The sequence below is a fragment of the Picosynechococcus sp. PCC 73109 genome (genome assembly GCF_001521855.1).
GTDB lineage: Bacteria > Cyanobacteriota > Cyanobacteriia > Cyanobacteriales > MRBY01 > MRBY01.
Genome location: NZ_CP013998.1, coordinates 456298 through 571640, shown reverse-complemented (window position 1 = coordinate 571640; position 115343 = coordinate 456298). Strand labels below are relative to the sequence as shown.

Here is a 115343-nt window from a genome sequence, read left to right as displayed (position 1 = left end):
CCATTGATGGCTATGGTTTGGGGACGAAATTGGTGACAGGCGACCCAGTTAATGGCGTGTATAAATTAGTGCAAATTGGCGATCGCCCCACGATGAAAAAGTCCAGCGGAAAAGCCACCTATCCGGGTTGTAAGCAGATTTTCCGCAATCTAGAGGCTGGCCAGGATCGCCTCGGTTTAGTGAATGAAGCTCCCCAATCAGGAGAAATGCCTCTGCTCGAAAAAGCGATGGCCCAAGGAAAACGCCTTGTGGCCCCAGAGGATTTAGCAACCATTCGCCAACGAACGACGGCTAACGTGCGCCAACTGCCCGATGAAGTAAAACGTTTAGAAAATCCTGAGACCTATCCCGTCACAATTTCTGAATCCCTGCAAACCCTCACCGAGGCGATCGCCCAATCCCTCTAGGCTGGCCGTTGCAACTTCACCATAAAGAAACCATCCATGTCGTGACGCTGGGGTAAGACCTGAATCCAACCCTGTTCCTGGGCATAGGGAAAAGCGGGTGAATCGGGGCTAGGGGGAATAATCTGCCAGTCTGGGTGTTCCACGAGAAATTGGTTGGCGATCGCCTCATTTTCTGCCGGATTGAGGGTGCAGGTAGCATAGACTAAATAGCCTCCCGGTTTGACCCAAGTCGCCCCCGTGGTAAGCAGTTCTCTCTGGAGTTGGGTCAGTTCAGCAATTTTCTGGGGGTTTTGTTGCCAGCGGATATCGGGGCGTTTGTGGAGTGTCCCCAATCCCGAACAGGGCACATCCAGCAGCACCCGGTCAGCCATATTCCGAAACTGCGAATAGGTGCGACTGTCACCGATGAGGGTGCGGATCATCGAGAGCTTGAGACGGCGGGCATTTTGCTCAATTTTATTAATGCGAGCTTGATATTTATCACTGGCCCAGATGGTGCCGCGATCCTGCATTTTTTCGGCGATGTGGGTCGTTTTGCCGCCGGGCGCTGCACAGGCATCGATAATTACTTCCCCTGGTTGGGGATCGAGCAAGTGAGTCACCAACTGGGCGCTGGCATCCTGGATTGTCCACCAGCCTTCTTTGTAACCCGGTAAATCTTGGATCAAACCCCGTTTTTCGACTAGGCGTAGGGCATTGGGTAAATTGGCGATCGCCTCGGCTTTGACCCCTGCCTGGGTGAGTTTATCTTGGACAGCAGCGACATTCGCCCGGAGGGGATTTACCCGGAGATCCAGTTGGGCAGGCCGATTAAACCATTGACAAAGCTGTTCCGTTTCCTCCGCTCCAAATTGTTCAAGCCATTGGCCAATCAGCCATTCCGGAAAACTATATTGCAAAGCTAGCCGCTCTGCCGCTGCCTCTGGTAACTGGAGCGGATCACTACCTTTGTCCCGTTGCCGCAGATAACCGCGCAGACAGCCATTTACCACCCCTGCCAATTGGCCCAGCTTGTTGGTTTTCGCAATTTCAACGCTGGTATTGACCGCCGCCGAGGGGGGAATTTGATCTAAGTAACGCAGTTGGTACAAACCCAGTTGAAGGAGTACCCGTAGGTCAGGCGGTTGTTGATCGATGGGCCTTTTCCCTAGTTGATCAATGATTGCATCGAGGGTTTTTTGGCGACGGACAGTACCATAGACCAATTCGGCAACTAAAGCGCGATCACTCCCGGTGAGGTTACTTTTGTGGAGGACTCGATCAAGGGCCACATCGGTATAGGCATTGTGGTACATGATTTGCCGGAGGGCGAGGAAGGCGAGTTGGCGGGCTGAAGACATTAAATCCGATAAAAACGTAGTAGGTTGATTATCCCCCATTGCTGACCTATGCTAGTCGCCATAAATTTTATAGGCAGTGGTGTAATGGTCAGGTTAATTTCGGATTTTGATGGGGTGGTCGTAGATCTGTCGGAACGCTACTATCGTGTTTATCGCTGGCGGTTAACCCAAGTCGCAGAACCAGAGCAAACGTTATCCCCCTTAACAAAGGAGGAATTTTGGGCCTTGAAGCGACAAAAGACTTCCCAGACCGATATTGGTTTGCGGTCGGGTCTCCGGGAAGATCAGTTGCCAGAGTTTAAGCGGCTCCGGGATGACCATGTGCATCGACTGGAAAATATGGTGCACGATCGCCTGATTGAGGGATCATTAGAAGCGTTGACGGCGGCCCAAAGCTTGGGCTGGGAAGTGATGACTGTTACCATGCGTCGTTACAGTGAACTGGACAAAATTTTGCAGCTTCATCCGGTTTTGCAGGATATTTTTCCGGGCGATCGCCGTTTTTGTTTACCCGACTCAACGGATCGCAACCAAGATTTTTATCAAAAGCCGTTGCTCATGGGAGAAAGCCTTGCCCGACTGCGTCCCAAAGAGACCACTTGGATGGTGGGAGATACGGAAGCCGATATTCGCTCGGCCCAGAGCCATAATATTCCCGTGATTGCAGTTCTTTCGGGGATTCGCGATCGCCAATTATTGGCCGCCCACAACCCAGATTTCATTGTGGAAAATTTATGGGAAGCAGTGCAACTGATCCGAGAACAGGTCGCTAGTTAGCATAGAAAAAAAGCTATGTTATAATTTTGGCGCTTTATTGGGGCTGTGGCTCAGCAGGATAGAGCAAGCGCCTCCTGAATCTTTCGGGCAGCATGGATCGGAAACGCCATGGCTGAATGTGGTCAAATTCAAGGAAGCCTAAGTGATGAAAATTTCCATCATAGGGTAACCCTGAGCCAAGCCTTTCGGTGCCTCGCCGGAGGAAGGTGCAGAGACTAGCAGGTTGGTTTTGGGGAAAATTTTTTTTGAGGATCTTGTACGCTAACGTTTGTAGCGAAAGGTCATCGCCAACCCAGCATAACGGCCACCACCTACGGAAACTGTAGGATTTGGTAACCAAATCCTGAGTTCTAGGGTGAAGAGATAGTCCAGAGAGTTGGGGAAACCCACACCAATCTGAAGCGCTAGGTCGCCGGTTCGAATCCGGCCAGTCCCGTTTTTCCCGTAGGGATTTGGAGACCAAATCCCATTATTATGAAATCCCCTGGCAACCAAATCCCTACCATTTCGATGGGATATTGGGGTGTAATTGGTCGGTGTGCCAATTGTAGGGATTATTTTCTATGTATTCTCTGAGGATATTGAGAAATTTTTCATGGCGAATAATGTGCTCGTAATAGTTTTTTTGCCAAATTTTTGTCCCAACTAGACCGCGTTTTTGGTTGATTTTTTTCGTTGTTTGATATTTAAAATAGGCGATGATTTTGCCGAGGTTTGTTTTTTGTTCGTAAAAAGGGCGATCGCCTTTGTTATGAATGGCGTTAAAAGCATCTTTTGGCGGTGGCACAGGGAAATCTGTCGTTTCAGGTTCGGTACAAATTAAGATGCCATGAAAATGATTGGGCATAATCACGGCGGCATCAATTTCTAGATTTTCAAAATGTCTAGGCAAATAATTCCAAACTTGTTCAACAATTTTTCCATACTCGTTTAACTGCAATATTTGATTTGTGATCGTTCCCAATAAACATTCACGACCCTGCACACAAATTGTCACAAAATACGCGCCTGCCCGGTTGTAATCATAGGATTTCAAACGAATGGAGTGCCGATGATGAATTTGCGGATTATATTGATTTGCCATCGCAATAACCGTAGGGATTTGGTTTCCAAATCCAAAATAATAGAAACCAAGGGCATGGGAACCAAGCCCCTACGGATGGTTAACGGGTGGGGAAACGGGCATTGTCTAGCATTTCACGGGCTGTTTCGCTGGGTTGATAGCTATAACCCCACATAGCATTGTCCGAATCATCAACAACCTGGGGGGTAATAATAAAGAGCAATTCACGACGGCTGTTTTCTCGCGTGGTACTTCTAAATAAGGCTCCAAGAATAGGAATATCACCCAAAATAGGTACCTTAGAAGTCGTTGTTAAATCCCGTTCATCAATCGCCCCGGCCAAGATCAATGTTTGGTTGTCACGAAGGCGTACTGAACCGGAACTAAGAATACTTTGACGCTTCAAAGTTAAGATATTTTCACTGTCACCAGCTTCAAATCTTACCTGATTTCCAGGGATTGATACCTCAGGCGTTACGTTCAAAGTAATGAAACCGTTGTCATCAATATTTTCTACGGTAATCGGCACGACTAAACCGACTTCAGCTAGAACAGGTTCGGGTAGAGCAGTAGATGCATTGTTGCCGTTCGTATTATCTCCCGTCGCCGCCACAATTCTCACATTATTAACGATCTGATCCGTAACACGCAATTCACCCGTTTCAGTTTCTTGAATGATTAAAGTAGGGTCAGCAATAATTTTAGAGGTTGTATTACGCAGTAAGCCAGCAACCAAATTACCGATAAAGTTAGTTCCTCGACCAATAGAATTGTCTTTCTGCACCCCGAGTCCTTGGATAGAGAGGCTAACATTTCCCAAATCATCAACTGTACGAATTACTGCGGCAATCTGATTTTCGTTGAAGGGGGGATCACCTTCACCCGGCGTAGGTATAGTCTCACCTGCAATTTGAAGAGCTTGCCTAATTGGCCCAACAAAAACTGTATTTGCAGGATCTAAGCTATCGAAAGCATCAAAAGCCTCTCCAAAAGAAACCTCTTGATTGCCTTGCTCAACAACAATTCCAGCAGGGTTAAACTCAGAAAAAATGCTACTACCTCTGGAAAGATCACTGGGAGATAAAATTATCCCGTCTCCAGCGCTAATTCCAATACGATCTTCAAGCAAGAGTTTAATATCAGAAGAGATAGAGCGATTTCCCGTGAGTGTTACATCAATAATTTTGACGTTTACTGCTACTTGCCGCTGACGAGCATCTAACTGTTTCAAAAAGTTGCTTGCAATCTCAATCGTCTTCGGATCACCCGCTAGCGTAATCGCATTCAAGCGTCCATCTGTAAGAATATCCAAGTTACTGAATTTAGCGAATAGGCCTTCAGTTCTCTCTTCACCGACACATTCCCTCGTCGTTTCCCGCGTCACTGAAGAGCTTTGTGATCGAGTGCCGATCCCACCACCTTCAAGGCTCAATGCTTCCCCCGTTGATTCTACTTCTCGCTCTTCGGTAACGGTTTCAGTGATACTAGAGTCCCCTGTCAGCAAAAAACAACGAGCTTCCTCTGCTGCCGCCTGATTCAATCGGAAGCTGCGGGTAATCCTGGGGGCGATCGCAAAGGGCAGATTTCTCCCGACAAAAATTGTGTTGCCATTTCTCACAGCATTGAGGTCACCAAGCATTAAGACGTAGTTAAAGACATCTTGCACAGGTGCATTTTGCATATCTAAAGAGACGGTAACAGGCGGCGCTTCACCTTCCCCGGCAGGTGCTTTTACATCATTGCCCACAACGATATTGAGGCCGGAAGCGCGGGCCAACAGAGACATCACATCCTCAATGGGGGCTTCCTTTAGTACGAGACGGGGGACAACCGCGTTCGTTTGTAGATTCACATAGCTAGGCAGGGTCGTATCAATTGTCGAAACCGCAATATCCCCCACGGGTGGCGCACTGGCCCTTGGTAAAAACGGTGGAATTGGGGCTGTCGGTTGGAGAAAATTATTTTGATTGTTACTGCTGGGGGTACTCTGGGCCAACAAGGTCGGTTCAATGACTGTGGAGGGCTCTGTGACCTGGGCCGTTTCTGTCGTGTCTGCTGTCGAGGTGGTCACATTGAGCAAAATGCTATTGTCATCCTGGCTGAGGATTTCCCCTTTTGGTGCTGCCACTTCCCCTAGGGCGACGATTTTGACATTGCCTGGAGCCGACTCCATCACCTCGATGCGCTCAATCCCAGGTAAAGGATTATCTTGGCTGAAAATATCCTGTCCATTGCCGAGATCTAACCGCGCGTTCGCAATTTCTGCGATGAGTACCCGGTCTTTTTGGGTCGTCGAAATCTGGGGCTTCTCACCAGACAGATTTGCACTCTCTGGCGCAAGACTGAGAGCGAGTTCTAGGTTGCCATCCCCTGGCCGTACCGCCAGTTCTCGTACTTGTATATTTGCTGCCTGGGCTGGGGTAACTAAAACTGTTGTAGAAGCAACGACACCAGCGACGACTCCGGAATAGGACTTGATATTCACGACAGAAAATCTCCACACACACTAATTAAATGTAATCGAAAAACCGAAATGAATCCCGCTTGAAATTAACAATAATTTTAAAAAACAACCCTAAAAATCCAAAATAATTAGCAATTTAAAATAAGTTTTGCTAATAATGTCTTCAGAAATTTGTTTTGAAACCAAAATTAATGGTTCCTATGCCGCTAGTTTACCTCCCTATCTCCTCAGCAAATTGTTTTGACCTCGAAACCTAGCCACCATTCTCTGCAGGTTGTTCCTCTTGACCTTCTTCTCCCTCGGCTGGGGCGGCCTCAGCAGCTAATTCTGCTTGTCGGGCAGCTAGCTCTTCCGGGGTCGGGGCAATGAGGGCATCCACCACAAAGGAAACCCCTAGCTGGGCTTGGGATTGTGTTACCAAACGGCCATTTTCGTAGCGGAATGTCGCTGGTTCAGCCACCGTCGTCGAAAAATTACGCAATACCAACAACGGCTGCAACACATCGATGCTCGTGAGCATGGACTCTGCTTCTGTGTAGGTCATATTATCGAAGCTGACGTTAAAGGTTTGGTATTTCAGCTTATTTTGGGCAGCTTCACCGTAGGTAACGGCATCGGTAATAAATTCGGGTTTAGGTGGTGTCGGCTCGTAGCTTGTTAGTTGTACATTGCTGGCTGTGAGGATCCGGTTGAAATCAAGCAAAAAAGTCTGCATTTGCTTGTCTTGACCATAGGCATTGAGAATTTCGGTGGCAATCCGTTGCTCGTTGGCTAATTCCACCTCGCGCTGGGCAATTTGCTCTTGGATATTCCCGGCGCCTTTTTCTTGTAATTCTGCTTGTTTTGTCTGGAGTTCCTGTTCGAGGGTGCTGATTTCCCCTTGGATGGGCCGAACGAGAAACCACCATAGTCCGGCACTGGCCCCAATGCCGGCGATCGCCAACATCGTCCCTAAAACTTTTGAAGTGAACTGAATCCCAAAAGCTTCAAAAAAGCCCTGTTCCTGACCAACCATGGTCATTTCCGTCATCGTTTGCCGGAACTCTTCTGCGTATGTCATCGGTTGTTGCTCCTCCTCACAGTGTTGATGAATATCGAGATCGTTAAATCCTAAAAGCTACTCCGCAAGCGTTCGGCCATCCCCCGTGCCCCCTGGCTGTCTAGGGTGCGAATCACCTCTGCATCGGTGAGGTCATTGAGGGAGATTGATACCGTATAGTCCACCACCTGGGGCATGCTAAAAGAAGCAACGGGCCGCGGAAAATCCACCTGGGCAGTGGTAATCGGGTTATCGACTAAATTTGCACTGACAATATAGATTTCTTCCCCTTGCAGCAAAGGCGATTCCGGCAGGTTGAGAACAAAATCATTCACTTCATTAAAAGTGCGTGCGTTACCCCGTACCAACACTTGATTATCCGACTGCTCGAAGGAGGTGATCTTGAGACCGGGTGGGGTTAAATCACCCACTTCCCGCAAAATGGCCGACCAGGGCTTAATCCTCGTTTGCAGCACATCTACAAAGGCTTGGCTTTGGGATTTATAGGTATCAATTTCTTGTTGAATTTGCTGTAATCTTGCCTGCTGGGCATTGGCTCCCTGGAGCTGTTGATCGACAACGGCAATCTCTTCTTGGATGTTCGCTTTTTCACGACTTTGCTGGAACCATAACAGACCCACCACCGCCAAGGCCGCCGCAGTGACCGCCCCACCGATAATTAGTGGCTTTGGCTCTTGGCCCGGAATCACCCCAGGTTTGCTCACCAGACGATCGGCGATCGCCATCGAAGAATCTTTCGTTAAACCACGGTCTTTCAGGAAATTAATATCTAAACCATACATAGCCTTATACCTCCCGGAGTCCTAAACCCAATGCAGTGCCCAAGGATGGCCGTTGCACCTTGGAAATTTCTTCATCAACGTCAATAGACAGCGCCTCAAACGGATCAATTTGAATCGTCGGAATGCTGAGACGCTGCGTAAAAAATTCATCCAGTTGACTAATCCCACCACCAGGGCCAGCCAGCATCAATTGGGCCACTTCCAGCTCACCACTCTGGTTGAGATAAAAATCAATGGAACGGCGCAATTCGTCTGTCAGTTCCCCCAGAACGCGCAGGAGGGCCGCCATCCCAGGGTTAATGCCCGTGGCGCCGGTGCGCGATCCTTCCATTGGTGTGTTGGGAATGGTCATCCCCTGGAGAAGTTCGATGTCGCGGGGGGCAGGTAAATTCATGGCGCGGGATAGGGCATTTTGTAGTTGCGAAGCGCCGATGGGTACTGTCCGGGAAAACTGCGGCACCCCATCGACCACAATGGCAATTTCGGTACAGTCAAATTCAATATCAACCAAGACCACCGCTTCCTGGGAGCTAAACTGCCGTAGTTGCTCACGAATCGTCCGGAGGAGGGCAAAACTATTGATTTCGAGGATATTGATCTCTAGTCCCGCCTGGACAATGGTCTCCACATAGGCGTCGGTCACTTCTCGCCGGGTGGCCACCAACAGAACTTGCACCTTTTCAATGCCATCTTCATCTTGGAAAAACCCAAGTTTTTGGTAATCGAGATCCACTTCTTCGCGGGGGTAGGGCAGGTAGAGGCTTGCTTCGTGGTTGAGGACCATATCCCGCAGTTCGGCATCATCGAGTTCGGCGGGGATCGGGATCAGGCGGATAATTGCCTCCCGCATGGGCACGGCGGCCGTAACCTGTTTGGCGCTGATGTTGTTGGCGCTGAGGGTATTTTGGATCAGCTCGGCGAGGGCGGGAACATCAACAATTTTTCCTTCTTCAAAAATGCCTTCGGGGACGGGTTCGGTGATGTAGGTCGCCAGCTTATAGACCTGTCCCTGTTTTTTGAGTTGGACAATGTTTAAGCGTTCCGTTGAGATCTCGATGCCAATCCCTTTACGCTTTGGTTTGAAGATATTTTTGAAGAAATCTAGCATAGGAAAATGTTCCGAAAGGATGACCTATGGAGCCATCGGTGCTAACCACCCATACCCCGGTTGCTATTAAATTTAGCTCAGTTTGCCGAAAGTAAATAACAATCGCAAAAAAGGGAGCAATTTTGCCCCTGAAGCTGTCTGGATAATGGCATGATCTGAAGGTCAATTCAATGTGAGTGATCACTGCGGCTGAAATTGGGAGGAAAGTTTTTATGTTTAATGGTCTCAAAGGGCTACGGCGTGGACTGTTTGTGGGGGTGAGTTTGGTGGCGATCGCCGCCTGTCAGCAGATACCTGGGGGCAATGGCAACACCCCAGAAACGGTCGAATTTTGGACAATGCAATTGCAACCAAAGTTTACAGATTATTTCAATGAATTAATTACGGCCTTTGAAACCGAAAATGCGGCAGAAACGGTGCGCTGGGTAGATGTCCCTTGGTCAGCGATGGAAAGTAAAATCCTGACGGCGGTTTCGGCGCGCACGGCTCCGGATGTGGTGAACCTCAATCCTAATTTTGCTTCCCAGTTGGCCAGTCGTGATGCTTGGTTGGTGCTGGATGATCGTCTGACGCCAGAATTGCGCGATCGCTATTTGCCGAAAATTTGGCAGGCGAATCAAATCAACGGCCAAACCTTTGGTATTCCCTGGTATCTCACGACCCGGATTAGTTTTTATAACGAAGATTTATTTGCTGAGGCGGGCATTGACGCTCCCCCTAGCACCTACACAGAGTTGGCGATCGCCGCCCAAACGATCAAAGAAACAACTGGGAAATATGCCTTTTTCGTCACCTTCGTTCCCGGTGACTCCAATGAAGTCCTGGAGTCCTTGGTACAAATGGGAGTCACCCTAGTCAATGCTGATGGTTCTGCGGGCTTTAATACCCCCGAAGGCATTGCTGCGTTCCAATACTGGGTCGATCTTTACCAGGCGGAATTATTACCCCCAGAAGTGTTGACCCAAGGCCATAGCCACGGTATTGAACTCTACCAAGCTGGGGAAACGGCGATCGCCAACACTTCCCCCGAATTTATCAATACCATCCAGCAGAACGCGCCCCAAATTGCTACGGTATCCGTCCCAGCCCCCCAAATCACCGGGGAAACAGGTAAGAAGAACGTCGCCGTAATGAACCTTGTGATCCCCAAAGATAGCGACGATCCAGAGGCTGCCCTCGATTTTGCCCTCTTTGTCACAAATACTGAAAATCAACTTGCCTTTGCTGAAGCCGCCAATGTTTTGCCCTCTACCCAGGCCGCAGTGGAACAATACATTGCGAAACTCGCCACCAGCGCCGCCACTGATAGCCTCAGTTTGGCCCGGAAAATTAGTGCAGAACAATTGGCTGATGCTGAAATTTTGATCCCCGCCCAGGAGAATCTCACGGAACTGCAAAAGCTTATCTACGAGAATCTCCAAGCAGCGATGCTCGGCCAAAAGACAGTCCCCCAGGCGGTGGCTGATGCGGCAGCAGCTTGGAATGCCCTTTAACTCTCCCAAGAGGGAATCCACCCTCCGCCCGTTGAGCACCTCCCTCCAGGGAGGATGTTTCTTGGTTTTTTGCAAAACGTTTATACTGACATTTCTCAAGCCCTATTATCCACAAACAATATGGAAGTCCAATTTCGCGAATTTTCCCCCTTCGACCTCTGGATTTGGTTGGAGTTTGACCATGTGCCTTCGGAAACAGAAAAACAATATGTCGAAGAGCTATTTGACTCTTGGTTTTACATCGGGAAATTAGGGGGCTTTAATGCGGAGAATCTCCAGATCCAAGAAACCGGGGTAGATATTAGCTACCTCACCTACGACGAAGACCAAGCGGATAATGCGCTGATGGCCCCAATGCACAATAAAGGGGACTTTGAATATGAGGGCATTTGGGGACGTTGCTGGTTTGATTTGGGGACGAGTGATCTCATTGCTTTAGATGTCTTGGTTAATGCCCTGAAGCAGTTAAGCAAGGATTTTGTGGATCTGCGCCGGATTGTGGTGGGAGGCGAAAATGAAGATTGGCCCATCGAACGGGATGAAGCTGACAGTTGGTATGCATAAGCAGCGACCCCTGGTAACAGCGATCGCCGCTATGAGTGCTGACGGTAAAATTGCCGATTACAGTGGCGCTCCAGCGCGGTTTCCTTCGGCCCAGGATAAGGCTCACTTGGAATGGTTAATTGCCCAGATGGATGCGGTAATGTTTGGGGCCAATACCCTCCGCGCCTATGGCACAAGTCTCCCGATTGGCGATCGCCACCTATTGCAACAACGCCAAGACCGCCACCAACCGCCCCAACCGATCCACTTTGTTTGTTCTGGCTCCGGCAATCTGTCCCAAGATTTACCTTTTTTTCGGCAGCCCCTCCGCCGAGGTCTTTTAACCGCTCCCGAACAACTCCCCCGGTGGGCGGAATTTCCAGGTTTTGAGCAAATTATTGCCCTAGATCCAGCCGGAGCATGGCAACCAACTCTCACAGAACTGAGGCAACGGGGGATTGAAAAGTTGGGCCTGTTGGGAGGGGGAAACCTCATCGCCAGCTTCGCGGAGCAAGGCTGCTTAGATGAACTGTGGCTGACGGTTTGTCCTGTTTTACTCGGCGGAACAGCGGCCCCCACCCCCATGGCAGGCAATGGTTTTTTACAGACGGCGGGCTTGACCCTCGAACTTCTGGAATATGAGGCGATCGCCTCGGAATTATTTCTCCATTACCGCGTGAAACAATAACAGCAGCACTCTGTACTCTGGCACCTTATCCATGGCGATTTTAACGGTTGAACAACTCACCCTGACCCTTGGGCCTCGGAATATTCTCCGGGATATTTCCTTTGCCCTAGAGCCAGGCGATCGCCTAGTGCTGGTGGGGCCATCGGGCTCCGGAAAAACGACCCTCCTCCACTGTCTCAATCAACTTCAGAGTCCCACCGCAGGCCGCCTCACCTTCCAAGGTCAGCCCTACAGCGCCTATAATCCCGTTGTCCTACGGCAACACATTGCCCTCGTGCCCCAGGAGGCCCGCCTTTTGGCCATGACCGTCAAGGATGCCCTATGGTACCCACTCCAGTTACGGAAACAATCGGCCCCAACTATCCGCAACCATTGGCAACAGTGGCAAGATCAACTGGATATTCCCCCAGAATGGCTTGATCGCCACGAAGCACTCCTGTCCGGAGGGCAAAAACAATGGGTGGCGATCGCCAGGGCACTCCTCTGCAAACCCCAAGTTCTCCTCCTAGACGAACCCACCGCCGCCCTAGATTTAGGTCGTATTCAAACCTTAGTTGCGCTGTTGTTAAAATATCAGGCCCAATCCAATATCCCTCTGGTTATTTCTACCCACAACCTCGACTTCGCCCAGCAACTCGCAACAAAATTGATTTACCTCGACCAAGGCCAAATCCAGCACCAGCACTACAATCACCCTATTCCTTGGTCAGTCATCCAGCAAACCCTCCAAAGTCGTCAATCCACCAATAGCGAACCGTGGTGACGACCCTCTAACCTTGATTAACCAGCTCACGAATGGAAGTTCGGGTTTTGAGTTTTGGGTGGCTTGGGCGAGTCGGCGTCGGTGAAGGTTCTAAGGTTGCATTGCCATTGCCGAGACCAGACCCAATCCCATCGAGATTGAAGCGATAGCCTACATTACGTACCGTTTGAATCAAATTGGGCTGACGGGGATCCTGTTCAATTTTTTTCCGCAGGGACAACACATGGGTGTCGATGGTGCGGGGGTTATCAATGGCATCGGGCCATGCCCGCCGCAATAATTCTGAGCGACTGAGGGGTTCCCCATTAGCCTGGGCAAGCACATACAACAAACTAAATTCTTGGGGCGTTAAATCAATATACAAACCCCGGAATTGTACTCGCCGCTGCACGAGATCAATGCGCAATTCACCATAATCAAGTTGGAGGGGAGCACTCACCGCCCGAATCCGCCGCGTCAAGGCTTCTACCCGTGCTAAAAGTTCTTGCATCCCGAAGGGCTTCGTTAAATAATCATCAGCCCCGGCCTTTAACCCTGCCACAACATCTTTTTCTGTATTTTTGGCCGACAGGATGAGAATGATAGCCTGGGTATTTTGGCGCAACCAACGGCAGAGTTCGAGGCCATCACCGTCCGGTAATTCCGAGTCTAGTAGCACCAAGGCGGGCATGTGCTGTTCAAAGACACGCCGCGACTGGTTGAGATTTGCGGCTTGGTAAATGGCATAGTTAGCTTGTTGAAGATGCCAGCCAAGCAATGATCTCAAGTGGGGATTTCCTTCGATGATGGCAACAGAGATTAAAGTCACGATGGTTTGACTTCCTTGCGATTGTTGCTCCTACGTTAACAAAGTTAATGTCAACAGATTGTAACCGTGGTTACGTCTTAACTGTTTCTTTGGACTCGATCAATTGCAGAAAATCACAATCTTAAAAATCCACCTAAATGGATCATGTATCTTAATGATTATTTAAGCTGAATTTGATAGAAAAAGGCGAAAGAACGAAGTCAACCATCGTTATTTTAGTTACAAAATATGGATGATAAAAGGATAGCGATATTCTGTTGCTGGGTTGCCTAGAATTTTTAAAATCGCCAGAATTGGCATCACAAAGCTCAAGAGCAATAGGGGAATGGCCAGGATGATCGCAATGGGAATTAGGATTACAGTAGCCGCGCAAAAACCGGCGATCGCCCAACCAACCCAGAGGTTTAGGTGGAGATTGAGGGATTCCCGTGCATTGGCTTTAACGACAGGATCTTCACTCACAACTAACAGGGCGGCCGGAATCCCAATGGAAACAAATGTATAGTTAATGAAAATGGCACCATGGCAGAGACTCGAAAGCAGTTTTCTTTTATCGGGATCAAAGGTCATAGCTTGAATTCTCCTAACTTTAGTAAAGTGGTATTTTTTAAATAAAGGTTAAATTGTTGTTATGAATGTTACGTTTTGAAAGCACGAAGACATCCATTAGTTGTCTAAACGATCTCTGTACAGGACAAAAAGCTTGAAAAGGATAGAGGGAGAGGGTTTGATGGAAATAAGCACAAATCAATCAAGCCCTCATGAATCAGATTAGCGAAATTCGCCGCCAATTGCGACCTCATCTCGGATGGCATGGAGCCAGACTGTCATTTATCGCCCTCTTCCTGGTGGCACTGTTCCGGGCTAAAACCGTCAATCTCGCCGAACTCGCCACCGTCTGGGGAGGCAATGCAGCAGAAGAGTCTAATTACAAACGCATGCAGCGATTCTTTCAGTCCTTTGACGTCAACATGGACAAAATCGCCAGGATGGTAATGAATATCGCGGCTATCCCGCAACCTTGGGTCTTAAGCATCGACCGCACCAACTGGTCATTGGGGACAACTGACTTCAACATCCTAATGCTGTGCGTCGTCCATGAGGGTATCGGCTATCCATTGATGTGGACGATGCTCAAAAAGAAGAGGGGCAACAGCAATAGTACAGAGCGGATGGATTTGCTCGAACGCTTTGAAACCTTATTTCCCAATATCGAGATTGCCTATCTCACGGGAGACCGAGAGTTTATCGGCAAGCCCTGGTTATCGTATCTGATGCTCGATAAGCCTATTCCCTTTCGTCTGCGCCTACGTCAGACCGACAAAATAAGTAAAGGCAAAGGTCAACCCGCCATCGCGGGGTCACATCTGTTTCGCTCCTTAGCCATTGGCGAAACAAGAATACTGCCAGGAAAACGGTGGGTCTGGGGTCGTCAGGTCTATGTCATGGGCACTCGTCTCGACTCGAAACGAAGAGCTAGTAAAAATGAGGATGAGTTTCTGATTATCATCACCACCCATGACCCTCAAAATGCTTTAGCAGATTACCGTCGTCGCTGGGGAATTGAAACCCTGTTTGGAGCTCTTAAGACCCGTGGCTTTTGCTTGGAATCGACCCATTTTACCGATAAGGTGCGTTTGTCGAAGCTGCTGGCTCTGTTGGCCATTGGCTTTGTTTGGGCGATGAAAGCGGGTTTATGGCGACATATCCAAAAGCCGATTCGTATCATCAAGGCCCATGGCCGTCGAGCTCGGAGTTTGTTTCGCTATGGCTTTGACTTATTGCGTCGCTTTTTTACCGCTTCTCCCCAATCTCTACTTGGGTCAGAGTTTCACCCCATACAACTTTTGTCCTGTACTTAGCTAAACGATAAACAATTTTGCCATCGGTGGCACGATTCGTCACTTGCAAAAATTCCGCCCGCACTAGATTTTCTAGGTGGGATTCGAGGATGTTTCTTGGGACTTCTTCAATTTCAAGGAAGCAGTCTAGAAGGGTAACTTCGCCTTTGGTCTGACAAAATTTAAGGATGCGACGATCGAGGGCTTCTTTGGCAATATTTTGATCGACAGGTGTGTCTGGGGCCAAACTGGGAGTCACATTTTGCTGATTGGCGGCGATCGCCTGATCCCCAATATTCACAATCACCTGGGGGGGGATCGCGTTAGGAGTTAAGCGTTTGGACTCGTATCCCATGAGGGCTTTGGTGTTGTACTTTTTGTCAAAATCATCCTGGGACATACTAACCAACACGATTGCTTCGACAAAGCCGACAATGGTGGGAATGTAAGTCCAGAAAAAAATAGCGTAAATAATCCCCCAGCCGATTTCCCCCAGATAGAATTTATGCCCCCCCACACCACCGAGGAAAAAGGCTAACACTGCGGCTGTACTTTTCTGTCTCATGCAGGGTTCTTGGTCATACTAAGCGGACATTGGCAATCAACCAGGCGATCGCCTTTCCCCACTATTGTAGAAACCCTAGTCGAAAACGGCCTAGAACTGACGCAAAAAGCGCAGATCACTGTTATACAAACGGCGAATATCGTCCAGCTTGTGCAGAACCATCGCAAAGCGTTCTACCCCTAGCCCAGCGGCGAAGCCCGTATAAACTTCTGGGTCGTAGCCGACAGCTTTGAGGACATTGGGGTCCACCATGCCACAGCCCATCACCTCCAGCCATTTACCTTGCCATTTCACATCCACTTCGGCGGAAGGTTCAGTGAAGGGGAAGTAGCTGGCCCGGAAGGTCACCTCTAGGTCTTCGCCGAACATCTGCCGCAAAAATTCCTTGAGGGTGCCTTTTAGGTCGGTGAATTTCAAATTTTTATCAATTGCCAGGAGTTCAATCTGATGGAACACGGCGGAGTGGGTCGCATCGACGGTATCGCGACGGTAAACCCGGCCCGGGGCAACGATCCTTAAAGGGGGTTCGTTTTGCTCCATGTGGCGAATCTGCACTGAGGAAGTATGGGTGCGCAATAGGCGATCGCCCGGCAGATAAAATGTATCCTGCATATCCCGCGCCGGGTGGTCAGCAGGGGTATTGAGTGCCTCAAAGTTGTAATAGTCTGTCTCAATTTGGGGGCCTTCAGCGACGGTGTAGCCCAGGCCCACAAAAATATCTAAAACCCGGTCAATGGTGCTCTGGAGCGGGTGCATTTTCCCCAGGGGACGCCCCACACCGGTCATGGTGACATCGAGAGTTTCGGCCTTGAGTTGGGCTTCGATCTTCGCTTTCTGGAGAGTTTCAAGCTTGGTATCAAGAGCCCCCTGGAGGGCTTCTTTAACTTGGTTGGCGATCGCCCCAATTTTTGGCCGTTCTTCAGCGGAGAGTTTGCCCATACCCCGGAGGATTTGGGACAGTTGACCCTTCTTGCCGAGGTAGTTGACCCGCAATTTTTCGAGGGTGTCGAGATCTGTCGCCGTGGCGATCGCGTCGGTGGCTTCCTGTTGGAGCGTTTGCAAATCAGATTCGATTTGGGTCAAAGTAGAAGTGGTCATGCCAAAAAGAGTGCGACTAAACTTGTTTCGATGGTGAAGACCCTAACAGTTTAAACCGTCCTTGATCATAAAAAAACGTCAATTTTTCACCAGGAACCCATGACACCTGCTACGCCACTGAATTTATTAATCAGTAATGATGATGGCATCTCCGCCCTGGGGATCCGTACCCTCGCCAATACCCTCGCCGAAGCAGGTCACCAGGTCACCGTCGTTTGTCCTGACCGGGAACGTTCTGCCACGGGGCACGGTTTAACGCTCCACCGCCCGATCCGCACTGAAATTGTCGAAGGAATTTTTGATCCCCGTGTCACTGCTTGGAGCTGCTCTGGTACACCATCGGATTGTGTCAAATTTGCCCTCAGTGCTGTCCTCAAGGAACGCCCTGATTTTGTCCTCTCTGGCATTAACCACGGCTCTAATTTGGGAACAGATGTCCTTTATTCGGGGACGGTTTCGGCGGCGATGGAAGGGTTATTAGAAGGTATTCACAGCATTGCCCTAAGCCTGGCGGACTATACCAGCCACAATTTTCAACCTGCCGCTGATTTCGCAGTCAAGCTCCTCTGTCAACTGATGGAAAAACGTCCCCACTGGGCGATCGCCAACCAGGATACGCCAGTTTTGTTGAATATTAATGTGCCCAACCTAGAAAAAGAAAAGCTTGCGGGGGTGAAAATTACACGTCAGGGGTTACGCCGTTACATTGAACAATTTCAGAAGCGTCAAGATCCGCGCGGCAAAACCTATTATTGGCTCTCTGGGGAAGTGATCGAAGAATTACCCCAACCGGATGAGCCGAATATTCCCCTAGATTTTCCGACGGATGTCCAGGCGATCGCCGCTGGCTATATCACCATCACGCCTTTGCAGTACATCATGAATGATCTCCATCGCATCCAGACCCTCGCCCAGGAGGATTGGCAGATCTAAATTCTGTGAATTTCGTTAAGGTGTGACCCCATCGCTGACGGGCCGAATTTCTTCGTTGGTAAACGGATCTGTGGAGCCGTTCCAATTAAAACTATTGATCGTGATATTCACCGAACCAATTTCAAGGACGGGATTGTAGCGCAATAGCACACCGTGGGTCCGTCGACTATATTCAAGGAAATAATCGGTGCTAATCGCTTCTTCGCTGTCGAGGTTGATCGCCGTCTGGAAACCCACCCGAAAGGGGCCATAAAGTTGTTGGGTCAGGCCGAATTCGAGGGTACGTTGGTCAACGGCCCGGTCAAAGAGAAACGGCGATAGTTCATCACTGAGGACGCTATTGGTGTAGCTCAGATTAAAACCCGTATAGTCGAAACTGTTCCCGGCAAAGCGGCCAAATTGTCCTTCGATGCCGATTTTTCCCCGGAGGGAATTTTGGCGATCGCCATTGCTGTAAACCCCCGCTACCCCCTGTAACCCCGTCACCAGAGAAACATAGGGAACAATGGGCCTCGGACTGTACCGTAAGCCTTCAAAGCGAGTTGGCGGCAGTGGTTCACCGCTCCAGAGAGGAAAACGATGGTCGAGGTTAAAGGAGCCTTGGTAACGGGTGAGGTTCACTTGGTCTTCGCTGACCCCAGGTTCCAATAAGTCTGGGCGGTCGGTATCGGCTTCGATATTCTGCACGCTGGCCTGAAAATCCACCTCAAAGCCGGAATCTCCCAAAATATAGCGCGGCGATCGCAGCACAATGCCAAAACTCCGCTGTACTCGCTGGAAGCCGAGGGAACCATTAAAAAGGCGATCGCGGTAGTTAAATTCCTGACTAAGGCGAAAGGGATTATCTAAATTACCAAGCTGTTGTTCTAGGCGAAAATTCAACTCGAGTTTATCTTCAAAATTATCCAGCTTGAGATTCTCTAAGGAACCCCGTGCCGCAAATGACACCCGTGGATTAAACCGATAGTCAAACTCACTGGTCACCGCAAACACCCCAGGGGCCAAGATTTCCCCTGCATCATCATCGTTGGTTTCTGCGAGGATCGTATCCGGGAACCAAGCCTTCTGGAGGAGGTATTGGGGGGTCACTGTCCAGCGACCCTGGGCACTGCGATAAAGGGAAAATCGCCGCTGCAGAAATAAACCGCCTTTTTCCTCATCATCAAATCCAAAGGATACCTGGCTAAAAATCCCCTCGGATTCGCCAAAGCGAAAGGTACGCGGAAATACAGGTAAAGAAACGTTGTTATCAATGACGAGGCGGGTCTTGGTGGTGACGAGCTCGTCGTTAAATTCGTCTACTTTTTGGTAAGTGGCCGTGTCTGCCACCAACTGCAGTTCCGGTGGCGAAAAAGGATCATTGGTAATGCTGATATTTTTAGCTTCCCAGCGATCGCCGACAAATTCCACCGATTCAGCTTGGAAACGCACCCGATTAATGACGTTCGTCTGGGTATCAATGTCACGGGTGCCAATGTCACGCCCACTGCCCAGGACAAAACTAATCCCTTCTTCGCCCATGACCTCTGTGGCTGGTTGATTGAGCAAAAGCCGTTCGTTTAAAAGCACGGCTGGATTGCTACTGACCCCAAAACGTGTGGGTCGCACTCCCAAGTCTTGGTTTAAGGTCGTTTGGGAAATTTCCCCTTCTGCCTGTTGGATCTGGCCGCGATTTTGTACAAAGAAATAGGTAAATTGTTCACCCCGTAAAATCTGTTGTCCCCGACGTAGGGCGACATCTCCCCTGGCGATCGCCAATTTGCTGTTGAGATTAATCTGGAGTTGGTCGGCGCTGAGAACGGCTTCCTGAAAGCGGACAATCACATTCCCCATGGCTGTCACCACCTGGGTTTGCTCGTTATATTCCTGGCGATCGCTGATTACTTCAAGCACCGCTGGCGGAGTAGGAACTGCCTCGACATCTGTCGCCCCCTCGGTTGGATTTGCTTCTAAGGAAAATTGTTGCTGCTGACCCGTACGGTCTTGGATTTGAATTTCGCCATAGTTCATTTCCCCTTCCAGCTCAATTTCCTGGGCCTCTACTCCCCCCGGTAATTGCGCCATCGGTGAGCCTTGGCCCGTCTGCATCAACGGCTCTGCCACCACAGGCATCACAGCACAATTCAATGTACAAAGGACGGCGATCGCAGACATAACAGTACTCACCTGCAAAGGAAATTACACAAAATCTATCCTAATCCCTAAATTCAGCACCACACGTAATTTTATTTTTTTTGGAAGTTATTTTGTAATGTGCCAGGATTTGACGAAACCCACAAATTAAATCTATATTAGATGATTGTGTCTTTATATCCTGCTCGGATCAGGTGACACAGTAAAAATGCGATCGCCAGCCTTAACTTTGTGAAGCAAACAGACTTAAGCGCGATTGCTACCTGTACGGCAACCCTATAGAAAAATTACTATTTTTATGAGCTACGCAATTATTGAAACCGGCGGCAAGCAGGTTCGTGTTGAGCCCGGTCGTTTCTACGATATCGAAAGACTCGATGTGGACATCGATGGCAACCACACCATTGATAAAGTGCTTTTGATCAGCGATGACAATGGCGTCACTGTCGGTCAACCCTACATCGACGGCGCAACCGTTGAAGGGACTGTTGTTGATCAGCGCCGGGCTAAGAAAGTGCTGGTTTACAAAATGCTGCCCAAGAAGAAAACCCGTAAAAAGCGCGGTCATCGTCAATATTTCACCCGCTTCATGATCGATAGCATCAAAGTTGGTGGCAATGTTGTTGCGGCCAAAGCAGACGCCTAAATCCCCCCAACAGTCAGCAATAGTTCACTGTTACAATAAATCCCTAGATTTCTAGCAACTGGAGAATCCCAATGGCACATAAGAAAGGTACTGGTAGTACGAGAAACGGCCGCGACTCCCGCGCCCAAAGACTCGGTGTAAAACGCTATGGTGGCCAAACCGTGACCACTGGCAGCATCCTCGTCCGTCAACGGGGCACCAAAGTTCACCCCGGCAATAATGTTGGTCGTGGTGGCGATGACACCTTGTTTGCCCTTGTCGATGGCATCGTTAAGTTCGAGCACTACAAGCGTGGCCGCCGTAAGGTCAGTGTTTACCCCGCAGATGCTTCTGCCTAAGTTTTTTTAGCAAAGGTTTCTGAGGAATTGGGGAACAAAACCCCACCGTTTATACTAGGAAAGCTCAATAATTGGGCTTTCTTTTTTATTGGCATTCATTGCCCCAATTAGTCGTTATTTTTTAGAGATTGGAGATCGTCAAAATGAGTTTACGTGGTGCTATCCCACTGGATCAGGTGCGTTTCAATGAGCAGGGATTGGTGCCGGCGATCGCCCAAGATTATCTTGATGGCACTGTGCTGATGTTGGCCTGGATGAACCAAACATCCCTAGAAAAAACCATGGACACGGGAGAAGCTTGGTATTGGAGTCGTTCCCGCCAAGAGCTATGGCACAAAGGGGCCACCTCCGGACACATTCAAAAGGTACAATCCCTCCGCTATGATTGCGATAGTGATGCGATTTTAATGTCCATTGAGCAGATTGGTGATATTGCTTGCCACACGGGGGAACGGAGCTGTTTCCACCAACTGGATCACAGTAAATCTGCACCCCCAGCGGATACCCTCTCAGAAGTTTTTAACGTCATCCGCGATCGCCGGGACAATCCCCAAGTGGGTTCCTATACCAATAGCCTCTTTGAAGCAGGGGATAATAAAATCCTCAAAAAAATTGGTGAAGAAGCCGCCGAAGTGGTGATGGCCTGCAAAGACGATGACAAAGACGACATCGCCGGGGAAGTGGCCGATCTGTTTTATCACTCCCTCGTGGCGATCGCCCACCATGGCGTAGAACTGCGGGACGTCTACAAAAAGCTCCAAGATAGACGCCGGAAATAAAATACCGCTACACTGACCAGTAGGAGAGTTAGCGCGGCAGTTGCAGGGTTGACCTTGAGATCAGCTCTGAGGAAAGTCCGGGCTCCCCAAAGACCAAACTTGCTGGGTAACGCCCAGTGCGCGTGAGCGTGAGGATAGTGCCACAGAAACATACCGCCGAAGATTAGCATTAGGTTCGCCTAAGCTATCTGGTAAGGGTGCAAAGGTGCGGTAAGAGCGCACCAGCAGTATCGTGAGATGCTGGCTCGGTAAACCCCGGTTGGGAGCAAGGACGGCGGGATGATGGTTGGTCTTTTTCCGATCCCATAATTTGGAGTGCCGCTGGAGGTGGCTGGTAACAGTCATCCTAGATAGATAACTGCCCTTTTGCGCTGCAAGAGAACAGAACCCGGCTTATGTCTAACTCTCCTGAGCTTTTTTTAAAATCAACTCCACTACGATGCCGCCATAGAAGAAGATACATTCGCGGCGATCGCCACCGGTAGTTTCCGAAACAGATAGCCTGTGCCCCGTTCTGTGATGATAAATTCTGGCTGGCGTGGATCCTGCTCAATCTTCGAGCGCAGGCGTGATACATGGACATCCACCACCCGCAAATCACTGTGGCGGCGGGGCACATAACCCCAGATTGCCGTCAAAATATCCGTGCGGCTTAGGGGTTGTCCCGCTTGGTTCACGAGCAATTCCAGCAAATTAAATTCAATGTGGGTTAACCGCAGGGGCTTATTATTTTGGGTCACCTTGCGGCGATTCGTATCAATCACTAGGTTGGCCGTCCGTAAAATTCCCGCTTCTTCCGTGGGGGGCAGCGTTTTTTGGGTGCGCCGCAAAATACACTGGATCCGCACCTCCAATTCCTTGGGCGAAAATGGTTTGATCAAATAATCATCGGCCCCAAAGCGCAATCCCGTAATCCGGTCGGCCACATCCCCAAGGGCCGTCAACATGATGATCGGTGTACTAGATTCGCGGCGAATTTCTTGGCAGACGTAATACCCATCGCGCTTGGGCATCATCACATCCAAAATGACTAAATCGGGATCTTCACGCCAAAAAATGTCGAGGGCTTCATCACCATCAGCAGCAGTGATAATGTCGTAGCCAATCATGGATAAACGAGTTTGTAAGATACGACGTACGGCGATTTCGTCATCGACTACGAGGATGGTTGCCTTGTTGTCTACCACGATGGACGGGACTCCTTGTTGCAACGGTGGGATTTCTTAGAAATGATTCTTTACATTTCGTTACAAGAAGTATAGCAAGATCCTTTTTGTCGTGCCAAGCCAAGATAGGGCAAAATACAAAGGCTCATTGTCATTGGTGACGGAAAAAAGGGGGCCATTTGAATCAGCAACGGACAGGATCAGCCTTTAGCGGGTGGGGCTTTATTAACTTGCAAAAACCGGCTGGCTGGACTTCCCATGATTGTGTTGGGAAACTGCGGCGGCTCCTGGGCCTCAAAAAAATTGGCCATGGTGGCACCCTCGATCCGATGGCCACGGGGGTTTTGCCTGTTGCGGTGGGTAAGGCAACGCGTCTTTTGCAATATTTGCCGAAACAAAAAAGTTATCAAGGGATTGTCCGCTTTGGGGTCAAGACAACCACGGATGACCTAGAAGGGGAAGTAATTACCCAAAAAGCTTGTAGCGCCTTAACTTTGGCGGAGATTCAACGGGTTTTACCGGACTTTTTCGGTACTATCACCCAAATTCCCCCAGCCTTTAGCGCGATCCAGCGGGATGGTAAACGCTTATATGAGTTGGCTCGCCAAGGGATCGCCGTAGATGTACCTAGTCGTCAGGTGGAAATTTACGACTTGCAAATTAAGGCGTGGCAGCCGGGGGATTTTCCAGAACTGACCCTGGAAATTTGCTGTGGAGAAGGGACTTACATCCGGGCGATCGCCCGGGATCTCGGTGAACGGTTGGGGGTCGGGGCCACCTTAGCGGGTTTAACGCGGACTCGCAGTGGCGGTTTTGACCTAGAGGAGAGTATTAGCCTAGAAGACATTGCCGCCCAGCGGGAAACGGGAGTATTTGCTTGCCTCGCGCCGAGTCAAGCTTTGGCCCATTTGCCAGCCGTCGTTCTGAATGAAGCCCAAGTAACCCAGTGGAGTTATGGGCAAAAAATTAGTTGGGATGTGGCCTTGGCTGATCCCCTGGGGGAACCTCTGGCTGTCCATGACCAGGCCCATAACTGTCTCGGTGTGGGTGAGTTTCGTCCCAGTAAAGATAATCCGCATGAACGGGTTTTGGCGGGGCGAGTAGTCTTAATCGGTCGCTAGGCGATCGCCTGTGATTTCTTTTCCCAAAAACGATTTCCAGAAACGAAAAAAACCTCCGGATTATCCAGAAGTCTTTCGAGGGTGATGATTAGATTTTCTTAGTATCGGAACGGCGGGATTTGAACCCACGACCCCCACTACCCCAAAGTGGTGCGCTACCAAGCTGCGCTACGTCCCGTTTTGTCAACAGTGTTACATTATAGAGGGCGTTTTAGGAAATGGCAAGGGCTTTTTTGAAAAAAAAGGCGATCGCCCAAAGTTGCTATGATCACAGTGACCCTCACCATCGTCGCCAATTGGTCTTGTGCGTGCTATGCAAAAAAACTGGCAAGTGGGATCGCTGTTTGGGATTCCGTTATATCTAGATCGCTCTTGGTTTGTAATTTTAGTTCTCATCACGGCGGTGGATGCCAATGACGTCCTCGGACAGGGGTTTGTGCAATCTCCCCTAGTGGCTGTGGGGCTGGGTTTTGCCATGGCTTTACTGTTGTTTGGCTCCGTATTACTCCACGAATTGGGCCATAGCCTCGTGGCTAAATCCCAGGGAATCAGCGTCAAATCAATCACCCTCTTTCTCTTTGGGGGGGTAGCCTCCATCGACCGCGAGTCCCAAACCCCCTTAGCGGCCTTTGCGGTGGCGATCGCCGGGCCATTGGTGAGTTTTACGTTATTTGGTTTGTTTTGGGTACTGTGGCAATATGCGCCCCTCGGCGGCGCGGGTACTTTTTTGGTGCGGGATCTGGCCCGGTTAAATTTGGTCTTGGCGCTGTTTAACCTAATTCCGGGGCTGCCTTTGGATGGAGGGCAAATGTTTAAGGCCATCGTCTGGCAATGGACGGGCGATCGCCTCAAGGGAATTCGTTATGCCGCTGCCAGTGGAAAATTATTAGGCACAGTGGCGATCGCCTTTGGGCTGTTGGCGGTGTTGTTGGTCGGTGAATTGGGGGGATTATGGTTGGCGCTGATTGGCTGGTTTGTGTTGCGCAATGCCGATGCCTACGAACGCTTGAGCGATCTCCAAAATCTTCTTTTGACCCTGACCGCCGAAACAGCCATGGGCCGAGAATTTCGGGTGGTCAATGCCCATTTGTCTCTACGGGAATTTGCTGAACAGTACCTTGTGCTGTCGCCCCATCCCACTCGCCCCACCTATGCTAGTTCCGAAGGTCGCTACCGGGGCCTAATTCGACCCAAAAGCCTCCACCGCCTCGAGCGTAGCCAGTGGGATCAGTTGGAACTCATGGCGATCGCCATCCCCCTAGACAAAATTCCTTCCGTCACTGAACAGGACAACCTCGCCACGGTGATCTGTGCCCTCGAAACCCTCGAAGAACCCTTTATCACCGTCCTCTCTCCGGCGGGGGCTGTGGCGGGGATCATCGACCGCGCGCAAATCGTCCAGGCGATCGCCAAGGAATACAACATCAACTTGCCCGCCCAGGAACTCCAACGGATTCGCAGTGAGCGGGTCTATCCCAATGGTTTTCCCCTAGTGGAAATCGCCCAACAACTGCAACCCTCTGAAAGTTGAAAGATCAACGCAATGACCATGAACCCAACGGTATGCACGGATTTTGTCTAGCATAGAGGATGTTGTTTTAAAAATTCTTCTAAGATGCTGAGCCGTTTTTTGATTCTTTGCCTTGCTCTCTGCCTCTGGGCTGTATCGCCACTGCCAAGTTTTGCTGCTTCCCCCTTTGCCGGCGAACGACCAACGGATTTAGGCGTCGAAGCCGGACACCTCGCGCCCTGTCCTAGTACGCCTAATTGTGTGGTAAGCCAGGACGGTGATGGGGAACATCAAATTGCGCCGATTACCTACGCCGGCGATCGCCAACAAGCCTACCAAGCCGTTGTTCAGGTTCTCGGAGTTGTCCCCCGCACAGAAATCATCACCCAAACAGAAAATTATCTCCGGGCCGAATCTCGCAGTCGTTTATTCGGCTTTGTGGATGATGTGGAATTTTACTTCCCCGAAACAGAACCAGTGATTCAAATGCGCTCAGCCTCCCGCCTTGGGGAATCAGACCTGGGCGTTAACCGTCGCCGCCTCGAACAAATTCGCCTCGCCCTCCAGGATTTAGGCATTGCCCAAAATTCTTAATGTGAGCACGAAAAAAGTGGGCCGCCATCGTGACCCACTTGCTTGCTTAGACGATTTTTTCAGTTGCCATCGAACAGGCGATCGCCGTTAAAAATCTACAGCTTGACTGAAACAGGTTTAGCACACCAGATTTCTTTGACATATTCATCAATGGTGCGGTCAGAAGAAAATCTGCCTACCCGCGCCGCATTTAGGATCGACATCCGTGTCCACCGTTCCGTCTCTGTATAGGCATTAGCCACATCCTGTTGACGTTCAACGTAGGATTCATAATCCGCCAACAACACATATTGATCGTTGTACAACAGAGAATCCACAATCGGTTTAAACATCTCCGTGTCCCCATGGGAGAAATCACCACGGGCAATCCGGTCAATGACGCCTTTGAGTTCCACATTATTGTTGTAATAATGCAGCGGGTCATAGCCGCTGGCCTTGAGATGGGAAACTTCTTCCGCCGTGAGACCAAAGAGGAAGAAATTATCGGCTCCCACTTCCTCACGAATTTCGATATTTGCTCCGTCCAACGTCCCAATGGTCAGAGCGCCATTCATCGCAAACTTCATATTGCCAGTCCCAGAGGCTTCTTTTCCAGCGGTAGAAATTTGTTCCGAGAGGTCTGCTGCTGGATAGATTTTCTGGCCGAGGGAGACATTAAAGTTCTCCATAAAGACCACCTTGAGGCGATTGTGGGTATCGGGATCATTATTGACCACTTCTGCCACAGCATTCACCAATTTAATGATCAATTTCGCCATGAAATAGCCTGGTGCAGCCTTACCACCAAAGATCATCGTCCGGGGCACCATATTGATCGCCGGATTATGCTTAATGCGATTGTAGAGAGTGATGATAAACAACACATCCAGCAATTGGCGTTTGTATTCGTGGATGCGCTTCACTTGGATATCGAAAATCGAATCCGGATTAATTTCGATACCGTTGTGATGCTCAATGTAGCTGGCCAGCTTGACTTTATTTTGATGCTTGATTTCGCGCCACTGACGACGGAACTCTGGATCATCTACAAATTCTTCGATGCGTTGCACCTGTTCTAGGTTTTTGATCCAGCCGGTGCCAATTTTGCTAGAAATCAGATTTGCAAGTTTGGGATTGCACTGGCGAATCCAACGACGGGGGGTGACGCCATTGGTCTTGTTGTAGAATTTCTCCGGCCAGATGCGGGCAAATCCCTTCAGGGTGTCGGATTTCAACAATTCCGTGTGGAGGGCGGCGACCCCGTTAATCGCATGGCTACCGACGCAGGCCAGGTTCGCCATCCGGATCGATTTTTGGGGATATTCCTCGATGATGGACAGCTCTTGAATGAGAGCATCGAGATCATCGTGGTCGGCGTACCAGGTTTTGAGATTTTCAATAAACCGGAAGTTAATTTCGTAAATGATCTCTAGGTGACGGGGTAGTAGCTGCTCGAACATCTCCACGGGCCAACGCTCAAGGGCTTCGGGCATTAGGGTGTGGTTGGTGTAAGCGAGGGTTTTTTGGGTGATGTACCAAGCCCGATCCCAGGGGAGACTATGTTCATCAATGAAGAGGCGCATCAACTCGGCAACGGCGATCGCCGGATGGGTATCGTTGAGTTGAACGGTGTAGAAATCGAAGAAATTATCCAGATTGGGCTGTTTCTTCAGGTGCGCCCGGATCATATCTTGCAAGGAAGCGGACACAAAGAAAAATTGTTGTTCTAGGCGCAGTTGACGTCCCTGGGGGGTGTTGTCGTTGGGATAGAGCACCTTAGAAATATTTTCCGAAGAAATCTGGTTGGCGACCGCTCCGTCATAATCCCCGGCATTAAAGGCCTCGAAGTTAAAGCCTTCATCTTCCGCTGCCATCGCACTCCAAAGACGGAGAACATTAACAGTATTGTTGCTATAGCCCGGAACTGGGGTATCGTAGGGCACTGCTTTAACGCGGCGGGCTGGTACCCAGACAGCACAGGGGTAACCCTTATCGCAGTGGTAAATCTCAGTGTGGCCCCCAAAGGGAATTTCCAGGGCCTCAGCTTGGCGACAAATTTCCCAAGGATTACCGTTACGGAGCCATTTATCGGGCACTTCCACTTGCCAACCGTTGCGGATGTATTGGTGGAAAATACCAAATTCATAGCGAATCCCGTAACCAATGGCTGGAATTTCGAGACAGGCAAGGGAATCTAAAAAGCAAGCGGCGAGACGACCCAGGCCGCCATTCCCTAAACCAGGATCAACTTCTTCTTCGAGAATATCTTCGAGTTTGATGTTGCTTTCGGCGAGCATTTCGGCGACGGTTTCGTAGATCCCAAGGCTAATGAGGTTGTTGCCGAGGTACCGTCCCATCAAAAATTCTGCGGAAAGGTAGCAAACCGTTTTTGCACCCGTGTTGAGGTAAGTTTGCTCGGTTTGTTTCCACCGTTCTAAAAGGCGATCGCGGACAACATTTGCAAGCGCAACGTAATAATCGCGTTGTTGGGCCGCATCTTTATCACTTCCGGCGGAATAGAAAAGGTGATCGAAAAACGCACGGCGGAGACTTTCTTTGTCCATCCCCGTGCGATCGCCATTCCCCCCAAGGGAAGGGAGGCCATGGGAATTAGTCGCAGAGGTAGAAGGTTGTGTTTGCACAGTAAGTTATCACTCCTAACAAAATAAACGAGGGTCGCGGGTTTGTAGCATTGCAGTGGTAGGGACGTTCCCGTAGTCTGACAACGCGCATGATTCAGTCAATGATTTTAGTTAATGGTCAATGGTGAAAATTTCTGTACTGCTACGGCCCACCGTTGTACTGCTATTTTGCAGTCTGTCCTCATAATCATGCAAAAGAATCGTTAATAGAACATGACATTATCAGGACTTATGAATTTCTTTAGCGAAAGATGTCGAAATGTTCTGGAGAACGGATGTTGTAAAGCGTCCTTTGCTTTTAGTCAACGGCCCACCAACCGAAGCCAGGGCCAATGATTCGCACGGTAAGCCACAGTACAACCATGAGACCAATGCCAATCCAGGCACCTTTGGTGGTCAGATTATAAGCTTGTTCTGCTTGGGTTTTGGTGAGGGGTAACCAGGGGTAAATGCGCTGTTCTTTACCATAGTTTTCCCCCATGGATTTCTTGCGGCGCTTTGCTTCTCCCATTGTTTTTTTGTCCTAACTGTTTGAATGGCTTGCATTGTGGGTACTGCGATCGCCATCATATCAAAGTGGCCCTCGGCGATCGCCCTTATGGCAACCAATTTAAAGCAACTTAATCAATTAAGGCCTTTAGCAGCACTTCCGGGAGAGACATGGCCGTCATTTCATCGATGGTGATGGTATCGACAATATCAAACTTCGCCCCGGCCTGACCTAGTTGATCATCGAGGGCTTTGAGATAGGCCTTAGCCTTACGGTCTTGGCCCACTTGAATCAGCGAGATCCCGATTTCTTCATCCCGCTCAATTTTATTGGCGGCATCGATAATCACCCGCATCACGGCTTTACTATCGTCCGGCTCCCCATCGGTAATCACCAAAAATGTTTCACCGTTGGGTTTGGCTTCCCCTCGTTCTTTCCGTTGGAAATAGTTATCGAGGGCATCTTGCAAAACTGCCGCCAAGTCCGTCCGTCCCATGGGCTCATTTTCAGCGTAAACTTGGGTCACTTTATCGGCAGTGACATTGTCGTAACGCCGGAATCGCCCTGAAAACAAGTAGACCGTAATGCCATCGGGGTCAATTTTTTCGCAGGTTTGGGCAAGGGCAAGGGTAGAGTCTTGGGCTGCATCCCAGCGGGTTTTGTCAGAGGTGGGCAGATCGCAGGTGTACATGCTGCCACTTTTATCGATGATGAGGGTATAGTCGCGATTTTCGACTAAAGAAATTTCTGCAAGATCTACCATGGGCCTTCTCCGTCACAGGTGGGGTTTTGGGGTTCCCCCTGCTTTAGCCTAGCGAATTTCTCCAGAAAAAACGGGCTCAGTAACAATAGTTTTTGGACATTTCACAACAAATAAAGTTTGGGTGACATCCTCCCGACACTGAGTTAAAGATTACAAGGTTAAACGGCAATTTAAGATGCGCCTAACTGGGTGGCGATCGCCTTAATTTTTTCCATTGGCGCATCGGTTTTCAGCGCTTGGGGATTAATGTGGGTGCGACTGGCTTGGAAACCTTGTGCCTGGAGACTGTTCAGTAGCGAATCTAGTTTTGGCAGATCGATTTTGGCCCGGGCACCAATCTCTTTTAACGGGAAAAAATAGGGGGGTAAATCATTTTCTAAGGCCATCGTTTCTAGAACCTTGACCACATCCTGCCAGTGCCAGCGTTGGGCGATCGCTAACATTTGCCGTAAATAATCCGGGTGGTGCAGCTTGCCTAACCACATCGGGCCACTGAGGGTTAAGGGCAAATCGTCATGGGCACAGGTCGCCTGGGAGAGTTTACGCCATGTCGGTAGGCCATAGGTACCGCAGTGGTGACAATAGCCGAGGAAGCCGTAGTTTGTCTCCGTGAGGGTAGGTTTACGGGTCAAACGGGCCATAATCCGGCAAGTATCTCCCCAAAACAACGAAAAAATTGGCTCAATGCCGAAATTTCGCTGGGCTGCCTGTTGGGCGAGGCTCCCTAGCAAGAGCCGTAGGCCCTGTTCCTGAACGGCAGGATGCGATCGCCCATAGGCCCCATATTGCCGTAAGGCCCGTTGCGGTTCTCGGCCACTGTAGGTTCGACCATCGGTGCTAGTCAGGTACATCAATCCGCCCAGGGTCGTGACGGTGAGGGCATCCTGGACGAAGGCTGACCCAGAGCCAAAGGCATCAAAATCAACCAGATCATAGCGATCGCCCATTAAAGACCGTTCCAAACAAAGCTGCCGCAGGGAAAGCACACTAATGCACCGTTGGGCCGCGGGAATTCGCCGCAAATTCGTGGTCAATGTCTCCAGGAGATCTGGGTTTCCTTCATTGGCCCAGACCCAATCGGCTTGGGCTTCTTGGTAGTACCGGAGCGATCGCACCCCCGTCGCTGATAGGCCATCTAGAACCCGCAATTGCCCTTGATTTTGCCGATAGACTGCCGCCGCTAATACCCCTAAATCTCGCACAATGCGGCTGTGGGCCCGGTAGAATCCCCCATCTACCTGAAATTGTATCGACCGCTCTTCAACCAGTTGCACCACAACGCCACCTACTCAGGGATGGTGATGTCAACAGGTTTAATCGTCTCAAACAGACTGCTTAGGGGAGGATCCATGGCGGCGGCATTGCCCACCACCAACACCGTTAGTTGTTCCGGTTTGAGGTAGGTTTGGGCCACCCGTTGCACATCTTCAATGGTGGTTGCTTCCACTTCCCGTTGGTACTGGAAAATAAAATCTTCCGGGTAGCCATAGTACTCGTAGCGCATGAGGCGAGACAGGGTTTGACCTGGATCTTCAAAATTAAAGACAAAGGAATTCAGAATCGAATCCTTGGCATAGGCGAGTTCGGCGGGGGTAATCAGTTCCGTTTGTAGTCGCTTGATTTCCCCTTTCATGGCCGTGATAAAGGGCACCGTCGCCTCGGTACGGGTCGATCCCCCGGCGATAAATTGACCGTCGTAGTCATAACGGGGACTCCACACGCCATATACAGAATAGGCGAGGCCCTGGCGGGAGCGAATTTCGTTAAAAAGCCGCCCCCCAAAGCCATTAATCACACCATTCATCACAGAGAGTTCTGGATAATCAGGGTTACTCAATTGTCCCCCCTGGTGGCCGATCAAAATGCTGCTTTGGGTCAGTTGGGATTGATCAACGAGGAAAGCGCCACTTTGGGCGGGTTGGGTGACAGCGGGTGGAGCAAGGTCAGGACTGGGACTGGGGTTACGCCAGGGGCCGAATTTAGCGGCAATTTTTGCTTTGGTGGCTTCTACGTCGATGTCACCGACAATGCCGAGGATCATTTGGTCAGGGCGGATATAGCTGCGGTAGAAGTTAAATAAATCGACCCGGTCAATGTTATCGAGGGTGGCATATTCGACGGTGCGGGCGTAGGGACTATCGGCACCGTAAATCAGTTTGTCAAATTCCCGGGCGGCGATCGCATCGGGTTCATCGTTACGGCGGGCAATACCTCCGGCGGTTTGTCGTTTCGCGAGATCGAGTTTGTCCTGGGGGAAAGCAGGTTGCTGGAGCACTTCGGCAAACAGATCAAAGACGAGTGCAAAATCTTCCTTGAGGGCACTAAAAGAAGCACTGCCAGAAGCTTCCCCGATGCTGGTCTCAATGCTGGCGGCCCGTTGTTCAAGGATGTTATTTAAGGTGTCAGCGGGATGTTTGAGGGTGCCCCCACTGCGCATCACAGTGCCCGTAATACTGCCGAGGCCCACTTTGTCGGCGGGTTCCAGGCGGGAGCCAGTGCGAATGACCATAGATCCCCCCACCAAGGGCAGCGTGTGATCTTCCATGAGATAGACCACCATCCCGTTTTCTAGTTCGTAGCGTTCGTAATCGGGGAGGGTGATTTCGGGTAGGGGAGGAAATTCTAACTCACTGTAATCTTTGGGGGTAAGGGCGATCGCCGGACTCGGGAGCAGTTGCACCGTCACTAAACCGACAAAAAATAAAGTCCAACCGCGTCGGTATAATTTCGAGACCAGGAGACGCATCTTCTTGAGTTGGGGATTTTTCATCGATTTTGTGAGATTGAAGGGCTTCTATGGATTTTAGCAGGGCTGTCCTGGGGATGGGCAGCTAACTCAGCTCGGCAACTTTTTGGTTTTCAATGAGGGTGACATTGCGCAGTAGATCCTCGACGGTGACCCGCAAGGTGCGATCGCCATCGACGAGGAATTGCAACTTAATGCGGTCGGTGCCGGGATAGCCCACGGGATCCAGTTTGGCAATGGTGCGGGCGCCCTCCCGGTCATTGAGGGGTTTAACGTTGGTTTGGTTGGCTCCCAGTTGTTGGGTGACCAGGCGATCGCCATCAAAATAAACCTCCGTGCCGCTGCTTTGTTCTCCCAGTTCGCCAACGATTAGTTCAATGCTGGGCTGTTGATCCATCGATGCCCCTAGGGTGATTTCCAGCGGTTCCGTCATCGGGTAGGGCTGGCCTTGGTTAATAATCGGTTGCCAATCGTGGCGGTTATGGCGGCGATTCCAGTAGCGGATGCCGTAGCTGTGGTAGAGAAAATCTTTGAGTTCAAATCCCTGGGCCAACTGCAACGCCCCCCAGGCGATCGCCCCAAAGGGATTATCTCGTTTAATTTTTTCCGGGGGGAAATAACCCTCTAACCAGCTTTGCACTAGGGGAATTTGGCTCGTGCCTCCAACTAGGAGCACCGCTTCGATGTCCTCTTTGCCGACGCCGTTACGGCGGGCCTGTTGCAAGACCTGGGCCAGCAAATCATCGAGTTGGGCAAGGAAGCCTTGATTTTCTAAAATCTCCTCAAAGGCCGACCGAGCCAGGCTTAACTCATAGCTTTCAAAGGTTTGGTCGTTGTAATAAATCTCCGTTGCCTTCGTCTTTTGGGACAAGGCAATTTTCAACCGTTCAACTAAGCGTAAACTCAGGGCATCCTGGGGCAAATTTTGTTGGGTCTGGAAATGTTCAAAAAGCCAATTATCTAAATCGGAACCACCGAGATTTTTACCTGCTTTCGCCAGCACTTTTGCGGTTTTGATCTTTTGGGTTTTGCTATCGGCGAAGGATTTACGCCCCCACTTCAAAATAAAGCCCGTCGGTTTACTTTGGCCCTGGGCCAGGTTGAGATCCACAAGGGAAAAGTCTACGGTTCCTCCCCCAAAATCCACCACGAGAACTCTTTTTAAATCTTCAGCCAAGGCTCCATAGCCCAAGGCGGCGGCGGTGGGTTCGTCCAAAAGCTGAATTTTTTCGAGTTCTGGCAACTGCTCACAAAGCCGACTCAGCCAACTCCGGTAGGCTTCAAAACTATCGACTGGCACGGTTAAAACGAGGCTATCAAGGGTTTCTCCCTGGGCCTTGAGTTGGGCAAAAATACCGTTGAGGAAATATTCCCCCATTTTTTCAAAGGTGATTTTTTCGCCATCTAGTTCCGGTAAAAAACCTTGGATTGCGGTGCCAATGCCCCGTTTAAAGTTACAGAAATAGCGGGGATCGGGGGCGCGATCTAAACCGCGATCGCCAATGGCTTGACCGATAACGACTTTTTGGTCGGCGGCATTTTCAATGTACAAAAGGCTGGGGATCAGCGGTGGATTCGGGGAAATGCGTTGGGAAAGACCCTGGAGTGGGAGAATTTCTGGGGCTCTTTTGGCGGCATTCCACCGGGTCACTAGGGTATTGCTCGTCCCAAAATCCACTGCGATCGCCATAATGATTTCGTGATTTTCTTGAAAGCTAAACTGGACAATTTTTGTATTGTATCGAGTTCGACGGTTTCCGGTCGCCCTGACCCAATCATTCCCGAAAGCACCAGACACCCAGTAGACTAAAACAGCAGCGGTGGCATTGGGGAAGAAAAACTTTGGCCAAACAACGATTAGACCTCCTGTTGGTGGAGCGTAAACTGTGCGAGTCTCGGCAACAGGCCCAACGGGTAATCCGGGCCGGAGAAGTCAAAGTAAAACAGCAGATTGTGGATAAACCAGGCACTTTAGTTCCTGCGGATGTGGACATTGAAGTCCAGGCGAAACCGCCCTTTGTGTCCCGGGGAGGCGAAAAACTAGCCAAGGCGATCGCCCACTTTCAAATCACAGTTAAAGATCGCATTTGTTTAGATGGAGGAATTTCCACCGGTGGCTTTACCGACTGCCTCTTACAAGCCGGTGCCCAACAGGTTTATGGCATTGATGTGGGCTATGGCCAAGTCGCCTGGAAGATCCGCCAAGATCCACGGCTGATCCTCCGGGAGCGCACCAATTTTCGCCATCTGATCCCAGGCGATCTCTACCCAGAAGGCACAAAAAAGCCGACCCTAGGGGTGATGGACTTATCTTTTATTTCCTTGACGAAGGTTTTGCCTACCCTCTGGAGTCTTCTGGATGAGCCGAAGGAAGTGATCCTGTTGGTCAAGCCTCAGTTTGAAGTGGGACGCGCCCAGGTAGGAAAAAATGGCGTTGTTCGCGATCCCCAGGCCCAGGCCCAAGCGATCTTTTCGGTACTAGAAGCCGCCCAAAAACTCGGTTGGCACTCCCAAGGGCTGACCTATTCGCCGATCACTGGCCCCGCCGGAAATGTGGAATATCTGCTGTGGTTAAGTACAGATACTCCCCAAATTGACCTCGATTTAGAGGCCCTAAAACAGCTCACCAAAACGGCGATCGCCACCCTCAGCAAGCCAGCGAATCCGGACGGATCGACGGCGGCAAATATTACCGAACAAATTTAAGATTACGCATTAGAATTGCGCGAAGGTTTCCCGGGACGGATCTGGGTTAGAGGACTTTTTCAAGCGTTGTTCCTTGCTTGCCGCTTCCCCTTCACTGAGTTGTTTCCCTTGGATGCGCACAAGAATTTTTGGCCCAGAGGTTGCCAAACGGAAAATCAGACCATCCTTAGCCACACATTGCTCGACCCGTTGATCCTCTATATAAGTACCGTTGGTGCCGAGATTAACAATTGACCACTCTTCCCCCTCCAATCGCAGTTCAACATGGTGGCGAGAAACGACTGCACTGTAGAGAACCACATCATTATCGGTTGAACGGCCAATACTGATCGTGGTTTCGGTCTCAAAAGACCAATTTTGCATCGGAGTAGCTTGGATGGGATGAAGTAAGGTCAGAATAATCACGGATTAACAAGGGTTTGCGGATGGGGCACGGCACTAGAAAAAACGAAACTTTTAGAGATGCGGCTCGTGAAATAAAGACTTTTGACCCTATTTTACCCTTAAGGGTAGTCGAACTTACCGATTAGATTATCTTTCCTCGCCCAAGATGATCTCAGAAAATTTGATGTCCGTAACACTGATGAGATCAAGAAAATCAAAGAAGAAACACCACACTTGATCCTTGACATTAAAAAACCCCCTACGGTTGTGTGGAGCACTGCTGCTATCCGTCGCTGTAGAGGGCTTGATTGTGGTGATGACGTTTGATGAGGGAACGACTAGCTGTGACTGACAGGGTTTTCTGCAATATTCAGCACTTGGGAAGTTAGCCTAAAATTTGTGCGCGTACAGTACCTCCGCGTCGCAGATGTAAGTGATCCCTGAATAGTCATCGAAAAACTGGGCGGCAACCTCATCCGAAATCTTTAGAGCCATCTCTCGACTAGCGGTCAGTACCTCAATTTTTACATTCGAGGAAGTGTCAGAGACGTTGGGCTGTCCCGATGAGCGCACGTTGCGGCTCCCTTTACCGCCGGCGGGCACCACCGTGTAACCTGTTGCTCCAACACCATCGATAATTTTGGCGATTTTTTTGAGTAATAATTTTTCCGTAACGATGACGAGCTTAATGGCTTGCTGAGTCATGGGGGGTTCCTCTTGACGCGTGATGTATGGCGAGTCGAAAAAAATTGTCGCTTTTCTATTAAAAATATGGGTTGCGACAATCAAAGACAAGACTCTATGGTTTTGTCTTAAACCATATCTTTAAGTCTATGCCAAAGGATACCCTCTATTGGAAAGGATTGATTTAGATTAATCGAAGCATTTTATAAAAAACGCTTATCCCTTTAGCGCCGCGATCGCCTTTTAATCACTGGTTTTAACGCTGTTTGCAATGGAACCCGTCAAATCCTAATTCATCGTCTAACGACAAGCCAGCCCTTGAGAATCACCCTCGTCACAGCAGATATTTTTCTAACGGATGTTGGCCTCGTAAGTTGATCTAATCCACGGATACAGATCTAGGAAAGTTACGCATAGCATGGCCATTTAGATTCGATTCATAAGCTTGGGTTATCAAAAGATTCAGCAAGTTTAAGGCGATTTTTGACAAAAAAGGCCACTTGTTGACCCGGCATTGTATAGACTAAAAAACATGGCATTCACTCAATCCATAGGCTTATTTCTATGGATTGGGCTTACTCAACTATTTAAAAAATTCAACTTAAAGTCGCCATGGATATTGCATTGGTGGTTGTTGGCTACGTTCTCTGTTTTAAACGGGCACGTGATTGTTCGGAAATACATACAAACAGCATGGAGTAAAAAGCAATGAAAAAATTTGACGCGAGACCATCGCAACCCACCTTAAATGCAGATGAGGGGTGGGTAGTGCAAGTGTATGGTAGTGACCGCCGCTTACTTTGCGTTTTAGAGCCTTCCCACGGTTGGATGTTTTTGATCGGTTGTGGGGTTGGTTTACTGCTTTCTGTTATCTGGGTGAACATCGCCCCTTACAGTCCCCCTTTAGAAAGTTCTGCACCTGAACAGTCTCCTGCTTTGCAAGTGGACTGAATTCTCCCCTTGGAGGTACTCAATACAGCGAGAAGTAAATCAAGGGATTGTTTGGTTGCACGAACAATAGGCGATCGCCATTTACTTAAACACCATTCACCTTAACTAGGAGCAATGAAGACAATAGAAAAGAAAAACTTATGAATCAAATTTGACATTGCGTATCAAATTGATGCTAAAAATTGAGATTTTCAGGATAGACTTAAGCACATAGAAATTTGGGTATTGATAGAGCCAAATCTATAAAAGCCCAATAACAGATTTTCGCATCGTACCCGCGCTGTAGGTGTAAAGCCCTGCAGCCTTACCTATTCAAAGCTCACAATTACCGCTCTTCATGGGAGGAAGCGGAAGGAGGTATTCGTGGATTTTTTGTCCGATTTTTTGACGAAATTTGGGTCGCAGTTGCAGTCCCCAACGCTCGGCTTTTTAATTGGCGGTATTGTCATTGCTGCCTTCGGTAGCCGACTTACAATCCCCGATGCAGTGTATAAGTTCATCGTTTTTATGCTGCTCATCAAAGTCGGTTTGAGCGGCGGTATTGCGATTCGTAATGCCAATATCACGGAGATGCTCTTGCCTGCGTTATTTGCTGTACTCATGGGCATTCTGATCGTTTTTATTGGGCGTTTTACCTTAGCGAAACTGCCAGGTATTAGGACCGTAGATGCAGTGGCAACTGCCGGCTTGTTTGGGGCAGTGAGTGGTTCGACCCTTGCTGCTGGAATCACGGTTATGGAAGGGCAAGGTGTTTTCTACGAACCTTGGGCAGCGGCACTTTATCCTTTTATGGATATTCCCGCCCTGGTGACAGCGATTGTTGTAGCCAGTCTTTATAAGAGCAAGCAGCGCGAGGTTGAAGCCGATGATTTCAGCAAACAACCCGTTGCCGCTGGTGAATATTCTGGTGAACCCGTTTATCCCACCACGAGGCAGGAATATCTGGGTCAAAAGCGTGGTAAGGCTACTAATCGGGTTGAAATTTGGCCCATTGTTAAGGAAAGTCTCCAGGGTTCTGCCCTATCAGCATTGTTGCTCGGTCTTGCTCTCGGTTTGTTGACTCGGCCAGAAAGTGTCTTTGAAAGTTTCTATGAGCCCCTCTTCCGTGGCTTCCTTTCGATTTTGATGCTGGTGATGGGGATGGAAGCTTGGTCTAGGCTTGGGGAGCTGCGCAAAGTTGCTCAATGGTACGCTGTCTATGCGTTTTTTGCGCCGCTACTCCATGGGTTTATTGCCTTTGGTCTCGGCATGATCGCCCACTATGCTACGGGGTTCAGTCCTGGTGGTGTTGCCCTCTTAGCGATTATTGCGGCGTCTAGTTCGGACATCTCCGGGCCACCTACTTTACGGGCTGGGATTCCGTCTGCTAATCCTTCTGCTTACATCGGTTCGTCTACGGCCATCGGTACTCCTGTGGCGATCGCCATCGGCATACCACTTTTTATCGGCCTTGCCCAAGCAACCATGGGTGGCTGATCTAAAATCAGTCATCGTCAAATAATCCAGAATTTCGATCAAGGTCTGCATTGTCTCCGGTCAATCGTCGGGCGATCGCAAAAAATAAACACTAGCAAGTCGAGGTTTAGCCTCGGCTTTTTTTGTTGCAGGGGTCAAAGTTTTGGCTTCAGAGGAGATTCCACTAGGGTTTAAGCGAGCGAGAAGGGTGTCTTTTGGGAAGCTTGATTTTTGTGAAGTCTTTGGTAGCTGTATGACTTGTTACAGCTTCAGTCGCTCAATGCTTGATACATCTAGCTAGCTGGGACGATTGAAGCACAGAAGGCAGTGGTCTGTTTGGCGATCGCCTGAACTGTAGCTTGATCTTTGGCCCCACTTCACAGCAGGTTCGAGGGTAATGGCATGGTAAATAGTCTAGAAGGTTACAACCCCGGAGATTTTTATGATGAGCTTTTTGCGGATCAGGGGATACCACGACCAGCCGCAGCGGCATTGATTCAGCATATTGGCAAGTTCCCCCTCAACGTCCTGGAACAACAACAAAAATCTGCGCAAAATATGTTGTTCAAGTTGGGCGTGACCTTCAATGTTTACAGCGATAACCAGGGGACGGAGCGGATTTTTCCCTTTGATGTGATTCCCCGGATTATTGCCCAGACGGAGTGGGATTGGCTCGAAAAGGGCTTACAACAGCGCATTGAAGCGTTAAATCATTTCCTTGACGATATTTACAATGAACAGCGCATTATCAAGGATCAAGTGATTCCGCGCCATGTGGTGGAATCGGCGTCGGGCTACCTAAAACCCTGCATCGGCCTCAAACCCCCCAAGGGCAAATGGTGTCACATTACGGGTACTGATTTGGTGCGCGATCGCCAGGGTCAATGGTACGTCCTCGAAGATAACCTCCGCTGTCCGTCCGGGGTCTCCTACGTTCTCGAAAATCGTCGGGTAATGAAAAGTCTTTTTCCGAGCTTTTTTAATACCCTAAAGATTCAACCCGTCGATGACTATCCGGGGCAACTGCTAAATCTGTTGATGAATTTGGCCCCCGATCACATTGCCGATCCCTGCGTTGTGGTGCTGACACCGGGCATTTACAACTCTGCCTATTTTGAACATTCTTACCTCGCCCAGCAAATGGGGTGTGAGTTGGTCGAAGGCCGCGATCTGGTCGTGGTGGATGGTTATTTACAGATGCGCACCACCAAGGGATTGCAACGGATTGATGTGATTTATCGGCGCATTGATGATGACTTTTTAGATCCGTTTGTTTTTCGCTCGGATTCGGTGCTTGGGGTGCCGGGCCTGATGGAAGTCTACCGCCAAGGACGGGTGGCGATCGCCAACGCGCCAGGAACAGGGATCGCCGATGACAAAATGGTTTACGGCTACGTTCCCCAGATGATCCGCTACTACCTTGGCGAAGACCAAATTTTGCCCAATGTCGAGACTTATTTTTGTGAAGATCCCCAGCAGCAATCCCATGTGTTGAACCATTTAGACGAGCTTGTGGTGAAAGCCACCGATGCCTCCGGGGGCTATGGGATGTTGGTCGGCCCCCACGCCAGCCCCACCGAACGGGAACAATTTAAGGGCTATATCAAAGCTAACCCCAGAAAATATATCGCCCAACCCACATTGTGTTTATCGCGAGTCCCGACCCTAATTGATGGCACCTTTGTCGGCTGCCATGTGGATCTGCGGCCCTTTATTCTCAACGGTGGCGATCGCACCTATGTTAACCCCGGTGGCCTGACCCGTGTCGCCCTCAAACAAGGCTCCCTAGTCGTCAACTCATCCCAAGGGGGCGGCAGCAAAGATACCTGGGTGATTAATACCAAGGCCGCCTAAAAAAATTACGCCAAACTGCAAACTCCCTACTACACCCTATCCCTAAGCAAATTCGAGGAGTAAAGATCCACCATGTTGAGTCGTGTTGCTGATTCTATTTATTGGCTCAATCGTTACGTCGAACGGGCCGAAAATGTCGCTCGCTTTGTGGAGGTCAATTTAACCCTCCTGCTAGATACGACAACCACCACCAACTATTGGCAAGCCCTGATCACCACCACAGGAGATTCTGCTCTATTCCGCGAGTCCTATGGCGAAGCCACCAGCGAAAATGTCCTGCAATTTTTAACCTTTGATCAGAACTACCCCAGTTCAATTGTGTCCTGTCTCAAACGGGCGCGGGAAAATGCCCACGCTGTCCGGGCCAATATTTCTTCTGAAATGTGGGAACAGCTCAACGAGCTTTATCACACAGTACAACGGGCCGCGAGTCAGCCCATGACCCTAGAGGAGCGTTATCAATTTTATCCTGCCATTCGCATGGGGAGTCATCTGTTTGCGGGCATTATGGAAGCGACAATGTCCCACAATGAAGGCTGGCACTTTGGCCAGTTAGGGCGTCTCCTGGAGCGGGCAGATAAAACAGCGCGAATCCTTGATGTGAAATACTTTATCCTCTTGCCTTCTTTGCAGGATGTAGGGAGTCCTTTAGATAATTTGCAGTGGATTGCCCTGCTCAAATCTGCCAGTGCCTACGAGATGTACCGCAAACGCCAACATCGGATTACCCCAGAGAATGTAGCCGCCTTTTTGATCTTGGATGCACAGTTTCCCCGGTCGATTTGTTTTTCGTTGCTCGAAGCCCAAAAATCTCTCCATTGCATTGCCGGGACTCCCGTTGGAAGCTGGAGTTGCTCTAGTGAGCGTTCCCTTGGTCGCCTCTGTTCTGCGTTGGACTACATGACGATGGATGAAATTTTTGACCAGGGCCTCCATGAATTTCTTGACGATCTCCAGAGTAAATTGAATCGCGTTGGTCAGGATATTTATGAAGATTTCATCGCTGTCCCCCTGGCGGTTTAGTTTGAATTGACTGTTTACTTTTTTAGGCCTGTGTTGTGCGCTATCAGATTACTCATTCGACCCTCTACACCTATAGTCATCCCGTAGAACTGGGCAGTCATTGTGTCAAATTATGTCCACGCACCGATGGCCAGCAACGGCTCCGGCAGTTTCACTTAGAGGTTGACCCGCTACCCCGGCAGCACACCCGCCTCCTGGATCCAGATGGCAACGTGGCGGATCGCTTCTGGTTTGATCCGCAACCTGTACAGTCCCTAAAGTTCGTCACAACGGCAGAGGTGGAAGTCGTCTGTCAGAATCCCTTTGATTACCTTGCGGCTCCCTGGGCGATCGCCTGTCCCTGGGACTACCCCAGTTCCCTCGCCCTCAGACTTCATCCCTACCGACAACTCACCACTCCCCATCCCCGCGTCGTGGAGTTAGCCCAGGATCTCTTGCACCAAGTAGAAGGGAATGCCGGCCTCTTTGTGAGCCAACTGACCCAGCGCATCTATGAAGATTGTCGCTATATCCATCGCCTTGAAGGGGCACCCCAACTCCCTGGGATCACCCTCAGCCAACGGACAGGTACCTGCCGTGATTTTGCCTTGTTATGGGTTGAGGCCTGTCGAGTCGCTGGTCTAGCGGCACGGTTTGTCAGTGGCTACCAACGGGGCGATGAAACCACAACCCAACATGAACTCCATGCCTGGGGAGAAGTGTATATGCCGGGAGGTGGCTGGCGCGGCTTTGATCCCACCTTGGGTTTAGCGGTCACAGACGGTCATATCGCCGTTGCCGCAACGGGAGATCCCCGACGGGCGGCCCCTGTATCAGGGGATATCCAGAGTCCCTTGGGTAGACCCCAGACGAGCTTGGTCTGCGATATTCGTCTGGTTGATGATGCGCTTTTTTCCCAAACACAATCACAATCGCAATAATGCTCTAGGGTCTATCATCAGTTAAGCCAGAGGATGGCATTAGCGAATCATTTCTATATGCTAAACCCCGTTAACTTGACAGCTTTACGGAAAGCTTTCACCATGAAATCGGTTCAGTTAACTTGAGCAGAATACTTTTTATTTTCCCTCAGTACTGATGGCATTGTTGCCAATCCTAAAATTTTTGTTGAATTATTCTCCTGATTAGATTGAGTTTCACTACAAACTGAAGTCACACATTTTATGAACCAAATTACAGAAACCATTATTAACAGTCTACAAGCTATTTTAAGTATCGGTATTCAACGAATCCCTGGCTTGCTAACTGGAATCATTATTCTATTTTTAACAAGGTATTGCTCGGAAATTTTCCAGAAAATAACCAAAGAAGTTACCGCCAAAACCATCAAAAATCATTCACTACAAATTCTGGCTGACAAAGGCGTTTATGTGGGAACGTGGGTTTTAGGTGTTTTATTTGCCTGTGTAGTCGCTTTTCCTGGCCTGAGTTTAGGGGATATCGTTGCCACTTTAGGGGTGGGTTCAATCGCCATTGGTTTTGCATTTCAGGATATCGTCAAAAACTTTTTTGCGGGGATTATCCTACTGGTTGAGGAGCCTTTTCGCATCGGTGATGAAATTGCAGTCAGTGACTACCAAGGTATTATTGAAGATATCAGCATCCGCACAACGAGCATTCGCACCTATCAGGGTGAGAAAGTCTTGCTACCAAATGCCAGCGTGTTTACTGATGCGGTAATGGTGAAAACAGCTTATCCTAATCGGCGCACTGATCTCGGTGTGGGGGTAGATTATAATACGCCCCTGCCAATGGCCAAGGATTTATTACAGCAAACGATTTGTGATTTGGATGGCGTTTTAGCACAGCCTGCCCCCGAAATTGATCTCGTCAGTTTTGGCGATAGTTCCATTGACTTTATTGTCCGCTATTGGACAACGCCTAAACAAAAAGAAGTTCGTCGCGTCCAAACCCTGGCAATTATTAAGATCAAAGAAGTATTCGACGCAGCTGATATTAATATCCCCTATCCCATTCGCACTTTATATTATTACAATCAGGATAAATACAATGATTATCTGCCCAGCCAATTACCTGCAGGAGATGATACTTAGAAAGCTGATTTGAAAACTGAATATTTAATTTGTTGACTCACACAAAAAAATTACTTTAGATACCGATGATTACCTCTGACAAACTGGATAAACCCGATTGGCTTAGTACTATCTTTCAGGTCAAGGGGGCTGTCTTGTCTATGATTTTGCCGCGCATCCTTTTTTTCTGTATTTTGACTGCGGCATTGACATTTATCTACCTCCAGGGTTTGCCTATCTATCTTGAGAAACTGGGAGATTTGACCACAAATGTTATTTACAATCTGATTCTGGGTTTGCTCATCGTTTTTCGCACCAACACATCCTACGAGCGTTTTTGGGAAGGGCGAAAAGCATGGGGAGGAATCGTTGTGAATATCCGTAATCTTGCCCAGGAAATTTTGATCGGGATTACGACCTCAACAGAAAAAGAAATACAGGGCAAAAAACAAGCTTTAAATCTACTGCTTGCTTTTGCGATCGCCACCAAGTTGCACCTACGGGGAGACCAAGTAAACGACAGACTAGAAGCATTGGTCGAGCCGGAGCAGGTCGCGCAACTGAAAGACTCGAAAAATCGCCCCCTTGATATTCAATTTTGGTTACGCACCTATCTACATCAGCAACTCAAGCTGAAAAATTTTGGGGATGCGCAGCTAAATATGACCACCGGTATGCTGAATAATCTCACGGATAGTGTGAGTGGTTGCGAAAGAATTTTAACCACCCCAATTCCGATTACCTATCGTGTCTATTTAAAGCGCTTGATTTTAATTTATTGTTTTGGTTTACCGTTCCGCTTGGTGCCTGAGATGACCTGGTGGGCAATTCCGATTGTGGCCGTGGTTAGCTTCCTGTTACTAGGCGTTGAAGAAGTCGCCCGGGAGCTAGAAAATCCCTTTGGTTTTGATGTTAATGATCTGCCCCTAGACGATCTGTGTGACGTGATCGAAGGCAATCTTGAACGTGTCTCTAGTTTGCATGGCCAGACGAAAGAATTAGCGTCTGTATCGTGATTAGGGATGACAAACAATACTCCCGATTGCGTCACTCAAGAAAATCTGTGCCATTGCTTGCGGGATCTTGATCCTGCTGATTAAAGTCCCGGTTCCATTCCACCCCTGGCATTGCTTCAGAGGCTTGTTTGAGGGCATTTTCCCAATAGCGACGAATTTTGAGTAAGTAGGGGTCGCGGGCTTCTAACCGCAAACGGTGCTGGATTTTGAGGCTATTGACCGCATAGGAAATCATATCGATGGGAGGCCCCACAGACAGGTTAGAACGCATTGTGGAGTCGATGGAGAGGAGGGCTGATTTGGCGATCGCATCTAAAGAAGACTCATAGGAAAGGGTGCGATCTAAGATCGGTTTGCCATACTTCGTTTCGCCAATCTGTAGATAAGGGGTCTCTGGGGTCGCGCGAATACAATTTCCCTGGCTGTAGATAAGAAAAAGCTCCGGCGGTGCCCCAGCAATTTGCCCAGCGAGGAGAAAATTACACTGGAAATCAATGTGATCCTTTTCGAGCCAAGGTCGATCTTCCTGTTGCAGTTGGCGAGTCTTTTTGCCAATGTAGCGGGCGGCATCATAAAGACTAGGAATCGTATGGAGATTGTGGGGCGTACCACTGCGAATCTCCTGTTCTAGTTGATAGGTGATGGCTTGGGTAATGGATAAATTGCCCGAAGTACAGAGAATAAGTACCCGTTCCCCTGGGCAGGAAAAATCAAATAACTTTTGATAGGATGAAACGTAATCAACCCCCGCATTGGTGCGTGAATCGGCGGCGAGAATAAAACCCTGGCGAACTAAGATTCCTAAACAATATGTCAATCTTGATGACCTCGTTTGACCTGATGGGATTCACAGAAAAAATTTTGGGTTGGCCGAGCGTAACCTGTCAGGATATGGACGACAAAAGCCAGTTGCTGTCACGTTAATCATCGCATATCTTCCAAGCTGCGCGAGCATTATTTTTGCAAATTATTGTTGGAGTTTCCCCATGAATTACGTTTGTTATCTCGGTTCTGGGCAACGGCTTGATTTGGCGAACCAAGGCTCCCATACCGTTATTACCCTCAGCCAAAGTGGCCCCGGACAACAACAACAAAGCACAAACCGTTACCTAACGGGCACCTGGACGGCACAACCAACGGTGATGCAAGCGGGCGGGATCACGGTGATCACGGTTTTTAGCGCGACAAAAACAACGCAAATTACTGTACAAGGCCAGGCGATCGCCCTTTGTGAACAACCCCTCAATTTACAGGGTGCCCAATCGCTGCCTTTAGAGCAAACGGCGGCGAAATCTCCGGAGCCAATGTCTCCTTTAGAACCCCTGCCCCCACTCAAAATGGGCAACATGGAAATGAAAATGAAGCCGATGGAAATGCGCCTGGGCAATATGGAGATGCGGATCGATGATCTGAATCAACCGGCCCAGCAGCAACCGACGCCAGCAGCAAATAATAAGCCAAAACGGTTTTGCGGCCAATGTGGTCAAGCCATTACCGCAGGCGATCGCTTTTGTACCCAGTGCGGTCAGCCTTTGTCGCCCTAGCGATAGCGCTTAATCTAAGGGTTCCATCGTTGAAATTACTGAAAACCTTTTTTCCGGGCCTTGCCTTGGGGCACCTGTTGCAACCAAAGATCAATTTGCTCTGTATCCAGTTGCAGTTGTTGCAAAAGAGCTTGGACATTTGCACGGGTATATTTTTCTGGGGGGCCTGGGGCGATCGCCTCTCCCTGAGCAGCCAAATGTAAAACGGCGGTAAATAAAGAAGCGGCCTGAAGAATTGGCGTTGTCTCTAGCCAAACGGGGAGAATCCGCACCTCAATCGTGTTTTTGTGGGGTAGGGCATTGATGCAGTTCACCAAATTAAAATCACAATATTTTGTCAGCTTGAGGCGATGAAGTTGCTGCTGGACGGCGGGCCAGGGGAGTTGTCGAAATTCCGGCTGGTTCACGGTGGTGAAAAGGGTTTCGGGCCAGGGGCCGAGGCGACGACAATGGGGATTCGTACCCATGAGAGTTTTGAGAATATCCCCATAGCGCCACAACAGATTCACTAAATTGGCGATCGCCGGGGCTGACTGGAGGGGCGTCGCCTCAAAATGAAGGTGAGTTGCGCCTTCAACGGGAGCCGTAAATTTTAGGTGCCGCGCTAAGGATAATAGGGTTTCTAATTGATGCTCGTGGTCTGTCTCCATGGGCGCTGTAATCAATTCACAGGGACGTTCTCGTTCTCCGGGTAGTGGGGCGGCGATCGCCACGGATGCGCCGCTTTGATCATTCACCCGCCGCATCCCCCCTGGCCCCGGTTCTGGTACCGTGCCAAACAAATCGCCGATGGGAGCCATCACGGTTTCTAAAGGGGCTTTGGCCTCGGTCTGACGAGCAATCAAACGCAGCAGACGCTCGTCATCACTGACAATACGATACCAACCTGCTTGGGGTTTGGCCTGGCGCTTCAAGTCTTGTTGCAACGTTAGATCATCGACACATTGGGCGATCATCCGTTGCTGGGGATCTCGGATCTCAAAGCCGAGGGTTAAATTGTGGAAGACTGGTTTGCCCGGTACTTTGCTGGGTTCCGATTGGGGATGAAAAAAGCGATGGACTTGCCCCCCCTGGGCAGTGGCGATCGCCGCTGCTAGATCCTGACGACTGCTTCCTGATGGTGCCAATAACTCAATTTCAAAGCCAATTTTCCAATCTAGAGTAATCACAGTTTTTGCGCCTCGGCCCTTGTCTGTTGTCGTCGATGTTTATCCAAAAAAATGCGGGAGATGATGGCTCACCTCCCAAGACGATTGCCGCTTAGAAACCCATCGCATAGAGGGGCTGGGGCGCACCCGGATCAGAAGAGTAGCGATATTGAATTTGATTGAAATGATAGTCCAAATGAATTTCCATATTGCGTGAAGCGTCGAAGAGGGTCACCACCAACGGATCCCGCTCAATTTCATTGAAGTAAAAAATTTCTTCTCCGGCAGCAGTAAGCTCGACCCATAGACCATCGGCCCGTTGGACAAAATAACCCAAAGTGTGGCCATCACGATTCAAATTCTCAAAGGCAATGGTTTCGACAATCGCGGTGGGATCATAGTGGGATTGCTCGGCGTAGGCCATCTCAACGATGTCATGGGCAACACCCGGTAAGCCCCATTCCAATTTGTCAGCGATGGTTGTTTTTGCTTCAGTCACAGACACATCCCAATATTCGGCAACGACAACCATATCTTCATAGCTAAAGCCTTCGTCGGTATAGTTGCAAAGACCTTGGCCACCGTAATAGTCCCGGGCCGCCGTTAATTTGGTTTCAACGGTTTGATAATCACCATCCTGGAGGAGTTTGCCAGCACTGACCTTGGCATTACCGGGGCCTTCTCCCCAGAATTCCCCCAGCATTTTTGCATCGCACCAGGTGTAGTCTGCAAAGAATAAATCAGTCGCATCCTGGGCGGGGCTTACGGTTAAAGGGGAAGCGGTGGTAGGAAGGGCATTGGCGGAGAATCCGGACACAAATACTGCACCAGTGGCAATCATTTGTAAGAGGGTGCGGGGGGCGGTAAAAAGTGTGGTTGTCATGGCTCTTGATTTTAAGTGGGAATTCTTGTGTGTTGCCCGGTCTTAGTTGTGCCGCCTATTTACTGATGCACTTTGTGGGGCGATCGCCGCTGCAACTAGGCTTGATCAACGCGTCGTTCAGCAAGTTTGAGACGAATTTCTTCGTGGTACTGCTGGGTGATGGGATAAAAGTAGGCGAGTCCTAAGCCAATGATAAGCGCAAGGGTCGGTAAGGGGGCAATCACTTTAATTCAGGTTAAGACGACTTTTCTCCAAAGAAAGTACGTTACAGATTTGTATTTTTGAGATGAAGGCTTAGTGGAAAGGGAAGACGATCTTCTCTCTGTAAATTTTTTGGAGTGGATAGGACCCTACTCCTCTTATCTTCAGTTTCGGTCAAAAGTTCCAGACATTTAGCTTTCTGCCGAGAAATCGCTGATCTGAAAATTTCAAACAAATGAGCTAAGATCTCGCAACCAGTTATTAAACAGTTTCTCAAGTTTAATAGCCTAATCGTGTGAGGAAAAAATGAAAACATCTCTATCTCTCTGGAAGTCTTTATCCATTGCTTCGGCTGCTGTTGGCGTCTCCGTTGCCACTGCTGGCACCGCCCAAGCCCAAGCAAATAACAGCGAACTCCTTAACCAGATCAACACCTACAGTCAAGGTGACATTGCTCAGGTAAACAGCGTTTTCCAACTCAGCGATGTTTCTCCCTCTGACTGGGCTTTTGATGCGCTTCGTAACCTAGTCGAAAACTACAACTGTATCGTTGGTTACCCCGATGGCACCTATCGTGGCAGTCGTCCTCTCAGCCGTTACGAATTTGCGGCTGGTCTGAACGCTTGTTTACAACAAATCGAGCGGATGATTCAAAGTGGTGGTTCTGAAGTAACCCCCGAAGATCTCGCTGCACTCCGTCGCTTGATCAACGAATTTGAAGCGGAACTCGCTACCCTCGGTGCTCGTGTTGACGATCTCGAAGGCCGTGTTGAGTTCCTCGAAGATCACCAGTTTTCTACCACGACCAAGCTCAGTGGTGAAGTTGTTTTCGCCATCCAAGATAGCTTTGGTGATACGGTGTCTGATGGCGGTGTCGATGAAGATGACACAGCAACAACCTTCAGTGATCGCGTTCGGTTAACCCTCGAAACCAGCTTCACTGGTAAAGACACTCTGATTACCCGTTTAACAGCCGGTAATTCGGCAAGCTTGACGCCTGAAATCGGTGGTGGTGTGGGTTTTCAAACCTTCAATCTTGACACCGATGGTAATGATGTCGTTATCGACTGGTTGGCATACTACTTCCCGCTCAGAAGAGCAAACGTTTATCTAGCAGCCTTTGGTGGTCTCCACAGTGATTACACAAGTACCACTTTTGGCGCCAATGGTTTAGAAGATTTTACCGGTGCTTCTGGTTCTCTAACTCAACTTGCAGCGTCTAGCCCCATCTATACCATTGGTGGCGGCTCTGGTCTTGGTTTCAACATGCCTCTTGGCCCTGTTGATATTTCCTTGGGTTACTTAGCTGATGAAGCCAGCTCTTCTGCCGAAGGTGATGGTCTTTTTAACGGTGAATACGGTGCTTTGGCACAGATTGCTTTTAACCTCGGTGAGCGTGCTGAGCTCGGCGTAACATACGTCAACAGTTACCATGACAGCGGCGCGATCTTCGACTTTGGTGGTGGTGCTGCCGTAAATGGAACATTTGCAGCTAACGGACTGAGTGTCGGTGATCTCGAAGCAAATACTTATGGTGTCCAAGGAAAGTTCTCCCTCACTGACAAAATTGATATTGCCGCCTATGGCATGTATTCCGATATCAATGTTATTAGTGGTGGTGACCTTGACGTATACAGCTATGGCTTAGGTGTCTCTTTCTCTGATCTTGGTAAAGAAGGGAATGTGCTTGGTTTGTTTGCGGGTGTCCCCCCTTACCTTGATGGGTCTGGACAAGTAGCCTTTGATGGTGATGAGACTCCGATTCAAGTGGAAGGTTTTTACAAGTATCAACTTAATGATGGGATTTCCATTACTCCTGGTTTAATTTGGTTAAGTAATCCAGGCGAAGGTGCCTATGGTGAAGAAGATGCACTCATTGGTACTCTCCGCACCACCTTCACGTTCTAAGCAGGTTTATCTCACCTAAAATCGTTTGTTTTTTCACACATTTTCTTTGTGAGCCTCGCCTCCGGGCGAGGTTTTTAATTATCTGCTATCTGAGTTTCAGAGTTAATGACTTTTGTCGGAGGCTTCGTCTAATGGAAAAGAGTGCGAGATTTGAAAATCTATTCACACTAGCATTTAGACTAGGCTTGATCGACTCGTCGTTCAGCAAGCTTGAGACGAATTTCCTCGTGGTATTGCTGAGTAATGGGATAAAAATAGGCCAGCACCAGCCCAATAATGAGGGTAATGGTTGGTAAGGGGGCGATCGCAAAGCGGATTGCTAGGAGGGCAGAATCAGGTTGCACGGGGGGCGCTTGACCCGGAATAGATTCAACGAAACCGGCCCAGGCGAGGGCTTGACCCACCAGAAATAAGCTAATAGCCAGACCTATTTTCTGGAGGAGCACCATAAAGCCATAAAAAACGCCTTCCCGCCGTTGTCCGGTGGTGAGTTCGTCTAGTTCAATCACATCGGGCACCATCGACCAGGGGATCAGATAGCTCACGGACACCCCACAGCCAGCCAAGATTGCACAGGCAAACATTAAACCGATTTGTCCCGGTTGTAGGAAAAATAACCCCACCTGGGCAATGATCCACAGGAAAACGCCCCCAAAATACACCGTTTTTTTCCCTAAGTGTTGACTGAGGGCGCTGGCCACAAATAAAAGCACCAGGGCTGTTCCCTGTACCGCCAGAGCCACATTGGGAAACATCGCATCTGGTAGGCCCATCCAGTTGATCACGAAATAGGGCAAGATCGAAGCGGTTAATTGAATCGCCAGCCAAGAGGCCAGATAGATCCCAATCACGAAGAGAAAGGGTTTGTTACTAAAGGCAATTTTCAGTTGCTCCCGGAAGGGAATCGGGGCCGCAAGATCCGTTTGTTCAGCCAAAGGTACTGTTAAATGGGGTTCCGGCACAGAGCGCACGAATGTCCAACCCGCCACCGCCAGCAATAGCCCCGCAGAAATAAACAAAAATGGCCATAAAATTGGCCCCTGGAGCAACCCCAACCCAGCCAGGCCACTCACCCCAGCCATTCCCCATAACCCTTGACCCAATCGCTGTCGTTGCCGAGGGTTTAGGATTGGCGATCGCCCCTTTTCTTGGAGCCGCAACGTACACCACAACAGCGCCAAGCCCGCAAACACTGAACAAACGAGCCCCAGAAGGCTGTACTGCTTTAGGGGATCATCGGGATAAGCTTGAAAGATCAACCGCGCCACAATCAGCGAAAAAATACTAGAGCCAATGGAAAAACTAAACCGAAAACTATTGAGGCTGGTGCGTTCGTGGTAATCCTGGGTTAACTCTGGAGTGAGGGCAGCATAGGGCAAATTGACCGCTGTGTAGGCCAGATTAAATAAAATCCCCATCACAATGTAGTAGCCAAACAAAAACCAATCATTCACTTGATCAATTTCGCTCAATTGGGGAACCAACCACTGCCCAAAAAAGACAAAGACAAAGGGAATAATTCCCCCCAGCATCCAGGGCAAGCGTCGGCCCCAGGGATGACGGGTGCGATCGCTCAAAACCCCCACAATGGGATCATTGATGGCATCGGAAATTTTGCCGATCATCAAGATGCTCCCCGCCAGGCCCGGTGGTAAACCCGCCACTTGGGTAAAAAAGTACAACAGAAAGAAAACCAAGACATTTGCCGTGAGAGCTGGCCCAATATCGCCTGCCCCAAAGGCAATTTTTGTCGATAGGTTGAGTTTTTCTGATGGGGGATGGAGCGGCTGGGTCATGGCAGGGACGCCCGCTTGGGGGCGCAAAGAAACTGCTTGCAATTGTAGTGGCTGCTACGGTAATCGGCGATCGCCAACTCAGAAACGGGGAATGTAAAATAAAATTCACGCCTTTTCGTAACCAAATCCCTATGCAATCTTCCTTGATCAATGGCCGTTACCAAATCGTGAAGACCCTCGGACAGGGTGGATTTGGGGATACCTTTTTGGTGAAAGACCTACAACTGCCCTCCCAACGGCAATGTGTGCTGAAATCCCTCAAGGTACAGGCCACCAGCCCCCAAACGGTCCAGGAGATGCAGCGACGCTTTCAACGGGAAGCTGCCATCCTCGAAGGCCTGGGGGAAAAACATAACCAGATCCCCAAGCTCTACGCCTACTTTGAGGAGCAGGGACGATTTTATTTGGTGCAAGAATGGATCGATGGGCTGACACTTCAGGACATCGTTAAACAGCAGGGCAGCCTAAGCCCGCTCCAGGTACAACAAATTTTGCTGGACTTGTTGCCCGTCCTCCAACTGGTTCATGACCAATACATCATTCACCGGGATATTAAGCCAGAAAATATTATTCTGCGCAGTAGCGATCGCAAACCCGTTTTAATTGACTTTGGGGCCGTCAAAGAAGCCCTGACCACCGCCATTCACCTGGACTTGAGCCAGCCCGTCTCCGTGGCGATCGGCACCCCCGGCTATATGGCCCCCGAACAGGGCACCGGGCGTCCCGTCTATTCCAGTGATTTGTATGGCCTTGGGTTTACGGCGATTTTTCTCCTCACTGGCCAATCTCCCCAACAGTTTCCCAATGATCCCCAAACGGGGGAATTGATTTGGCAGCAAGATTTTCCCTATCTGCAAACGCCATTGGGTCAAGTCATTGCGAAGGCGGTGAAATTCCATCCCCGCGATCGCTTTCCCACGGCCCAGGCGATGTTAAATGCTCTCCGGAATGCAGTGGGCACTGCGGCGGCTCCAGCTCCTGTAGTTAATGGCAATCAAACCACCGCCACCCGGGTTGTGGGATCGCCCCCCGTGGCAAGACGTACCACATTACCGACAAGCACCACCGCCGCCCAACCCCAGGAAACAGAAAATGGTGGCTGTTGGCGTTTGGCGATTCTCACGGTTTTGTTTAGCGGTATTGGCATTAGTGCGGGAATTTGGTTGACCTTTGCCCTTGTCGGGCGATCGCCTGAACCTCAAACTTTCCCCGAAGATCCAGCCTTGAACACAGAGAGCAATTCGCCTGTTCTTGAAACTCCCCTACCCGAACCGACCCCAGAGCCGGAACCGGAACCGGAACCCATTCCAGAACCAGAGCCAGAACCGGAACCCATTCCAGAGCCGGAGCCGGAGCCAGAACCGACCCCAGAACCTACTCCCAGCCCTGGAGAAATTCCGTTAATTCCCGTGGGGACTTCCGGCGCCGCCATTCCCCAAATTATTGCTGTGCCCCCCACCGATCAACGGCCTGGCTTTTGGGGTGATAGTACGGCGATTTTGTATCGCAACTATGGCCCGGCGAATGTCAGCCTCGGCTACATCGTTGACAACACAACGGGCACCCTGGCCCAGACGGAAATCACTTTTCCCGTGGGGACTGACCTCAGCGTGATCCAACAAACCCTGAGTGGCCTCTTGCCCGAAGGCGTGCCCCCGGAAGTGAGCCAAGCGGTGGCTAGTGTCTACAACCGCAATAGCAGTTCCCAATCCTTCACCACGGCCAACCACCGGGGCCAAATTAAACGCAACGATAGCGATCGCCTTTATCTCGGCATCTGGAATCCCGGCTTCCACGATTAGGCTCTGGGCAGTCCCCGTCGGGCGAGGAGAGCGCTCCCATAGGCGGCTTCTGGTTGGGGTGAAATGAGCACTGGGCAACGGAGGTAACGGGCGCGAATTTGTGTCCAAACTGGATTTTTTGCCCCACCGCCAGCGGTAAAGACAGTGCTCACGGGGGGCGCTCCTAGGGCCTGTAACTTTTGGTAACCCTGAGCTTCAATGCGGGCGATGCCTTCTAAGAGTCCTTGTAAAAACTGGCGGGAATCTTGGGGCCGTGGGGTTAATTTTGGTGGCAAAGTTGGGTCATTAATCGGAAAGCGATCGCCAGACCGTAGCAACGGATAATAATTTAAGCCGCTGTCCTGGTGGGGGTTAAGGGTGGCACTGAGTTGTTGTAGTTGTGTGTCATCAAAATAATGTTTGAGCACGGCACCGCCTGTATTTGAAGCGCCACCCACGAGCCACAGATGACCAAACCGATGACTGTAGACCCCGGCGGCCAGGTCTTGAATCGGGCGATCGCCTAACAATTTCAGCACTAGCGTGGAGCCGAGGGAGGTCACTGCTTCCCCAATTTCCTGGGCACCACTGGCGATAAAGGCCGCAATACTATCGGTGGTTCCGGCGCAAATTTGACAGTGGGGATTGATCCCAAAACGCCGAGCAACGGTCGCTAAAATCTTTTGTTTCCCAGCACCGGGGGTTTGCACTTGGGGCAGTAAATGAAACAGAGGATGCTGTTGTAACCAGGAAGGATAACCCAGATTTTCGACGTCATAGCCAAGTTTCAGGGCGTTGTGGTAATCACTCAGGCCAAAGTTGCCGTGGAGTAAGCCACTTAACCAATCCGCCTGGTGACAAAAATAGTTGGCCCCCTGGGTTAATCCCTGGGATTCAAACCAGAGTAATTTGGCGAGGCTGGCCGTGGCCGATTGGACGAGATGTTGGGGCGGTGCCAAGGTGCGGAGCATTGGTAAAACAGTCTGGCCCCGGTCATCGTTGTAAAGCAGAGCTTCTGTAATCGCTTCTCCGGAGGCATCACAGAGTAGAACTGTGCCAGAGGTTCCATTGAGGGCGATCGCCTGGAGATTTTGCCGAATCTCTAGATTGAGGGCGGCGAGTAAATGCCAGAGTGCCTCGCGCCAACCCTGGGGCGTTTGTGCAAGGGGATTTACACTAACTGTCTGGGAAATTTCACCCTCACCTGTAATGGCGATCGCCCGCGCCCCAGAAGTCCCGAAATCAAGGCCAAGGTAGAACTGGGTCACCATCAATCTTCGGTATAGATACACCCAGCGGTGCAAGTCTCTTTAATTTCTACCGCCGCTAAACCCGGTAAATCCACTTTTTTTAGTTCTTGGTAAATCCATTGGGCGATCGCCTCGCTGGTGGGACTTTCCATCCCCAGGGAATCATTCAAATGGTAGTGATCCAGGTACTGATCTAGTAGCGGCTGGACGTATTTTTTAATCTCGCCAAAATCGAAAAGCATCCCCTGTTTTGGCCCCGTTTCCTGGAGGCGATCGCCCCGCAGATACACTCGCATCACCCAACTATGGCCATGGAGACGGGCACATTTACCATCGTGGTGGGGCAGTTGGTGGGCTGCCTCAAAGCGAAATTCCTTATAGAGTTCCCACTGGGCCATGATGGTTTAGGCCCAGGCCAGGTAAGGCAATTTTGTCGTCGTTGTGGCAATCTCCGCCTGGTTTGCCACCAATTGACCGCAGCTATCCCAAGTGCCAGCGAGCAATGCTTGTCTAGCCCCTTCTCCTAGCTGGATTTGACCCGACCAATCACCGCAGGAAACTGTCAAATTTTCTAGATCGACGCTGGTGGCCGCCTGGGGATTGGCTTCTAACTGACTTTGCAATGCTTCAACCGTAGCCCGATCCGCCGTGACACAGGGGACGCCGTTGGCGAGGCAGTTCCCAAAGAAAATTTCCGCAAAACTTTCACCCACAATGGCTTCAATACCCCATTTCAAAAGGGCTTGGGGGGCGTGTTCCCGTGAAGAGCCGCAGCCGAAATTACCGTTGACCACGAGGATATTCGCATTCTGATACTGGGGTAAATCAAAGGGATGCTCGCCGTCTAGTTGCTGGCGATCGTCCGCAAAAGCTTGTTCCCCAAGGCCATCAAAGGTGACACACTTCAGAAACCGTGCGGGAATGATGCGGTCTGTGTCGATGTCGTTGCCCCGGAGCGGGATCCCTGTGCCAGAAACTTGCTTGATTTCGCTGCTCATATCTTGTTTGAATCGGTGACCAGTGGGAGATTGCTAATTTAGCATACTTTCCTGGGGCAATTGCCGCAGTGAAAAGGAAACCCCAGGGGCGATCGCCAAAAGACGAAACCTCGTTTAATAGATATAATCTGTTACGAAAGCCATTAAGAAATGTTGCGTCCCATGAACAACCCCGTCCTCCAAGCCCTGGCCTATGGCCGCGCCTTTGCAGAAGTCCTCAAAGAGAGGGTAGAAGACAGTTTGACGGATCTGCTTAGTGATCTTGGTAAATTCGATGCAGAACGCAATCAATGGTTTCAGGAATTTGCCCAAGAAGTCCAGACCCGCGCCGAACGGGAAGCGGCCAATCAAGGTAATTCTAGCCGCCCGATCACCATTGACATTGACGGCGATGATCGCCCCGCTGACCTCCAGGAGATGATCGACAATCTCCGGGCAGAAATTGCGAGCCTCAAAGCGGAACTCAAGCAATATCGCGATACCCAAAATTAAGCTTTTTCTCCCAAGGCGATCGCCCTAGCCACACCATACTTTTCTTTTCCGTAAACCCATTTCGATAGGCAAATTCTTTGTGTCTGCTCTGTCTTCCCAAGTCAATTCCAGGGTCTCTAATCCCAACGCCACCCCAGCACCGCGCCTAGAGCGGGCTAAATCTACCTATCGCTGGAACCGTGGAAACTACTCCAAAAATCGGCGACGGTTCGACATTTGGGTATTTGTGCTCACCCTGATTTTTAAACTAATCCGCAACGGCAAGAAATGGACTTATGCGGGTGGTTTTACCGAAGAGAAACTCGCAGCCCGGCAAAAAATCCAAGCCCAGTGGATCAAAGATAGCTTCCTCGAATTGGGGCCTACTTTTATTAAAGTCGGTCAACTCTTTTCAACCCGCGCCGACCTATTTCCCGAAGCATACGTCCAGGAACTGTCTAAGCTCCAAGACCGCGTCCCAGCCTTTTCCTACGAACAAACGAAGCAAATAATCGAAGCAGACCTCGGTAAACCGATTAATGTCCTGTTTCGCAGTTTCGACCCCGTTCCCCTCGCGGCGGCGAGTCTCGGCCAAGTCCACAAAGCCCAACTCCACAGCGGCGAAGAAGTGGTGGTTAAAGTCCAACGACCGGGCCTGAAACAGCTTTTCACCATTGATCTGGCGATCCTTAAAAAAATTGCCTGGTATTTCCAAAACCATCCCCGTTGGGGCAAAAACCGTGACTGGCTTGGAATCTACGCTGAATGTTGCCGTATCCTCTGGCAGGAAGTAGATTACCTCCAGGAAGGACGCAGTGCCGATACCTTCCGGCGTAACTTCCGGGGGATTGACTGGGTAAAAGTACCAAAGGTCTACTGGCGTTATGCCTCACCGCGAGTGCTGACCTTGGAGTATGTACCGGGGATCAAAATTAGCCATTACGAAGCCCTGGAAGCGGCCGGCCTAGAACGCAAACAATTGGCGAAACTCAGCGCCCGGGCCTATTTACAACAATTACTAAATGATGGTTTTTTCCATGCTGACCCCCACCCCGGTAATCTGGCGGTGAGTCCCGATGGGGCACTCATTTTCTATGATTTTGGGATGATGGGAGAAATCAAAGCCAATGTCAAAGCTGGCCTCATGGAAACCATGTTGGGAATTACAGAAAAGGATGCCGACCGGGTGATGAACTCCCTCGTTACCCTAGGGGCCTTGGAAGCAACCGGAGACTTGGCACCGGTACGCCGCTCGATCCAATTTATGTTGGATAATTTTATGGATAAGCCCTTTGAGGCCCAATCGATTACGGCGATTAGTGATGACCTTTACGAAATTGCCTACGACCAGCCCTTTCGGTTTCCAGCAACCTTTACCTTTGTGATGCGGGCTTTTTCTACCTTAGAAGGGGTCGGCAAAGGTCTTGATCCAGAGTTCAATTTTATGGCGGTGGCTCAACCCTTCGCCCTCCAGGTTATGAGTGAAAATTTACCCAGCGGCAGCAACATTATTGACCAGTTAGGACGCCAGGCGGCACAACTGAGCACTTCCACCTTTGGTTTGCCACGGCGCATTGAAGACACTATCGACAAGCTAGACCGGGGTGATATTCGTATCCGGGTGCGAGCCCAGGAGTCTGACCGACTGCTCCGCAAATTGGGGGGAATGCAACTGGCGACAAATTATACGTTGATTTTTTGTGCGCTGATTTTGTCTGCTACCCTGTTATTTGTGAATGGCTCATTCATTCCGACGGCGGTGGTGGGGGCGATCGCCTTGGTGCCTGGTTGGGCATTATGGCGTCTCCTTAAAAAACTAGATCGCTACGACCGCAAATTTTAGCTAAATTTAGATAAGTTCTAATCTAGTACGCTACTTTTCCAGCTATTTTCCCGAAACCATGCTTATGAAATGTCGCTTTACGGGGCAAACTGATCCCGGGTTGGTGCGCTCCGCTAACCAAGACTCCTACTATTGTGATCCCGACGGGCGATTTTTCATCGTTGCCGATGGCATGGGAGGACACGCAGGGGGAGAAGAAGCTAGTCGGATTGCCGTAGAAACCATCCAGCAATATTTAGAGGCTAATTGGGAAAGCCCAGAAAGCTCAGAAGATCTTTTAGAAACAGCTCTCATCAAAGCCAATGAGGCAATCCTCGCGGATCAACTCGACAACCCAGCCCGTCAAGACATGGGTACGACAGCGGTGATGGTGCTATTTCGGGGCGATCATGTTTGGCGCGCCCACGTGGGGGATTCTCGCCTCTATAGTTTCCGGGGAGACACCCTCATTCAAGTAACTGGCGATCATACCTGGGTCTCCCAGGCAGTGCAGTCGGGAGATATTACGGCAGAACAGGCGAAGGTGCACCCCTGGCGTCACGTCCTTTCCCAATGTCTGGGTCGTAAAGATTTAAGCTTGATTGACCTGGCTACCCTAGAGATTCACAGTGGCGATCGCCTGTTGTTATGCAGTGATGGACTAACGGAAGAGGTAGATGACTCAGAAATCCAATTTATTCTGAGCGCTAATGATGACCTCGACCAGGCAGCGGCGGCTTTAATTGAAACGGCTAAAGATAACGGTGGTTCCGATAACGTCACCGTAGTTTTGGTGCAAGTTGAAGCTGCTTCATAATGATTTTTTCACTGTTTAACTAATCCAGGGGCGCTAGACAATAAGTTACACCGAGGCTGTAGTTAGTGCCGGGAGCGAGGGTGATAGTCTCGGCGGCAGCATTGGCCGTTTCAACACAGAGAAATCGTTGATAGGCGTCCGGAGAAAGATCACCCATGGTTGCAGTTTTCTCCATGCCAGGATTCCAGACGATGGTCGTGGTACTGTTTCGGTTACAAACCTCAATTTTGCGCTCAAGACTAGGATCATCAATGAACAGCTTTGGGGCGGTATTTTGATAAATGCGGTCTACTTCCCCCTGAATAGTGACTTCGCCAATTTGCGATTTTTGCTGTGCGCTGTCTACCTTGTCGATGTAATTCAGGCCCGCAAGACCCAACACTTTCACCCGCTGAATGTCGCCGATGGTGAAGTAGGTGTGGAGAGCTTGGGTAATGGTCATCGGCCTTTGATCGCGGTTATGACTCGTGAGTTCGAGATCTAAGCTTTCGCTTACGGTGATGGCGATCGCCAGTTCAAAAGCATAATCCCAAATTTTGCGGGTCTCTTCGTCATCTTGCAAGCTTAAAATAACGCGGGTTGCGCCATTGGCGAGGGTTTCGGTGTGCCGGACAGTCCAGAGGCGATCGCGGGCAAAACCATGGTTTGCTCGCCCTAATCCGTCCGGGTCTGCCCCAAACCAGGGCCAACAGATGGGAATGCCACCCCGGATCGCTTTTCCTGGTTGGTAATGACTGCGATCGCTCAAAAATAAAAGATCGGCCTGGGCGTTACTGGGCTGAAAAGAAAGCACCTGTCCGCCATAGAGAGAGATTTCTGCCGTGGTAAACCGATTCTTAATTTTGATCACCGGAAAACCCCGTTGGCGATCGCCAAAGGAAAGTTCAGGCAGGCCGTATTGTTGATTGAGTTGGTCAAGATGCATAAAAACTGTGGAGCGCTACTGCCATTTTAGTGAAAATTGCCAGGGCCAGAATCTGCCACTGCCGCCCCAAAACTCCGGCATAATAGACAGCGAACGACTTTTCTTTTCCCCAACCATTTATGCTGTGTTGCCTCCGCATTGAAAATTTTGCGTTGATCGATCATCTAGAACTCGATTTACAGGCTGGGTTGATGGTTTTGACCGGGGAAACGGGGGCCGGAAAGTCAATTATTCTGGATGCCCTCGATCTTGCCCTTGGCGGAAAAGCGACGGCGCGGTTAATTCGGGCGAAAAATGATCAAGGAGATGCCACGGGGGAACGGGCGTTTATTGAAGCAACCTTTACCCTCACCCCCAGCATCAAACAATGGTTACAGAGCCAAGACATTGATCTGCTAGAAGATGAAACGGTGGTTTGTAGTCGGGAGTTGAGTCTGACCCGCACTGGTTTGCGATCGCGCAGTCGCGTTAACGGGATCATTCTTAATCAGGGTTTGATGGCGGAACTCCGGGCGCAACTACTAGAAATTACCGCCCAGGGTCAAACGGTTGAACTCCTGATTCCTGAACGGCAGCGGATTCTCCTCGATAGCTACGGTGGCTCCCAGGTACAACAGCAACGGCAGCTTGTGACTACCGCCTATCAAACTTATCTCAAAGCAAAGCAATTACTCGAAAGTCGGCGTACTTCGGAGCAAGAACGGCTACAACGGCTAGATTTACTACAATATCAACTCCAGGAGCTATGTGATGCCCATTTAGAGGATCCTGAGGAGCTAGAAGTATTGCAACAGGAAGGCGATCGCCTTTCCCATGTGGTGGAATTGCAACAGCTCAGTTACCAGGCACACCAGATTTTGTACCAAAATGACGATCCCGAAACCCCGGCGGTGGCGGATCTTTTGGGGGAGGCTGAGAACCTGCTCAAAGAAATGGTGGACTATGATACCCAGTTAAATGGCATTCTCGACATGGTGCGCAATGCCCTTACAGAGGTAGTAGAAGCAGGCCACCAAATCAGCACCTACAACAACAATCTTGAAGCCGATCCAGAACAATTGGCTGACATTGAGGCCCGAATGCGGGTACTAAAGCAAATTTGCCGTAAGTATGGCCCGACCCTCAGCGAGGCGATCGCCTACCGGGACAAACTTCAGGGGGAGCTAGATGTCCTCACCGCTGCGGATCAGTCCCTTGAAGCCCTAGAGCAAGACTGTGGAATTAAATATCAAGACTTAGCAATCCATTGCCAAAAATTAAGCCAATTACGCCAAAAAGCAGCCCAAAAATTAGAGAAGCAACTGATTAAAGAACTGAAACCCCTGGCGATGGCAAAGGTGAGTTTTGAATGTCGCCTTAGTCCCATCTCGCCTACTGCCGCCGGAGCCGATCAGGTGACGTTTTATTTCAGCCCGAACCCTGGAGAGGTGGCTCAACCCCTCGCCGAGATTGCTTCTGGTGGGGAAATGAGTCGCTTTCTCCTCGCCCTCAAAGCCTGTTTTACCCAGCAGCAGACGACGCCAAAAACGTTGGTGTTTGATGAAATTGACGCCGGGGTTTCTGGGAAAGTGGCCCAGGCGATCGCCACCAAGCTCCACCACCTCAGCCAGTATCATCAAGTTCTCTGTGTCACCCACCAACCCCTCATTGCCGCCATGGCTGATGGACATTTTCGCGTGACAAAACAAGTGCAATCCCAGGCAAAAAATCAAAAAGGCGATCGCACCCTTGTCGCCGTAGAATCCCTACAGCACCATCAGAAACGCCGGGACGAATTAGCCCAGTTGACGGGGGGGCATGCCGCCGAGGAAGCGATTTCCTTCGCCGAATCCCTCTTAGTCCAGGCCCAAACCCTCAAGGCGGGCAGCAAAATGACCCAAGCCTAGCCCAAATGGGTTTGCACCACATTGACCAAGTGTTGCGTCCAATATTCCGCGAGATACTGTTCCTCGGCCTCGACCATCACCCGAATGACAGGTTCCGTCCCCGAAGCTCGCACCAACACCCGTCCCTTATCGCCCATGGCCGCTTCGGCTTTAGCAATTTCCGTTTGAAGCATGTCGCAGTTCTGCCAATTTAAACGGCGATCGCGATCTTCGACCCGCACATTTTTCAGAAACTGGGGATAGGTTTGGAAACTTTGATCAATTAACTTATTGAGGGGAACCCCTGCCTCCCGGACGAGGGCCGCTAAATGCAATGCCGTTTGGATCCCGTCCCCGGAAACGCTGTGGTGATGGCAAAGAATATGACCCGATTGTTCGCCACCGAGCATCGCCCCCGTCTGCCACATGGCCGCTTGGACATACTGATCGCCAACGGCAGTCCGATGAAGTTGTCCTCCCAGTTTTTCCCAGGCTCGCTCAAAGCCCAGATTTGCCATTACGGTACCGACAATTAAATTGTTCGGCAGTTGGCCCGCTGCCTGGAGTTGTTTCCCCCAAAGGTAGAGGATGTAATCCCCATCAACGATCCGGCCTGTGTTATCCACGGCAATCACCCGGTCGGCATCCCCATCAAAGGCAAAACCGAGATCCGCGTTGTGGAACTGCACCGCCCCTTGGAGTTGGTCGATGTGGGTAGAACCGCAGTTGACGTTAATTTTGTTGCCGTCTGGTTGGTGGTGCAGGGCAATCACTTCTGCACCGAGGGCTTGGAAAAGTTCGGGAGCCAAATGCACAGAAGCGCCCCAGGCCAAATCGAGCACAATTTTGAGGCCGTCGAGGGATAAGCCTTGGGGAAGTGTCGCAAAAACTGCATTCCGGTATTGCTGGGTCAGTTCCTTTTGGTGTTGGTAGGAACCACAGTTATTGGTTTGCGACAGAATATTTTCTAGGCGATCGCCGCGCAGACCCGCTTCAATCTTGGCACTGAGATCCTTGAGGAGTTTCGTCCCAGCGTCACTAAAAAACTTAATGCCATTATCTTCGGGGGGGTTGTGGCTGGCGGAAATCATGATTCCCCCAATGGCGTCCGTGGTGCGGGCCAGATAGGAAACACAGGGCGTTGGACAAAGGCCCACATGCCACACTTCTAATCCAGAGGCGGTCAAACCAGCGGCGATCGCCATCGCTAACATATCACTGGAGTTGCGAGAATCTTGCCCAATGATCACAGGGGCGCGTCGTGCCGCTGTTTCCTGGAGCACTTGTCCAGCCCAGTAGCCAACTTGGAGCGCAAAGGGAGCCGTCAGCAGATCCCCCGCTTTACCCCGAATCCCGTCAGTCCCAAATAATGAACCTGCGGGTAAATCACACCGTAGGGCTTGGGGCGGATAGCTCGCCAACATACGACTCAGGGGATGTCCTTCCTCTGGCATGATCATCATGGGTTTTGCTCCTCACAACATACAGACACAACGATATCAGTGATTGATTTGTCCTGACCACTATGGGGCCGCTTTTATCAGGGATTGGTATCAATGGTGTCTGGTTTAAAAACCTGGGGTGAGGCTTGGGTGGCGATCGCCTTTATTTATTTCTCATCGGGGAATTCCGGCTCAACTTCCGGCAAATCGACAGTGGCATAGATATCTACTAGGGGAATTTCTAGGTCTAGGGATTGCAGTTTAAGCGTTGCCTCTTGGCCCTGGTAACTTTCTAGAATCCAGAGCTTTCCTTCGCTACGTCGAAAGCAGTCTACTGAGTAATGGGTTGTGCTCACTAAAATGTATTCCTGCAAGCTGGGAATCGTGCGGTAAAACTTAAACTTATCACCCCGGTCAAAGCCTTCCGTCGATTCGGAGAGGATTTCAATGATTAACTGTGGATGATCCATCGCGTAGGCGGTTAAGTCATTGATTTCTGGATCGCAGCTGACGAGCAAATCAGGATAAAAAAAGCGCCGTCCTTCCTGAACGCGTACTTTCATATCACTGCTATAGGGTTGGCAACCAGAACCCCGGAGTTTAAGGCTGAGGGAAACTAACAGATTAGTGTTGATTTTGTTATGGACATTGCTAGCGCCGGCCATCGCATAGATTTCTCCATCGATATACTCATGCTTAATGTCGCTATGTTTTTCAAATTCTAAATATTCTTCGGGACTGAGGTACTGATCTGAGGTGAGGGCAACCATGATGTTTTCAACAATTGGGTGACATTCCCTTCCATTTTGCCAAGAATTTACGGGGTGGCATCCCCAAAGGCAATGATTCGCGATTTGATCCAGGTCAGCTCCGGGCAGGATAAAGTGTCTTTCCCTGAAATCTTCCCCAGCCATTTCGTAAGCCGGAATACTTTAGGAAAAGGGAAAAGTAGGGTTAAATGAGATGGGAATTTTTCCTCTCTTCGTTTTTTCAATAAGCAAAATTTAACGCAAATTCTATGGTTGCCCTCACCCCCAATCCCAGCTACAGTGTCACGATCCAGCTACGCATTCCCAACCGGGCGGGCACTTTGGCCAATGTGACCCAGGCGATCGCCAACGTGGGAGGCAGCCTCGGTAATATTGAGTTGGTAGAACGGGATCTGAAGTTTTTAATTCGCAATATCACCGTAGATGCATCCAGCGAAAAACACGCTGGGGATATTGTTGATGCTGTCAAAGCGGTGCCGGAGATTGAAATCCTTAAGGTTTTAGACCGGACTTTTGCGATTCACCAGGGGGGGAAAATTACCGTCGAAAGTCGCATTCCCCTGACGGTACAGTCGGATTTAGCGATGGCCTATACGCCGGGGGTGGGTCGCGTTTGTCAGGCGATCGCCGAAAAGCCAGAACAGGTCTATGATTTGACCGTGAAAAGCAATATGGTGGCGATCGTCACCGACGGCAGTGCTGTTTTGGGGTTAGGCAATTTGGGGCCGGAAGCCGCAATGCCTGTGATGGAAGGGAAAGCGATGCTCTTTAAGGAATTTGCTGGGGTGAATGCGTTTCCCATTTGCCTGGCGACCCAGGATGTCGATGAAATTGTCCGTACCGTGAAATATCTCGCCCCGGTGTTTGGCGGTGTGAATTTAGAAGATATTGCGGCGCCCCGCTGTTTTGAGATTGAGCAACGGCTGAAGGCAGAAACCGATATTCCCATCTTCCACGACGATCAGCACGGCACAGCGATTGTTTCCCTTGCCGCCCTATTTAATGCTCTGAAATTAGTCAAAAAAGACCTACAAAGCGTCAAAATCGTGATCAATGGGGCCGGGGCTGCGGGGGTGGCGATCGCCAAATTACTCCGGCAAGCAGGGGCAACGGATATTTGGATGTGTGATTCCAAAGGCATTATTTCCAGCCAGCGGGATAATCTCACCCCCGAAAAGCAAGCCTTTGCCGTGGCCGCCTCTGGTACCCTCGCCGAGGCGATGCAGGATGCAGATATTTTTCTTGGGGTGAGTGCGCCCGGTGTGGTGACCCCCGCAATGGTGACATCCATGGCAAAAGACCCAATCGTCTTTGCGATGGCCAACCCGATCCCCGAAATTCAGCCGGAACTGATCATGGATAAAGTGGCGGTGGTGGCCACTGGCCGGAGTGATTACCCGAACCAAATCAATAATGTCCTCGCGTTTCCGGGGGTCTTCCGGGGAGCTCTCGATTGTCGCGCCTCCAGCATTACCACCAATATGTGCCTCCAAGCGGCCCAGGCGATCGCCTCTTTGGTTAGCCCGGCCCAGTTGGATCGAGAGCATATTATTCCCTCGGTTTTCGATCAACGGGTCGCCGCCGCCGTTTCCGCCGCCGTCGGTCAAGCCGCCCGCCAAGATGGTGTTGCCCGCCGCTAGAACACCTTGATTCTCCCCTTGAGGGGAGATGCCGCGAGGCAGAGGGGTTAGCTTCTCAAGGTCACGGCAAACTGTTTGACCAGCGCATCCCGCACCTTTTGGTGGACTGGATCAATCTCCTCGTCCGTTAGGGTTTTATCCGCAGCTCGATACTGCAAACTGAAAGCCAAACTGCGCTGGCCTTCAGGGGCGTGCTCACCGCGATATTCATCAAATAACTCCACCCCAGCCAACAGTTTTTTTGCTGTTTTCTGCATGGCCTGCTCCAGGTCGGCTACAGACGTTTCGAGGGGGGCAAAGAACGCTAGGTCGCGGGTGACTGCGGGGTAAGTAGAAAAGGCCTTAAAAATGGGCACCTGTTGGGATGGACGACTCAGTACCGTTTGCAGCAGATCAAGTTTCAGCTCAAAAACATACACCGCATCGATCAAATCTTTTTCCTGCCGCAATTGGGGATGAAGTTGCCCGAAAATCCCCAGTTGACGCCCCTGAAGCCAGAGAGACGCTGTCCGGCCGGGATGTAATTTTTCGTTGCTAGTATCTGCCCGATAGCTCACCTCTAAGCCCAGTTGCCGGAAGGCGGCATCAAGAAATCCCTTCGCTTCATACCAAGACATCGGTTGACCTTTGCTACCAACAGCCCAACTGCCATCGGGATTGAGATTGCCCCCTAGAATTCCAGCCAGATAATCGGCTTCGGCATAGTTTTCGTTGTCATCTAGCCAAAAAACGCGACCCAGTTCAAAGGCATTGAGGGCACCATTGCCTTGGGATTGGTTGTAGGCAAAGGCATCAATTAACCCTGTGAGCAGCTCCTTTCGTAGGGCAGAATATTCCACAAACAGGGGGTTACTGAGTTTGATGTCAGCAAGTTCTGGCTTCACCAAGGAGTAATGCACCACTTCGGTCAGGCCAATCGCCCGGAAGCTGCCCCGCAATTGACGATTTACTTTTTCGGCTGGAGACAAAAAACCAGCAGCAGATTGACTCGGCAGGGTATCGCAGAAATTGTCATAGCCATAGAGACGGGCGACTTCTTCGATGAGGTCAATTTCGCGCTCTAAATCGCGATAACGGTAGGGGGGCACAGCCACTTCCCAGACCCCTTCTCCTGTGGATTCGAGGGTACAGCCGAGATCCGCCAAAATGCGTTCCACATCGGCGAGGGGCACGTCAAAAATTTTGCCGTCCTTGTGGACATGGCCGAGGACTTCGTGGAGCCGTTGTAAGCGCAGCGGGATTTTGGGGCGGGCGTTGGGATCGGGTCGGGTATCCGTGAGACCACGCTGAACTACAGTGCCTCCGGTGAGTTCTTGGAGGAGGGCGATCGCCCGTTGGGCCGCCCGGTCTAATTCCACTTGGTTGACACCCCGTTCATAGCGAGTCGAAGATTCACTGCGCAAACCAACGGCACGGGAAGACCGTCGGATAGTGACCGGTTCAAATAGGGCTGCTTCTAAAACAATATTCTGGGTGCCACTATGTACTTCGGTACTTTCACCCCCCATTACCCCAGCTAAAGCGACAGGGACATCATTGGCGGTAATGACCAAATTTTTTTCAGCTAGCTTGCGCTCTTGACCATCAAGGGTCGTTAACATTTCCCTGGCTTTGGCAAACCGCACCCCAAGGGCAACGGTTTCAGAGCCTGCCACCTGGGCAAGGCGCTCCCGGTCAAAGGCATGGAGGGGCTGTCCCCATTCGAGGAGCACATAGTTGGTGATATCAACAACATTATTAATCGGGCGAGTGCCAGCCGCTTGGAGCCGGAATTTTAACCAATCAGGAGAAGGCGCTGTCGTCACACCTTCGATCACCGTACCGAGATAGGCGGGACAGGCGACAGGATCGGCCACGGTGATGGTCAACGTTTCTGGGGTGGTATCCATGGCCGGAATTTCTGGGAGTTTGACATCTACCCCCGTGAGGGCCGCCACTTCCCGCGCGACGCCGACCATACTGAGGGCATCGGCTCGGTTAGCGGTGGCGGTTAAATCCAATACCACATCATCTAAACCGAGGAGGGGGCGCACATCCCTCCCCGGCTTTAGGTCTGGTTGTTCAAAAATGTGAATGCCTTCGGAGTCTTTTTCTAAGCCCAATTCGGAGAGGGAGCAAATCATCCCGGAGGATTTTACACCCCGGAGTTTGGTGGGTTTTAGTTTGAGGTCAATGGTGGGTAAGTAGGTGCCTAGGGTAGCGACGGGGACAAAGATATCGGCCCGGACATTTTTCGCCCCACAGACAATGGTTGAAAGTTCGTCTGCACCAATATCGACTTGACAGACGCTCAGTTTGTCGGCGTCGGGATGGGGTTCGCGGCTCACAACTTTACCAACAACGACACCATCGGCCAGGCGGCGGCGATCCTCGATTTCTTCTACTTCAAACCCAGCAATGGTTAGGGTTTTGGCTAATTCTTCTGGCGATAGGGTGATCTCAACAAACTCTTTTAACCAATTCAGGGAAATCCGCATTGACTTTTTGGGGCATTACACTAGTTTCAAGGAGTTTATTTTAAACGTTTCCCTCCCCTTACCGGGGAAAATATTGGGGGCGATCGCCATAGATGATATCTCATAGATCCTGACAGAAAGACCCAAGCCCTGAGCCGAAACGCGCCCTTTTAGGGAACGCTAAGAACACGCCTAGCAAACCCCCAGACACCATCCCAGTACGTTAAGGTGGTGGGATATGATGGAGCTTGAGGTGAACACACCATCACAGGTCATCCCCGTTGGTGCGTCAGATCACAACGCCATGCTTGCTCACGGTAACAAAATAGGCGACCAAAACTCTTTCCTTGCAGAGGCGATCGCCTCTCCCATTAAGGTGACTCTGGATGAGCTACTGTATCAATCCCAAATGTTCCAACCCCAAAAATCCCCTCAAGGCGCGAGTCTGCGGAACCTGTGGCAGTAGCCTAATCCTGCGCCAACGCTATAAACCCCTCAAAAGCCTAGGCCATGGTGGTTTTGGTGCCACCTTTCTCGCGGTAGATTTGAACCTCCCCGGCAAACCATCCTGTGTGATCAAGCAACTGCGTCTTGCGAGCAACGTGCCGCACCTGTTCCAGATGGCCCGCGAACTTTTTGAACGGGAGGCGGAGACCCTCGGTCGCATCGGCAATCATCCCCAGGTGCCTCGCCTCCTGGATTACTTTGAAGACGACAATCATTTTTACCTGGTTCAGGAATATGTCAAAGGCAATAACCTGCAGCAGGAAGTGAAAAAAAATGGGCCATTTAGCGAAGCCGGAGCACGGCAATTTCTCAGCGAAGTTTTACCTGTCATCCAATACATTCACTCCCAACAGGTAATCCACCGGGATATCAAGCCCGCCAACCTGATTCGCCGTGACCAAGATAAAAAATTAGTTTTGATTGATTTTGGTGCGGTAAAAAATCAAATTAACGTCGAGGCGATCGCCTCGACATCAGAACAAACAGCCCTCACCTCCTTCGCCGTTGGTACCCCAGGCTATGCCCCCCCAGAGCAAATGGCCATGCGTCCCGTCTATGCCAGTGACATCTATGCGGTGGGGATCACTTGTCTTTATTTGCTCACCGGGAAACCCCCCAAAGAACTCGACTACGACTCCAAAACGGGAGAGCTGCTGTGGGAGTCCCACGTCAATATCAGCAACAGCCTCGCGAGTGTTCTCCACAAAATGCTGGAGAGTTCAGTCAAGCACCGCTATCAATCCGCCCAGGATGTGCTTGATGCCCTCGAAATGGAACCCTATATGGAAAGCCTGGCCCAGGGCATGGCAGATTTGAGTGGCGCAGAATCCTTTACGGGAACCACTGGGGGCCAAGTTTCTCCCACTGCCTCAAGCGATGACGATGGGGAACTGACGGGCGGCCCTTCCACCCTGGCTAATTCTCAGTTAGCAATGGCCATCCGAGCAAGACGCGATCGCCAAAAGAAACCCTATGGTGCCCCTTCCCAGACAGACACCTATCACCCCTCTGCCTCTGCCCAACGCATTAATCGATTGACCGCAGGACGCAACAAACCCCGTTCTACCATGGGCAAAACCATGCGGATCGAGCCGAACAAAGCTAATCGGGCAAATCCGATGGAAACTAAGTTGACCGCCCAGGATATGTTGAGTGCCTATGGCCAAGGTCGCCGAAACTTTGCTCAACTACAACTATTAGGTCTCAGCCTGCCGCGCATGAATTTATCGGGTTGTATTTTCCACCAATCCCAAATGATTCAAGCCAATTTCCAGGGGGCAAATCTCAGTCGTGCTGATTTTGGCAAAGCTAACTTACACCAAGCGAATCTCCGGGACGCAAATCTAGAACAGGCTTACCTGAGCTATACCAACCTCAGCCAAGCCGATCTGCGGGGAGCTAACCTAGAACAGGCCTATTTAAACTACGCTCTGCTGGACGGGGCAAATCTCTGTGGCGCGAATTTGCGCAACGCCAAAATTACAGACCAGCAACTCAAAACCGCTAAAACGAACTGGGCTACCATCATGCCGAATGGTCGGCGGGGTCTATTTTAGGGCGGTCATTCCTAGGCTTCCTTGCGCCAGGCGGCAATATTCCAAGTATTCATATCCCAGGGCGTGAGGCTAACCCCCGTAAGGCGATCGCCAATCCCGGCGGTTTCTGCCCGGTGAATGAGGGGAATGACCGCAACCTCTTGAATCAGCAAATCATTGAGGCGAATCAACGAGGCTTGCCGCTCTTCTGGATCGAGGGCTTGGGTGGTTGCGGCCCAGAGTTCGTCATAATCGGGGTTGCAATAACGGGCATAGTTATCCCCCGTCCAGTTGTTGGCCTGGGTCGGAATTTCAGTGCAGGTGTAACGTTTGAAATAGGGCAAGGGATCAGGATTGGTATTACCCGTCGTAAACATCTGCAAATCTGCCGTAAAGCGTTCTGTGGTGTCCACATTGGCCGGATCGCCGGAAAAGTAAATGCTGGCGTCAATGCTTTTTAGCTCAACGGCCATCCCAATTTCGGCCAAATTTTGCTTAATAATCGCTTGGGTTTTCTGGCGGAGTGGATTCACGGAGGTCTGGAACAGCAACCGCATCTCCACGCCGTCTTGATCACGGGTTCCATCGCCGTTGGTATCGACCCAGCCCGCTTGGTCGAGGAGTGCCTTGGCCTGTTCTGGGTTGAAGCGATAGCTGGTATTGGGAGAGACGAACTCAGGGGGATTTACCACAAAATTACTGGTGGGTTTGCCCGTGACACCATACAGTTCCTGGGCAATGGTCTCGCGATCAATGGCCGTGGCGATCGCCTCCCGCACGCGCCGATCCGTCAAGAAAGGATGGGGAAAAGCCAAACTCGACCGTTCACCACTGGGAGTTTCTTGGTTGGGGTCAGTGAAGTTGAGGACTAGCCGTTCACTCAAAGACCCAAAGTTCGCTAAAACTTGCCCCTGCCCCCCTGCACTCAGTTCCGTCAAAACCTTGGTTTCTACCTGGAGATTGTAGGCAAAATCTGCCTCCCCTGTTTGGAGGACAGCCCGCGCCGCTGCGGTGGCATCCCCACCCCCTTTTAGCTCTAGTCGCTCAAAACCTAACTGCTCGACATCTCGGTAATGGGGGTTCTTTTCGTAAACCACCACATCCCCCGGCTTAAATTCCACCACCCGGTATGGCCCTGTGCCCACCGGTAACAGATTTGCTGGCGCAGTTCTGGCCTGTTCTCCTTGGTAATCGACAAATTTGTGACGGGGTAAAATCATCCCCTCAGCCCCGACAAAAACCCCAAACCAGGCAGGGGTCACATCTTTAAAAGTAACCTTTACCGTTGTTTCGTCGATGGCTTCTACGGTTTCCACCCCCTGAAAAACCCCCGCATTAGTCGCCCCCGCCGCCGGGTTTGTAATGAATTCATAGGTAAAAACCACATCCGCCGCCGTGAACGGCTCCCCATCAGACCAACGCAAATCCGGTTTGAGTTTCCAAGTTACGGAGCGTCCATCGTCACTGAGACCCCCATTTTCGAGGCTGGGAATTTCTGCGGCTAATATAGGTACCAACTCGCTATCGGGATCAAACGTTGCCAAGGGTTCGAGGGTAATCCGGCTGGCTTCCCAGTCCTTAAAACCCGTAGAAAGATGGGGATTTAAAATGGTCGGCCCTTGCCAGTACAGTAAGCGGAGCAACGTCGGTTCGCTGGGATTTGGGGGCGTAATGTTATTGGCGGTACCACAACCCACAAGGAGGAAACAGGCGGCAGCAGCACAGGTACGGGTCAAAAAACGTTTGGCGATGGGCATGGTAACGGGTAGTCAACAACAAGCAATGGAGGACGGGGACGGGTCTTAGGGGGCAATGATGGGATTTTCAAGCTCGCCGATCCCTTCGATGGTGATCAACAGGCGATCGCCAATGCGGACAGGGTGAACTCCGGCGGGAGTCCCCGTCAAAATCACATCACCGGGCAACAGGGTCATAATTTCGGAGATGTAACTCACCAATTTGGCCACGGAAAAAACCATATCCTGCACCGAGGCGGCCTGGGCTGGGTCTGATTGTTCAGGGAGTTCTTCCCCCAGGGGCGTCACATAGGTGCGCAATTTGGCATCGGGGCTAAGCTCGCGCACAATCCAAGGGCCGAGGGGACAGAACGTATCAAATCCCTTTGCCCGCGTCCACTGGGCATCTTGCCGTTGGAGATCCCGCGCCGTCACATCATTGGCGATGGTATAGCCCCAAATTTTTCGGTGGGCCTCTTCTTCAGAGCAATGGCGGGTGCGATCGCCAATCACAAGGGCCAATTCCCCCTCAAACTCCAACTGTTGACATTGGGCCGGATACACAATGCCCTGTTGGTGGGCCACAATCGCACTGGGAGGTTTCAAAAATAAGACTGGTTCCGACGGAATCGGCTGCTGGAGTTCCGCCGCATGGGCGGCATAATTATGACCCACCGCAACAATTTTTGACGGGGCGCAGGGGGCCAATAATTGGTACTCATCCGGCGCGAGACTTTCCCCCGTCGGTTGTCCCCCCAACCAAGCTGGTGCATCGATCACCTGCACTTCACGGTTGAGCTTTAGCAGTCCGTATAATACTTGCCCTTGGGGAGTTTGAACCCGAACATATCGTTGCGCCATAAATGAATTTTGATCAACTAAACACAGAACAAAGCTCCACCTCCAGGTGGCGATCGCCAATCGATGACAGACCCTCAGACCCAAGTCATGATCCGTTTTTCATCAGTTTCAGATCCAGCCAACACTCCCTAAAAGGGGGCAAGGTGTAGTAGAATTTTATATCCTTGCTTCTCGAATCGTAAAAGAAATCCGAAATTTCCACACATCGAGCGGCCTTATTGTCCAGAAGGATTTATATCAAACAGTAATGAGCAACAACTACGAAATGATGTACATCCTGCGCCCCGACCTCAGCGAAGAGCAGGTGCAGGAAGTCTCCAGCAAATACAAGACCATGCTCCAAGACTCTGGGGCAAGCGACCTTCAAGTTCAAGTACGGGGCAAGCGCCACCTCGCCTATCCGATCCAGAACTTCAACGATGGAATCTACATCCAAGTAAACTACAAAGCCGATGGCAGCCAAATCAAAGCCGTCGAGCGGGATATGCGCTTAGGGGAAATGGTTATTCGCTATCTCACCATGAAGCTGGATGCAGAACCCATTGCCCTCGAGGCCGACGCACCTCCCTCTGAGCCAGCGGCTCCTGGTGCCTAAACCTCCAGCACCCGATAAAAACTAAATCGAAAATTAACAGAGATGGGCTCCTCTAGTGTGGCCCATCTTTTTTTGCATCAATGGTGAAATTCAGCGTTTGGTTAGCAGAGACATTCCCAAGGGGAATTTATGGGTGCTTTACCATGCCCTTACAAGACCTAGAGGGGCACAGCGAAGCTATTGCCGAGGGGTAAGAAAATAGCAAAGACTTCTTCCCCGGAAGCCCGGCGTCGAATTGCCAGTTTGCCGCCTAACTGTTGAAAGAGATTTTTCGTCACATCTAAATTCAGGCTCAAGCTGCCCGTTTCTGGTTGGAAAATGAGTAACTGACCAATCGCCTTTTCAAGGCATTTTTGACCTAGGCCGTGGGACTGGACTTCTAACTTCAGTTGGTTGCCGGCGGTGCTGACTTGGATTTGTACCTCTGCTCCCGTCGGTAGGCGTCGCGTGAGGGTCTCGATTAACCCGGACAGCATTTGGTCTAGCATCGCTGGATCACTTACCACCTGGGGCAGGTATGGGGGCAAGGCGACCTCTAGGTTGACATTGCGCCGTTGGGCCTGTTTTTGCCAACGGGGTGTTCCCTCCTGGAAAATTTGTTCTAAGGAAATGGGCACCAGTTGCAGGGTTTGCTTCGGGTGATGGGATGGAGTTTCCAATTCGGCCGCCCGAAAAATAAGTTCCATGCGCCGGATTTGTTCGTTGCACTCTTGCTCAATGGTTTCAATGCGTTTGACAATATCCTGAGTCAGTTGGGTTTTCTTTTTTAACAACAACTTTGTCATGGTACGGATCGTTGTTAGAGGAGTGCGAATTTCATGGGTGAGGGCCTGCAATAGCTCTAATTCCGGTTGAGCTTGGGCAGTTGGTTCAGGGGTTTGGTGGGGTTCTGGAGATGGTAGGGAATCAGCCTGGGGTAAATTAACCGTCAGCGATCGCACCATTAACTGGCTAAACCGGGAGACAAGCCGGTAGTCCGGAACAACCTCAGCAAAGCGGGGCCAAAGTTGGGCGAGGGTTTGGAACTGGAATGGTTGCGTTAGGGCCATGCGCCACTGCAAAATTTGCCAAATGGCGGCGATCGCCTCTGGGTCAAACGAAAAGAGCAATCCCTGGGGAGACAGGGCCATCGCAAAATTGAACTTCGCCGTCAAAATCAAACAAAATTGTTCCTGGGCCAACGGATCATTGGGCAGAATTGGAAACTCAACGATTTGATTATTGTGGTGCCGAATGCTTTGATTCAAACCGGCCCCCGGCAATTGCAAATGACTCAGGGCAATGTCCTGGAGATTTTTCGGCGTTAAAACGTAATGATGGTGGTGGCGGGTGATTTGGGGCGCATCAAAGACCGGGCTAGGGCTCGATAAAATAACACCACGGGTTTCGCCCCCGGAGCGCAGGAGTAAATCCGTCAAGGCGGCGATCGCCGCGCGCCACTGCCCAGTTTGTCCAGAAGAAGAAGAAGACGAAAAAATCGGGTTAAAGTCCTGGAGAATGCCGGCCACCGTTTGCTGAATGTTGAGTTCTTCTAGTTTCTTTAAATCCACCACAGTATTGCTCTCTTCTGACCCTAGGTTATATTGATACTAAAAGGATTTTTTCCAAAATAGAAGCAGTACAACCGAACATCACCGAGTGGGGTTTTACCTGCTATTTCTTTTCCCTCAGCCATCAACTTCAGATTGGTTCTCCGGCTGCCATAGATTCTTGTAAGCCATGAATTTCTATAACCTTTACCGCTGGATTCTCCTCGGCATCACCCTCTACAACGTTGGGAATGTCCTGCTAACGGCCCTGGAGTATCGGCAATATTACGAAAAACTGCCCCTAAAATTGCGCCATTATTTACAACAAAAAACAGCCCGCATTCTTGGAGAAAAGATGAATACCTATAAAAAAGAATTGTGGGTAAATTTTGGTTTATTATTGCTGCTAATTAGTTTAAATGGCATTTCCTTTATGATTTGAGCTGCAACCGATTAATAATCACTATCGGCGACACAGATCCCCTTACATTTGATGCCATTGGTCGCAGTGCGCTTGCAGTGAAGACACAGCACCTTTTCTGATGTTGTTGTGGTTCCCTGGGCGGGTGCTGGCTGGGTCTTTTTTTTCTCAGTCATAGATGCTTAGGATAATTCAGTTTTACAAAGGCAATGGGTAAACCCAGCGCGCCTCCATTAATCCTAAAGAAAAACAAAAGATTGCGGCAACGGCAGATATCTGCAGAAATAATAATTCAAGCGAATATTCAGACGCCTTTTATACTGGTTAACAATTAACTGTTTTAAGAAGCCCATAACGAGATTTGAACTCGTGACCTCTCCCTTACCAAGGGAGTGCTCTACCCCTGAGCCATATGGGCAATGTGGTGGGCCGAGCTGGATTCGAACCAGCGTAGACATAGTCAGCGGATTTACAGTCCGCCCCCATTAACCACTCGGGCACCGACCCACGTTTTTTGTTTTCACAGTTATCAATCCTAGCATAAAAATAAAATATTGCAAGGCGATCGCCAATTTTTTTCTGACAGATCCCTAATTCAATTTTTATCGATCAGAAAACCGCCCTGGCAAACCCGGCTCACGGGGAGCATAATCGCTCTCATCATAAATTTCTCCCACCAGCTCTTCGAGTAAGTCCTCTAGGGTGACAAGACCCACCGTGCCCCCATACTCATCAACGACAATGGCGATGTGGAGGCGTTGTTGAAGCATTTCTTTGAGCAAATCGGCTACCCGCTTCGTTTCAGGGATATAAACGGGCGTATCCATCACGGAACGGACAATGGCTGGAGTCTGGGTCTGGGGAGATTCTGGAGAATGGAGACCCTTGAGGGCTTGCTTGAGGTTAACGATGCCGATGATGTGGTCTTTGGATTGTTCCTGGACAGGAATGCGAGTGTAGCCCGTTTCGAGGCAGAGGTTGACCAACTCCTGGAGGGTGGCATCGTGGGCGATGGTTTGCATATCTATGCGTGGCTTAACCACATCTTTGACCATCATTTCATCGAGGAGGAGAGCATTCCCTAAAATGCGGCGGCGTTGCAGATCAAGCTTGCCTTTCCCTCCCAGGATTTCGATCATCAGTTGCAGTTCGGTGAGGGTTTCGCTGGTGGGAGAATTTTTATTCTGGCGGCCTTCAAAGATCTTGATCGTTTTTTCGGTGATGGTTTCAAAGATATAAATGATCCCCAAGGACGACAGAATACGCGACAGCCAATAGATGGGCGGCACAACGAAGGTAAAGGCCGAGCGCACGTTGAGGATGGCGAGGGACTTGGGGGTAATCTCTGCAAAAATGAGGACGACAATGGTGACGACAGCCGTCGCAATCCCGATCCCGGCGTTCCCTAACCAAATCGCGAAGAGGTTACTGGTGAGAATCGCTGAGAAATTATTAACGAGATTGTTCCCCAGCAGCAGGGTCGTGATAAATCGCGTCCGATTTTTGAGGACGATCCGGAAGATGCCCTGGGGATCGCCTTGGCGCTTAATCAGTCCTTCGAGTTTGAGGTTATCAAAGGCGGTAATGGCGGTCTCGGAGCCAGAGAAAAAGGCAGAAAGGCCAATCATGACCACCAAAACAGCGAGATCAAGCCAGACTTCCCCCAACAGGGGACTTGGTTTGCTAGATTCAGCGGCGGCGATCGCAAACAGGAAATTCAAAGTGTGTCGTAGGAGCTAGAGGTGACTGGATTAGTTTAGAACGAATAGGCGGTTGTGAGACCCCAGATCACCAGGGCGGCGATCGCCCCTAAAACTAAAACAGCAGAAACGGCGACGACGATGGGTTTATCTGCGCCGTCAAATTTCATGATGCCACGATTGAGATCAGACATAGTCAGTGCAGCGGCTCCTTACCCGCTAAAGTCAAAGGATGATTGTTTATCTATTAAGGGTAGCGAAAACTGTGTCCCTTCACGCATCGAAAACGCAAAATATCAAGAAACGGAGAGAGGCGTGACGATGGTCTTCGGCTTATTGAGGTGTTGGTAATGGCGATCAGCCTCTTTCCAAACCTTGCCATCCAAGGCGCTTTGTTCGATCAAACTCGCAAGGCGGAGGGCCTTTAACGCCTGTTCTCCCCCAACGGAAGGCTGTTCGCCCCCCCGGACACATTGAACGAAATGTTCGAGTTCGGCATGGAGCGGTTCGATATTACTGGTGTAAACCTGCTCGATCAAACCATCCTGACGGTAAAGAACTTGGCCATAGTCGGTGGTGTAATTGGCGGTGGTTTGGCGGTGAATTTCGATCTCGTTGTTGAGAAAATCGGCTTCGGTGAGGGAATTCTGGCAGTGGGCGGCGATCGTGCGGATTTTGCGGTGGGTGACTTTGCTTGCCGTGAGGGTGGCCACAATGCCATTGGCGAAATTTAAGGTGGCCGTTACGTAATCTAAGTGGTTAGAATCGTCTTTTTTTGAACCCGTGGCTGTCAGTTGAACCACCGGAGAAGCTGCCATTTCTAGGAGGAGGTCAATGTCATGGATCATTAAATCCAAGACGACGGAAACATCGTTTGCCCGTTGGGAATAGGGACTCATGCGATGGGCTTCGATCGCCAAGAGCTTTTCGGTTTTGAGCACTTTACTCAGTTCTTGGAAGGCGGGATTAAACCGTTCGATGTGGCCAACTTGGAGGATCACGTTATGTTCGGCGGCTGCATTGACGAGGGCTTCGGCTTCACTGATACTCGCCGCGATGGGTTTTTCAATCATCACGTGTTTGCCCGCTGCCATGCACTCTAGGCCCACTTGGTAATGGAGCTTGGTGGGGACAGCAATGCAAACCGCATCGACGAGGGGAAGCAGGGCGTGGTAGTCCTCAAAGTAACGGATGCGATATTTACTGGCGAGGTCTAAGCCGCGTTCAACGTTGAGATCCGCGACGCCAATGAGTTCAACATCTTTGAGGAGGCTAAGGACACGGGTGTGGTGTTGCCCCATGTTGCCTACGCCAATCACGCCGATTCTGAGATTCGTATTGGGGGATAGACTGGACTGTAGTTGGGCCATAAGATTTAGGAAACTCCTTGAACTCCTCCACCGCAGATGATGAGGGATGATGTTGCCTCGCCACCTTTTTGACTACCGATGGTAGCATGGATGTCCGGAGTCTAAAGAATTGATAAGTAGATTTTGTGGAATGGCAGAGGGCGATCGCCAATGGATCCGGCCTTGGGATAATTCTTAGGGCGATCGCCAAGTGGTTGACAAATTGCTGGGCTATTCAACTTATTTTTTTCGACGCAAAATCGCCCCGGAAAGTTCGCCCCAAATGCAGTTAAGGGTTGCCCTGGGCTTCGAGTTTAGCGAGGCGACTTTGCAGTTGTTTGTTGTCTTCCCGCAGTTTATCGAGGTCTTCGCGCAATCCTTGAATCGCTTTATCGGTGCTGAGTTTTTTCTGGAGGCTGCTCACGGTTTCCTCGGCCCGCTGGCGGACGCGCTTGTCGGGGGCTTGGTTGGCCAAGGTTTGGAGGAGCGTAACAGCTTTGGGATTTTCGATCTGGCCGAGGGCGCTCACAATGGCAACTTGGGTGAGGAAAAAGGTCTCCCTGGCGATCGCCTCTAAGCGATTGAGAATGACTGCTAATTTGTCGTTGGTTTGGCCACTGGCAACAGTGCCTAGAGCACGGATTGCGGCAAGGCGTAGCGGTTGTGGAATGCCCAGTTCGGTGTAGGGCAGGATCGCATCCACAGCTTCGGGGGAGGTTTTCATCGCCGCGAGTCCGCCAATTGCTCCGGCCCGGACAACTTCATTCCAACCTGCGCGGGTTTCGAGGATCTGGTTAAGCAAATCACGGGTGGCCTCGACTTTGTCTGTTAATCCTACAGAAACCATTGCGCCTAGGGTGCGGGCGGCGGCGGCTTCGGTATAGTAGCTGGCGTCTCCTGCCAAGAGAAAAGTTTTCATCGCCTCGTAGCTACTTTCGGTTTTGAACTTACCGAGGCTAGATAGGGTGGCTCGGCGCACACGGGGATGGGAATCTTTTAACCCTGCCATCAGGGCATCCTCGGCTTGATTGAGTTGGATCGTCCCAAGGGCTTTGGCAATCTCTACCCGTACACCCCAAAACGCTTCTGTTGTTAAAGCTGTTTGCAACGTATTGACCGCTTCGAGGTTCCCTTCCTTGGCGATCGCCTCGGCTGCTTGAACGCGGGAAATGGGATCGGGGTCATGGGTCAGTTGATTTTTTAGTTCTGCCATCGGGTAGGACAATTTCACCGTTTTTGTCCAATGGTTGCCCACATCGAAGCTGACAAAATCCGGTTTGCGGTCGAGGGGAATATAAAAGGTATGTTCCGCCTCGTTGAGCCTAAAGGTAAAGGTTTTTTGGCTGACTGTTTCCCCATCGAGATAGTTAAAAGCAACGGGAATTTTGAGATCAAACAGGGCTTTTTCGTCTTTTTGCCCCTGGGTCTGTTTCACGGTCAATTTAGCTAAACCATTTTCCCCGTCCCAACTGTAAGCCACCTCAAAATCCGGATGCCCACCCCGAAAAACATATTGATCAAACAAAGGCGCAAGGTTAAACCCAGTGGATTCCTCAATCGCCCGCAGTAGATCAACGGTTTCGACGGTTTGGTGGGCGTGTTTTTGGACAAACTTTTGAATTGCTTTTGAGAACAACTCATCGCCAAGCACCGTGCGGATCATGTGGTAGACGCAAGCGCCTTTTTCGTAGAGGTGGCGGTCATAGAGTTCAATGGGGGCGCGATAAACATGGGTGACGATGGGGCGACGGTAACGGCTGCTGTCTTCGTCGAGATAGTTCCGCATCTGTTCGAGGAGATAATAGGCAGCTTCCTCTTTGCCATATTCATGTTCCGTCCAGAGCACCTCGGCGTAGGTGGCCATCCCTTCTTTGATCCAGGCGTGGCTCCAATGTTTAATCACCACCAGATCGCCAAACCATTGGTGGGCTAACTCGTGCAAAACCAGGGTTTCCGTGCGCTGATCGTCGAGGCTCGCCCGTTCGTCGAGTAAACAGCGATCCGTTAAAAGGGTGGTAGATGTGTTTTCCATGCCGCCGAAGATAAAGTCATCGACGCACACTTGGGCATATTTCGGGAATGGGTATTGGTAGCCGTAGGTTTGACTGAGAAAATCCATCATCTGGGGCGTTTTGCCCATGCTGCGATCGCCATCGGCTTCGCGCCCTTTTTCGACGTAGTAGAGGACGGGGATACCTTGCCATTCGGTTTTTGTTTCAGCGAAATCGCCTACGGCCAAGGTGATCAGATATGACGGGTGAATTTCCTTTTGATACCAGTGATATTCCGTTTTTTCTCCTTGTTCCTCACTGCTGATCAATTCACCATTAGAGATAGCACGGTAGGGCTTTGGTACACGGATTTTTAGTTCGGAAGTGGCAAGCTGACCGGGATAGTCGAAACAGGGAAACCAAAAGCGGGAATCTTCATCTTCCCCCTGGGTCCACACCTGCACAGGCTTATCGGGATAATATTCATCTGGTTGGATAAAATAAATCCCCCGTTGGGGTTCCGTCAACCGGTAGGCGATCGCCAACTCAATTTTTTTCGTCGTCGTCGGTTGCAGTAAGCGGATATTCAGGGTTTCGCCATCATAATCAAAGGGCTGACTAACGCTGTCGATGCTTACTGATTCAATGGCCATGTCCACCGCATCAAGGGTCAGGGACATCACCCCAGAACGCACTGGCACCAGGGTAATCGTGCAAGTCCCAAAGAGCGATCGCCCCGTAATGTCGAGATCCAAATCCAAACAGATATGCTCCACCTGTCCCGGACGGTCGGGGTTGTAGTGGGGTTTTGCGCCGGGCAACTCAAAAGAACGGGTCGTTTCTGTATCCACAAACGCTTCAAAATTAATTCCAGACATTTTGCTCGACATATCCTCAGGCTCAAAAGGCGATCGCCGCCCATAAAATTCATTCGTTTCAAATCATAACAACCCCGTTGATGGGCCAGCCAACCATGCCCAGATATCCCCACTGCCTTCCCCAAAAACTTGCTGTCATAATGGGAAATAGCGTAAACATCAGAAAAATTAACCGCATATGACCCAGAATCCCCTCCTCATCGGCCATGGTCTGCCCCCCTTCGCCGAGATCAAAGCCGAGCACGTTGAACCCGCTGTCACCACTCTTCTGGCGGAACTAGAGCAACAGGTCAGCGATCTTGAGACGAACCTCAAACCCACCTGGACAGACTTTGTCGAACCCCTTACCCAGCTCGAAGAAAAGCTGATGTGGACTTGGGGGGTGATCGGTCATCTCATGAGTGTCAAAAATAGTACAGAACTGCGTGCCGCCTACGAAAAAATGCAACCCGCCGTGGTGCAGTTTATTAATCGCTGGAGCCAAAGTCGCCCCATCTACGAAGGTTACAAAGCGATCCGCGAAAGTGACCAATGGGACAAACTAGAACCCGCCCAGCAACGCATTATCGAAACCGCCCTCAAGGAAGCCGAACTCGCTGGGGTGAGCCTTGAAGGAGAAGCAAAAGAGAAATTCAACGCGATCCAATTAGAATTAGCGGATCTTTCAACGAAATTTTCAAATAATGTCCTCGATGCGACCAAGGCCTTTAAACTCAAACTGACCGATAAAGAAGATATCGCCGGTTTACCCGATAGCGCCCTGAGTCTCGCCGCCCAAACCGCCCGCAGTGAAGGGGAAGAAAACGCGACCCCAGAAAATGGCCCCTGGGTCATTACCCTTGATTACCCCAGCTATCTCCCCTTTTTGAAATATGCCGAAAACCGGGAACTGCGGGAAAAAGTCTACAAAGCAGCAGTCTCGAAGGCTTCCTCTGGGGAATTTGATAATCACCCCCACATTGATCGCATCCTTGAGTTGCGTAAACAAAAGGCCCAAATTTTAGGCTTTGAAAATTACGCTGAACTGAGTCTAGCCCGGAAAATGGCACCGAGTGTGGCCGCCGTTGAACAACTCATGGAAGAGTTGCGCCAAGTGAGTTTCGAGGCCGCTCAACAAGAATTGGCGACCCTAAAAACCTTTTCGGGACAGGCTGACTTGGCCCACTGGGATATGGCTTACTGGTCAGAGAAACAACGGGAAGAAAAGTTTGGCTTTACCGCCGAAGAATTGCGCCCTTATTTTTCCCTGGGGCGGGTCTTAGAGGGTTTGTTTGGCCTAGCGCAACGCTTGTTTTCCGTTGAAATTACCGCTGCTGATGGAGACGCGCCCGTATGGCATGAAGATGTGCGTTATTTCAAAATTAACGACGAGTCTGGGGCACAAATTGCCAGTTTTTACCTTGATCCCTACAGTCGTCCGGCAGAAAAACGCGGTGGGGCTTGGATGAATGATTGTGTCGGTCGCGCGAAGTTGGTGGTCAATGGTCACACCGTTACCCGTTTACCTGTGGCTTATCTGATTTGTAACCAAACGCCTCCCGTCGATGGCAAACCCAGTTTGATGACCTTTGGGGAAGTGGAAACCCTCTTCCATGAGTTTGGCCACGGGTTACAGCATATGTTGACCCATGTGGATTACCCCGGTGCGGCGGGCATTAATAATGTCGAATGGGATGCGGTGGAGTTGCCCAGTCAGTTTATGGAAAATTGGTGCTACCACCGGGAAACGCTATTCGGGATGGCGAAGCATTACGAAACGGGAGAAACGCTGCCAGAACACTATTACCAAAAGCTCCTGGCTGCCCGCACTTACATGAGTGGCTCGGCGATGCTGCGGCAGTTGCACTTTAGTTTGCTCGACATCGAACTGCACGCGAAATATGATCCGGCCAGTGGTGAGACCCCGGAACAGGTGCGCGATCGCCTTGCTGAAACCACCACCGTTATGAAACCATTGCCGGAAGATTCGTTCCTCTGTGCCTTTGGCCATATCTTTGCGGGGGGCTATGCAGCGGGCTATTACAGCTACAAGTGGGCGGAAGTGCTTAGTGCTGATGCGTTTGCGGCCTTTGAAGAAGCTGGCCTCGAAGATACGGTGGCGATCGCCGATGTGGGTAGACAATTCCGCGAAACGATCCTCGGTTTAGGCGGCAGTCTCCATCCCTTGGAAGTTTTCAAGAAATTCCGGGGTCGAGAACCGCAAACAGAACCTTTGCTTCGCCATAGTGGTCTATTGCAAACTGCTTAACTCCATTCTTTAAATGAGCATAAAAAAAAGCTTTTGGAATATTCCAAAGGCTTTTTCTTTTATTTAGTTTCTTCTACATCAATAAATCGATTCCAAGCATCTAGAATTTTTACCATTGAAGTTTCAGTAATAGCTCTATTTTTGTTCTGTAACCGCACTCTGTTAATAATTTCTCCCAAAGAACTAAAGCGACTTTTTTTTCTCTCTTGAATAATTGCTGTTGCCATTTTCTGACCTTTCTTACCAGTAAAGCCAGCAGAACCTAGTTTATCGACTAAAATTTTGAAATCAGAAGCATTAAAGGCTTCTAGGTGATCCTCATCACGAGGCACAAGAATTTTAACACCATCAAATTTTTGCTCAAGATTTCTCGATAAATTATTTTCTAAGCGAGAAACTTCAAATTTAAGTTGATCTTGAAGGTGAGCTAAAAGATTTTTTTCTAAATTAGCAATTTCATTTTTGTTTAAACTATGCTCCAAAGAGTTAGTCGCAGAACTTTCTTGCACAGTATTTAAATAATCATATTGATGCTTGATCTGCACTTCATTTTCAGGAGTAATAATGATCGCGTTAATCATCTCAAAATCATCATTGATTTCTCTGGCTCGGACTGCTGCATAATATTCTAAATGTCCAGAAACAACGGTAAATGAATCAAAATCTAAGCGTTGAACAAGAATAGGTTGAGAGTTCCCACCGACGGTTAAAAAACTATTGGCCAAAGCTTCAATTTTATCCTTAGAAAAACCAGATCGGGGTTCTGGGCTATCAACAGATAGAATATCAATTAGTTGAATTTTTAAAAGGTTTTCTAGCATAATTTAATTGATTTTCTCTAATACTTCACTAGCTAGCATTGCAAATTCATGGGCTGATACAGAATCTGATTTATAGTCAAAAATAGAGAGGGGATCCGGAATATCTTCTTCTCCATACTCCAAGGTATTTTCCAACGCTTTGGCAAGATCTTCTCGTTCATAAATTGCCGCAGACATTAGGGGAAAACCATAACGTTGTTCGACCATTCTGCGACGTTTGGGATATGTATATTGGAGAAAGCGAGCATTCGTTGAAATCTTCGACGGTAAAACACCTAAGATTTTCAAAGGAGACATGCCAAACATATCTTTGGCTTCGTTTATATCCGCGATAAAATCTTTGACATTATTTAAACCCTCATTGGCAAATGGTTTAAGGTCTGAAGGAATGATTAGATAACCTGCACTTAGTAAAGCAATACGAGCATACAAATTAAGTGAGGGAGGAGTATCAATTAGAACAATATCATAATCATTCTTGACATCTTTTAGCTTAGATAATAGTCGAGTTTTGGCTGGTTCAATCCGGGTTAATTCCGATTCATATTTCATCATCTCAATATGAGATGGGATTACATCAATACCTTGGGATACGTAAGTTGAGGGTCTTGCAACTGCTTTGACTGGATATTTTTCTCTAGATTGAATGAGTTGCAAAATATTGTTATTTTTAAGGTCATCGTCTTTCTCATCAAGAAATTTTGCCAAACCAGTTGCATAAGTCGTATTTGCTTGGCTATCCAAATCAACAATTAAAATCCGTTTGCCTTGCTTCTGCAATGCGGCGGCGAGATTGACTACTGTTGTTGTTTTGCCAACTCCGCCTTTATTGTGATAAACAGCGATGATTTTCATACGATTTTTTCGCGCGGTTAAATTTTTTTCTGGTTGAATTTCAGACTTTTTTCGACTACTGGGAACGGGTTTTAAACTTTTACGACCAACTAAAAATTTGATTTTTTCTAGGTTAGCATCAATTTCTGATCCTGAGCATTGAAAACACAGATCTATTTTTGAGCCATCTCGTTCGTAAATACGAAAATCTTTGCCATTCGTTAATATTCCATAGGGAGACTTTAAACTGGTCAAATAGGTTCTTAGACGAGGCACATGACGATCTAAATTTTCTCTCGGACTTTTGGCTTCAATAATAAGATTTAGAGGAGAGCTACTATCCCAAGTGAAAGGCATTACCGTCGCGGTAAACGCCATAAAATCAAGACGAATATTGCCAAAGGCAACTTCTTGGTACCAAGTGTTAGGCGGATAACCTAATTTTGGCAATAAGTAATGGACAATTAATTTACTTTCGACTTCTGTTTCGTTACGAAATGAACTAGGATCAGGAATCACGGCACTCAAAACATTGTGTTTCTTCGCCCATTATCTCCTATATGGATACCAGTTTTTTTGAAGTTTTATAAATTTTAGAAGGATAACTTTAGCAAGTTACAAAGTATTTCTTTGTACATAACACTCAAGAATAATTCAAGCTTAACATTATCCTTTTGCCTCAACACCTAGATAGAATCTAACCAATTTTCTTCTGAGTCAGAATCAGCACCAACATAGGCTGGAGGATTTGTTTCTCTGGTCGGGTATTCTACGCCATTGGCTGTTTGCTCTGGCTCATCTGTCCCAAACCATTGATCATCGGGCTGTTCGGCATCAAAGGAAACAGTCGTCTCATCTTCACCCCAATCATCATCGGGTTCATCAAGTTCAGCCTCTGCAACCATGATTTCATCCGGTGCGACGACAGGAAGAATTTCTGCTTCTGTTATAGATGCCTCTTCTGTTTCTATGGGTTGCTCTTCCGGTGCTGGGGCGATCGCCTCTTCCGCAATCACCTCTGGCACTTCTCGTTCGGGTCGTTGCCGATCAAAAACCAAGGCACCCTCGACGCAATCAACTAAAATGCGATCGCCTTCCATAAAGTCCGTTTCTAAAATGCGATTGGCGATCGGATTTTCCAATTCCCGTTGAATCGCCCGTTTTAAGGGTCTTGCCCCAAAGGTCGGATCGTAACCCGCTTCTACTACATGGTCGAGGGCTGCATCCGTGAGGGATAACGTAATCTTTTGGTCGGCTAATAATTTTTCGATGCGGTGAATTTGCAGTTTGACAATTTCCCGCAACTCATCCCGTTTCAAAGTATGGAAAATAATCAGTTCATCAATCCGGTTCAAAAATTCTGGGCGGAAATTTTTCCGTAACGCCCCCGTCACCTTGTCCCGCATCTTGTCATAGTTCGCATCATCCCCCGACAAACTGAGGATAAATTCACTGCCGATATTGCTCGTCATCACGATGATCGTATTGCGGAAATCCACGACCCGTCCTTGGGAATCGGTGATCCGCCCATCATCCAGCACCTGCAACAGGATATTAAAAACATCCTTATGGGCTTTTTCCACCTCATCCAGCAGCACCACCGAATAGGGACGACGACGCACCGCCTCCGACAGTTGCCCTCCTTCTTCGTAGCCCACATAACCCGGAGGCGCACCGATTAATCGGGATACCGCATGTTTTTCCATGTATTCAGACATGTCAATGCGTACCATCGCCTCTTCACTATCAAAGAGGAACGCTGCTAAAGCCCGCGCTAATTCTGTTTTCCCGACCCCTGTCGGCCCCATAAACATAAACGAGCCAATCGGACGACTAGGATCCTTCATCCCTGCTCTGGCACGACGAATTGCCGCCGAGACCGCTTCCACCGCTTCCTGCTGACCGATCACCCGCTCGTGCAAATGTCCTTCGAGTTGCAGCAGTTTTTGCCGTTCGGATTCCATCAAACGATTCACGGGAATCCCTGTCCAACGGGCAACAATTTCGGCAATGTCAGCTTCCGTAACTTGTTCCCGGAGCATCGCATCCCCTGCCGCTTGGATTTCCAGCAGTTTGATTTCTTTTTGGCTTAGTTCTGCTTGTAAACCTTCGAGACGGCCATATTTCAATTGGGCCGCTTTGTTGAGGTCATAGGCGCGTTCTGCTTGTTCCACCTGGAGACGCAGTTGTTCTTCCTCTTCCTTGAGGGAATTAATTTCATCGATGAGATTTTTCTCGGCGAGCCATTGGGAAGAAAGGTCTTTCTGTTGAATTTCAAGGCTTTTAATTTCTTCGTCGATCCGATCTAAACGTTCCTTGGAAGCGAGGTAGGCCGGGGAAGTTGCCCCCAGTTGTTCCTCACCCTTGAGGGAAAGCTGCTCCATTTGCAGTTGCATCAAGCGACGATCAATGGCTTCGAGTTCAACGGGTTTGGAGGTAATCTCCATTTTCAGTTTGGCGGCGGCTTCGTCTACTAGATCGATCGCCTTATCGGGGAGAAAACGGTCGGTGATGTAACGGTTGGAGAGGGTGGCAGCGGCAACGAGGGCGGAGTCGGTAATATTGACGCCGTGGTGCAGTTCATAGCGTTCTTTTAAGCCCCGCAGAATGGAAACGGTATCTTCCACGGTGGGCTGTTGGACTAAAACTTGCTGGAAACGCCGTTCGAGGGCGGGATCTTTTTCGATATGTTTGCGGAATTCGTCGAGGGTGGTCGCCCCAATACAGCGCAATTCGCCCCGTGCCAACATCGGTTTGAGTAAATTCCCCGCATCCATCGAGCCATTAGCAGAACCTGCGCCAACAACGGTGTGGACTTCATCAATAAAGAGAATAATTTGTCCGTCGGACTGGGTCACTTCTTTAAGCACAGACCGCAGACGGGCTTCAAATTCGCCCCGGTATTTTGCGCCGGCAATGAGGGAACCCATATCGAGGGACATCAACTGCCGATTTTTCAGGGATTCGGGCACGTCGCCATTGACAATCCGTTGGGCCAAACCTTCGGCGATCGCCGTTTTACCGACCCCTGGTTCACCGATCAAAACTGGATTATTTTTTGAGCGTCGAGAAAGCACCTGAATCACGCGCCGAATTTCATCATCCCGCCCGATCACGGGATCAAGTTTGCCGTCCTTGGCCTGTTCGGTGAGATCGCGGCCATATTTACTTAGAGGACTACCACCATAGGAACTGCCACTCTCTTCTTGGTTCTGGGCGGTGACCTTTTGGCTACCTTTGAGGGCTTTGATTTTGAGTTCGAGATCCTGGGGGTCGAGGTTAAAACTTTTCAGCGATCGCCGCCCAATGCGATCATCCTCCGCAAAGCCCACCAGCAAATGCTCAACAGAAATAAAATCATCCTGCCAACTATTGCGACAGGCCTCGGCCCGGTCTAACATCACGTCTAAACCTTGACCGAGATAGAGCTGATCACCCCGCATTAATTTGGGCTGCTGCTGGGCAAACCGTTCTAATTGCTGCTGGAGCCTGATCCCATCGACACCTGTCTGGGTCAAAATCGTTTGGGCCAATCCCTGTTCCTGCTCCTGTTCTAGCAATGACAAGAGTAGATGTTCCACCTCAAGATTTTGGTGTCTGTAGCGACGGGCGATCTCCTGTGACTTGACGATCGCATCCCAAGCTTGTTCGGTGAATTTGCTGGAATCGGTGGGCTGCATCAGTAGTTTGTTTTGGCGTTAACGGTTTTTATCAGCACAGTATAACAAGTTGCTGATTGTCCCTTGGGGGCGGTGCGAAAATTTCCCCGATCCAAATTTAAGTAAAAATACGGATTTATTTTCCTCAGAAAATCATTGAAACTGAGATCTTCTTTGTGATATGAACGCAAAGTTTATCCCCTTTACTCGGAGTGTAAGGATAAAAAGAATGAAAAAATTGGGTACTCACCTTGTGGTGGATGGTTGGGGTTCCCCTGCGAACCTCCTCAATGATCCCGAAGGTATCCGTCGGGCCATGATCGAAGCGATCGCCGCCGGAGAAGCGACTCTAATTGATCTCTGTGTCCATCAATTCAGTCCCCACGGTGTAACAGCCACCGCAACCCTTGCTGAGTCCCACATTGCCATTCATACCTGGCCCGAATATGGGTACTTTGCGGCTGATCTTTTCTTTTGTGGTCGCGGCAAACCCGTTGAAGCCATGAAATTCCTCCAGCAGGCGCTACAGGCAACGGAATGTAAAATGACCGAATTTGATCGCGGTTTCCCCAAAGAAATTTTGGTGCCCTCCATGGCTGCGGCGATCGCCTAAATAATCTAACGACTGCTCCAGGGCGAAATTGAACCTCCCCGGCAGTCCAGTTATTACTGAATAACTCAATAAGTTTAGATGCCCCTCTATGTCCCCCAGACCAGAGGGGTTCCTTGTTTTTGGGCAACAAAATGGCAGCCCCATCAAGAAACCGTCACAATTTTGGCTGTCTAAATGAATCCTTCATCATGGTCTTAACCAAAGGCGATCGCCTCCGCAGACCCTACATTAAAAGTCTTTAGCATCCTCTTAGAGAGCTTGTGATGGCGCAAAAGATAACAACCTCGATTAGGGAAATTACCCAAGCCCCTTGATACAGAGACCCAAACGCCCTTTGATAGAATGTAGCTCATCCAATGGCCGCCATTTCTATGGAAAATCACCCCACCGACCCCCAACGACAGCCCGAAAAAACCCAGATTTCGATTCACATCGATCCAGAAGTCCTCGATCAGATCAAACATCTTACTAACGACCCCAGCAAAGTGATCGAAACTGCCGTTAAGCAGTGGCTCCGGGGCGAACGGGTCCGCGATGATGAACTCACCCGACGGTTTCGGCGCAATCCTCCAGTTCCGCCCAAGGGGGAATGGAACGATTAAGAAAGGTAAGTATATTGTTGTTAAGCTGGCCTTTACCCCCAAAATTGTTAGTCATAATGGGCCTTTGTCAGCCATCAAGAAAAAGTCCGATAAAATCCCCAATAGGGTTTGATTTTCCCAAAAGCGCACCGCGCAGCGGATCTCATTGCGATCGCCTGGGCTAGTCATCAAATACCCGGACTTAATCTCGACAATATTCACTCAATGCCTCCATGGGTTGTTTTCCGCCTCAACTACCAGCAGATCAACGGCAGCACTTCGCCTATTGGCAAGCCCTCAACGCAGAAATTATCTGGCTCCAGGACAATATGGGGGTTTGTACCGCTTTTTTTTGGCAATGGGCAGAAACCTTTGGCTGCCAACCCCAGGCAATGGTGACAACAGAAATTTTTCAGCAATGGATCACGGTAGACAACACTATCTACACAACTGCCCTGCAACGGGTGGGTCAGGGGTGCCTCCCCGAAACCCTAGACGGTACTTTTCAATGGGCCGACCAGACTTTTCCCCTCAAGCTTTTGGTCACTGCCATCGGCGCGGGCCAACTGTTGGTGGTGGGTTTCCCCCAGGCTGTTGCCCCCAGTTCCCTCTCTCCCCTGTCCTATCAAAAAGCCCTCAGTCGCATTGCTCGCAAGATCCGCAATACCTTTGACCTGACGGTGATTCGTCAAGAGGCGATGAATGGCCTAGGTAAAACTTTACAGGTGAGTCGTTGTTTATTGTTGACCGCCGATGCAACCCAAAGCCGATTTCAGGTCGAAGCAGAATATCGTTGCAGCTCGGTTCCCTCCTGTCTTGGGGCTAGTTGGCGATCGCCCGATAGCCCAGTCCTCGAAGAAATTTATCAAACTCAAGTTTCCCAATCTTTAACAACCCTTTGCCCGGCCCTGGCCGACAGTCAAGCGGTGCTTATCTTGCCTACCCTCTACCAAGGTAGTGTCAATGGTTTTATCTGTCTGCAACAGTGCGATCGCCCCAGGATTTGGCAGGAAGTTGAGCAAGAATTTGCCCAGGAGCTAGCCGAACAACTGGGAACGGCGATCGCCCATGCCACCCTCTACCAAGAACTCGAACAACTCCACCAAGCCGCCACCGAAGCCGCCCGCCTCAAAAACGACTTCCTCGCCAATACCACCCACGAACTCCGCACCCCCCTCAATGGCATCATCGGTTTTCTGACCCTCGTCCTCGATGAAATGACCGACAGCCGTGCCGAAGAGTTAGATTTCATTGCCGCCGCCCACGAAAGCGCCCTCCACCTGCTGAACCTAATCAACGATATCCTCGACATTGCCAAAATTGAATCAGGCAAACTCGACCTCGATCTCCAGCCCATTAGCCTAGGGGAACTGCTCGATAACCTCAATAACTTTGCCCGGCCTCAGCTACAGAGCAAAAACCTCACCTGGGAAATTTTAGTGCCCGAAAGCCACGACGATATCATCCTCTACGGCGACTACCAGCGTCTTTTTCAGGTGCTCCTGAACCTCGTGGGCAATGCGATCAAATTCACCAATGCTGGTGGTATTACGATCAATGTTGAGCTAGTTTTCAAACCTGTTATCCACGACGATCAACAATTTCCAGGGATGGTCAAAATCAGTGTGATTGATACCGGGATTGGCGTGGCTTTGGATATGCAATCTAAGCTCTTTCAAAACTTTTCCCAAGTGCGGGGTGGCCATACCCGCAAATATGGCGGTACGGGGTTGGGCCTCGCCATTTCCAAGAAACTGGTCGAAGCCTGTGGCGGCAAAATCTCTTTCTACAGTATGGGCGAAGGCCTGGGATCGACGGTCACTTTCTCGGTACTTCTTCAGCAAAAACCCGTACTCAAACAGCCCAAGCACCAGGATCCCCAAGTGATTATCTAGGCCGCACCGACCCCGGCAAAACGTTACAATAGAGACTAAATATTAAAGAAACATTACATTTAGCAGACCGGAAAATACGTGGATACAGCTTGGCAGTTTGATTCGATTGAAGCGGCATTGGGCGACATCAAAGCCGGACGGGCCATCGTTGTCGTAGACGATGAAAATCGTGAAAATGAGGGGGACATCATCTGTGCGGCCCAACATGCCACCCCAGACATGATTAACTTCATGGCCGTGGAAGCACGGGGCTTGATTTGTTTGGCCATGACCGGCGATCGCCTCGATGCCTTAGATCTGCCTTTGATGGTTCACAAAAATACCGACAGCAACCAAACCGCCTTTACGATCAGCATTGATGCCCATCCCCGCCTGGGCGTTACCACGGGGATTTCTGCCGAAGACCGTTCTCGCACGATCCAGGTAGCCATTGACCCCACCTCCCGCCCCGAAGACCTCAATCGCCCCGGCCATATTTTCCCCCTCCGAGCCCGGAGCGGCGGTGTCCTCAAGCGCGCTGGCCACACCGAAGCTGCGGTGGATCTGTCCCGTTTAGCGGGTTTATACCCAGCGGGGGTCATTTGCGAAATTCAAAATAACGATGGCTCCATGGCGCGGCTGCCGGAACTGATTGAATATGCCCGAAAGTTTGACCTCAAAATTATTAGCATTGCCGACTTGATTTCCTATCGCCTCGAAAATGACCGCTTTGTCTACCGTGAGACCGTTACAAAGCTCCCTACGGAGTTTGGTCAGTTTGAGATCTATGCCTACCGCAACACCATGGATGGCACAGAGCACGTGGCCATTGTGAAAGGTGATCCGAAGAATTTTGCCGACCAGCCTGTGATGGTGCGCGTTCACTCAGAATGCTTGACGGGGGATGCCCTCGGTTCCCTGCGCTGTGATTGTCGGATGCAACTGATTGCCGCCCTCAAAATGATCGAAAATGCCGGTCAAGGGGTGGTGGTCTATCTACGTCAGGAAGGGCGCGGCATTGGCTTGATTAATAAACTCAAGGCCTATTCCTTGCAGGATATGGGTTTAGATACTGTGGAGGCCAATGAACGACTGGGTTTCCCGGCGGATCTCCGGGACTACGGTATGGGGGCACAAATGCTCAATGACCTTGGCGTCCATGCGATTCGTTTAATCACCAATAATCCCCGGAAAATTGCGGGCCTGAAGGGCTACGGCCTAGAGGTGGTCGATCGGGTGCCGCTTCTGATTGAGAGTAATGATTTTAATACCCGTTATCTCAATACCAAGGCCCAAAAGTTGGGACATATGCTCCTGCAAACCCACCTAGCGACCATTGCCCTCCGTTGGCAAGGGAAAGATAATGTCACCCAGCGCTATGAACATTTAGAACGGCTCCGCCACTTGACCCAAAAACAACATTTACTCGTGCGGGAGGAAGCCCGTCCGGTCGCTAGTGCGGTCTTTTCCAATGCGCCGTTAATCGTTCACCTAGGCTTCGACCAGGCCAAGTTAGCCCGCGCAGATTGGTACACCGATACGCAACATCCCTACCTCCAGGCGATCGCCTCCCTCCTTGGCGACATTGCCCAATGGGACGATCTCACGGAATTGGAGTTTATGATTGCCACAGGGGATGACCCGATGACGGGGCTACAAATTCAACTCGACCGTGAATTTTTGACCTGGCCCCAGCTACCCACCTTTATCCAAGCGGCCCCTGTCAAAACCCAGACTATCTACCACTTCCAGCAGCCCAAATAATCATCCCGGTGAGGGTTGTTTGTCGCCGGAATCTCGCCTGGATCTGCCTTTTGTCGGATTGTAAAAATCCTCTGGTCGCTTTCCGGAAAAATTGCGATACCATAAGTACGATTGAACTCAGAAATTCAATCACCTTTGACCCATTACGCCACGGCGATCGAGGTAACCATGTCAGCCATCACCAATAATCCCGACAAAGAAAAAGCCCTAAACCTAGTGCTCAACCAAATTGAGCGCAACTTCGGTAAAGGGGCAATTATGCGGTTGGGGGATGCCGCCCAGATGAAGGTCGAAACAATCCCCAGTGGAGCTTTGACCCTAGATCAGGCGATGGGGGGTGGGTTCCCACGTGGGCGAATTGTGGAAATCTACGGCCCGGAGAGTTCTGGGAAAACGACGGTTGCTCTCCATGCGATCGCCGAAGTCCAAAAAGCGGGTGGCGTCGCTGCTTTTATTGACGCTGAACATGCCCTGGATCCCACCTATTCCGCCGCCTTGGGAGTTGATATTGAAAACCTGCTGGTGGCCCAACCCGATAACGGCGAATCCGCTTTAGAAATTGCCGACCAATTGGTTCGCTCGGCGGCTGTGGATCTGATTGTGATTGACTCGGTGGCGGCCCTAGTGCCCAGGGCAGAGATCGAAGGAGAAATGGGCGATGTGCAGGTGGGTCTCCAGGCCCGTCTCATGAGTAAAGCCCTCCGTAAAATTGCCGGGAATATGGGGCGTTCGGGTTGTACAGTAATCTTCCTCAATCAATTGCGCCAAAAAATTGGCATCAGTTACGGTAATCCAGAGGTGACGACTGGCGGGACAGCCCTTAAGTTTTATGCTTCTGTGCGCCTCGATATCCGACGCATCCAAACCCTCAAGAAAGGGAGCGAAGGGGAATTTGGCATCCGCGCCAAGGTTAAGGTGGCCAAAAATAAAGTTGCCCCACCGTTCCGCATTGCCGAATTTGACATTATCTTTGGGAAAGGAATCTCCCGTGTGGGCTGTATGCTAGACCTCGCTGAACAAACGGGGGTTATTACCCGTAAAGGTGCTTGGTACAGCTACGAAGGGGATAACATTGCCCAGGGTCGCGATAATGCAGTGAAGTATCTAGAGGAAAATCCAGACGTTGCGGCGATCGTCACCCAAAAAGTCCGGGAAAATCTGGATATGAGTTCCATGGGTTTCGGGGATGAGCACCACACCACCGAAGAAGAATAAGCATTTTTGTGGCAGCAAATATTCCTGATCTAATGCAAGATGGCGAGACAAGGGGCGAATTTAAGCCTCTTTTTTCTTGAGTTTCTTGAAAGTTAGGGGAACAAGCACCAGACAACAGCATAATTTGCGGCGTGCTAGAATCGGATGCGTCATTTTGAAAAAAAACGTTACGTTCACTATGGGTATTCGTTTCTCTCGTTGGTTAGTGGGTTGCGGTGTGGCGATCGCCTTCGGTGTATTGTCCCCTTCAGTCACTTGGGCTAATCCCCAACTCAATGCCCTCCTCGAACAGGGAAATGAACAGCTGACCAATCGGAATTTTGCCCAAGCAGTGCAGCATTACCGCCAGGCTCTCACCCTAGAAGCCAACAACGCCCGGATCCATGGTGCCCTCGGTTACGCCCTCTCTCAACTGGGCAATTATTCAGAAGCGGTGACGGCCTACCGCCGGGCTACGGAATTAGAAGATGATAATGCAGAGTTTTTCAATGCCCTGGGTTTCAATTTGGCCCAAAGTGGCGATAACCGCAGTGCCATCAACGCCTACCAGCGAGCCACCCAACTGCAGCCGAATAACCTGGCCTACAGTCTGGGTTTAGCGACCGTACAATTTCGGGCCGGGGACTACGATCAAGCTCTGGTCGCGTACCGTAAAGTTTTGGCTAAAGACAGCAACAACACCATGGCGCTGCAAAATAGTTTAACTAGTTTGTTGCAATTGGGACGTAACCAAGAGGCGGCAGTGCTGTTTCCTGATTTGCTGCGCCAACGGCCCAATGACGCGGAACTCCGCATTAAAGCAGCGGTGACGTGGTTTGGTCTCAATGATCGTGACCAGGCGATCGCCTTCTTGGAAGAAGCCCGCCGCCTCAGCACCCGCGACAGTGCGATGCAAATTCGGGTCGGTAAGATCTACGAAACCCAAAATCTGTTACCCCAGGCGATCGCCGCCTATGAGCAGGCTAGTTTTGTTGATCCCCAATCCCGCGAAGCCTTTGCTTTATATGGATCGGCGGCGATGAAGACCGAGGATTATATCAACGCCATTATTGCCTACCGCGCCCTAACGGAATTGTCCCCCACGGATCCGGCGGCCTTTTACAATTTTGCGGTGGCCCTCCAGGGGCGGCGACGTTCCCGCGAAGCCCTCGAAGCTCTAGAAATGGCGCGGGATCTCTACCAACAACGGGGCGATCGCCGGGGGGTTAATATTACGGAATCTCTCATGGCAGCCATCGAAGAGGGCTAGGCACCGCACCAGTCACGATCACCATGCGTTACCGACGGTTTGGGAAAACAGAATTAGACATCTCAATTTTTTCCCTGGGGACAATGCGAGCCTTAGAAAGCAGCGCAACCATGACGGCAACAGTGCAGCGGGCTTGGCAGTTGGGGATTAATCATTTTGAAACAGCGCCGAGCTACGGGGTGAGCGAGCGTTTGTTGGGGCAAGCCTTTCGCGAATTGGGTCTCCCCCGGTCAAATTTTTTTCTCACGAGCAAACTCTTACCCAAGGGGGCAGCGGCGGAAATTGAGCAGACCATCACGGTTTCCCTAGAAAATTTAGGCACCGATTATTTAGATTGTCTGGCGATCCACGGGATCAACACAGCGGAACATCTCCAGTGGTTTCTAGAAACGGGTCTGGAGCCGCTCCAACAATTGCAACGGCAAGGCAAATTTCGCCACCTTGGTTTTTCGACCCACGGCCCCCTGCCTTTAATTCTCACGGCCATCGAAACGGGCTATTTTGAATTTGTTAACCTCCATTACTATTATTTTTTTCAGCGTAATGCCGAGGCGATCGCCCTTGCTGCGGCACGGGATTTAGGGATTTTTATCATTTCCCCTGGCGATAAAGGAGGCCAACTGTTTACCCCACCCCAGACCCTCCAGACCCTCTGCCAACCGGACACGCCTTTAGCACTCACCTACCGTTTTTTGTTGGACGATCGCCGGATTACGACCCTCAGTTTTGGGGCGGCCAATCCCGCTGAATTGGCTGTTTTGGTGCCCCTCGTTGACCAAGACCAGCCCCTCACCCCCCAGGAACAACAGCGCCTCACGAACCTGAGTCAGCACCAACACCAACGCCTCCAGGGGACAGAATGCCACCAATGTTACGCCTGCTTACCCTGCCCTGAAGCGATTGCAATCCCCGAAATTCTCCGCCTCAGAAATTTGGCGATCGCCTACGATATGCAAAGTTACGGCGAATACCGCTACCAGATGCTCGAAAATGCCGGCCATTGGTTCCCTGGCAAAAAAGGCAATGCCTGTACAGAATGTGGCGACTGCTTACCCCGTTGCCCCAGCCAACTGCCCATCCCCCAACTGCTCCAGGAGGCCCACCAGCGCTTGAACGGAAAACCGCGCCGTCGTCTTTGGGAAACTTAATTTTGATTTTTGCGCATATTGGCGGATGTATTTAGCCTGTCAATAACCATTAAATTTTCGTGGGGCCGATTCGTCGCCAAAACGGGTCATTAAACTCAGCCAAATGTCAGATTTTCCCTATTTTCAGGGGATAAACCACAGCCAATGGCCAAAAGCCAAGTAGAATTTAGCCCCTAAAGGGATCATCGAAACTTCATTATTCTTGTTTAACTTGCCAGTTGATTCGTTTGGGGAACTCTGAAAATTGACCAATTCCTCTGGGGCTTTTTCGTCGATGGCACAACCAGAACTAGAACTGCTCCAAGCCCTAAATCCGAGTGCCTTTGATCAAGTGTTGTTATCTTTGGCGTTTTTTGCGCTCCGGCAAAGCAGTTATCGCCATGGGGCTTTTTTGGATGCGGCGGCAACGGCGGCTAAATGTGCGGTATATACCACCTATGTGGAGCAGGGGGGAAATCTACGCATGACTGGGCATTTGCACCATATCGAACCGAAACGGGTCAAGGCCATTGTCCAAGAAATTGAGCAGGGTCTCCAGGCGGGCCAACGGTTGCAGCATGCGGCTTTCCAGGAACCCACTTACTTGACCGAGTTACCCCAGGTTTGGTTAGGGCAGTATCCCTGGCATCGCTCCCAACCCCGGTTAACGGGCGATCGCCTCAGCGAAGACCAACAAACTTACCTCGAAGCGAAACTGCCCCCAGATCTACCAGCGGCCCAGGGGATCTCCTCCGCCGAATTTGCTGATCTCATCGCTTTTTTACACCAACAGGCCCAGGCAAAAGCCCCAGGCGATCGCCCATTGCCCCTCAGTGAAGCCCTCGCCGAACATATCAAACGCCGTTTGCTCCACGCCGAAACGGTTATGCGCCTCGATAATCCCTGGGGAATGCCCTATTACATCCTTTTGAGTTCTACCTATGGCGGCCCCGATAGCCCAACAAAAACTCCCCATTCCCTCCTCGAAGACGCTGCTCACTTTTTGCGCCTTAGCCATGCCTGGACAAAGCAACAACACAACGTCATGCGCATTTTTGAATCCCTTGATATTGCCCCCGCCGATTTGTCCCAGGCCCAGACAGAACTGCATGAATTAATGCGGCACTGGGCGAAAAAGTATCATCAACGGGGCAAACCCACCATGGCGATTCACATGATGTTTGGCCCCAAAGATCATTCCCTTTCCTGAAGCCGAAAACAGCCGCGCTTTCCCAAACAATTTAGAGCATAAAAAAACAGGGGCGATCGCCGAAATTGCACGATCATCCCCCATTATTCTTTTTGAAAACAATTTCAGTTGTCTTTAAGCGCCCATGGCCTAGTCTTTTTCCGGGGCCGTAGAAGCGACAAAAAGTTCCTTCAGTTGCTTTTGATCGACTCCCGCCGGCGCATCAGTCAACAGACAGCTGGCCTGTTGTGTTTTCGGGAAGGCAATCACATCACGAATGGAATCCTCCTGGGCCATAAGCATCACCAAACGATCTAAACCGTAGGCAATGCCGCCATGGGGCGGGGTGCCATATTCAAAGGCTTCAAGTAGAAAACCAAATTTTTCTTGGGCTTCGGTTTCTGATAAGCCAATAGTCTGGAAGACTTTTTCTTGGACTTCCCGCTGGTAAATCCGTAGACTGCCGCCACCGATTTCAATGCCATTTAAGACGATGTCGTAGGCGAGGGCGCGGGCCGTTGCCAGATCCTCTAGATCTTCTGGATTCGGTGCAGTAAAGGGATGGTGTAAGGCTTCGAGGCGTTTTTCGTCGCTGTTGTATTCAAACATCGGAAAATCCGTAACCCAAACAAAATTGAGTTGATTTTCATTGATTAAGCCCATCTCAGCACCGACCAACTGTCGCACTCGGTCTAGGGACTTATTGACAATATCCGTTGCCCCGGCCCCAAAGAGGAGAAGCGTGCCCGCTTCAGCCCCAGTACGACTGAGAAGTTCTTGTTTTTGGGCGTCACTGAGGTTGTCCTTGATCGCGCCGATGGTATCGATCGCCCCGTCTTCCCGCACCCGAATAAAGGCAAGCCCTTTGGCTCCCATTTCGACGGCGGCATTAAACAGATCGCCACCGGGCTTGATCCGTACATTGGAAATAGCATCGTTTCCGTTGGGAATCGGGAGGACTTTCACTTGGCCACCGCTCTTAACCACGCCAGAAAAGACTTTAAAGCCCATGTCCGCAACAATATCAGAGACGTTGACTAGCTCCAGGCCAAAGCGCGTATCGGGGCGATCGCAGCCATATTTTTCCATGGACTCGGCGTAGGTGATGCGGGGGAAGGGGCGCTCTAGTTCAATGCCCTGGGCCTCCTGGAAAATACGGCAAATTAGGCGTTCATTAAGGTCAATGATTTCGTCGAAGGACATGAAGCTCATTTCCATATCCAACTGGGTAAATTCCGGTTGACGGTCAGCCCGGAGGTCTTCGTCCCGGAAGCAGCGGGCAATTTGATAGTAGCGATCGCAGCCGGCCACCATCAGCAATTGTTTAAAGAGCTGGGGCGACTGGGGCAGGGCATACCAATCGCCTGGGTTCACCCGGGACGGCACCAGATAATCCCGCGCGCCTTCGGGGGTAGACCGAGTCAAGATAGGCGTTTCCACCTCCATGAAGTTTTCATCGTCTTCCAGGAAGCGGCGCATCGATTTAACGACGGTGTGGCGCAGTTGGAGGTTTTTCGCCATGGTTTCCCGGCGCAGGTCGAGGTAGCGATATTTTAGCCGGAGGTCTTCTTTGACTTGATCGCCGTCGGCACTACTGGAAACGAGGATCGGGAGCTGTTTATGGACGCCATTTAGGATCTCGATGGTGTCAGCGTAGATCTCCACTTCGCCAGTGGGTAATTTGGGATTTTTCGCCCCTTCTTGGCGGGCACTGACTTTCCCAACAATTTTTACGACGTACTCACTACGGCTAGCATCGGCATCATTGTAGGAATCTGGGGTTCGCTGGGGGTCACTGACAATCTGGACAATGCCCGTGCGATCGCGTAGATCAATAAAAATTACGCCACCATGATCCCGACGGCGATCGACCCAGCCATACAGGGTTACGGTCTGGTCAATGTGCTCGGAGCGCAAATCCCCGCAGTAATGAGTACGCATAGTTAGTATATATAGTTAAAGCATAGAGTTTTAAAGCGATACTAAGCCTACCAAAGATCCTGGGTCTTGCCTACATTCTCTTGGGCATCCCAAACTTAAGGGTAAAACTGGCTGCCATCTGACAAAAATTTAGTACTCGTTTGCTCTCACCAAAACCAACCGATAAGCTTTCAAGTCAGTTATTGCCAATCCTGACTCGTATCACAGAGAAAGTCATCGGCGATCGCCGCTTTAAAACCATAGGGACATTGCTGCAAAAAAGTCTTTCATCACAAAGGCGTCTTGAAAGTAAGATCTTTCATAATGAAAGATTTTTAGGCGATCGCCTTTTGGGTAATCCTCCAGTGGCATAGAAAAAATGAAGCCGATGAGTTTTGTGGTTTTTGGGGTAGCCTAAGGATAAGCGGGAGTTAGTCAGCCCAAATCGCTGAGATTGTGAGCTATGTGGGCGCATTCTTCGCTTACCACTCAATTTAAAAAAGCAATTCCAGTATGGGCGATAATAGCTAGGGTATTGATATGGAAATCACTCAAAACAGTTCAATTCTGGTAACAGGAGGGACGGGTTCTTTTGGCAAACAATTTGTTGCGGCTGTTCTGCAACGTTTTCCAAAAATTCGCCGTCTAGTGATTTACTCTCGGGATGAATTGAAACAATTTGAGATGTCCCAAGTCTTTTCATCAAAGGACTATCCTGGTTTGAGATATTTTATCGGGGATGTGCGGGATCAAGCGCGGCTGGCGCGGGCATTTGAGCAGATTGATATTGTGGTGCACGCGGCAGCCCTCAAGCAGGTACCCACGGCAGAATATAATCCGATGGAATGTATTCGTACTAATGTACTTGGAGCCGAAAACGTCATCCAAGCGGCGCTGGATATGAAGGTAAAGCGAGTGGTGGCGCTGTCTACAGATAAGGCGGCGGCTCCGGTGAATCTCTATGGTGCCAGTAAGCTTTGCTCGGATAAGCTTTTTATTGCCGCTAATAATGTTCGGGGTGGACGCGAAATAAATTTTACGGTTGTACGCTATGGCAATGTGATGGGGTCTCGGGGATCTGTTATTCCTTTTTTCTTACAAAAACGGGGTGAAGGAAAATTACCAATTACTGATCGCCGAATGACGCGCTTTAATATCTCTTTGAAAGAAGGAGTCGAGATGGTTCTCTGGGTGATCGCCAGTGGTTGGGGGGGAGAAATTTTTGTCCCGAAAATACCTTCCTATCGGATTACAGATGTAGCCACGGCAATTTGTCCTGAGTGTGAGCAGGTAGATGTGGGAATTCGTCCTGGAGAGAAAATCCATGAGGAAATGATTACGGCTTCGGATTCCTATACCACCGTGGATTTGGGCAAATATTACGCAATTTTGCCGATCAATGAGCGTTATTCTGTGGAGGATTATTGTCAGGCTACGGGCGCGAAACCAGTGCCCATTGGCATGAGCTATAACTCTGGTGATAATGAGCAGTTTTTAACTGTGGAGGAATTACGGAAACTCATCCACAGCCACGTTGAGTCTAGTTTTTCCTGATGAGTAGCTATATTCCCTATGGACGGCAAGATATTAACCAAGCAGATATTGATGCCGTGATCGAGGTGTTGCGTTCTGATTGGCTTACCCAAGGCCCGATGATCGAACGATTTGAACAGACTGTGGCGGATTATTGCGGGGCAAAATATGCCGTTGCTGTATCGAGTGCCACCGCAGGTTTACATTTAGCCTGTTTAGCAGCAGGTTTGGGAGAGGGGAGTTATTTTTGGACTTCGCCGATCACCTTTGTGGCCTCGGCAAATTGCGGTTTGTATTGCGGGGCACAGGTAGATTTTGTGGACATTGATCCGCGCACCTACAACATGAGCGTTGATTGTCTGGAAGAAAAGCTGATCGAAGCGGAAAAGACGGGGAAGTTACCAAAGTTAGTGATTCCTGTTCACCTCGCCGGACAATCCTGTGAGATGGAGCGGATTCGTCAATTATCCCAACAATATGGCTTTCAGGTTCTAGAGGATGCTTCCCATGGGATTGGAGGAAAATATCAAGACAAACCAGTGGGCAGTTGCCAATTTTCGGACATGGCTGTGTTTAGTTTTCATCCCGTCAAAATTATCACGACGGGCGAAGGCGGTATAGTTCTCACTAACAGGGAGGATTTATATGAGAAACTGATCCGACTGCGCAGCCACGGCATTACCCGTAATCCTGATCTGATGACAGAATCCTCCCACGGACCTTGGTATTATCAACAGTTGGAATTGGGCTATAACTACCGGATGACAGATATTCAGGCGGCTTTAGGGGTGAGTCAAATGAAGCGATTGGATGAATTTGTCGAGCGGCGGCGCTTTTTGGCCAGACGGTATGATGAGCTGCTTGCTGATTTGCCTTTAACGCTTCCTTGGCAACATCCTGATACAGAATCGAGTTGGCACCTATATATTATTCGTCTGCAATTAGAGAAGCTTTATAAAACTCATCGTCAAGTGTTTGAAGAATTACGGGAAGTAGGTATTGGTGTAAATTTACATTACATTCCGGTCCATACTCAACCCTATTATCAGCAATTAGGTTATGAATGGCAAAATTTGGTAGCAGCCAAAGCATACTATCAAATGGCAATTAGCATTCCTTTGTATTACGGCTTGAGTTCAGAAAATCAAGATCAAGTCTATAAAAATCTCAAACAATTACTCCAATGAAAGTTGTAATTATTGTGCAAGCTAGGATGACCTCAACACGCTTACCAGGCAAGGTCTTAAAGGAAGTTTCAGGAAAATCTTTATTAGAGTATCAGATTGAAAGATTAAAACGGGTTGAATCAGCAGAAAATATTATTATCGCAACGACAGTTAATGAGGCAGATCAACCTATTACAGAATTATGTGAACGGCTAAGTATTGATTATTTTCGTGGTTCCGAAGCAGATGTTTTATCAAGATATTATCAAGCAGCTTTGGTTCATCAGGCTGATGTTGTCGTACGGGTCACATCTGATTGTCCTTTAATTGATCCTTTGGTCATTGATCAAGTTATTCAGTGCTATTTAAATCATCAGTTAGAATACGATTATGTCTCCAATAGTTTAAAGCGGACTTATCCACGGGGGATGGACACCGAAGTTTTTTCTTTTAAGGCACTAGAAGAGGCATTTCAAGAAGCAACAGCACAGCCAGATAGGGAACATGTTACACCATTCATATACCGACAACCGGAACGATACACTTTAGGCCATGTTACTTATTCTGAAGATTATAGTCATTATCGTTGGACAGTTGACACGCCGGAAGATTTTGAATTAATTCAGAAAGTAATTGAGACACTTCATCCAAAAAATCCCAAGTTCACCCTAGAGAATTGTTTCGAGTTACTTGAAAAATATCCGAACTGGTCAGAGATTAATTCTCATATTGAGCAAAAACAGTATGGTCAGTAAATTGAGTATAACGAATATACTCATCCGGGCTGATGCCTCTAGCGAAATTGGAACAGGCCATGTAATGCGTTGTCTCGCCTTGGCTCAAACCTTACAAGCATCCGACTTTACCGTAACTTTCCTCATGGTGGAGGCTACATCACCTCTAGTAGAAAGACTCACAGCGGAAAACATCCAGTTAACCTATGGTCTGTCCACACCAGGCAGCCTTGAGGATGCCAAGCAAACCGTTAACCTTGCCCAAAAATTACAGGCCGATTGGGGTGTTGTTGATGGGTATCAATTTGGAGCGGAATATCAAAAAATATTGAAAGAAGCAGGGCTTAAAATACTTTTTTTCGATGATTATGGTCATGCTCAACATTACTATGCCGATATTGTCCTGAATCAAAACCTGGGGACAAATCCCGATTGGTATCGTCAGCGAGAAGCATATACTCAACTATTTTTAGGGTGCTCCTATAGTCTTTTGCGTAAAGAATTTTGGTCGTGGCAAGGTTGGCAAAGGGCGATCGCCCCTGTCGCGAAAAAAATCCTCGTGACTTTAGGGGGTGGCGATCCCGATAATGTCACCCTAAAAGTCATTCATGCTTTGCAGCAAATCAAAAATACTGAGCTTGATATTTTAGTCGTTGTCGGTGGCACTAATCCTCATTATGTACAGTTACAAGGAGCCATCCAGACAATGACTCTGAATTTACGATTGGTAAAGAATGTGACGAACATGCCGGAATTGATGGCTTGGGCAGATCTGGTGATCGCCGCTGGAGGATCAACCAATTGGGAATTAGCGTTTATGGGATTACCGACAGTCGTGATTACTATTGCTGATAATCAACGGGACATCGCCCGAAAATTAGATCAGATGGGAGTGGTTATTAATTTGGGGTGGCATCTGAACGTAACAGAAAAGGTGATCGCCCAAACAGTTTCCCAGTTACTGAATAATCCCCAACAACGCCATTCCATGTCCCAAGCCGCGCGACAGTTGATCGATGGTCAGGGCAGTCAAAGGGTTGTCGCAAAAATGCAGGAGTTTTCTTGATAAATTAGGCGATATTTAGGCGATCGCCTCTGCAGGTCCCAGAAAAAAGCGATGATCAAAGTTTTTTGGGAACCGTAACCGAGGGCTGTAGACCCAATCGTTGGACACGTTTAGCAAAACGTTTATCATCAAAGCTCACAAAACTTTGGCACTCTCGACTAGCTGCCAGATGGAGAGCATCAGCAAAATCCAGCCCCTGTAAATGCCACTGCAAAGCTAGATCAACACGTTCCCAATTCTCGACTATCACATGCTCTAACCCCAGTAAATGTCGAATGACCCGTGCAAAATCCTCCCGTTCAAAGCCATAAAACGCCCGTAACACCCACTCCAACTCTAGAATGACCGTGAGCGGCACAAACAAACGAGTTGATTCCGTAAAAATTTTGTACGCGAGGCTTCTTTGTTGTTCCGCCTCTGGATCATTGGGGTCATTGACATAGAACCGAGCCAAAATATTTGTATCAACCCCGATCACTTTGTTCCCCCATGGCTTGGGCAACATCAAAATCACTGAGCCGCCTCGGTGTTGTCGCTGGACAAACCAACATGCCAAATCCCTCATCGATTGTGGCCTGACATTGGGGATGCTGCAATTCTACACGAATGGAATCCCCATCTAGGCAAAAAGAAAGCTTGCAACCTGGCTTAATGCCTAGTCGCTTACGAATTTCAATCGGAATCACAACCTGCCCTTTGTGGGAAACAGTCACTGTCGTCATGGGTTTAGCATCTTACTTAGTAAGACGATTATAGCAGACCTAACTAAGCCTTTAAGGGTGGTACCAATCCGTGCAGCTAATTAGGCGATCGCTTTTCTACTCATTTGAGTTGTCACTCTGCCCTTAAAATACCTAAGTCTGCAACCAACGCTGAAAACATCAATGAAAACAGACAAATGGTTTTACAAACTATTCCTCTCCCAACCAGGGATGCTGGCGGAACTACTGCCGGGGATTGATGCCGACTGGGAATTTACCTACAGCGCCCCTGTCATCAAAGAAAAAGAATTTCGCCTCGATGGAGTATTTACCCCATTATCAGACGACGTGACGATCCCCATTGTGTTTGCGGAAGCCCAAATGCAAGCGGACAATAATTTCTATCGGCGTTATTTCGCAGAAATTTTTCTTTATCTGGAGCAGTATGAGGTTGATCGCACTTGGCGAGGCTTGTTGATTTTACCGAGCCAAAGTGTCAAGCTTGGTTCAGAGTTGCCATACCAAGAACTATTTGAGCGGCGGGTGACGAGACTTTATCTGAGCGACCTGAAGCAGAAGCAAAACCTTACACCAAATTTGGGATTGTTGCAGTTATTGGCAAGCGATCAGACTCAGAGTGCAGAGTTGGGCAAAAGCCTGTTGAGAGCCGCAGGAACAGAAGCTGAGTTTGAGCGGCGACTGAGCTTGATTGAGACTATACTAGCTAATAAATTCCCTGACTTGACGAAGGAGATGATTATGCAAATCCTCGATCTTAAACAAATGGACATTACCCAATCTCGTTTTTATCAAGAGATTTGTGAAGAAGGTCGTCAGGAAGGCCGTCAAGAGGGTCGTCAGCAGGGAGAAGCACGTTTAGTTTTACGTCTGCTCTCAAAGCGTTTTGGGGCTATTGACGAGGCGATCGCCAATCAAATTAGTCAGTTGGAGATCCCACAATTAGAGTCTTTAGGGGAAAGTCTATTGGATTTCCAAAGTCTGGATGATCTCATGGCTTGGTTAGCTGCATCAGGACATAAGATTTGACATAAAGTATGACAATGCAGATTCTAGATCTTCAAAAAGTGAATTGTCTTCCAAAAACAAGATTCGCTTAAAGCCTTATATTAATGGCAGTATAATGTTAACAAGATTGCCAGAAATTTCATTGCGTCCAGTTAGAATTGAAGATTGCCATATAATATGGGAGTGGGCAAATAATTTTGATATTAGACAAGCTTCTTTTAATGAGAATCTTATTGATTGGGAAACTCATATTAAATGGTTTAAAAACAAACTCAGAGACCCACATTGTTATTATTGGATTGGATTAAATAGTGATAAAAAATCCGTTGGTCAGATCCGTTTTGATTTAGATCCAAAAACTCATGAAGCCGTTGTGAGTATCAGTATCTCTCCACAGTTTCAAGGTCGCAAATATGGACAAGTTTTACTAGAAGAAGCCTCAGATATTTTGTTTAAAAAAACTTCAGCGGTATGTATCAAGGCTTTTGTTAAATTAAAAAATCAAAGATCTGCTCATGTGTTTAAAAAAGCTGGATTCCATGAATTTTCTAAGGCTATTATCAATGGTTGTCCTAGTTTTATCTATATGAAATCAAAACAATAAAGTCAAAATGGTTATGGCAAATCTCAATCTTGATCATCTTAAGAGGAATATTTTTTTGTATTAAAAAAGGTTTTTTGTAGACATAAATCACAGATTTAAAACTTCTAAATTAGACCAAATCCTTAGCGATTGCCGCCTAAAAAATGAGAAAGAACGTCAAGCCCTATTGCAAAAGATGACGCAGTGGTTAGATGACTATGGATTAAAATATGGTATTCACTCCGCTTACATTTTTTCGGCTCCCTCAGTCAGCCCTACCGCTTTCACGAAAATTCCGACATTGACCTCGCCGTAGAACAAATTAATCCCGCTGACTTTTTTGCTGTGATTGGCTTTCTTTCTGAGGCGATGAGGCGGGACATAGATGTGATTCAATTACAGACATGTCACTTTGGCGATCGCATTAAACAGACAGGGATTCAATGGACAGCAACAAACTCTCCTAGAAAAAATCCTTAGCCACGATATTCACCAATTTCTCAAACAATTAGGTACATGAAGACCATTCAGCTCCAAGGGCAGCAACTTGGTACAAATTCTCCCCCATTGATCGTTGCGGAAATGTCGGGGAACCACAATCAATCCCTAAACCGTGCCCTAGAAATTGTTGAAGCTGCCGCGAAATGTGGTGTCCATGCCCTCAAGCTACAAACCTACACGGCAGATACCATGACCTTAGATCTGGATAAGGGGGAGTTTTTTATTAGTGATCCCAAAAGTCTTTGGTCTGGACACTCCCTGTATGAGCTTTATCAACAGGCTTATACCCCTTGGGAATGGCACGAGCCGATTTTTAAACGGTGTCAGGAATTAGACATCATTGGTTTTAGCACGCCCTTTGACGAGACAGCAGTTGATTTTCTGGAATCCCTGGATGTGCCTTGCTACAAAATTGCGTCCTTTGAAAATACGGATTTACCTTTGATTCGGAAGGTTGCTAGTACGGGCAAACCATTGATCATTTCGATGGGAATGGCATCGATCGCTGCACTGGATGAGACCGTCAGGACTGCACGGGAAGCGGGTTGTCAGGATTTAATTTTGCTCAAATGCACAAGCACCTATCCTGCCAGCCCCGAAAATACCAACCTGATGACTATTCCCCATTTGCGGGAGTTGTTTGATGTACAGGTCGGTTTGTCCGATCATACTTTAGGGATTGGGGCTGCGGTTGCGAGTGTGGCTTTGGGTGCAACGTTTATTGAAAAGCATTTCACCTTGAGTCGAGCCGATGGGGGCGTGGATGCTGCTTTTTCGATGGAACCCTATGAGATGAAACAATTAGTGGAGGAGACTGAGCGGGCTTGGCAAGCTCTAGGTCAAATTAGCTACGGAGCAACGGCAGCGGAACAGAAATCCTTGGTCTTTCGGCGATCGCTGTACGTGGCAGAAAACATCAAAGCAGGAGAAATTCTCACGCCCCAGAATATCCGCCGGATTCGACCAGGCTATGGACTTGCTCCCAAATACTATGATTTAGTGTTAGGGAAAACCGCAAAACAAGATCTAGCCAAAGGCACTCCCCTCAGCTGGGATGTACTCTTGTAGACGGCTTCTAGGATCTTAACTTAACGATGGCAAACTCAGGCCCAAGGCATTGGCAACAAACGTTTAAATCCTTTGTGAAAGGACATGTCCAAGATCCGGCCTATCGGGTGGTATTGGGGACGATTAACTACAATCGTGGTCTGATTGCCCTAAACTTCAATGCAAACTTACTTTCAGCGGTATTTGAGGGGAGTAGTTTCGGTCTTATTTTTCTCGCGCTCCAGGCGATCGCCTCACCAGATGCTACATCTCAAGTGCTTGAAAATGGTTTTCTTGTCCGGACGGGGTTTAGTTCCTTTGCCAGTCAATTAACCCAGGGGCAATTGTTTGTGGGGTTAATCGTATTGGCGATCGCCCTCCAGTATTTGCGGAATGCCTTGGAATATGTGGGTGCTGTCTCGTCAGATTACCTGTCGGCGAGGATTCAAGCTTTGATGACCGAGAAAATTTTTCGGCAGGTGATGTCTTTTAGTTTTGCCTGTGCCAGTCGTTATAAAGTGGGCGACCTCACCAGTTACATTACCCTCGCCGCCCCTACAGTTAATAAAGAAATTTTCTACTGGAATCGTTTGTTGCTCAATGTGATGACGGCGATCGCTCAGTTGGTGGTGCTGTTCATGATCTCACCCCTCCTATCTTTGGTGACGGTACTGATCTCAGTCGGGCTATTTTGGGTACAAAAATTCCTTTTACCCCGCATCCGCAAAACTGCCCTTTCTGTAACCCAGTTCCAGGTAGACGTATCTAAGCACATCACCGAAAGTATCCAAGGGCTGCGAGTACTCCACACCTTTGCCAGCCAAGACCGCTCGATCCAAACCCTCCAGCACCTGCAACAGAACCTCGTTCCCCAATTAGAAAAACAAAGTCGCTTGCTTCAGTTGGCTACCCCTTTAGGACGTTCCCTAACGCTTACCAGTATTGGTCTAATTTTGTTAGCGGGTTATTCGATCCTCCAAAGCCGTTCTACAGAATTGCTACCTGTATTAGTAACTTTTCTCGCGGTACTCAATCGTCTAACGCTTTACATCAATACCATTACGGGTTGTCTAGGAGTCCTCGCCCAAAATTCCGGTGATTTTCAGCGGCTAGAGGAAATCCTCAAACTCCAGGATAAAGAATTTATCGTCTCTGGTCATATGCCCTTTGATACCCTCAGGAAAGGGGTTGAATTTCGTGGTGTCTCCCTCGCATATCCCCAAACTGACCGCTGGGCTTTGCGGGATGTTTCTTTCAATCTTCCAAGGGGAAAAGTAGTTGCCCTTGTGGGGGAGTCAGGGGCTGGGAAGTCTTCCATTGCAGATCTACTCATTGGTCTCTATCAACCCACCCAAGGGAATGTTTACGTCGATGGCATACCTCTCCAAGACTATAATTTACAACGTTGGCGATCGCACTTAGGGGTTGTCAGTCAGGACACTTTTGTATTTAACGCGAGTATTCTGGAAAATATCCGTTACGGTAAACCCAAGGCAACGGATGAGGAGGTGACCAAAGCGGCGATCGCCGCCCAAGCCAATCAATTTATCCGAGAGTTACCAGAAGGCTACCAAACCATTGTCGGTGAACGAGGTTATCGACTTTCAGGAGGACAACGGCAACGCTTAGCTCTGGCCCGCGCCATTCTCAAACAACCGCAAATCCTGATCCTCGATGAAGCCACGAGCGCTTTAGATAGTAAGTCAGAACAGCTAGTTCAGGAAGCATTAGGACAGTTTCAAGAATCCTGTAGTGTTTTAGTCATCGCCCACCGTCTTTCGACAATTACGGATGCAGATGAAATTATTGTCTTAGAACAGGGAATAATAGTACAGCAGGGAAGCCACCATAGCCTGCTCAGTCAACCGGGAAAATATCAAGACTATTGGAAGCGACAGTCCAAGAAAATTTCGACATGAGTTTTCTTGATTGGATAAAAAATTCACAATTCACAGTTCTCTAGTAATTGTTTTTTTTCGCATTCAGCTTTCTTAGCATTTCACATTATGACGAGCATTTTTTTAAAAAAACAGATCAAGAGTCTTATCATTCAAGCAAGCTTGCTATTATCTGATCAGCACCATCAGGCAATAAAAACAAGAATTGAATCACAACGCAGATATTCTTTAATGACCTTGCTCGAAAGTTATTTGTTAGCAGTACCTTTTCTAGATGATATTATTTTTTTTAAAACACTTATCCAAAGTAGACTAGCCAGAAGAAAGACAATCAAAAAAGCTCCACATCTTCAACTACTTCCTGACGCTCAAGAGAAGTTGGCAAATATCAAGCCTAATCAATACAATTATGACTGTTATATTATTTCTCCAGGCGCATCTATAGCAAGACTATCTTCCTGTGAAAAAGAGATTATAGAGCGTGGATTTGTCGTAACTTTTAACTCATCTTGTTTTTTTGAAATAAAGTCAGATCTGTCTTTTCAAGAAACATCAAACAACAGCTCATATACTCAGGGATTACATGAATGTTTACAATTCAAAATAAATCAAGGACTTATATCTCCTGATTCAATTATTCTCAAAAATGCATGGAAAACAAGCGGACACTTAGTAGACAATGCACAAGTCTCTCCCATTGTTAATTATCCAAAGAAACCGTATCTTTTAATGGATGACTTTTTTCCCCATTTTGCGGTTAGTGAGTCTTGTGCAAAAAAAATATTTACAAAGTATCTGTTCTACGACAGATCAAGTTACTTTAATGCCATATCTTCTTTGGTTATAATTGCGTTAGTAATAAGTCAATTAGGATTTAAAAATATTTACTTTATTGGCACAGATTTAATCAATAGTTGTCATTTTTATAAAATACCAAACTCTGTGAATGAGAGTTTATCTCCTTTCCTTCAGAAACTAGAAAACAAAGTGGCGAGTATTCACGCTACCGCTCAGGGAGATTTTAGTGTAGTAGAGGCTTTACAACTGATTTTAAGCTTTCTCAAAAAAATCAATCCGGAGCTTCAGTTTTGGTCTCCACACAAGGCTTCTCCTCTGTGCAAATTTTTTCCTATTCAGAAAAAGCTCTCGGACTATGGAGGAATCAGCGCACATGATTTGCAACTAATTTTAGAGCAAATTCAAAATGAGTCGTGATTAGAGTAAAATCATTCTCTCAAAACGAATAAAGCTGTTGGCAGACTTTCTTAGAAAAAGAAGAAGCGAAACAAACCAAATTTTTAGGTGACATGTAGATGATTTTTAATTAGGCAATCGCCAAAAATAATGACTGATAGAGAAAACTCATCGACAAGAGTGGGTATTCTAGACTTATATCTTCAATCAAGTACGCCCAACGTGACCTCCACCCAAAAAATGCATGATCTCTACATCCTGCTGCCTGTTCATAACCGCTACTCGATTACACAACATTTTATTCAGCATCTTCAACGACAAACTTTCCAAGACTATCATCTTGTTCTGCTGGATGATGGTTCCACCGATGGCACCGCAACAATGGTCGAAGCCGCAATTCCCAATCTTACAATTATCCGAGGTATAGGCGACTGGTGGTGGGCAGGAGCCTTGCATCAGGGTTATCTTTGGCTAAAAAAACAAAAATTTGACTATAATCCCGTCATCTTAATCATGAATGATGACACTGAATTTGATACTGACTTTCTTCAAAATGGATTAAGCCAAATCAAAAATAAATCTAATACACTCCTCATGGCTGAATGCCATCAAAAAGGAAATATCGGTAAAGGAACAAAAATTAATTGGCAACAGTTCAAATTCCGCCCAGTACAAAATAATGAAACTCCGGACTGTTTTTGCACCAGCGCCCTTTTCCTTCAGTGGCAAACCTTTGAAAAAATTGGAAGCTTCTACCCTAGATTATTACCCCATTATATTTCTGATTATGAGTTCACTTATCGTGCTAAACGTAAAGGATTTCAGCTTTTAACCAATCCCAACGTGATCATTAGTTGGGATAATGAAAACACTGGACATCATCATCTAAATAATTTTATTGCCCCCACCTTTCAGCAATCTTTACAAAAATTTTTCTCGCAAAAATCTGCCCATAATCCAGTGACTTTTAGTATTTTTATTTGGTTGGCCTGTCCGTGGTATTTAAAATTGTGGAACTGGAGTATCGTTTGGACAAAAGCTTTTGTAAAAATATTTTACCTTCTTTGGCAAACAACAATATCTAATCAGAAAAGCCCAATCGTCCACTAAAATTTATAAATACGGAAAATCTTTACGAGATCTTAAAAGAGACAGCTAATGCAGACCCCTGTTGCCTTTTTAGTCTTTAATCGGCCCGATACGACTCAGCAGGTTTTTAATGCTATTCGTCAGGCTAAACCCCCAAAGCTTCTCGTTGTCGCCGATGGGCCAAGGGGAACCCACCCCGACGATATTGAAAAATGCGCTGCTGTCCGAGCAATTATTGATACCGTAGATTGGGACTGCGAAGTTTTGACTAACTATGCTGAAACTAATTTAGGTTGTAAAAATCGCGTTTCCTCCGGTTTGGATTGGGTTTTCGAAAAAGTTGAAGAAGCGATTATTTTAGAAGATGACTGTTTGCCAGATCTTTCATTTTTTCCTTTTTGTGAGGCGCTACTTGAGAAATATCGCTATGAACCAAAAATAATGCATATTTCTGGTGATAATTTTCAATTTGGTAGAAAAAGAACAGAATACAACTATTATTTCTCAATCTATAATCATTGTTGGGGTTGGGCAACTTGGCGCAGAGCTTGGCAACATTATGATATAGAAATGAAACTTCTACAGTCTTCTGATTCTCAAAAACAACTAAAAAAACTACTCCATAATCCTTTTGCCGTTAATTATTGGCAAAGAAAATTCAAACAAGCTTATCTAGATAAAGTAGATAGCTGGGCATATCGGTGGACATTTTCTTGTTGGATGAATGATGGTCTCACAATTCTTCCAGAAGCCAACCTTGTTAAAAATATCGGCTTTGATAATTCTGCTACCCACACGACCAATAAGTTTAATCCTTATGCAAACCTAGAAACTGCCCCAATCTCTTTTCCGTTAAAACATCCTCCTAAAGTTATGCAATGTCAAATCGCTGATCAGTTTACACAAAGTCATAAATTTGGCTTCTGGCCTCGCGTCTATAGAAAACTCAGAAATTTAATTTAAGAAAATGAATCTGCAAGAACAATGTCCAGTCTGTACTGCCCAGCAATCAAAATATTTATTCCCAGTCAAAACAGGGAAACTGGTGAAATGCAAGAATTGCCATCTCATCTATTACACTCCACAACCCTCACCACAGGAACTAGAAGAATTTTATAACTCCGAAGCCTATCGTAGCGAATTCTCTGAAAGCCCAATGTCTGGCACTGAATTTGCGACCAACAGATATTTACAGTTTGAAAGTGCACTCAAAAAGTATGCCCCACAGATTTTAAGACAATCTTCTCGAAAGTTACTTGATATCGGCTGCGGTACAGGTGATTTCTTGAAAGTTGCCAAACAATATAACTGGCAGGTTTCAGGAACAGAAATATCTCCAATTGCATCGGCTAAAGCAAATCAGTTTCTTGGGGAAATGTGTGTTGCTACGGGTGATGCTTTGTCTCTAGAATTACTCTCTAATTACTATGATATGGTAACTTTGTATCATGTTATTGAACATTTACTCGACCCCAATACTTTAATCCAAAAAGTCTATCAACTGCTTAAACCAGGTGGCATTTTCTTTATTGAAACACCAAATATTGCTGGATTCGGCGCTAAGCTTAAAGGTCATAGATGGTCTCAGATAAAACCCCCAGAGCATATTATTTATTTCCAACCCAGTTCTTTGAAATATTGTCTTCAACGTGCTGACTTTAAAACAAATTTTATCTTTACCGCTTCTCCGTCTGTTATCGAAAGCACCCAAAATATGCCTTCTATAAAAAGGAAAATTATTAATGCTTGCTATGATTTTTTTCCTTTAATAAATATGGGAGCATTACTACAATCTATTTCTATTAAGCCTCAATAAGACTTCGATATATTTCCAAGAGATAATTAATATTTTGATCAGCAAAATAAATATCATCTAAGTTTTCTAAAACTCTTTGCTTAAGTGCAAGCCATTTTTCTGGATTAGCTTCAATAAAAAATAATGCTTGTGTCAAAGCCTTTTCATCACCTACCGGATAAGTTAAACCCGTAATTCCATTTTGGATTGCATAGCTCACGGAGCCGATATTTGAACCAATCACTGGTAAAGACTGACTATAAGCTTCCAAAATTGTTAAGGGAAACCCTTCATACCAAGTAGACGGAAAAATTAAGGCGATCGCCCCTTGCATATATTGAATAACTTCTT

101 protein-coding genes, 3 tRNA genes and 1 other RNA gene (2 of these 105 only partly in view) are annotated in these 115343 nt (G+C 49.1%); 55 read left to right on the top strand and 50 right to left on the bottom strand.

Annotated features, from left to right (window positions below):
* A protein-coding gene (locus tag AWQ23_RS02700) for a nicotinate phosphoribosyltransferase (RefSeq protein ID WP_062432266.1) crosses the window boundary here: on the top strand, positions 1 to 407 show its end. Its footprint begins 934 nt before the window's first position; 407 of the gene's 1341 nt are visible here — the last part of the coding sequence; its start codon lies beyond the left edge, outside the window; the stop codon is at positions 405 to 407.
* On the opposite strand, the gene AWQ23_RS02695 is transcribed toward AWQ23_RS02700, so the two are convergent.
* Entirely contained in the window at positions 404 to 1747 is a 1344-nt protein-coding gene (locus tag AWQ23_RS02695) for a 16S rRNA (cytosine(967)-C(5))-methyltransferase (RefSeq protein ID WP_062432263.1), read from the bottom strand. The two genes, AWQ23_RS02700 and AWQ23_RS02695, sit on opposite strands and share 4 nt — an antisense overlap.
* An 84-nt stretch (positions 1748 to 1831) precedes the next feature.
* On the opposite strand from AWQ23_RS02695, the gene AWQ23_RS02690 reads away from it, so the two are divergent.
* Entirely contained in the window at positions 1832 to 2524 is a 693-nt protein-coding gene (locus tag AWQ23_RS02690) for an HAD family hydrolase (RefSeq protein ID WP_062432260.1), read from the top strand.
* A 499-nt stretch (positions 2525 to 3023) separates the two neighbouring features.
* Here AWQ23_RS02690 and AWQ23_RS02685 read toward each other — a convergent pair whose 3' ends face one another.
* The 5 genes from AWQ23_RS02685 to pilM all read right to left on the bottom strand — a co-directional run bounded on the left by AWQ23_RS02685 (position 3024) and on the right by pilM (position 9001).
* Positions 3024 to 3608 (bottom strand): transposase, encoded by a 585-nt coding sequence (locus AWQ23_RS02685; RefSeq protein WP_062432257.1) that lies wholly within the window; start codon positions 3606 to 3608, stop codon positions 3024 to 3026.
* A 79-nt stretch (positions 3609 to 3687) separates the two neighbouring features.
* Positions 3688 to 6072 carry an AMIN domain-containing protein gene (locus AWQ23_RS02680; protein ID WP_062432254.1) on the bottom strand — a complete coding sequence of 795 codons (2385 nt, stop codon included), beginning with the start codon at positions 6070 to 6072 and terminating at the stop codon, positions 3688 to 3690.
* A 232-nt stretch (positions 6073 to 6304) separates the two neighbouring features.
* Complete coding sequence (locus AWQ23_RS02675) at positions 6305 to 7111, bottom strand: hypothetical protein (RefSeq protein ID WP_062432251.1); 807 nt, start codon at positions 7109 to 7111, stop codon at positions 6305 to 6307.
* Between the two features lie 50 nt (positions 7112 to 7161).
* Positions 7162 to 7893: a PilN domain-containing protein gene (locus tag AWQ23_RS02670; RefSeq protein ID WP_062432249.1), complete on the bottom strand. Its 732-nt coding sequence runs from the start codon at positions 7891 to 7893 to the stop codon at positions 7162 to 7164.
* A gap of 4 nt (positions 7894 to 7897) precedes the next feature.
* Positions 7898 to 9001 carry a type IV pilus assembly protein PilM gene (gene pilM, locus AWQ23_RS02665; RefSeq protein WP_062432248.1) on the bottom strand — a complete coding sequence of 368 codons (1104 nt, stop codon included), beginning with the start codon at positions 8999 to 9001 and terminating at the stop codon, positions 7898 to 7900.
* Between the two features lie 212 nt (positions 9002 to 9213).
* Between pilM and AWQ23_RS02660 the strand changes: the two genes are divergently transcribed.
* The 4 genes from AWQ23_RS02660 (at position 9214) to AWQ23_RS02645 (ending at position 12488) form a co-directional block, all read left to right on the top strand.
* Entirely contained in the window at positions 9214 to 10494 is a 1281-nt protein-coding gene (locus AWQ23_RS02660; protein WP_062432246.1) for an ABC transporter substrate-binding protein, read from the top strand.
* A gap of 120 nt (positions 10495 to 10614) precedes the next feature.
* A complete protein-coding gene (locus AWQ23_RS02655) occupies positions 10615 to 11058 on the top strand; it encodes a DUF3531 family protein (RefSeq protein WP_030007109.1) in 444 nt (147 codons plus the stop codon).
* Positions 11051 to 11725 (top strand): RibD family protein, encoded by a 675-nt coding sequence (locus AWQ23_RS02650; protein WP_062432243.1) that lies wholly within the window; start codon positions 11051 to 11053, stop codon positions 11723 to 11725. Before AWQ23_RS02655 ends, AWQ23_RS02650 begins: the two co-directional genes overlap by 8 nt.
* A 31-nt stretch (positions 11726 to 11756) precedes the next feature.
* Complete coding sequence (locus tag AWQ23_RS02645; protein WP_062432240.1) at positions 11757 to 12488, top strand: ATP-binding cassette domain-containing protein; 732 nt, start codon at positions 11757 to 11759, stop codon at positions 12486 to 12488.
* Positions 12489 to 12495: 7 nt separating this feature from the next.
* On the opposite strand, the gene AWQ23_RS02640 is transcribed toward AWQ23_RS02645, so the two are convergent.
* Positions 12496 to 13296 carry a response regulator transcription factor gene (locus AWQ23_RS02640; RefSeq protein WP_062432229.1) on the bottom strand — a complete coding sequence of 267 codons (801 nt, stop codon included), beginning with the start codon at positions 13294 to 13296 and terminating at the stop codon, positions 12496 to 12498.
* Positions 13297 to 13515: 219 nt separating this feature from the next.
* Positions 13516 to 13866, bottom strand: a complete 351-nt coding sequence (locus tag AWQ23_RS02635; protein WP_062432226.1) for a DUF4870 domain-containing protein — start codon at positions 13864 to 13866, stop codon at positions 13516 to 13518.
* Between the two features lie 191 nt (positions 13867 to 14057).
* Here AWQ23_RS02635 and AWQ23_RS02630 point away from each other — a divergent pair, with 191 nt between their 5' ends.
* Entirely contained in the window at positions 14058 to 15158 is a 1101-nt protein-coding gene (locus AWQ23_RS02630) for an IS4-like element ISSysp2 family transposase (RefSeq protein ID WP_062432013.1), read from the top strand.
* Here the strand turns inward: AWQ23_RS02630 and AWQ23_RS15695 are convergent.
* The gene (locus AWQ23_RS15695; RefSeq protein ID WP_232308951.1) at positions 15091 to 15702 is read right to left on the bottom strand and encodes a TM2 domain-containing protein; all 612 of its coding nucleotides are present in this window, start codon (positions 15700 to 15702) and stop codon (positions 15091 to 15093) included. The genes AWQ23_RS02630 and AWQ23_RS15695 overlap by 68 nt on opposite strands.
* A gap of 90 nt (positions 15703 to 15792) precedes the next feature.
* Entirely contained in the window at positions 15793 to 16800 is a 1008-nt protein-coding gene (gene pheS, locus AWQ23_RS02620) for a phenylalanine--tRNA ligase subunit alpha (protein ID WP_062432223.1), read from the bottom strand.
* A gap of 99 nt (positions 16801 to 16899) precedes the next feature.
* Here pheS and surE point away from each other — a divergent pair, with 99 nt between their 5' ends.
* On the top strand, positions 16900 to 17733 hold the full coding sequence (gene surE / locus AWQ23_RS02615) for a 5'/3'-nucleotidase SurE (protein ID WP_030007103.1): 834 nt from the start codon (positions 16900 to 16902) through the stop codon (positions 17731 to 17733).
* Positions 17734 to 17748: 15 nt separating this feature from the next.
* On the opposite strand, the gene AWQ23_RS02610 is transcribed toward surE, so the two are convergent.
* Positions 17749 to 19899: a DUF3769 domain-containing protein gene (locus tag AWQ23_RS02610; protein WP_232308950.1), complete on the bottom strand. Its 2151-nt coding sequence runs from the start codon at positions 19897 to 19899 to the stop codon at positions 17749 to 17751.
* A 265-nt stretch (positions 19900 to 20164) separates the two neighbouring features.
* Here AWQ23_RS02610 and rplU point away from each other — a divergent pair, with 265 nt between their 5' ends.
* The 4 genes from rplU (at position 20165) to rnpB (ending at position 22041) form a co-directional block, all read left to right on the top strand.
* Positions 20165 to 20512 (top strand): 50S ribosomal protein L21, encoded by a 348-nt coding sequence (gene rplU, locus AWQ23_RS02605; RefSeq protein WP_030007101.1) that lies wholly within the window; start codon positions 20165 to 20167, stop codon positions 20510 to 20512.
* A 71-nt stretch (positions 20513 to 20583) separates the two neighbouring features.
* Positions 20584 to 20850, top strand: coding sequence for a 50S ribosomal protein L27 (rpmA, locus tag AWQ23_RS02600; protein ID WP_012306120.1), 267 nt, complete (start codon positions 20584 to 20586; stop codon positions 20848 to 20850).
* Positions 20851 to 20993: 143 nt separating this feature from the next.
* Positions 20994 to 21629: a bifunctional phosphoribosyl-AMP cyclohydrolase/phosphoribosyl-ATP diphosphatase HisIE gene (gene hisIE / locus AWQ23_RS02595; RefSeq protein ID WP_062432220.1), complete on the top strand. Its 636-nt coding sequence runs from the start codon at positions 20994 to 20996 to the stop codon at positions 21627 to 21629.
* Positions 21630 to 21652: 23 nt separating this feature from the next.
* Positions 21653 to 22041, top strand: an RNA gene (rnpB, locus tag AWQ23_RS02590) — RNase P RNA component class A.
* A gap of 22 nt (positions 22042 to 22063) precedes the next feature.
* Here the strand turns inward: rnpB and rpaB are convergent.
* A complete protein-coding gene (rpaB, locus tag AWQ23_RS02585) occupies positions 22064 to 22816 on the bottom strand; it encodes a response regulator transcription factor RpaB (protein WP_030007099.1) in 753 nt (250 codons plus the stop codon).
* A gap of 209 nt (positions 22817 to 23025) precedes the next feature.
* Between rpaB and truB the strand changes: the two genes are divergently transcribed.
* On the top strand, positions 23026 to 23916 hold the full coding sequence (gene truB / locus AWQ23_RS02580) for a tRNA pseudouridine(55) synthase TruB (protein WP_232308949.1): 891 nt from the start codon (positions 23026 to 23028) through the stop codon (positions 23914 to 23916).
* A gap of 104 nt (positions 23917 to 24020) precedes the next feature.
* On the opposite strand, the gene AWQ23_RS02575 is transcribed toward truB, so the two are convergent.
* A tRNA-Pro gene (locus AWQ23_RS02575) sits at positions 24021 to 24094 on the bottom strand.
* 135 nt (positions 24095 to 24229) lie between these two features.
* Between AWQ23_RS02575 and AWQ23_RS02570 the strand changes: the two genes are divergently transcribed.
* The gene (locus tag AWQ23_RS02570) at positions 24230 to 25447 is read left to right on the top strand and encodes a site-2 protease family protein (RefSeq protein ID WP_062432214.1); all 1218 of its coding nucleotides are present in this window, start codon (positions 24230 to 24232) and stop codon (positions 25445 to 25447) included.
* A gap of 84 nt (positions 25448 to 25531) precedes the next feature.
* Positions 25532 to 26020 carry a DUF1499 domain-containing protein gene (locus tag AWQ23_RS02565; protein ID WP_062432211.1) on the top strand — a complete coding sequence of 163 codons (489 nt, stop codon included), beginning with the start codon at positions 25532 to 25534 and terminating at the stop codon, positions 26018 to 26020.
* A gap of 95 nt (positions 26021 to 26115) precedes the next feature.
* Here AWQ23_RS02565 and AWQ23_RS02560 read toward each other — a convergent pair whose 3' ends face one another.
* The 6 genes from AWQ23_RS02560 to AWQ23_RS02535 form a co-directional block, all read right to left on the bottom strand.
* Complete coding sequence (locus AWQ23_RS02560; protein ID WP_062432207.1) at positions 26116 to 28641, bottom strand: glycogen/starch/alpha-glucan phosphorylase; 2526 nt, start codon at positions 28639 to 28641, stop codon at positions 26116 to 26118.
* A 298-nt stretch (positions 28642 to 28939) separates the two neighbouring features.
* Positions 28940 to 29152, bottom strand: a complete 213-nt coding sequence (locus AWQ23_RS02555; protein ID WP_012306112.1) for a DUF2839 domain-containing protein — start codon at positions 29150 to 29152, stop codon at positions 28940 to 28942.
* A gap of 109 nt (positions 29153 to 29261) precedes the next feature.
* Complete coding sequence (locus AWQ23_RS02550) at positions 29262 to 29894, bottom strand: VWA domain-containing protein (protein ID WP_012306111.1); 633 nt, start codon at positions 29892 to 29894, stop codon at positions 29262 to 29264.
* A gap of 170 nt (positions 29895 to 30064) precedes the next feature.
* A complete protein-coding gene (locus AWQ23_RS02545) occupies positions 30065 to 31171 on the bottom strand; it encodes a N2,N2-dimethylguanosine tRNA methyltransferase (protein ID WP_062432204.1) in 1107 nt (368 codons plus the stop codon).
* Positions 31172 to 31179: 8 nt separating this feature from the next.
* Positions 31180 to 32640 carry a pitrilysin family protein gene (locus AWQ23_RS02540; protein WP_045441984.1) on the bottom strand — a complete coding sequence of 487 codons (1461 nt, stop codon included), beginning with the start codon at positions 32638 to 32640 and terminating at the stop codon, positions 31180 to 31182.
* 85 nt (positions 32641 to 32725) lie between these two features.
* Positions 32726 to 34330, bottom strand: coding sequence for an Hsp70 family protein (locus AWQ23_RS02535; RefSeq protein ID WP_062432201.1), 1605 nt, complete (start codon positions 34328 to 34330; stop codon positions 32726 to 32728).
* Positions 34331 to 34482: 152 nt separating this feature from the next.
* Between AWQ23_RS02535 and AWQ23_RS02530 the strand changes: the two genes are divergently transcribed.
* Positions 34483 to 35346 carry a TlyA family RNA methyltransferase gene (locus tag AWQ23_RS02530; protein ID WP_062432198.1) on the top strand — a complete coding sequence of 288 codons (864 nt, stop codon included), beginning with the start codon at positions 34483 to 34485 and terminating at the stop codon, positions 35344 to 35346.
* A 9-nt stretch (positions 35347 to 35355) separates the two neighbouring features.
* On the opposite strand, the gene AWQ23_RS02525 is transcribed toward AWQ23_RS02530, so the two are convergent.
* Complete coding sequence (locus AWQ23_RS02525) at positions 35356 to 35709, bottom strand: FHA domain-containing protein (protein ID WP_083500740.1); 354 nt, start codon at positions 35707 to 35709, stop codon at positions 35356 to 35358.
* A 411-nt stretch (positions 35710 to 36120) separates the two neighbouring features.
* On the bottom strand, positions 36121 to 36435 hold the full coding sequence (locus AWQ23_RS02520) for a P-II family nitrogen regulator (protein WP_012306104.1): 315 nt from the start codon (positions 36433 to 36435) through the stop codon (positions 36121 to 36123).
* Between the two features lie 687 nt (positions 36436 to 37122).
* Here AWQ23_RS02520 and AWQ23_RS02510 point away from each other — a divergent pair.
* From AWQ23_RS02510 to AWQ23_RS02480, 7 genes are all read left to right on the top strand, one after another.
* Positions 37123 to 37365 carry a hypothetical protein gene (locus AWQ23_RS02510; protein ID WP_062432195.1) on the top strand — a complete coding sequence of 81 codons (243 nt, stop codon included), beginning with the start codon at positions 37123 to 37125 and terminating at the stop codon, positions 37363 to 37365.
* Between the two features lie 363 nt (positions 37366 to 37728).
* Positions 37729 to 38841 carry a sodium-dependent bicarbonate transport family permease gene (locus AWQ23_RS02505; protein WP_062432192.1) on the top strand — a complete coding sequence of 371 codons (1113 nt, stop codon included), beginning with the start codon at positions 37729 to 37731 and terminating at the stop codon, positions 38839 to 38841.
* A 381-nt stretch (positions 38842 to 39222) separates the two neighbouring features.
* Complete coding sequence (locus tag AWQ23_RS02500; protein ID WP_062432189.1) at positions 39223 to 40674, top strand: circularly permuted type 2 ATP-grasp protein; 1452 nt, start codon at positions 39223 to 39225, stop codon at positions 40672 to 40674.
* Between the two features lie 72 nt (positions 40675 to 40746).
* Positions 40747 to 41697 carry an alpha-E domain-containing protein gene (locus tag AWQ23_RS02495; RefSeq protein WP_030007086.1) on the top strand — a complete coding sequence of 317 codons (951 nt, stop codon included), beginning with the start codon at positions 40747 to 40749 and terminating at the stop codon, positions 41695 to 41697.
* A 35-nt stretch (positions 41698 to 41732) separates the two neighbouring features.
* Positions 41733 to 42617: a transglutaminase family protein gene (locus AWQ23_RS02490; protein ID WP_062432186.1), complete on the top strand. Its 885-nt coding sequence runs from the start codon at positions 41733 to 41735 to the stop codon at positions 42615 to 42617.
* 243 nt (positions 42618 to 42860) lie between these two features.
* Positions 42861 to 43751 (top strand): mechanosensitive ion channel family protein, encoded by an 891-nt coding sequence (locus AWQ23_RS02485; RefSeq protein ID WP_062432183.1) that lies wholly within the window; start codon positions 42861 to 42863, stop codon positions 43749 to 43751.
* Between the two features lie 65 nt (positions 43752 to 43816).
* Positions 43817 to 44746 carry a bestrophin family protein gene (locus tag AWQ23_RS02480; RefSeq protein ID WP_062432180.1) on the top strand — a complete coding sequence of 310 codons (930 nt, stop codon included), beginning with the start codon at positions 43817 to 43819 and terminating at the stop codon, positions 44744 to 44746.
* Positions 44747 to 44777: 31 nt separating this feature from the next.
* Here AWQ23_RS02480 and AWQ23_RS02475 read toward each other — a convergent pair whose 3' ends face one another.
* On the bottom strand, positions 44778 to 45563 hold the full coding sequence (locus tag AWQ23_RS02475; protein WP_030007082.1) for a proteasome-type protease: 786 nt from the start codon (positions 45561 to 45563) through the stop codon (positions 44778 to 44780).
* Positions 45564 to 45732: 169 nt separating this feature from the next.
* Here AWQ23_RS02475 and AWQ23_RS02470 point away from each other — a divergent pair, with 169 nt between their 5' ends.
* A complete protein-coding gene (locus AWQ23_RS02470; protein ID WP_062432177.1) occupies positions 45733 to 46290 on the top strand; it encodes a zinc-ribbon domain-containing protein in 558 nt (185 codons plus the stop codon).
* A 35-nt stretch (positions 46291 to 46325) separates the two neighbouring features.
* Here the strand turns inward: AWQ23_RS02470 and AWQ23_RS02465 are convergent, their stop codons facing one another.
* From AWQ23_RS02465 to AWQ23_RS16415, 3 genes are all read right to left on the bottom strand, one after another.
* Entirely contained in the window at positions 46326 to 47459 is a 1134-nt protein-coding gene (locus tag AWQ23_RS02465; protein WP_062432174.1) for an amidoligase family protein, read from the bottom strand.
* 91 nt (positions 47460 to 47550) lie between these two features.
* Positions 47551 to 48321: a hypothetical protein gene (locus tag AWQ23_RS02460; protein ID WP_062432171.1), complete on the bottom strand. Its 771-nt coding sequence runs from the start codon at positions 48319 to 48321 to the stop codon at positions 47551 to 47553.
* A gap of 95 nt (positions 48322 to 48416) precedes the next feature.
* A complete protein-coding gene (locus AWQ23_RS16415) occupies positions 48417 to 48545 on the bottom strand; it encodes a hypothetical protein (protein WP_255355996.1) in 129 nt (42 codons plus the stop codon).
* Positions 48546 to 48828: 283 nt separating this feature from the next.
* On the opposite strand from AWQ23_RS16415, the gene AWQ23_RS02455 reads away from it, so the two are divergent.
* Positions 48829 to 50430: an iron uptake porin gene (locus tag AWQ23_RS02455; protein ID WP_062432168.1), complete on the top strand. Its 1602-nt coding sequence runs from the start codon at positions 48829 to 48831 to the stop codon at positions 50428 to 50430.
* 179 nt (positions 50431 to 50609) lie between these two features.
* Here the strand turns inward: AWQ23_RS02455 and AWQ23_RS02450 are convergent, their stop codons facing one another.
* Positions 50610 to 52226, bottom strand: coding sequence for an MFS transporter (locus tag AWQ23_RS02450; protein WP_062436468.1), 1617 nt, complete (start codon positions 52224 to 52226; stop codon positions 50610 to 50612).
* 131 nt (positions 52227 to 52357) lie between these two features.
* Between AWQ23_RS02450 and AWQ23_RS02445 the strand changes: the two genes are divergently transcribed.
* Positions 52358 to 54028, top strand: coding sequence for a serine/threonine-protein kinase (locus tag AWQ23_RS02445; protein ID WP_062432165.1), 1671 nt, complete (start codon positions 52358 to 52360; stop codon positions 54026 to 54028).
* Here the strand turns inward: AWQ23_RS02445 and AWQ23_RS02440 are convergent.
* The 3 genes from AWQ23_RS02440 to leuD are packed head-to-tail and all read right to left on the bottom strand — an operon-like array spanning position 54025 to position 56255.
* Positions 54025 to 55278 carry an FGGY-family carbohydrate kinase gene (locus AWQ23_RS02440; protein WP_062432163.1) on the bottom strand — a complete coding sequence of 418 codons (1254 nt, stop codon included), beginning with the start codon at positions 55276 to 55278 and terminating at the stop codon, positions 54025 to 54027. The genes AWQ23_RS02445 and AWQ23_RS02440 overlap by 4 nt on opposite strands.
* A complete protein-coding gene (queD, locus tag AWQ23_RS02435; RefSeq protein ID WP_012306089.1) occupies positions 55278 to 55655 on the bottom strand; it encodes a 6-carboxytetrahydropterin synthase QueD in 378 nt (125 codons plus the stop codon). Before queD ends, AWQ23_RS02440 begins: the two co-directional genes overlap by 1 nt.
* 6 nt (positions 55656 to 55661) lie before the next feature.
* Positions 55662 to 56255, bottom strand: a complete 594-nt coding sequence (gene leuD, locus AWQ23_RS02430; RefSeq protein ID WP_030007075.1) for a 3-isopropylmalate dehydratase small subunit — start codon at positions 56253 to 56255, stop codon at positions 55662 to 55664.
* Positions 56256 to 56417: 162 nt separating this feature from the next.
* Between leuD and AWQ23_RS02425 the strand changes: the two genes are divergently transcribed.
* The 3 genes from AWQ23_RS02425 (at position 56418) to AWQ23_RS02415 (ending at position 59365) form a co-directional block, all read left to right on the top strand.
* Entirely contained in the window at positions 56418 to 56747 is a 330-nt protein-coding gene (locus AWQ23_RS02425; RefSeq protein ID WP_041443335.1) for a DUF6825 family protein, read from the top strand.
* 79 nt (positions 56748 to 56826) lie between these two features.
* Positions 56827 to 58569, top strand: a complete 1743-nt coding sequence (locus AWQ23_RS02420; RefSeq protein ID WP_030007073.1) for an AarF/ABC1/UbiB kinase family protein — start codon at positions 56827 to 56829, stop codon at positions 58567 to 58569.
* 64 nt (positions 58570 to 58633) lie between these two features.
* Positions 58634 to 59365 carry a Stp1/IreP family PP2C-type Ser/Thr phosphatase gene (locus tag AWQ23_RS02415; RefSeq protein ID WP_062432160.1) on the top strand — a complete coding sequence of 244 codons (732 nt, stop codon included), beginning with the start codon at positions 58634 to 58636 and terminating at the stop codon, positions 59363 to 59365.
* 19 nt (positions 59366 to 59384) lie between these two features.
* Here the strand turns inward: AWQ23_RS02415 and AWQ23_RS02410 are convergent, their stop codons facing one another.
* Complete coding sequence (locus AWQ23_RS02410) at positions 59385 to 60290, bottom strand: D-hexose-6-phosphate mutarotase (RefSeq protein WP_062432157.1); 906 nt, start codon at positions 60288 to 60290, stop codon at positions 59385 to 59387.
* 119 nt (positions 60291 to 60409) lie between these two features.
* Here AWQ23_RS02410 and recN point away from each other — a divergent pair, with 119 nt between their 5' ends.
* A complete protein-coding gene (gene recN / locus AWQ23_RS02405) occupies positions 60410 to 62176 on the top strand; it encodes a DNA repair protein RecN (RefSeq protein ID WP_062432155.1) in 1767 nt (588 codons plus the stop codon).
* Here the strand turns inward: recN and glmM are convergent.
* Entirely contained in the window at positions 62173 to 63579 is a 1407-nt protein-coding gene (glmM, locus tag AWQ23_RS02400) for a phosphoglucosamine mutase (RefSeq protein WP_232308991.1), read from the bottom strand. The genes recN and glmM overlap by 4 nt on opposite strands.
* 185 nt (positions 63580 to 63764) lie before the next feature.
* Complete coding sequence (locus AWQ23_RS02395) at positions 63765 to 64367, bottom strand: Uma2 family endonuclease (RefSeq protein WP_062432149.1); 603 nt, start codon at positions 64365 to 64367, stop codon at positions 63765 to 63767.
* Positions 64368 to 64615: 248 nt separating this feature from the next.
* Here AWQ23_RS02395 and AWQ23_RS02390 point away from each other — a divergent pair, with 248 nt between their 5' ends.
* Positions 64616 to 66007, top strand: a complete 1392-nt coding sequence (locus tag AWQ23_RS02390; protein ID WP_062432146.1) for an NAD-dependent malic enzyme — start codon at positions 64616 to 64618, stop codon at positions 66005 to 66007.
* Between the two features lie 47 nt (positions 66008 to 66054).
* Here AWQ23_RS02390 and pheT read toward each other — a convergent pair whose 3' ends face one another.
* Entirely contained in the window at positions 66055 to 68484 is a 2430-nt protein-coding gene (gene pheT, locus AWQ23_RS02385) for a phenylalanine--tRNA ligase subunit beta (RefSeq protein WP_062432143.1), read from the bottom strand.
* A 365-nt stretch (positions 68485 to 68849) separates the two neighbouring features.
* On the opposite strand from pheT, the gene AWQ23_RS02380 reads away from it, so the two are divergent.
* Positions 68850 to 70526, top strand: coding sequence for a serine/threonine-protein kinase (locus AWQ23_RS02380; RefSeq protein WP_062432140.1), 1677 nt, complete (start codon positions 68850 to 68852; stop codon positions 70524 to 70526).
* A gap of 11 nt (positions 70527 to 70537) precedes the next feature.
* On the opposite strand, the gene AWQ23_RS02375 is transcribed toward AWQ23_RS02380, so the two are convergent.
* On the bottom strand, positions 70538 to 72262 hold the full coding sequence (locus AWQ23_RS02375) for a peptide ABC transporter substrate-binding protein (RefSeq protein ID WP_062432137.1): 1725 nt from the start codon (positions 72260 to 72262) through the stop codon (positions 70538 to 70540).
* Positions 72263 to 72307: 45 nt separating this feature from the next.
* On the bottom strand, positions 72308 to 73102 hold the full coding sequence (locus AWQ23_RS02370; RefSeq protein WP_012306076.1) for a fumarylacetoacetate hydrolase family protein: 795 nt from the start codon (positions 73100 to 73102) through the stop codon (positions 72308 to 72310).
* 247 nt (positions 73103 to 73349) lie between these two features.
* Between AWQ23_RS02370 and rpsF the strand changes: the two genes are divergently transcribed.
* Complete coding sequence (gene rpsF, locus AWQ23_RS02365; RefSeq protein ID WP_012306075.1) at positions 73350 to 73697, top strand: 30S ribosomal protein S6; 348 nt, start codon at positions 73350 to 73352, stop codon at positions 73695 to 73697.
* 158 nt (positions 73698 to 73855) lie between these two features.
* On the opposite strand, the gene AWQ23_RS02360 is transcribed toward rpsF, so the two are convergent.
* Positions 73856 to 75250, bottom strand: coding sequence for a sensor histidine kinase KdpD (locus AWQ23_RS02360; protein ID WP_062432134.1), 1395 nt, complete (start codon positions 75248 to 75250; stop codon positions 73856 to 73858).
* Positions 75251 to 75416: 166 nt separating this feature from the next.
* On the opposite strand from AWQ23_RS02360, the gene AWQ23_RS02355 reads away from it, so the two are divergent.
* Positions 75417 to 75668 (top strand): hypothetical protein, encoded by a 252-nt coding sequence (locus tag AWQ23_RS02355; RefSeq protein ID WP_030007062.1) that lies wholly within the window; start codon positions 75417 to 75419, stop codon positions 75666 to 75668.
* Positions 75669 to 75679: 11 nt separating this feature from the next.
* Here AWQ23_RS02355 and AWQ23_RS16135 read toward each other — a convergent pair whose 3' ends face one another.
* The 7 genes from AWQ23_RS16135 to AWQ23_RS02325 all read right to left on the bottom strand — a co-directional run bounded on the left by AWQ23_RS16135 (position 75680) and on the right by AWQ23_RS02325 (position 81565).
* A complete protein-coding gene (locus AWQ23_RS16135) occupies positions 75680 to 75823 on the bottom strand; it encodes a hypothetical protein (RefSeq protein ID WP_198158683.1) in 144 nt (47 codons plus the stop codon).
* 170 nt (positions 75824 to 75993) lie between these two features.
* Positions 75994 to 76065: transfer RNA gene (locus AWQ23_RS02350), tRNA-Thr, on the bottom strand.
* 4 nt (positions 76066 to 76069) lie between these two features.
* Positions 76070 to 76154: transfer RNA gene (locus AWQ23_RS02345), tRNA-Tyr, on the bottom strand.
* A 95-nt stretch (positions 76155 to 76249) separates the two neighbouring features.
* Positions 76250 to 77275 (bottom strand): hemolysin family protein, encoded by a 1026-nt coding sequence (locus tag AWQ23_RS02340; protein ID WP_315862029.1) that lies wholly within the window; start codon positions 77273 to 77275, stop codon positions 76250 to 76252.
* Positions 77276 to 77403: 128 nt separating this feature from the next.
* Entirely contained in the window at positions 77404 to 77541 is a 138-nt protein-coding gene (locus AWQ23_RS16130; protein WP_012306071.1) for a hypothetical protein, read from the bottom strand.
* A 102-nt stretch (positions 77542 to 77643) separates the two neighbouring features.
* The gene (locus AWQ23_RS02330) at positions 77644 to 78717 is read right to left on the bottom strand and encodes a Gfo/Idh/MocA family protein (RefSeq protein WP_012306070.1); all 1074 of its coding nucleotides are present in this window, start codon (positions 78715 to 78717) and stop codon (positions 77644 to 77646) included.
* Between the two features lie 268 nt (positions 78718 to 78985).
* Positions 78986 to 81565 (bottom strand): M1 family metallopeptidase, encoded by a 2580-nt coding sequence (locus AWQ23_RS02325; RefSeq protein WP_062432130.1) that lies wholly within the window; start codon positions 81563 to 81565, stop codon positions 78986 to 78988.
* A gap of 178 nt (positions 81566 to 81743) precedes the next feature.
* On the opposite strand from AWQ23_RS02325, the gene AWQ23_RS02320 reads away from it, so the two are divergent.
* Complete coding sequence (locus AWQ23_RS02320) at positions 81744 to 83813, top strand: M3 family metallopeptidase (protein ID WP_062432128.1); 2070 nt, start codon at positions 81744 to 81746, stop codon at positions 83811 to 83813.
* Positions 83814 to 83872: 59 nt separating this feature from the next.
* On the opposite strand, the gene AWQ23_RS02315 is transcribed toward AWQ23_RS02320, so the two are convergent.
* The 3 genes from AWQ23_RS02315 to clpB all read right to left on the bottom strand — a co-directional run bounded on the left by AWQ23_RS02315 (position 83873) and on the right by clpB (position 89148).
* Positions 83873 to 84634: a hypothetical protein gene (locus AWQ23_RS02315; protein ID WP_062432124.1), complete on the bottom strand. Its 762-nt coding sequence runs from the start codon at positions 84632 to 84634 to the stop codon at positions 83873 to 83875.
* 3 nt (positions 84635 to 84637) lie between these two features.
* On the bottom strand, positions 84638 to 85987 hold the full coding sequence (locus tag AWQ23_RS02310; RefSeq protein WP_062436466.1) for an AAA family ATPase: 1350 nt from the start codon (positions 85985 to 85987) through the stop codon (positions 84638 to 84640).
* A gap of 167 nt (positions 85988 to 86154) precedes the next feature.
* Positions 86155 to 89148 (bottom strand): ATP-dependent chaperone ClpB, encoded by a 2994-nt coding sequence (clpB, locus tag AWQ23_RS02305; protein ID WP_062432121.1) that lies wholly within the window; start codon positions 89146 to 89148, stop codon positions 86155 to 86157.
* Between the two features lie 208 nt (positions 89149 to 89356).
* Between clpB and speD the strand changes: the two genes are divergently transcribed.
* From speD to hetR, 8 genes are all read left to right on the top strand, one after another.
* Complete coding sequence (speD, locus tag AWQ23_RS02300; RefSeq protein ID WP_041443332.1) at positions 89357 to 89740, top strand: adenosylmethionine decarboxylase; 384 nt, start codon at positions 89357 to 89359, stop codon at positions 89738 to 89740.
* 371 nt (positions 89741 to 90111) lie between these two features.
* Positions 90112 to 90342 carry a hypothetical protein gene (locus AWQ23_RS02295; protein WP_030007054.1) on the top strand — a complete coding sequence of 77 codons (231 nt, stop codon included), beginning with the start codon at positions 90112 to 90114 and terminating at the stop codon, positions 90340 to 90342.
* Between the two features lie 212 nt (positions 90343 to 90554).
* Complete coding sequence (locus tag AWQ23_RS02290) at positions 90555 to 92216, top strand: ATP-binding protein (protein ID WP_062432118.1); 1662 nt, start codon at positions 90555 to 90557, stop codon at positions 92214 to 92216.
* A gap of 78 nt (positions 92217 to 92294) precedes the next feature.
* Positions 92295 to 93959, top strand: coding sequence for a bifunctional 3,4-dihydroxy-2-butanone-4-phosphate synthase/GTP cyclohydrolase II (gene ribBA, locus AWQ23_RS02285; protein ID WP_062432115.1), 1665 nt, complete (start codon positions 92295 to 92297; stop codon positions 93957 to 93959).
* A gap of 168 nt (positions 93960 to 94127) precedes the next feature.
* On the top strand, positions 94128 to 95174 hold the full coding sequence (recA, locus tag AWQ23_RS02280; RefSeq protein ID WP_030007051.1) for a recombinase RecA: 1047 nt from the start codon (positions 94128 to 94130) through the stop codon (positions 95172 to 95174).
* A 178-nt stretch (positions 95175 to 95352) separates the two neighbouring features.
* Complete coding sequence (locus AWQ23_RS02275) at positions 95353 to 96423, top strand: tetratricopeptide repeat protein (protein WP_232308948.1); 1071 nt, start codon at positions 95353 to 95355, stop codon at positions 96421 to 96423.
* Positions 96424 to 96446: 23 nt separating this feature from the next.
* Positions 96447 to 97571 (top strand): aldo/keto reductase, encoded by a 1125-nt coding sequence (locus tag AWQ23_RS02270; protein WP_062432109.1) that lies wholly within the window; start codon positions 96447 to 96449, stop codon positions 97569 to 97571.
* Between the two features lie 244 nt (positions 97572 to 97815).
* The gene (gene hetR / locus AWQ23_RS02265) at positions 97816 to 98760 is read left to right on the top strand and encodes a heterocyst differentiation master regulator HetR (RefSeq protein ID WP_232308947.1); all 945 of its coding nucleotides are present in this window, start codon (positions 97816 to 97818) and stop codon (positions 98758 to 98760) included.
* 129 nt (positions 98761 to 98889) lie between these two features.
* On the opposite strand, the gene aspS is transcribed toward hetR, so the two are convergent.
* Positions 98890 to 100680, bottom strand: coding sequence for an aspartate--tRNA ligase (gene aspS, locus AWQ23_RS02260; RefSeq protein ID WP_062432105.1), 1791 nt, complete (start codon positions 100678 to 100680; stop codon positions 98890 to 98892).
* A 519-nt stretch (positions 100681 to 101199) separates the two neighbouring features.
* Here aspS and pseB point away from each other — a divergent pair.
* From pseB to pseG, 4 genes are read left to right on the top strand one after another with little or no spacing between them, the layout of a single operon-like run.
* Complete coding sequence (pseB, locus tag AWQ23_RS02255) at positions 101200 to 102213, top strand: UDP-N-acetylglucosamine 4,6-dehydratase (inverting) (protein WP_062432103.1); 1014 nt, start codon at positions 101200 to 101202, stop codon at positions 102211 to 102213.
* Positions 102213 to 103379: a UDP-4-amino-4,6-dideoxy-N-acetyl-beta-L-altrosamine transaminase gene (gene pseC / locus AWQ23_RS02250; protein ID WP_062432101.1), complete on the top strand. Its 1167-nt coding sequence runs from the start codon at positions 102213 to 102215 to the stop codon at positions 103377 to 103379. Before pseB ends, pseC begins: the two co-directional genes overlap by 1 nt.
* On the top strand, positions 103376 to 104113 hold the full coding sequence (locus tag AWQ23_RS02245; protein ID WP_062432100.1) for a cytidylyltransferase domain-containing protein: 738 nt from the start codon (positions 103376 to 103378) through the stop codon (positions 104111 to 104113). Before pseC ends, AWQ23_RS02245 begins: the two co-directional genes overlap by 4 nt.
* The gene (gene pseG / locus AWQ23_RS02240) at positions 104103 to 105158 is read left to right on the top strand and encodes a UDP-2,4-diacetamido-2,4,6-trideoxy-beta-L-altropyranose hydrolase (protein ID WP_062432098.1); all 1056 of its coding nucleotides are present in this window, start codon (positions 104103 to 104105) and stop codon (positions 105156 to 105158) included. The genes AWQ23_RS02245 and pseG overlap by 11 nt, the downstream gene beginning before the upstream one ends.
* Before the next feature lie 55 nt (positions 105159 to 105213).
* Here pseG and AWQ23_RS02235 read toward each other — a convergent pair whose 3' ends face one another.
* Together AWQ23_RS02235 and AWQ23_RS02230 are read right to left on the bottom strand one after the other, a co-directional pair.
* The gene (locus AWQ23_RS02235) at positions 105214 to 105636 is read right to left on the bottom strand and encodes a type II toxin-antitoxin system VapC family toxin (RefSeq protein ID WP_062432096.1); all 423 of its coding nucleotides are present in this window, start codon (positions 105634 to 105636) and stop codon (positions 105214 to 105216) included.
* Complete coding sequence (locus tag AWQ23_RS02230) at positions 105623 to 105880, bottom strand: AbrB/MazE/SpoVT family DNA-binding domain-containing protein (RefSeq protein WP_062432094.1); 258 nt, start codon at positions 105878 to 105880, stop codon at positions 105623 to 105625. Before AWQ23_RS02230 ends, AWQ23_RS02235 begins: the two co-directional genes overlap by 14 nt.
* 162 nt (positions 105881 to 106042) lie before the next feature.
* Between AWQ23_RS02230 and AWQ23_RS02225 the strand changes: the two genes are divergently transcribed.
* The 8 genes from AWQ23_RS02225 (at position 106043) to AWQ23_RS02190 (ending at position 115013) form a co-directional block, all read left to right on the top strand.
* Complete coding sequence (locus tag AWQ23_RS02225; RefSeq protein ID WP_062432093.1) at positions 106043 to 106906, top strand: Rpn family recombination-promoting nuclease/putative transposase; 864 nt, start codon at positions 106043 to 106045, stop codon at positions 106904 to 106906.
* Positions 106907 to 106949: 43 nt separating this feature from the next.
* Positions 106950 to 107489 (top strand): GNAT family N-acetyltransferase, encoded by a 540-nt coding sequence (locus AWQ23_RS02220; protein ID WP_157072185.1) that lies wholly within the window; start codon positions 106950 to 106952, stop codon positions 107487 to 107489.
* 495 nt (positions 107490 to 107984) lie between these two features.
* Positions 107985 to 109037, top strand: coding sequence for a pseudaminic acid synthase (gene pseI, locus AWQ23_RS02215; RefSeq protein ID WP_062432088.1), 1053 nt, complete (start codon positions 107985 to 107987; stop codon positions 109035 to 109037).
* 26 nt (positions 109038 to 109063) lie between these two features.
* Positions 109064 to 110935 (top strand): ABC transporter ATP-binding protein, encoded by a 1872-nt coding sequence (locus AWQ23_RS02210; RefSeq protein ID WP_071884898.1) that lies wholly within the window; start codon positions 109064 to 109066, stop codon positions 110933 to 110935.
* Between the two features lie 87 nt (positions 110936 to 111022).
* Positions 111023 to 112129: a hypothetical protein gene (locus AWQ23_RS02205; RefSeq protein ID WP_157072184.1), complete on the top strand. Its 1107-nt coding sequence runs from the start codon at positions 111023 to 111025 to the stop codon at positions 112127 to 112129.
* A 201-nt stretch (positions 112130 to 112330) separates the two neighbouring features.
* Entirely contained in the window at positions 112331 to 113218 is an 888-nt protein-coding gene (locus AWQ23_RS02200) for a glycosyltransferase family 2 protein (protein ID WP_198158682.1), read from the top strand.
* 48 nt (positions 113219 to 113266) lie between these two features.
* Positions 113267 to 114160: a hypothetical protein gene (locus tag AWQ23_RS02195; protein ID WP_062432079.1), complete on the top strand. Its 894-nt coding sequence runs from the start codon at positions 113267 to 113269 to the stop codon at positions 114158 to 114160.
* Between the two features lie 4 nt (positions 114161 to 114164).
* Positions 114165 to 115013, top strand: a complete 849-nt coding sequence (locus tag AWQ23_RS02190) for a bifunctional 2-polyprenyl-6-hydroxyphenol methylase/3-demethylubiquinol 3-O-methyltransferase UbiG (protein ID WP_062432077.1) — start codon at positions 114165 to 114167, stop codon at positions 115011 to 115013.
* Here the strand turns inward: AWQ23_RS02190 and AWQ23_RS15685 are convergent.
* Positions 115000 to 115343 carry the 3' portion of a glycosyltransferase gene (locus AWQ23_RS15685; RefSeq protein WP_071884897.1) on the bottom strand. The gene runs 832 nt beyond the window's last position, so 344 of the gene's 1176 nt are visible here — the last part of the coding sequence; its start codon lies beyond the right edge, outside the window — the gene reads right to left on this strand; its stop codon occupies positions 115000 to 115002. The genes AWQ23_RS02190 and AWQ23_RS15685 overlap by 14 nt on opposite strands.

Coding starts and splice junctions, on each gene's coding strand:
- pseB (WP_062432103.1), top strand. CDS start 101,200: ATGGAAATCACTCAAAACAGTTCAATTCTGGTAACAGGAGGGACGGGT.
- AWQ23_RS02540 (WP_045441984.1), bottom strand. CDS start 32,640: ATGCGTCTCCTGGTCTCGAAATTATACCGACGCGGTTGGACTTTATTT.
- pilM (WP_062432248.1), bottom strand. CDS start 9,001: ATGCTAGATTTCTTCAAAAATATCTTCAAACCAAAGCGTAAAGGGATT.
- recA (WP_030007051.1), top strand. CDS start 94,128: ATGTCAGCCATCACCAATAATCCCGACAAAGAAAAAGCCCTAAACCTA.
- surE (WP_030007103.1), top strand. CDS start 16,900: ATGACACCTGCTACGCCACTGAATTTATTAATCAGTAATGATGATGGC.
- AWQ23_RS02380 (WP_062432140.1), top strand. CDS start 68,850: ATGAGCTACTGTATCAATCCCAAATGTTCCAACCCCAAAAATCCCCTC.
- AWQ23_RS02205 (WP_157072184.1), top strand. CDS start 111,023: ATGACGAGCATTTTTTTAAAAAAACAGATCAAGAGTCTTATCATTCAA.
- AWQ23_RS02290 (WP_062432118.1), top strand. CDS start 90,555: ATGGGTTGTTTTCCGCCTCAACTACCAGCAGATCAACGGCAGCACTTC.
- AWQ23_RS15695 (WP_232308951.1), bottom strand. CDS start 15,702: ATGAGACAGAAAAGTACAGCCGCAGTGTTAGCCTTTTTCCTCGGTGGT.
- AWQ23_RS02340 (WP_315862029.1), bottom strand. CDS start 77,275: ATGATTGGCCTTTCTGCCTTTTTCTCTGGCTCCGAGACCGCCATTACC.
- queD (WP_012306089.1), bottom strand. CDS start 55,655: ATGGCCCAGTGGGAACTCTATAAGGAATTTCGCTTTGAGGCAGCCCAC.
- AWQ23_RS02525 (WP_083500740.1), bottom strand. CDS start 35,709: ATGCAAAATTGGTCTTTTGAGACCGAAACCACGATCAGTATTGGCCGT.
- AWQ23_RS16135 (WP_198158683.1), bottom strand. CDS start 75,823: ATGACTGAGAAAAAAAAGACCCAGCCAGCACCCGCCCAGGGAACCACA.
- clpB (WP_062432121.1), bottom strand. CDS start 89,148: ATGCAGCCCACCGATTCCAGCAAATTCACCGAACAAGCTTGGGATGCG.
- AWQ23_RS02190 (WP_062432077.1), top strand. CDS start 114,165: ATGAATCTGCAAGAACAATGTCCAGTCTGTACTGCCCAGCAATCAAAA.
- AWQ23_RS02455 (WP_062432168.1), top strand. CDS start 48,829: ATGAAAACATCTCTATCTCTCTGGAAGTCTTTATCCATTGCTTCGGCT.
- AWQ23_RS02500 (WP_062432189.1), top strand. CDS start 39,223: ATGGTAAATAGTCTAGAAGGTTACAACCCCGGAGATTTTTATGATGAG.
- AWQ23_RS02650 (WP_062432243.1), top strand. CDS start 11,051: ATGCATAAGCAGCGACCCCTGGTAACAGCGATCGCCGCTATGAGTGCT.
- AWQ23_RS02645 (WP_062432240.1), top strand. CDS start 11,757: ATGGCGATTTTAACGGTTGAACAACTCACCCTGACCCTTGGGCCTCGG.
- AWQ23_RS02675 (WP_062432251.1), bottom strand. CDS start 7,111: ATGACATACGCAGAAGAGTTCCGGCAAACGATGACGGAAATGACCATG.
- AWQ23_RS02495 (WP_030007086.1), top strand. CDS start 40,747: ATGTTGAGTCGTGTTGCTGATTCTATTTATTGGCTCAATCGTTACGTC.
- AWQ23_RS02690 (WP_062432260.1), top strand. CDS start 1,832: ATGGTCAGGTTAATTTCGGATTTTGATGGGGTGGTCGTAGATCTGTCG.
- AWQ23_RS16130 (WP_012306071.1), bottom strand. CDS start 77,541: ATGTCTGATCTCAATCGTGGCATCATGAAATTTGACGGCGCAGATAAA.
- AWQ23_RS02695 (WP_062432263.1), bottom strand. CDS start 1,747: ATGTCTTCAGCCCGCCAACTCGCCTTCCTCGCCCTCCGGCAAATCATG.
- AWQ23_RS02630 (WP_062432013.1), top strand. CDS start 14,058: ATGAATCAGATTAGCGAAATTCGCCGCCAATTGCGACCTCATCTCGGA.
- AWQ23_RS02440 (WP_062432163.1), bottom strand. CDS start 55,278: ATGGTGACCCAGTTCTACCTTGGCCTTGATTTCGGGACTTCTGGGGCG.
- pseI (WP_062432088.1), top strand. CDS start 107,985: ATGAAGACCATTCAGCTCCAAGGGCAGCAACTTGGTACAAATTCTCCC.
- speD (WP_041443332.1), top strand. CDS start 89,357: ATGAAAAAATTGGGTACTCACCTTGTGGTGGATGGTTGGGGTTCCCCT.
- AWQ23_RS02485 (WP_062432183.1), top strand. CDS start 42,861: ATGAACCAAATTACAGAAACCATTATTAACAGTCTACAAGCTATTTTA.
- AWQ23_RS02450 (WP_062436468.1), bottom strand. CDS start 52,226: ATGACCCAGCCGCTCCATCCCCCATCAGAAAAACTCAACCTATCGACA.
- AWQ23_RS02445 (WP_062432165.1), top strand. CDS start 52,358: ATGCAATCTTCCTTGATCAATGGCCGTTACCAAATCGTGAAGACCCTC.
- AWQ23_RS02655 (WP_030007109.1), top strand. CDS start 10,615: ATGGAAGTCCAATTTCGCGAATTTTCCCCCTTCGACCTCTGGATTTGG.
- AWQ23_RS02460 (WP_062432171.1), bottom strand. CDS start 48,321: ATGACAACCACACTTTTTACCGCCCCCCGCACCCTCTTACAAATGATT.
- AWQ23_RS02270 (WP_062432109.1), top strand. CDS start 96,447: ATGCGTTACCGACGGTTTGGGAAAACAGAATTAGACATCTCAATTTTT.
- AWQ23_RS02195 (WP_062432079.1), top strand. CDS start 113,267: ATGCAGACCCCTGTTGCCTTTTTAGTCTTTAATCGGCCCGATACGACT.
- AWQ23_RS02245 (WP_062432100.1), top strand. CDS start 103,376: ATGAAAGTTGTAATTATTGTGCAAGCTAGGATGACCTCAACACGCTTA.
- pheS (WP_062432223.1), bottom strand. CDS start 16,800: ATGACCACTTCTACTTTGACCCAAATCGAATCTGATTTGCAAACGCTC.
- AWQ23_RS02315 (WP_062432124.1), bottom strand. CDS start 84,634: ATGCTAGAAAACCTTTTAAAAATTCAACTAATTGATATTCTATCTGTT.
- AWQ23_RS02355 (WP_030007062.1), top strand. CDS start 75,417: ATGAATTTCTATAACCTTTACCGCTGGATTCTCCTCGGCATCACCCTC.
- AWQ23_RS02210 (WP_071884898.1), top strand. CDS start 109,064: ATGGCAAACTCAGGCCCAAGGCATTGGCAACAAACGTTTAAATCCTTT.
- AWQ23_RS02390 (WP_062432146.1), top strand. CDS start 64,616: ATGGTTGCCCTCACCCCCAATCCCAGCTACAGTGTCACGATCCAGCTA.
- AWQ23_RS02230 (WP_062432094.1), bottom strand. CDS start 105,880: ATGACGACAGTGACTGTTTCCCACAAAGGGCAGGTTGTGATTCCGATT.
- AWQ23_RS02415 (WP_062432160.1), top strand. CDS start 58,634: ATGAAATGTCGCTTTACGGGGCAAACTGATCCCGGGTTGGTGCGCTCC.
- pseG (WP_062432098.1), top strand. CDS start 104,103: ATGGTCAGTAAATTGAGTATAACGAATATACTCATCCGGGCTGATGCC.
- AWQ23_RS02685 (WP_062432257.1), bottom strand. CDS start 3,608: ATGGCAAATCAATATAATCCGCAAATTCATCATCGGCACTCCATTCGT.
- AWQ23_RS02570 (WP_062432214.1), top strand. CDS start 24,230: ATGCAAAAAAACTGGCAAGTGGGATCGCTGTTTGGGATTCCGTTATAT.
- AWQ23_RS02635 (WP_062432226.1), bottom strand. CDS start 13,866: ATGACCTTTGATCCCGATAAAAGAAAACTGCTTTCGAGTCTCTGCCAT.
- AWQ23_RS02660 (WP_062432246.1), top strand. CDS start 9,214: ATGTTTAATGGTCTCAAAGGGCTACGGCGTGGACTGTTTGTGGGGGTG.
- AWQ23_RS02375 (WP_062432137.1), bottom strand. CDS start 72,262: ATGCCCATCGCCAAACGTTTTTTGACCCGTACCTGTGCTGCTGCCGCC.
- rpsF (WP_012306075.1), top strand. CDS start 73,350: ATGAGCAACAACTACGAAATGATGTACATCCTGCGCCCCGACCTCAGC.
- AWQ23_RS02225 (WP_062432093.1), top strand. CDS start 106,043: ATGAAAACAGACAAATGGTTTTACAAACTATTCCTCTCCCAACCAGGG.
- rplU (WP_030007101.1), top strand. CDS start 20,165: ATGAGCTACGCAATTATTGAAACCGGCGGCAAGCAGGTTCGTGTTGAG.
- AWQ23_RS02555 (WP_012306112.1), bottom strand. CDS start 29,152: ATGGGAGAAGCAAAGCGCCGCAAGAAATCCATGGGGGAAAACTATGGT.
- AWQ23_RS02470 (WP_062432177.1), top strand. CDS start 45,733: ATGAATTACGTTTGTTATCTCGGTTCTGGGCAACGGCTTGATTTGGCG.
- AWQ23_RS02325 (WP_062432130.1), bottom strand. CDS start 81,565: ATGTCTGGAATTAATTTTGAAGCGTTTGTGGATACAGAAACGACCCGT.
- AWQ23_RS02330 (WP_012306070.1), bottom strand. CDS start 78,717: ATGGCCCAACTACAGTCCAGTCTATCCCCCAATACGAATCTCAGAATC.
- glmM (WP_232308991.1), bottom strand. CDS start 63,579: ATGTTGGCGAGCTATCCGCCCCAAGCCCTACGGTGTGATTTACCCGCA.
- leuD (WP_030007075.1), bottom strand. CDS start 56,255: ATGAGCAGCGAAATCAAGCAAGTTTCTGGCACAGGGATCCCGCTCCGG.
- AWQ23_RS02565 (WP_062432211.1), top strand. CDS start 25,532: ATGCTGAGCCGTTTTTTGATTCTTTGCCTTGCTCTCTGCCTCTGGGCT.
- aspS (WP_062432105.1), bottom strand. CDS start 100,680: ATGCGTACTCATTACTGCGGGGATTTGCGCTCCGAGCACATTGACCAG.
- AWQ23_RS02480 (WP_062432180.1), top strand. CDS start 43,817: ATGATTACCTCTGACAAACTGGATAAACCCGATTGGCTTAGTACTATC.
- recN (WP_062432155.1), top strand. CDS start 60,410: ATGCTGTGTTGCCTCCGCATTGAAAATTTTGCGTTGATCGATCATCTA.
- AWQ23_RS02395 (WP_062432149.1), bottom strand. CDS start 64,367: ATGGTTGCCCTCACCTCAGATCAGTACCTCAGTCCCGAAGAATATTTA.
- AWQ23_RS02425 (WP_041443335.1), top strand. CDS start 56,418: ATGAACAACCCCGTCCTCCAAGCCCTGGCCTATGGCCGCGCCTTTGCA.
- AWQ23_RS02275 (WP_232308948.1), top strand. CDS start 95,353: ATGGGTATTCGTTTCTCTCGTTGGTTAGTGGGTTGCGGTGTGGCGATC.
- AWQ23_RS02520 (WP_012306104.1), bottom strand. CDS start 36,435: ATGACTCAGCAAGCCATTAAGCTCGTCATCGTTACGGAAAAATTATTA.
- AWQ23_RS02670 (WP_062432249.1), bottom strand. CDS start 7,893: ATGTATGGTTTAGATATTAATTTCCTGAAAGACCGTGGTTTAACGAAA.
- pheT (WP_062432143.1), bottom strand. CDS start 68,484: ATGCGGATTTCCCTGAATTGGTTAAAAGAGTTTGTTGAGATCACCCTA.
- pseC (WP_062432101.1), top strand. CDS start 102,213: ATGAGTAGCTATATTCCCTATGGACGGCAAGATATTAACCAAGCAGAT.
- AWQ23_RS02320 (WP_062432128.1), top strand. CDS start 81,744: ATGACCCAGAATCCCCTCCTCATCGGCCATGGTCTGCCCCCCTTCGCC.
- AWQ23_RS02550 (WP_012306111.1), bottom strand. CDS start 29,894: ATGGTAGATCTTGCAGAAATTTCTTTAGTCGAAAATCGCGACTATACC.
- AWQ23_RS02295 (WP_030007054.1), top strand. CDS start 90,112: ATGGAAAATCACCCCACCGACCCCCAACGACAGCCCGAAAAAACCCAG.
- AWQ23_RS02510 (WP_062432195.1), top strand. CDS start 37,123: ATGAAAAAATTTGACGCGAGACCATCGCAACCCACCTTAAATGCAGAT.
- AWQ23_RS02535 (WP_062432201.1), bottom strand. CDS start 34,330: ATGGCGATCGCAGTGGATTTTGGGACGAGCAATACCCTAGTGACCCGG.
- AWQ23_RS02410 (WP_062432157.1), bottom strand. CDS start 60,290: ATGCATCTTGACCAACTCAATCAACAATACGGCCTGCCTGAACTTTCC.
- AWQ23_RS02370 (WP_012306076.1), bottom strand. CDS start 73,102: ATGGCGCAACGATATGTTCGGGTTCAAACTCCCCAAGGGCAAGTATTA.
- rpmA (WP_012306120.1), top strand. CDS start 20,584: ATGGCACATAAGAAAGGTACTGGTAGTACGAGAAACGGCCGCGACTCC.
- hisIE (WP_062432220.1), top strand. CDS start 20,994: ATGAGTTTACGTGGTGCTATCCCACTGGATCAGGTGCGTTTCAATGAG.